Raw genomic sequence first — 115343 nt, forward strand, 5'->3', positions numbered from 1 at the left:
AAGTGGCCGGTTTTTACACCGCCCGCAGCAGGCCTATCCCGCCGCTACCGTGGCAGACTTTTGCACCGCCGTTCTCAATCATTGGACCCGGCTTCGAATTCTGCACTTCGACACAATGTTCCTGGAAACGCTGTGAGGAAACGGAAAAGAGAGCGAAAACCGGGGGAAAGTGGCACCAGGCCGGAGTTCAATGGGACGTATCTGGACGCGAAAGAAACCGCGCTGATCCTGGGCCTGACGCGCAACAGGGTGTATCAACTCATCCAGCAGGGCAGGATTGACGCGGTGTCGGAGGAAGAGTCCCCCGGCAAGTCCCGGAAGATCCTTGTTCATCGTGCGTCGGTGGACGCGATGAAAGAAGCCGTGGACAGCGTTCCACCCAAAGGCACGGGGAATACGTCAACGTCCGGGGTGTGGCTGAAATTCTGGGCTGGTCGATGGCCACGCAGGAGGCCTCGGCCGGTGCCTATGTCCCGCTGATCTTCGATTCGGGCGAGGCCTACCAGTTCGACTGGAGCCACGAGATCGTGATCCTCGACGGCGTGACGACGACGGTGAAGGTCGCCCATGTCCGCCTCTGCTACAGCCGGATGCCGTTCGTCCGGGCCTACCCGCGCGAGACACAGGAGATGGTCTTCGATGCCCACGACAGGGCGTTCTTTGCCCGCTCCTTCAAGGCGGCCACGATCGCCTCGTCGACGTCTCTGACGGTAAGCTGTGCCATGCTGCGCATCCTGACATCCAGATTCTGGAATTATGAAGGCAACTTGCGATGTGGCAAGGTCCGATCGGTCTGCGCTGGGTCAGCGTGAGGCTTCAACGGTGGTAGAGCGTTGCAATTTCATGCGCTGTCGGGAGTAAGGTCAGCTTTTTGGAGCAGGTAGCTCGTCGTCCGTGTCCCAAGAGTCAATCCAGGCGTTCATTGCTTCGGCAGAGGTGAACTTTCCCTGATCTGCTTCTTTCAACGCAGAGTCTACGGCTGCACGCTTTGCCGCCTTGGCTTCCAACATCGAGCGGACGGCGCGCACCACGAGCTGCGTCGGCGGACGACCTTCGATCTCCGCCTCTCTTTCCAGTGCTTTCCTCAAATCGTCGTCGAGACGAACTGAGTAGGAGGTGGTGCCCAAGACGAATGCCTTTCCGATTATCTATTCCAAGCTGCCAGCGTAGTTCGATAGCGATCTTAGACGGTCTATGGCGCAGATCCAACTCGCGCTCTGCAACCGCGGTAAATAACAGGCTGGCCACCGAGTGCCGCCTCAATCCCATGAAGGTTTTCCTGGTCGACGATGAGAAAGCTACGCCATGGGAAGATCAGCTGAAAGGGAACAGAAATCCCAGACCAAGCCCGAAGCGGTCATCATGACGTGGAAACGCCATTGTATCCCGCGCCATCGAAGTGGATCAGGTGCTCCATGTAGGAGCTCCTGGCGCTGTCATAATGTCAGCCAGTGGGTGACCATTGCATTGATGCCAATCCGATTGTGCCGCGAATGCGTCTGCGTTCTCATCGAGCCATTTCTTGCGTCGGGCTTCGGCAACAGCCTTGATAAGCGCAGCCTCAGCCACCGCTGAAACGTTGATCCCAAGATCTTTCGCTCGATCAAGCGCCTCTGCATTAAGCGTAAGGGATGTCTTGCGCTTTGTCGCAGCTACCATGGTGCCACCCTCCGTCGTAGTGCCGCTAAAATAAACCGTAATCGATTGAAGAACAAACTCCGCAGACGCAGGATTCAGATCGCCGATCACGAGTTTCGGACACCGCCAAGAACCTCGCACACCCGGCTGATAGAGGAAGGCGTCGACGACAGCGGGCAGCAACCGCATCTGACGTCTGCTTCGTCAAACTGCGTCTGCTACGCAATCTTCCGAAGCTTCGCCTTGCCACTGCAATCCGGGAAACGCACGCACCCCAAAAAGGGGCCGTATCGCCCCTGACGTTCCACCAGCCAGCCATCCTTGCAACTCGGGCAAGCTTGCTGAACGGCACCGCATTCCGAACAGGCCATTTCCCCTCGCGCCTTTTCATGGAGCGGAATTCCAACGCCGCACTCCGGGCATGCAGGAACACGGTTGCCGCACAGCTTCACGTGTTCGCAGCGATACCAGCCTCGCCCATCTTGACCGGGCATGTAGAGCATCCTTCCACCGCATTGCAGGCAGGTGTGCGTGCGCTCAGCAGCCTCTCGCGGGCTGGCGACATCATAAGCCGGATCATTCATCAGTTCCGTGACGAATGACGACGGCCGCGCCTCCGAAGCCAGGATGGTCACCGTCTTTCGAGCCCTCGTCATGGCAACATACATGACGCGCCGCTCTTCGGCGTTCGCGAACGGCTCCGCTTCCGGCGAGACGAGGCTCAAGAGCGGATCGTCCACGATCATGGAAGGGAACCCCATGCGGGCGTTGTCGGCGCCCAGGATGATCACATGGTCGGCTTCAAGCCCCTTGGATGCGTGGATCGTCTTGAAACTGATCGAGATCCCGGGGTGCTGCCGTCTCAGCCGCCTGAGATCCGGTTCGATGAACCGATATCGCCCGAGCAGCAGCACGGTGGGCTTGCGATCGCCGGCCGGCGCCGTTGCCGCAAGTGCGGCGAGGGTTTGGGAAAGCGTGTTTTCGGCGTTGTCCTTTCGGGTCCACGCGATCCGAATGGCTGGCTTGTCGGTTTCCCCTGCAGGGACCACTGTCTTCGTGATCTGGGCCGGGTTGCGCAAAACGAAACGGCGTGCCGCGAGCGCGATTTTGTCAACGGATCGAAACGTGCGGCCAAGATCGACGGTTCGGTGGATGCCGGATGCACCGGCATAGTGCCCGCCGAATTCGCGCCCGAAGTTTCCCATGATATGAATATCGGAACCCGCGAAACGGTAGATCGATTGCCAGTCGTCCCCGACGGCAAAGACCTTGGCATCCGAATGCTGAGCCTTTAGGGCGCGAATTAGACGCGCGCGGCCCGTCGAGATGTCCTGGAACTCGTCGACGAGGATGTGGTGAAACGGGCTTTGGTATCGACCGCTCTCGACATGCGATGTTGCCCGGGTGACCATGTCTTCGAAATCGATGCGCGCGCCCAGACGCGCCTGGTATTCACTGAAGACCGCGTCGAAGATCTTGAGGAAGGCATCCGCCCGCTTCCCGAGTTTCAGCGACGTCGCCTTCTCGGCGCAGTCATCGATCTGGTAGCCACCATTCTTGAAATGCCGAAGGAAAGTGCCGACCAGTGACGAGAAGCTGTCGACAACCCCGACCTGTGTGACCTGGTCATAGATCTCGATATCGGGGATGGGCCGCAGCGTGACGTGGGGTGCGAGTTTCTCGGCCAGGGCATCGAGCAGCCTGCCTTCCTCGCGTTCCCAGCTGTAGGTTTCGATCAGAACCGTTTCATGCTCGGCGTGGACCTCTCGCTTCCAGCGCATGCCCTCCAGATATTCGTCGCGATCGACGAAGGGAGCGGTCGTCAGCTGTTCGGTGCCATCCGCCGTCCGCGACTTACGCACCCCGAAATGCTCGATGTAGACACCGCTCTGGGTCAGGCGGAAATCCGGGGTGTAGACGCGCCGCCCGGTCCCATTCAGCTTGTGCTCGTAGGTTGGCTCGTATTCGTAGGCGACGCCATTCCGATACAACCAGTTCGCGATGAGAAGCTCTTCGAAGCTCTTGACGGTCTCCCCCTTCAGCGTCCGAAGGTTGCGGCTTTCGATCTCGGAATACCACGCATGGGCGGTGGCAAAGTCCCAAGGCAAGGGGAAATCGTCGAAGAAACCTGCAAACCAGCCGATCACGGTCTCCGCCACCTCGCTGATGCGGCTCACGATGTGGCGCAGAATGTCTCGGATCATCGACAGGAAGGCTTTGTCGTCCGTCGCGGTCGGCGCAAGCGCCGGCTTCTCCCCCTCGACGTCACCTATGATTTCGTAAGCCAGTGCATGGAAGGTGCGTGCGGCAATTGGAACGCCGCAGCGTGCCTCGATCCGCTCGGACATTTCGGTCGCTGCATCTCGCGCGAAGGCCAACAGAAGCAGCTCTTCAGGGGTCCTGATACGCGCCTTGACGAGGTAGGCTGCCTTCGCCGTGATGACACTGGTCTTGCCGGAGCCGGCGCCGGCAAGAACCAGTGTTGCGTCTTCGTCGACAACCACAGAAAGGCGCTGCTCAGGTGTCAAGGGCTTGGACTCGACCGAGTCAAAGAACTCTTTCCATCGGTCAAGCTGTGCATCGACGAACCGTTCGATCGCGGCTTCGCGCGTTTTGACCGGATCGGCAGAGAATGAGATGATCGGCGCCACCCGGCTGATCGTTTCGTCACCAACAGCCATGACGTTGAGTTTCGACAGGACGCGGGTTGTCAGGTCCGTGGCCTCTCGAGCCAGGGGATCGACATGGCATGCTGACGGATAATGCTCGGGTGCCTGCAGCCCTTCCAGGGATTGGAGGAGCCCCCGGATTCTCCCTTCCTCTTTGGCAAGTGCGGCGAGGTTGAATTTCGACCACGCTTCCCCGACGGCCTCGGCGAAAGCCACTGACGCTGCGCTGTTGACGGCCGGGAGAACGACCTGTGAGCCACCATTCAGATCAATCGCCAGCGACGACGTGAGCATCCCGCGTTTCGTTGACGGCTTGGCGGCGATCTCTTCGAACCCAATCCAGCTTCGCCGGCCGCCATGGGCGCCAATGCCGGTGTCGTGCATTCTCAGCGCACGCGGACGTCGACGCAGCGGGTCTTCCAAGAACCCAAGAATAGGTTGAGAAATGAGTTCCATAGACCGCAATTCATCTCGTTTTCCAGAGGTGTAGCAGAATATCGGCTCGGGAAAACCCAATCCGACCCATCGAGGTTGCTCAGGATATCATGCGCGAGGTTTTCAATTTGAAGTTTGGGAGGGACGGGAAGCAGTCGTTCTTTGCTGCGATCAAAGATGTTCGATTTGGCCGATTTGCGGACTGTAAGGTATCGAGCGTCGACTTGCTGGGGCGGATTTTCATTGGGCGCGAGGGTGAAAATCACAAGGATGTCGGCTCGGAACCCGCCAATCCACTGAGGGTTTCATCAAGAACGCCTTGAGTTGCATGCTCTTATCGCAGTTGCGATCAGAGCTCGACTGGGCAACAGTCATGGCAAAAAATCTCCCAAAGAAAGATACTTGGTGACTGCGCCTGCCCATAACGCCATCCTGCCCTTCCCCATGGATTATCGCGACCAGACCTATGCGAGCTTCAAGGGGCTCTGGCTTGCTATCGCAAGCAGTTCGCACACGAACGAGATCACAGCAGCGGGTCGCCTGCACCGCCGTTTGCGCGATGAGCCGGTGTCCGATGAGCTGCTCGACGAGTGTCTTCTGCTCGACGCCGATGCGTATCGCAAGAAATATGGAGTTCGTAGGACCTACGTAAACACATCGAAGGGAATACGCGATGTGCGCGAGCTCTATGATGCGCAACTCGCGCCGATCGACTACTCGGCTTTTCGTCAACGCCTGAAGAGCCTGGAGAGGCGATCGAGCCCTATCGGAACTGCGGAGATCCGGGACGCTGCCACGCTTGGTTCATCAGATTGGATGAGCCGGTATGGGGGTGGTCGCAGGGAGCCGTTTCGTTACGACGGCGAAGAATATCCTGATGCTGTTGGCGCCCACCCGGGCTTTACAGCATTTCTGAAGGAAATTGGGCGCGCCTCGCGGAAATGACACGCCTCGATCCGCAGGTGTCGCGGCGGTTCACAAAGGTCGTACCCTCCGACCTCCAGCACGGCGGTGACGAGGACAATCTCCTCAATCTGATTTCCGCCTACTGCGCCAAGGCCGGGATCGAACTCGGAGTGGCCGACGATCTGCCGGCACGCCTGATCACCGCAAGCCGGCGCCGCTTCGGACGCGCCATCGAGACCACTGTGAACGCGATTGAGTGCGCGCTTTGGGACGGCGCGAAGACGCTTGCTACGGATCACTTCGCCGAAGCTTGGTCGATGCAGGAAGGCTGCGAACCTCACGCAAACGTCTTTTACGCGGCGGACTGGCTGTCTATCCCACTCGACCAAGGTGCCGAGCAGTACGAGGCAGCGCGGATGAAACGCCTGCTGAAGAAACTGGAAAAGGTTTGAGATCATGGTGCTCCTCCCTGTCCTCCCGCCTGTCGATCGCGAAAGCACTGTATCCTGGTGCTGTCGTCTTGCCCTCTTCCACACCAGCCTCTCAGGAGGCGACTGGCTCAAGATGATGCAGATCTCCCGGAAGAGCGTCGTTGATATGAGCCCGGTTTGCGTCGATCGCCTCGCTGACCTCACCGGGATCCCGGTTGAGAGGATCCAGGCGATGGGTGTCGTGCGAATGGGCGACCGCACGTTCCAGCATCGAGCGGAAGAGTTCGGCGTTCGTTTCGCGCTGCGCACGCACACGACCTATTGTCCGATGTGCCTCCTCGAGGACTCCGATCCCGGCAGCCCGAGTGCGAGATACAGAGTAGGCCGCATCGACTGGATGTTCAGCCCGGTTCGAACCTGCGAGGCCCATGGCATCGTGCTCACGAGGCGCCAGAACAGGGGCTATTTCGAGCAGTTTCAGGACATGGCGCTGGTCGCTCCAGAGAACCCCGAACTCGAGCGGCAGGCCGCCACGGCGAAACGACGATCCGTCTCCCCGCTCCAGCGCTATGTCCAGCGCCGTTTCGCAGGTGATCAGACATCAGACTGGCTCGACGGGCAGCCAATCGATCAGGCAGTCAGGGCCAGTGAGATGCTCGGCGCGTGCCTTGCGTTCGGGGCCCATACGGATCTCGACAAGCTGTCCCTCACACAATGGGACGAGGCCGGTGCCGTCGGCTTCCAAGCTGCCTCGGCCGGGACCGAAAGTATTCGCCGTGCCCTCGAGGAAATCGCCATCGCTTCCCGCACGATCAAAGGCCCGGGTGGCCCACAGGCGGCCTATGGACGCCTCTACCAGTGGCTTCAGTTCAAGAAATCCGAAAAGGAGCCGGGGCCGATCCGCGACGTTATCCGAGAGCATATTCTGGAGACGCTGCCAGTTGATCCCGGTACGAAGCTGTTTGGCGAGATCGTAGCCCAGCGGCGGCGTCATTCGGTTGCGAGCCTCTCGGCGCTGACCGGCATTCACCGCAAAACCCTGAACCGCGCCCTGGTGCGGACAGACATTATTGCCGATGGGGATGAAGAGCGTGTCGAACCAACTACGAGTTTCAATGCCGTTGCTGGCGAAGCCTTGGCCCATCGCATCCGGGACTCGATCCCGATCCGGGAGATTCCCGCATATCTGAACTGCAACCGCACCCAGGCGGAGATGCTGGTGAAACACGGCATCATTGAGCAACTGGTCCCGGGTCTCGGCCGCCGGGGCGGGGTGCTTACCAACGTTGCCACGGAAGATCTTGATCACTTCCTCATGGAATTCCAATCCGCCGGTCGACCTGTTACCACTGCCAGCGCAGGCATGCTGGACGTGATCGCGGCCGCCGAGCCCGCACGACATCCCGTCACGGACATCGTGAAACTTGTGTTTGGCGGGGAGCTTTCGCGTGTGGAGGTCATCGCCGCTGACCTGGGGTTCCGGTCCGTTTTGGTCGATCCAGAGGAGGTGCGGCAAGTAATAGATGCCCGCGAAGAAGAGGCCGGCTTATCCGCCCACGACGTTGCCGAGCGGTTGGGGATCTTTCCTTCCGGCGTTTCGCATCTTCGAAAGACACTCGATCGGGACGGCCTGCCGTTCCTGCGTGCTCGCGAAATCTTCAACGCGCGGGGAACAGTTCGGTACAGGTACGATGCGGAGGACGTCGCTCGGTTCCAAGCGGCGCATGTCACTTTGACCTCGCTTGCAATAGAAGGCGGTGTGAGCGGAAAGGCTATGTCCCGCGCGCTTTCGGCAGCAGGGATAGAACCGATCATGCGACGGGATCTTTTGAATGCAGCCATGTTCCGGCGCGCCGATTTGTAGCGACCGACACCAACACAATGATCTGCCAACGCCGCCCGGATGGGCGGCTTTTTTCTGCGCGGCGGGAGCGCTGTTACTCCACGATCGCGGGCGGCTTGGCAAAACTTTGCCCGCCCGCTTGGCAGGGATAGCCGCCGATTTTCGCTGCGAATGTGTAGTGGCGTTTGATTTGTTTTGTTTTTTGCCTTCGGCTGCGAGGCGTTTGGCATAACTATGGCCGCCGCAACACCAGAGTATTTGTGACCAGAAAGAAGCCTGATCGCACGCGCTTCTTTCTGGTCGAATACGCTCCGGGGCCGCGCCCCCTATTGCGACAACCGCTGCAAAAACTGATCCAGAGCGCTCTTTTCAACCGCATCCATCGGCGCCACCCGGCTGCGCCAGAGCGTCGCCTGACTGCGCAGGATCAGCCCGTCACTGAGAATCTTCAGATGATTGGCCCGCAGGGTCTCGCCGGTCGAGGTGATATCGGCAATCGCCTCCGCGGTCTCGTTCTTGACCGTGCCCTCGGTCGCGCCCTGGCTGTCGACCAGAGTATAATCGGCCACGCCCGCAGCGGTCAGGAATTCGCGTACCAGCCGGTGATATTTGGTGGCGATGCGCAGGCGGTGCCCGTGCCGCGCCCGAAACCCCGCCGCCGCCGCGTCGAGATCATCGAGCGTGTCCACATCCGCCCAGCAGGCGGGTACCGCGATGATCAGGTCGGCCTGGCCAAAGCCAAGCGGCGCCACCTCTTCCAGCTGCTGATCCCAGAGCGGCAGTTTCTCATGCACCAGATCCGTACCGGTGACGCCCAGATGGATGCGTCCCGCCGCCAGTTCGCGTGGAATCTCCCCGGCAGAAAGCAGCACCAGCGACACGCCCTCGATGCCATCGACGCGACCGGCATATTCGCGGTCCGACCCGGTGCGGCTGAGCGTGATGCCGCGCTTGTCGAACCAGGAAAAGGTCTTTTCCATCAGCCGCCCCTTGGACGGCACCCCAAGCTTCAGGCTCATGTTTCGGCCTCCGCAAGCAGCAGCATCAGGCCCGGGCGCAGCACGCCGCCCACTGCCGGAATTTCGGCCCCGTTGCCCAGCCGCCGTGTCAGCGCGTCATAGCGCCCGCCGGTGGCGATGGGTGGCAGATCGGGCCGCCGCTCTGCATAGAAACCAAAGACGAAACCGTCATAGTATTCCATCGAGGTGCGCCCATAGGAGGCCTCGAAATCGAGCCGGTCCACATCAATGCCGCGCGCCCGCAGGGCGGCGATGCGCGCCTCCAGCCGGTCGAGCGCCGGATTGATCTGCGGCAGATCCACCGCGATATCGCGCAGATGTTCAAGCGCAAAGGGCATGGTCTCGCGCACCGACAACAGCGCGTCGAGCCCGGCGATTTCATTGTCGGAAATGGGCGCGGCAGCAGCATCCGCACGCAAAACGGCGATCCGCGCCTCGACATCGGCGCGGTCGCGCTTGCCGATCTCGGGCGCCCCCCCGGTTAGCGGGTCATCGGCAGCCAGCAGCGCGGCGCGCGCGGGTGGCACCGGGGTGCGGCCCGCATAGCGGTCGAGCAGCGCCCGGAACCGGCGCGGGCGCCAGATATGGCGCATCAGCGCCGCCTTGCGTGGTTCCGTGGTTTTCAGCCCGGCCACGGCGGCCATCAGGATGCCGATATCGCCGGTGGCCGCGCGCAGCGCCAGACCGTCGAGCGCCTGGGCGATCAGGGCGAACACCTCGGCATCGGCGGCGGCGGGATTTGTACGGTCGAACACCTCATACCCCACCTGGATGTACTCATTGGCGCGGTCGGGGTCGTGTTCCTGCCGCCGGAACACCTCGCCCGCATAGGTGTAGCGGGCGGGTTCGGCGCCGTGTTCCATGTGCTTTTGTACAACTGGTACAGTGAAGTCGGGGCGCAGCATCTGCTCGCCCCTCAGCGCGTCCGAGGTGATATAGGCCCGCGCACGGATATCCTCGCCATAAAGGTCGAGCAGGGTTTCAGCCGGTTGCAGGATCGGCGTTTCCACCGTCTGCGCGCCTGCCGCCTCGAACCGTGCGCGCAGCTGCGCGGCCTGCTCCAGAATACGGGCGCGGGTGATCATCCCGCCTGCCCCGCCAGAATCTCGCGCACCTTGGCCACCAGATCGGAGCGGGCGACCTCGTACTGGCTGGGACGTTCCTTCCACTCTTCCAGCGTCGCATTGGCGGCGATCTGGGCGCCCAGGATCAGGTCCTTGATCTGCACCACGCCGTTGGCTTTCTCGTCGCCACCTTCGATCACCGCGACGGGCGAGTTGCGCTTGTCGGCATATTTGAGCTGGTTGCCGAAGTTCTTGGGATTGCCGAGGTAGACCTCGGCCCGGATCCCGGCATTGCGCAGCTCGGCCACCATCGCCTGATAGTCGGCCATGCGGTCGCGATCCATCACGGTGACCACGACGGGGCCATGTTCCACGGCCTGAATGCGGCCCTTCTCGCGCAGGGCCGCCAGCAGGCGGTCAACGCCGATGGAGATCCCGGTTGCCGGAACTTCCTGTCCCGTGAACCGCTTGACCAGGTCGTCATAACGCCCGCCGCCGGAGACCGAACCGAACTGCCGCTTGCGGCCTTTTTCGTCAAAGATTTCAAAGGTCAGCTCGGCCTCGTAAACCGGTCCGGTGTAATACCCAAGACCGCGCACGACCGAAGGGTCAATGACGATCCGGTCGGGGCCGTAGCCGCCCGCCGCCAGCAGATCGCCGATCTGGTCCAACTCGTCGATCCCCTGTACCCCGATCTGGGAGGCGCCCACCGCCGCGCGCAGGTTGGCCACGGTGGCGGCCGCATCCACCCCTTTGGAGGTCAGGAACGCCAGTACCGGCCCCGCCTGATCGTCGCTCAGGCCCACGCCGTCGATGAACGCGCCCGAGGCGTCGAGCCGTCCTTTGCCCAACAACTCGCGCACGCCGTCGGCGCCGACCTTGTCGAATTTGTCGATGGTCCGCAGCACCGCGTCGCGCTGACCCTCGTCAGCCAGACCCATGGTTTCCAACACCCCGTTCAGAACCTTGCGGTTGTTCACCCGCACCACATAGTCACCGCGCGGGATGCCGACGGTCTCCAGCGTGTCGCTCAGCATGGCGCAGATCTCGGCATCGGCGGCCATGGACGCGCTGCCCACCGTATCCGCATCGCATTGATAAAACTGGCGATATCGGCCCGGGCCGGGTTTCTCGTTACGCCAGACCGGCCCCATCGCGTAGCGGCGGTAGGGGGTCGGCAGGTCGTTGCGGTGCTGGGCATAGACGCGCGCCAGCGGCGCGGTCAGGTCATAGCGCAGCGCCATCCAGTCGCCCGCGCCGTCGTCCTCGGATTCCTGCCAGGCAAAGACGCCCTCGTTGGGGCGGTCGACATCGGGCAGGAACTTGCCCAGCGCCTCGACCGTCTCGACCGCGCTCGATTCCAGCGCCTCGAAGCCGTAGCGATGATAGACCCCCGCGATGGTGCGCAGCATCTCGGTCCGCTGCGTCACCTCGGCGCCGAAATAGTCGCGGAAGCCTTTGGGCGTTTCGGCCTTGGGGCGGGGCGTTTTCTTGGGCTTGGCCATGGTGGGAGTCCTTGGGCGTTCTGTTCCGCGCGCGGTCTAGCCCATGGCCCGCCCCGGGGCAAGGCGCAGTAGGGCCGCAGGCGAAAAAACCCATGTTTTTAAGCTGTTTTCAGATATCCGTGAAGTTACCCGCGCGGCCCTTGCCAGCAGCGAAGCGGGCGGCGCCGCTGCGGCCTTCGGCGGCGAAGGTGGCGGTGGAGCGCCATTCGCGTCGGAGGGCGGCAGCCAGCGCGGCGGGGTCCATGCGCGAAGACAGGTGATCGGCCAGCATGCATCCCTGGGGAAACCGGGTCAGGTCGCGGGCCAGAGCGCGGGCGGTGTCCAGTGCCGCGCCCTGCGGGCAGGTGCGGTTGGCAAAGCCCAGGGCAAGCGCCTCGTCGGCCTCGACCGCGCGGCCGGTGAGGATCAGGTCGCTTGCCCGCCCCTGCCCCAGAATACGCGGCAGGCGCACGGTGCCGCCGTCGATCAGCGGCACGCCCCAGCGACGGCAGAACACGCCGGTGACCGCGCCCCGGGCCATCACCCGCAGGTCGCACCAGGCGGCAAGCTCCATGCCGCCCGCAACCGCCGGACCCTCGATCGCGGCAATCACCGGTTTCGATAGCATCAGCCGGGATGGCCCCATCGGGCCGGGCCGGGGATCGGTCACCGGATCGGACCAGCCCTCGGGAATATCGAGCGATCCCAACCAGTTATCCGCATCCCCGGACCCTGCTGCCTTGAGGTCGAACCCGGCGCAGAAATAACCCCCAGCCCCGGTCAGGATGGCGACGCGCTGCTCCGCGTCAGCCTCGAAAGCCAGAAACGCCTGATAGAGCACGCGGGCGGTGGCGGGGTCCACGGCGTTGCGCGCCTCTGGCCGGTTGAGGGTGACGGTGGTGATGCCGTCGGTACGGTCGATGGTGATGGTCATGCGCGATCCTCCCCTGTCAGAGTGCGGTCGCGACCATGGGGCTGGCAAGACTGACGTTGCGCCTGTATGGGGGAGAGAGGCCGCAGAAGGACAGGACGACATGCAGCATCTCGAAGAGCGTATCGCGCATCTGACCCGCACGGTGGACGAGTTGAGCGATATCGTGGCGCGGCAGCACGACGAGATCGACCGGTTGGCGCGGCGGGTCGAAATGCTGATGCGGCGCGAGGCCGAAAGGGTCGCCGAAGGTGGTGGCGGCGTCATCCTGGGCGACGAGCGCCCGCCGCATTACTGAGGCGTTTGGTACGTCGAATTGACCGTTTTGTACCTGCTCCCGGGGACGGATTGACCGTTTTGTACAGGCGTTCGAGCACGGGTACCGCGCCGCTCAGGCCATCAATTCCGGACTGGCGTTACGGGTCAGCAACTCCTGCACCAGCGGGTTCGGGAACCGCCGCCGCTGGGTGACGGCGTAGAAGGTTTCGCGGATGCGCGGGTGCGCCCGCGCTTCGACCAGACGGCCCGAGGTCAGCTCGTCCCGGACCACGATGGGCGCGACCAGCGCCAGGCCGATATCCTCGCGCGCCAGGAGACGCATCATTGCCATGTCGTCGACCTCGGCCACCACTTGCGGGCGCACCCCCATCCGGCTGGCCATGGCGTCGAAGGCGGTGCGCACGGTGCTGTCGGTGGTGGGCAGGATGAACGGCTGCTCGGTCAAGAGCGCCGCGAGCGGGCGGTCGGGGTCCAGCCGGTCGGGCGTGCCGACGATGCTCACCGGCTGTTCCGAGACATGGTGTATCTCGTAGGGGGTGAGGCTGTCGTCGGGCGGTTCTCGGTTCATCAGCACCACGTCGAGGTTCAGCGTGCCCAGTCCTTCGAGCAGTTCGGTTGGGCTGCCCGAGCGGAGAATGACCTCGACATCCTCGCGTCCGAGGATGGGGCGCAGAAAGCCGATCTGGAAATTGCGGGACAGCGTGGCCTGTGCGCCGACGCGCAGCGCTCGGCGGGTGCGGCCGGTTTCCTGAAGCGTCGCCACCAGCTCCTGCCCGGTGGCGAAGATGGCGTCGGCATGGTCGAGCGCGATGCGCCCGGCCTCGGTCAGGTGCAACTGGCGGCCGCGCCGCTCGAACAGGGCGTGGCCCAGACGGTCTTCGAGCTGCTTGATCTGCACCGAGAGGGCCGATTGCGACAGGTTCAGACGCTCGGCGGTGCGAGTCAGGTTGCCGTCATGGGCGACGGCCCAGAAATAGCGCAGGTGATGATAGTTCAGCGGCATATCGTTCTAAATACTAGAACGATTTCTATCAAACAATGAATTTTTATTAAAGATGCCGATGATCTAGGTCCGGTGCAAAGGGCGCTGCCCGCAAGGATCGAAGGGAATTGTCATGTGGTATCTCTACCTGCCTCTGTTTAGTCCGCTGCTTTTGCTGGCCGTTGCGCTGCATGCCAGCCGTAATCCGGGTCTGCGCCCGGGGCGGTTGCCGAAACTGGCCGAAGGCGCGGCGCTGGCCGGGTTTGGCGTGGCTGCCATCGCGGCGCTGTTTCTGGTGTTGAAGGGGCCGGGCACCTCGGGGCTGATCGGGTTCTGGGGTATCGGGCTGTCGGTGCGGCTGGATGCGGTGAGCGCCACGATGCTGGTTCTGGTCAGTTTCATCGGCTGGATCGTGCTGCGTTACAGCGCCACCTATATGGATGGCGAGGCGCGGCAGGGCGCGTTCACCGGCTGGATGGCGGCAACGCTGGCGGCGGTGCTGCTCTTGGTGATGGCGGGCAACCTGGTGCAGATGCTGGCGGCCTGGACGGCGACCAGCCTGATGCTGGGCCGGCTGTTGCTGTTCTATCCCGAGCGCACCACCGCCCGGCGCGCGGCGCGCAAGAAGGCCGTGGTGGCGCGGCTGAGCGAGCTGGTGCTGGCGGGTGCGGTGATGCTGCTGATCGTGGCTTATGGCACGACGGATATCGCCACGATCCTGGACGCGGCCACGCCCGGCTGGGCAACGCTGGCGGCGGCGGCGCTGCTGGCGCTGACGGCTGTATTGGCCTCGGCCCAGTTCCCGGTACATGGCTGGCTGACCGAGGTGATGGAGGCGCCGACGCCGGTCTCGGCCCTGCTGCATGCGGGCGTGATCAATGCCGGGGGGTTCCTGCTGATCCGGCTGGCCGATGTGATGCTGGCGGCCCCCGGCGTGATGGCGGTGCTGGTGATGCTGGGCGGGCTGACGGCGCTGTTCGGCGGGTTGGTGATGCTGACGCAACCGGCGGTCAAGACCTCGCTGGCGTGGTCGACCATCGCGCAGATGGCCTTCATGATCATGCAATGCGGTCTGGCGCTGTTCCCGCTGGCGCTGCTGCATATCGTGGCGCATTCGCTGTACAAGGCGCATGCCTTTTTGAGCGCGGGCGAGGCGGTGCGCAACGTCGCCGCGATCCGGCGGCCCGGCCCGGTGGCGGTGCCGAGCGCGCGCAACGTGGTGCAGGCCTTTGTCATCGGCATCGCGATTTACGGGCTGGTGGGGCTGGTCTTTGGCTTTGACGGCAAGTCGGTGCAGGCCATCGCGCTGGGGGTGATCCTGATCTTTGGCGTGGCCTACCTGCTGGCGCAGGGGTTTGCCGATGCCGCGCCCGGCGCCCTGACCCGGCGGATGGTGATCTATGCCTCGGTCACCTCGGTCAGCTACTTCGTGCTGCAACTTGTGGCGCTTTATGTCACCGCCGGGGCGCTGCCTCCGGTGCCCGCACCGGGGCCGCTGGAATGGGCGCTGATCGTGCTGGCGCTGATCAGTTTCGGCGTGGTTGCGGTGGCGCAGGCGACCTTCCCGCTCTGGGCCATGCATCCGGCGGCCGCCGGTATCCGGGTGCACCTGTCAAACGGACTTTATGCCAATGCGATCTTTGACCGGCTGCTGGACGGCTGGTCAAAGCGGACCCCTGCCTGATCTGGAGACGAGAGAGATGTTTGCAAAGCTTGAAACCCTGCCTGCCCCACTTCTGGAACTGGTATCCGAGGCCAATGGCGCCGCGCGCGAGATCCCGCCGCTGTTCCCGCTGTCAGCCAGTGTTGCGGTCAACCCCTTTCTGGGCCAGGCGGGCGAACCGATGGCGGTGAGTGCCGCGCGGCTGGCGCGGGTAGCCGGTACCCGGATCATGCCTGAGCGGGCGGTTTGGGCCGAGAAGTTCGCGGCAGGCGAAATCCTGGAGAGCGATCTGGCGGCGGCGTTGCGCTCGGCCCGGTTCGGGCGGCTGGGGCTGGCCGAGGTGGTGGCGGCGGTGGCGGTCGAGGCCGCGCAGCCCAAGGCGCTGCCGACGGTGGCCGATCTGGCCGCCGAGGTGTCGGGCATCGACTGGCCCGGTCTGATCGAGGACCGGATCGGGGTCTGGGCGGCCAGCCATTTCGATGAGGGACAGGCGCTGTGGCAGCCGGGGCGGACCGGCGGGGCGTTCAGTGCATGGCGCGAGTTTGCCAGCCGCGACCTGACGCCCGAGATCCACGGGCTGCGCGGCTTCGGGGCCTTTGTCGCGGCGACCAACCGGTCGCATTGGCGGGCGATCGGGCGGGCATGCGAGGCGCTGGGGCTGAGCACGGCGGCCTCCGGTACCGCCTTTCACCGCTGGCTGATGACGCTGGGGGGCTGGGCGCAATATGGCCGTTACCTGCTGTGGCAGGCCGAGCTGGAAGGGACGACAGACAACACCGTGACCGAGCTGCTGGCGATCCGGATGGTGTTCGACGAGGCGCTGTTCGGCCTCTATGGTGCTGAAATCGCGGATCGCTGGGCCAAGGCGGTGGCCGCGCATGAGGCGCCGCTGACGCCCACGCGAGACATGGCCATCGACGCGGCCTGGCAGGAGGCCAGTGAGCGGGCGGCGCAGCGCAGGCTGGCTGAGACGCTGGAGGGCGGCGCGGCAGCGATCCGTCAGGATCGGCCCACGGTGCAGGCCGCCTTCTGCATCGACGTGCGCTCGGAAGTGTTCCGCCGGGCGCTTGAGGCGCAGGACGCAGGCATCGAGACCATCGGCTTTGCCGGGTTCTTTGGCCTGGCCAGTGCGCACCGGGCGGCCGGGTCGGACGTGGTCGAGACGCGGGGCCCGGTGCTGCTGCGGCCCGGGGTCAAGTCGCAGGCGGTGGAGCCCGGCGAGGTGGACCTGGGGCGCAGATATACCGCACGGGCCGGGAGGGCCTGGGGCCGGTTCAAGCTGGCGGCGGTGTCGTCCTTTGCCTTTGTCGAGGCGACGGGGCCGGTCTATGCGGGCAAGCTGGTGCGCGATGCACTGGGGCTGGGCAAGGTGGCCAAGGCCGATCCGGCGCCGCAGCTCGACCCGGCAATCGGACCCGAGGCGCGGGTGGCCATGGCGCGGACGGTGCTGGGCGCGATGTCGCTGACGGGTGGCTTTGCGCGGGTGGTGATGCTTGCCGGGCATGGCGCCGATGTCACCAACAACCCGCATGAGAGTGCGCTTCAATGCGGGGCCTGCGGCGGTTATGCGGGCGATGTGAACGCGCGGCTGCTGGCCGGGCTGCTGAACGATACGGGCGTACGCGATGGGCTGCAGGCCGAGGGGGTCGAGATTCCCGCCGACACGGTGTTCCTGGCCGCACTGCACCATACCACGACCGACCACGTGACGCTCTATGATCAGGACCTGCCCTCGGGCGATTGGGCGGCGGATATCGCGCGGCTCAGGGCCTGGCTGGAGCAGGCCGGGCAACTGGCGCGGGCCGAGCGTGCCGCCCGGCTGCCGCGCGCAAAGGGCGGGGCGGATATTGCCCGGCGGGCGCAGGACTGGGCCGAATTGCGCCCGGAATGGGGGCTGGCGGGCTGCCGCGCCTTTGTCGCCGCCCCCCGGCACCGCACCGAAGGCAGCGGGCTGGCGGGACAGGCGTTTCTGCACAGCTATGACTGGCGCCGCGACGAGGGATTCGGCGTGCTGGAGCTGATCCTGACCGCGCCGGTGGTGGTCGCAAGCTGGATCAGCCTGCAATATTACGGCTCGACCGTGGCCCCTGCCCTGTTCGGCGGCGGCAACAAGCTGCTTCATAACGTGGTGGGCGGCATCGGCGTGCTGGAGGGTAACGGCGGCACGCCGCGCCCGGGCCTGCCATGGCAGTCGGTGCATGACGGCGCCGGGTTCCAGCACGATCCGCTGCGCCTGTCGGTGGTGATCGAGGCGCCGCGCACGGCGATGACCGATGTGTTGCGGCGGCACTCCGGGGTAAGGGCGCTGTTCGACAATGGCTGGCTGCACCTGATCGCGATGGACGACACGGGCAAACTGGCCTGGCGCTATGACGGCGACCTGACCTGGGTGCCCTTTGCACCTGAGGCACAAAAGGAACGGGCAATCGCCGCCGAATGAGGCGGCCAATGCCCCCCGCGCGGCGGCAAATCCCCCGCCGCCGCGCGGTCTTGCACGATCGACCATAGGTGCTACGCTGAAGGCCGATCGTTTAGGCAACAGGGTCTATCTCATGCGTATCCGTGCCCTAGAGACCCTGGAGCACTCAGGGCAACTGCGGGCGCTGGTGCGCGAATACCTGGCCCATGAGTTGACCGAACTGAAACGCGTCTCTGGGCTGGAGCTGGATCTGGACGTGCTGGTTGCCAACACGTTCGACGATATCGACGCCTATCTGCCGCCGACCGGGCGGCTGTTTCTCGCCATGGGGGAGGGTGAGAAACTGTTGGGATGCGTGTTCCTGAAAAGGATCCGGCCCGATGCCGGCGAGGTCAAGCGGCTCTATGTGTTGCCGTCCGCACGCGGGCTAGGGTTGGGTCGAAGCCTGATGGAGGGCCTGTTACGCGAAGCACGACACATGGGTGCCCGATCCATGCTGCTGGATACCGGGATCTATGACACGGAAGCCCAGGAGCTGTATCGCAAACTGGGGTTTCGCGAGATCGGTTATTACCCCGAAGGCGAGAACGACCCGGAACTCATCCCCTATCTCGTATACATGCAATTGGACTTTTGAACCCGGCCCGGTGGCCGGCCATCATAGCCCCAGCGTCGTCTTTACCGCCGTATCGACCACCCCGCCCAAAAGCGCGTTCTGGTCTGACTGGCATCCTTCACCCAGCGCGGCGATGAAGGCTTCGCGCAGGCGGGTCTTGTCCTCCTCCGAGGTGGAGTAGGCTGTGATGTCGATCTCGCGGTTGTAGAGCGACAGCGCCACCATCTTCGACACCACGTCGAGGACATAGGCCTCGTCCCCGTCGGCCTCGTCGATGACCGACTGGCAGGTGTGGTACATCACGTCGAGCGCGTCCTGCACCATCTTCTCGGCCTCTTCATCCGCCCGCGAGGCGGTGGTGAACAGGCAGGTCGCGGCAAGTGCGGCGATCCATTGTCTTGTGTCAAACATCCCGGCCTCCCGACTGGATATCGCGTGGGCATGTCATTTCTTGTTGGCGCCGACGATGGCGCCGACAACCGCGCCTGCGGCGGCGGTCTTGCTGTCGCCGACCAGGGCCCCGACCCCGGCGCCGATCAGGGCGCCCTTGATCGCGCGTTCGGTCTTCTTGTCCGCAAGTGCCGCGCCGGGGGCGATCGCGGCAAGGCCCAGGGCAATTGCCAGGGCGGCGGTCAGGTGAAAACGAGGATTGCCTGTCATGTCTGTCCTCCCTTCAAGGGTTCTGACGAATAACGGAGACAGGGAAAGTATCGCCTCAGATCTCCTCGACGTCCAGCACCCCGTCGAGCGATTTGATCGCACCCTTGATCTGGGGGTTGAGGGGGAAATCCTGACCCAGGTCCATTTCGACCTCGCCGGGCAGGCCGGGGTCCATCAGGCAGAGCTGGATCGGGCCGCGGGCGGCGTTGCGGGCGGCATTGGCGGCCTCGGCCAGGATATGGGCGACGGTGGCTACGGCGCTGGCATCGTCCATGAAGACGCGCAGGCCGGTGGCGCCCGCCTCGGCCACCACGGTATCGGCGGGGCCGACCGAGCGGGCGAGCAGTTTGAGCTGGTCGGCCTCCATCGTCGCCTCGGCGGTCAGCACCACATGGGAGCCGGTTTCGAGATAGTCGCGGCTTTTCTCCAGCACTTCGGAGAAGAGCGTGACCTCGAAGGCTCCGGTGGGGTCGGACATCTGGGCAAAGGCGAAGCGGTTGCCACGGGCGGATTTACGTTCCTGCCGCCCGGCTACGACGCCTGCCATCTTGGCCAGAACCGGGCCCGAGCGGGCCTGCTCGGTGACCTCGTCCAGCGTCAGCACGCCCCGGCGTTTCAGCGCGGGCATGTAATCGTCGAGCGGGTGGCCCGAGAGGTAGAAACCGATCGCCTTGAACTCCTCCGACAGGCGTTCGGCGGGCAGCCAGTCGGGCACGGAGGCGAGGCGCGGTTCGGGCAGGTCGTCGCCCGCCTCGCCGAAGAGCGAGACCTGGTTCGACGCCTTCTGGTCGTGGATGGCGGCGGAATAGGCGGCAAGCGCCTCGATGCTCTCGAAGACGCGGCGGCGGTTGGGGTCGAGCTGATCGAAGGCCCCGGCGCGCGCGAGCATTTCGAGGGGGCGTTTGCCCACCTTCTTCAGGTCGACCCGGCGGGCCACGTCGAAGAGGTTGACGAAGGGTTTGTGTCCCCTGCCCTCGACCACCAGGCGCATTGCCTCGACGCCGACGTTCTTGAGCGCGCCCAGCGCATAGACCAGTTCGCCGCCCGCCACGTCGAAGGTCGCCTGCGAGCGGTTCACGCAGGGCGGCACGTAAGGCAGGCCCAGCCCCTTGCGGACCTCTTCGAAATAGACCGCCAGCTTGTCGGTGAGGTGGATATCGCAGTTCATGACGCCCGCCATGAACTCGACCGGGTGGTTGGCCTTGAGCCAGGCGGTTTGATAGCTGACCACGGCATAGGCGGCGGCGTGGGATTTGTTGAAGCCGTAATTGGCAAACTTTTCCAGCAGGTCGAAGACCTCGCCCGCCTTTTCCTTGGTCACGCCGTTGGCGGTGGCCCCTTCGATGAACTTGGGGCGTTCCTTGGCCATTTCCTCGGCGATCTTCTTGCCCATGGCGCGGCGCAAGAGGTCGGCGCCGCCAAGGCTGTAGCCCGCCATCACCTGGGCGATCTGCATCACCTGTTCCTGATAGACGATGATGCCTTGCGTTTCTTCGAGGATGAAATCGATCGAGGGGTGGATCGAGGCCAGATCGCGGACGCCGTTCTTGACCTCGCAATAGACCGGGATGTTCTCCATGGGCCCAGGGCGGTAGAGCGCCACAAGGGCCACGATATCCTCGATACAGGTGGGTTTCATGCGCTTGAGCGCGTCCATCATGCCGGAACTTTCCACCTGGAACACGGCGACGGTCTTGGCGGCGGAATAGAGTTTGTAGGTGGGTTCGTCATCCAGCGGGATAGCGTTTATCTGGTTCTCGGCCCCTTCGGCGGGGTCATAGAGCTGGCGCCCGTCTGCGGCCACGTGAAGCGGGCGGCCCGATTTGAAGATCAGATCCATCGCGTTCTGGATCACGGTCAGGGTCTTGAGACCCAGAAAGTCGAACTTCACCAGCCCCGCCTGTTCCACCCATTTCATGTTGAACTGGGTGGCCGGCATGTCCGAGCGCGGATCCTGGTAGAGCGGCACCAGCGCATCAAGCGGCCGGTCGCCGATCACCACGCCGGCGGCATGGGTCGAGGCGTTCCGGAGCAGCCCCTCGACCTGCTGGCCATAGGTGAGCAGGCGGTCGACCACCTCTTCCTCGCGGGCGGCGTCGCGCAGGCGCGGCTCGTCGGCCAGCGCCTTTTCGATGCTTACGGGTTTCACGCCTTCGACCGGGATCATCTTGGACAGGCGGTCCACCTGGCCATAGGGCATCTGCAACACCCGGCCGATGTCGCGCACCGCGGCCTTGGACAGAAGCGCACCAAAGGTGATGATCTGCCCCACCTTGTCGCGGCCGTATTTCTCCTGCACGTAGCGGATCACCTCTTCGCGCCGGTCCATGCAGAAGTCGATATCGAAGTCGGGCATAGAGACCCGTTCGGGGTTCAGGAAGCGTTCGAAGAGCAGGCTGTAGCGCAGCGGATCAAGGTCGGTGATGGTCAGCGCATAGGCCACCAGCGACCCCGCGCCCGAGCCCCGCCCCGGCCCCACCGGAATGTCATGATCCTTGGCCCATTTGATGAAATCGGCCACGATCAGGAAGTAACCGGGAAAGCCCATGCCTTCGATGATGTCGAGTTCGAAATCGAGCCGCTTCTGGTAATCCTCGGGGCTGACCGCGTGCGGGATCACCGCCAGCCGCTCTTGCAGGCCCGCGTTGGCCTGGCGGCGCAGTTCCTGCACCTCGTCATCGGCGAATTTCGGCAGGATCGGGGCGCGCTTGTAGGCCATGAAGGCGCAACGGCGCGCGATCTCGACGGTATTCTCGACCGCCTCGGGCAGATCGGCAAAGAGCGTCACCATCTCCTGCGGTGATTTCAGGTAATGCTGGGCGGTCAGGCGGCGGCGGCCCTGCTGCTGGTCGACATAGGCGCCCTCGGCGATGCAGATCAGCGCATCATGCGCCTCGTACATGTCGGAGCTGGGGAAGTAGACATCGTTGGTGGCGACCAGCGGCAGGCCCTTGGCATAGGCCATCTCGACATGGCCGCGTTCCGTCAGCCGCTCGGCCTCGGGCGCGCCACCCTCGCCCGGGTGGCGTTGCAGCTCGATATAGAGCCGGTCGGGGAACATCCCCGCCAGCTGGTCCACCAGCGCCTCGGCCGCCGGGCGCTGACCCTGCTGCAAGAGCCGCCCCACCGGCCCGTCGGGCCCGCCGCTGAGACAGATCAGCCCTTCGGAATGGGCGGCAAGCTCCTCCAGCGTGACCTGCGGCAGCTGCCCGCCCTTGTCGACATAGAGGCAGCTGTTGAGCTTCATCAGGTTCTCGTACCCCGCCTCGGACTGGGCCAAGAGCACGATCCCGGCGGGCGGCTTCGGCTTTTCCCCCGGCAGGGCCGTGACATAGGCCAGCGAGACCTGGCAGCCGATAATCGGCTGGATGCCCGCGCCGCTGGCCGCGACCGAAAATTCCAGCGCCGCAAACAGGTTGTTGGTATCGGTGACCGCCACCGCCGGCATGCCCATCTTCTCGCAGAGCGCGGGCAGTTTCTTGAGCCGGATCGCGCCTTCGAGAAGCGAGTATTCGGTATGCAGGCGGAGGTGGATGAATCGGGGCGTACTGCTCATGCCCGCGACGATAGGCGATCCGGATCGGGGGCGCCACGGGGGATGCGCGCGGTCCGGCGAAAACCCCGATTGCGGGCGGCATGCGAATAGCTTAGCGAGAGGGAAACTAGGCTCTTTTCCCCCGAGTCGCCCTTGGACCTGTTCCTGACCTTCGCCCTTGTGGGCTTTATCGCGCAGCTTGCAGACAGTGCCCTGGGAATGGGGTTTGGGGTCATATCCGCCTCGGTCCTTTTGGCCCAAGGGGTGCCGCCGCCGCTGGTCTCGGCCAGTGTCAACGCGGCCAAGGTGCCGACCGGCATCGTGGCGGGGATTTCCCATGCGCTCAACGGCAATATCGACAAGGCGCTGTTTGGGCGCCTGGCGCTGGCCGGGGCGGCAGGGGGTATCGTCGGCGCGCTGATCCTGGGCGAGTTGAAACGGCCGGTGCTGACGGTGATCATCGGCGGATACCTCTTGCTGATCGGCGGGCTGATCCTGTGGCGCGGGCTGTCGGGGCGGGCGCCGCGCCTGCTGGCGACCGGACGGGTCTCGGCGCTGGGGGCCACCGGCGGGTTGATCGAGGGGATCGGCGGCAGCTGGGGGCCGGTGGTGACCAGCGGGCTGATCGGCGCGGGCCACGAACCGCGCCGCGCCATCGGGTCCTCGGCGCTGGCCGAACTGGTGGTCAGCCTGACGGTGTTCCTTGCGCTGATGGCCGGGTACCATCTGGGTCGCTGGGGCACCGGGCGCGACCTGCACGAGGTGCTGCTGCCGGTGGCTGGACTGGTGGCCGGCGGGGTGCCCGCGGCACTGCTGGGCGGCAGGCTGGCGGCCATCGCGCCGCGGCGTCCCCTGACCGTGGCGGTTGGAGTGCTGGCGATCGGCATCGGCCTGCAAAGGCTGGCCTCGCTGCTCTGAGACGGCAGCACGGGCCGCAGACTACCACCCGTTCGCCAAAAGGCCGCTTGCGATTATTCGTTAAAACCTGAAGGTCTTTCAAATCCGTGTCCGGGCCGCAGGGACAGACCCTTGATTCAGTTGGAGTATTTTTCAGGCATCTTTTGCAACCTGCCAGCACAGGCGCAGAAATGTTGCAGCGCAGAGAGAGTTTTCCTTGCCAGAAGCCCGGTCGCGTTTCTAACCTTTTTACAGAACACAGCCCGCCCCGTCTTCTACGTCGCATCGAAGGAGGGCAGCAATGGGCCAACAGGGTAAGGCGACGGGTTTCACAGTATGAAGATCACGTTTCTTCTGAACGGAGAGACAGTGGAGCTGGTGGAGGCCGACCCCACCGCCACGCTGCTTGACTGGCTGCGCGAGGATCGCGGTCTGACCGGCACCAAGGAGGGTTGCAACGAGGGCGATTGCGGCGCCTGCACCGTGGCCGTCAGCGATGCCGATGGCACTCGCGCCCTGAACGCCTGCATCCTGTTCCTGCCGCAACTGCATGGCAAGGCGGTGCGCACGGTCGAGGGGTTGGGCGGCAGCCACCCGGTCCAACAGGCCATGGTGACCCATCACGGCAGCCAGTGCGGTTTCTGCACCCCGGGCTTCGTGATGTCGATGGTTGCGGGCCATGCCGAAGGCGCCACCGACCATGACACCCAGCTGGCGGGCAATCTCTGCCGCTGCACCGGCTATGCCCCGATCATCCGCGCCGCTCGTGCGGTCGAAAGCGCACCGAAACCCGACTGGCTCGCCACCGATCGCGCCTTCATTTCGCCGGAAATACTCCGGGGGGAGGCCGCAGGCCGGGGGGCAGAGCCCCCTTCCTCCCCCACCTCAAGCGATGAGCTCGCGACCCTCTACGAAGCCCATCCCGATGCCACGCTGGTCGCCGGGGCAACGGATGTGGGCCTCTGGGTCACCAAGCAGCTGCGCGACCTGCCCAAGGTCATTTTCCTTTCCGGCTGCGCCGATCTGAAGGAGATCGAGGTCACCGATACCCATGTGCGCCTGGGCGCCATGGTCGACATGAACCGAATGCGTGACGCCGTGGCTCCCCTGCACCCGTCCTATGGCGAAATGATCCGCCGCTATGCCAGCGTGCAGGTGCGCAATGCCGCCACAGTCGGCGGCAATATCGCCAATGGCTCGCCCATCGGTGACAACCCGCCCGCGCTGATCGCGCTGGGGGCGACATTGCATCTGCGCAAGGGCGACACACGCCGCGACCTGCCGCTCGAGGCGTTTTTCATCGACTATGGCAAGCAGGACCGCGCGCCGGGCGAGTTTGTCGAGGCGGTGAGTTTTCCGCGCCAGCCCGACCGGCTGAAATGCTACAAGCTGTCGAAGCGTTTCGATCAGGATATCTCGGCCGTCTGCGGCTGTTTCAACATCACCGTCGAGGGCGGCACCGTTACCGCCGCCCGCATCGCCTTTGGCGGTATGGCGGGCATCCCGAAACGCGCCCGCGCGGTCGAGGCGGCGCTGATCGGCCAGCCCTGGACGCAACAGGTTGTTAACGCTGCGGTGCCAGAATTCGAGGCCGATTTCACCCCGATGTCGGACATGCGCGCCTCGGCCCGCTACCGGATGGAGACCGCCAAGGCGATGCTGCGCCGCTATTTCGCCGAGGATCAGGGCCATTTGACCAATGTGCTGGAGGTACGGGCATGAGCGTCGCCAAACCCCTGCCGCATGACGCGGCGCCGCTGCATGTGGCCGGCACCGCCCGCTATGTCGACGATATCCCGACCCCGCGCGACACGCTGCATCTGGCCTTTGGCCTGAGCACCATCGCCAAGGGGCGGATCACCGCGATGAACCTCGAAGAGGTGAAGCGCGCCCCCGGCGTGGTGCTGGTGATGACGGCCGATGACCTGCCCTTTGCCAATGATGTCTCGCCCTCGATCCACGACGAGCCTTTGCTGTCGGACGGCACCGTCCACTATGTCGGTCAGCCGATCTTCGTGGTGGTGGCGACCAGCCACCTGGCCGCGCGCAAGGCGGTACGGCGGGTGCGGATCGACTATGCCGAGGAACCCGCGATCCTGACCATCGAACAGGCGCTGGCGGCCAACAGCCGGTTCGAGGACGGGCCGCGCATCTATGAGAAGGGCGATGCCGAGGCGGCGATTGCCGGGGCGGCCCATGTCATCGAGGGCACGTTCGAGCTGGGCGGGCAGGAGCATTTCTATCTCGAAGGTCAGGCCGCGCTGGCCCTGCCCGGCGAGGGCGGCGACATGCTGGTGCACAGTTCCACCCAGCACCCGACCGAGATCCAGCACAAGGTAGCCGAGGCCTTGGGCGTGCCGATGCACGCCGTCCGGGTCGAGACCCGCCGCATGGGTGGCGGCTTTGGCGGCAAGGAGAGCCAGGGCAACGCGCTGGCGGTGGCCTGCGCGGTGGCGGCGCGCGCCACCGGGCGCGCCTGCAAGATGCGCTATGACCGCGACGACGACATGGTGATCACCGGCAAGCGCCATGCCTTCCGCATCGGCTATCGTGCCGGGTTCGACACTGAGGGGCGGATACTGGGCGTTTCCTTCCTGCATCACGCGATCTGCGGCTGGGCGCAGGACCTTTCGCTGCCGGTGGCGGACCGGGCGATGCTGCATGCGGACAATGCCTATCTGCTGCCAAATGCCCGGATCGAAAGCCACCGGCTGAAGACCAACACGCAATCCGCCACCGCCTATCGCGGGTTTGGCGGGCCGCAGGGGATGGTGGGGATCGAGCGGGTCATGGACCATGCCGCGCATGTGCTGGGGATCGACCCGGTCGAGCTCAGGCAGCGCAATTACTATGCGGCACCCGCGGGTGGCGCTGCCCCCCACACCCCCCGGAGTATTTCCGGCGGAATGAAGGAGAATACCACGCCCTATGGGCAGGTGGTCGAGGATTTCGAACTGCACGGGATGACCGAGGCGCTGCTGGCATCGTCGGATTACGCCGCGCGCAAGGCGGCGGTGGCGGCGTGGAACGCGGCCAATCCGATCGTGAAGCGGGGCATCGCCTTTTCACCGGTGAAGTTCGGGATTTCCTTTACCCTCACTCATCTTAACCAGGCAGGCGCGCTGGTGCATGTCTATCAGGACGGCTCCGTGCATCTGAACCATGGCGGCACCGAGATGGGTCAGGGCCTGTTCCAGAAGGTGGCGCAGGTGGCGGCAAGCCGGTTCGGCATCCCGCTGGAGATGGTGAAGATCACCGCCACCGATACCGCCAAGGTGCCCAATACCTCGGCCACGGCGGCCTCGTCGGGCTCGGACCTGAACGGCATGGCGGTGAAGGCCGCCTGTGACACCATCCGCGACCGGATGGCGGCCTATCTGGCCGAGCGGCATCAGGCGGAGGTCGCCTCGGTCCGGTTCGGGAATGGGCAGGTCGAGGTGGGTGAGGCGCGGTACAGTTTCGCCGAGGCGGCGGCGCTGGCCTATCAGGGGCGGATCAGCCTGTCGGCCACCGGGTTCTACAAGACGCCCAAGATCGAGTGGGACCGGATCCAGGGACGCGGGCGGCCGTTCTACTATTTTGCCTATGGCGCCTCGGTGACCGAGGTGGCGGTGGACACGCTGACCGGCGAATACCGCATCCTGCGGACCGACATCCTGCATGATGCCGGTGCCTCGCTGAACCCGGATCTGGATATCGGCCAGGTCGAGGGCGGCTATGTGCAAGGCGCGGGCTGGCTGACCACCGAGGAGCTGGTCTGGGACGATCACGGACGGCTCAGGACGCATGCGCCCTCGACCTACAAGATCCCGGCCTGTTCGGACCGGCCCGAGGTGTTCAACGTGGCGCTGTGGGGCGGGCAGAACCGGGAGGACACGATCTATCGGTCGAAGGCGGTGGGCGAGCCGCCGTTCATGCTGGGGATTTCGGCCTGGCTGGCCTTGTCCGATGCGGTGGCGTCCTGTGGCGATGCCTATCCGGCGCTGAACGCGCCCGCGACGGCGGAGGAGGTCTGGAAAGGCATCCGGAGGCTTGGCGATGGCGTTTGATCTGGAGGGGCTGCGCGCGGCGGTAGCCGAACATGGGGTCGTGACCCGGGTGGTGATCGCGGCGATCAGGGGATCCTCCCCGCGCGAGGTGGGCGCGGCGATGCTGGTCTGGAAAGACGGCCAGTCGGGCACGATCGGTGGCGGCGCTTTGGAGTTTCAGGCAGCGGAGGCCGCGCGCACCGGGCGGCTGGGGCTGAGCCGTCATGCGCTGGGGCCGGAGCTGGGCCAGTGCTGTGGCGGGGCGGTGACGCTGTTGACGGAAGTCTGGGATGCGGCGCGGCTGGAGGCGATTGACGGCGCGGTTGTGGCGCGGGCGGTGGGCGGCGCGGCGCCGGCGCCGCTGATGGTCAAGCGCCTGCTGGCGCGGGCGCGCGGACAGGGTGTGCTGCCCGAGGCGCAGCTGATCGGCGACTGGATGGTCGAGCCTGTGTTGAGACCGGCGCGGCAGCTCTGGATCTGGGGCGCGGGCCATGTGGGCCGGGCGCTGGTCGATGTGCTGTCGCCGCTGCCCGAGATCGCCATCACCTGGGTCGATACCGGGGTGGAGCGGTTTCCCGATTCCATCCCTGCCGGGGTAATGCCGCTGCCCGCGGCGCGGCCTGCCGATCTGGTGGGGTATGCGCCGAAAGAGGGTGAGCATCTGATCCTGACCTATTCGCACGAACTGGACCTGGACCTGTGCAACCGGTTGCTGAGACACGATTTTGCCTTTGCCGGGCTGATTGGCTCGGCTACCAAATGGGCGCGATTCCGGTCGCGGCTGGCGGCGCTTGGCCACACGCCGCAGCAGATCGGTCGCATCACCTGCCCCATCGGCGATCCCGCCCTGGGCAAACATCCCGCCAGCATCGCCATTGGCGTTGCCGCCCGGCTCTTGAGCCCGGCGCATAGCGAAACGACAAGGAAGGAGCTGAGCGCGTGAGCACACCACTTCTGAGCATCAAGGGGCTGACCAAGGCCTATCCCGGCGTGGTCGCCAACGATAACGTCTCCTTCGACATCGGCGAGGGCGAGGTGCATGCCCTGCTGGGCGAGAACGGCGCGGGCAAGTCCACGCTGGTCAAGATGATCTATGGGTTGGTCAAGCCCGACAGCGGCAGCATGTCCCTGCGCGGCGCGCCTTATGCGCCGCCCGAGCCGCGCGCGGCGCGGGCTGACGGGATTGCCATGGTGTTCCAGCATTTCTCGCTGTTCGATGCGCTGAACGTGGCCGAGAACATCGCGCTGGGGATGGAGAATCCGCCCGCGATGGGCGATCTGGCCGCGCGTATCCGCGAGGTGAGCGAGACCTATGGCCTGCCGCTTGATCCGTTCCGCACCGTCGGTGATCTGAGCGCGGGCGAGCGGCAGCGGGTCGAGATCATCCGCTGTCTGCTCCAGGACCCCAAGCTGTTGATCATGGACGAGCCGACCAGCGTGCTGACGCCGCAGGAGGTGGAGATCCTGTTCCAGACACTGCAAAAGCTGCGCTCCGAAGGGACCTCGATCCTCTATATCAGCCACAAGCTGGAGGAGATCCGCACGCTTTGCGACCATGCGACCATCCTGCGGCTGGGCAAGAATGTGGGCGAATGCACCCCGCGCGAGACCTCGGCCCGCGACATGGCCGAGATGATGGTGGGCACGGCGCTGAAGACCCCGGAACGCTCGGGGCGTGAATTCGGCGAGATCGCGCTGGATATCTCGGGCCTGTCGGTGCCCTCACCCAGCGAATTCGGCACCTCGCTGAAGAACGTGCATATGACGGTGCGCAAGGGCGAGGTTCTGGGCATCGGCGGGGTTGCGGGCAACGGGCAAGACGAATTGCTTGCGGTACTGTCGGGCGAGATCCTGACGGCGGCGGACGCGGTCAAGAAGGATGGCCAGCCGGTGGGCCGGCTGGGGCCGGTGGCGCGGCGGCGGCTGGGTCTTTTGACGGCACCCGAGGAGCGGCTCGGCCATGCGGCGGCGCCGAACATGAGCCTGACGGAAAACGCGCTGCTCACCGGATCGGTGCGCGAGGGGCTGGAAAGCAACGGGTTCCTGAAATGGGCCGAAACGCAGGCCTTCGCCGAGCGGATCATCAAGGAATTCGACGTGCGCACGCCGGGGCCGGAAAACGCGGCGCGGTCGCTGTCGGGTGGCAACCTGCAAAAATTCGTCATCGGGCGCGAGGTGTTGCAGAACCCGGACGTGCTGGTGGTGAACCAGCCCACCTGGGGTGTGGACGCCTCCGCCGCGGCCGCGATCCGGCAGGCGCTGCTGGATCTGGCGGCCAAGGGCACGGCGGTGGTCTGCATCAGCCAGGACCTGGACGAGCTGATGGAGATCTCGGACACGTTTGCTGCGTTGAACGAGGGGCGGCTGAGTGCGCCGCGCGACACCGCCGGGCTGACCGTGGACGAGATCGGCCTGATGATGGGCGGCGCCCACGGGATGGAGGTGGCGCATGTCTGAGCGCAACCCGAAACAAACTGACAACAAGAACACCGTGATTGGGGGGACGTGCGGATGATCGTTCTGGAGAAACGGCCGCAGCCTTCGCGGGCCTGGTCGATGGCGACGCCGCTGGTGGCGGTGCTGGCCACCATGTTTTTTGGCGGGCTGCTGTTTGCGGCCCTGGGCAAGAACCCGGTCGAGGCGATCGGCACCATTTTCTGGGAGCCGCTGTTCGGGGAATATGCGTTCTACTATCGTCCGCAATTGCTGGTGAAAGGGGCGCCGCTGGTGCTGATCGCCATCGGCCTTTCCCTGGGTTTTCGCGCGGGGATCTGGAACATCGGGGCCGAGGGGCAGTACATCATGGGCGCCATCGTGGGCGCCGGTGTGGGGCTCGCCTTTTACCCGATGGAGGCCTTCTATATCTTTCCGCTGATGGTGATTGCGGGCGCTTTTGGCGGATGGGCCTGGGCCATGGTGCCCGCCTTCCTGAAGGTGCGGTTCGGCACCAACGAGATCCTGGTGTCGCTGATGATGGTCTATGTGGCCGAACAGCTCTTGGCCTCGATGTCGCTGGGGTTGTTGAAGAACCCCGAGGGATTCGGCTTTCCCGGTTCGCGCAACCTGCAATCTTATGCCAGCGCGCATAATGCCGAGCTGATCGAGGGATCGGGGATGCATTGGGGCGTGGTGGCGGCGCTGATCGCGGTGATCTTCGCCTATGTGCTCTTGAACCGGCACATGACCGGGTTCCATATCCGGCTGACTGGCGAGGCGCCGCGCGCGGCGCGGTTTGCCGGGGTGAAACCGGCCCGGCTGATCCTGTTCTGCCTGGGCGTCTCGGGCGCGCTGGCGGGGCTGGCGGGGCTGTTCGAGGTCTCGGGCCCGTCGGGGCAGATCAGCATCGATTTCAACGTGGGCTATGGCTTTACCGCGATCATCGTGGCCTTTCTGGGCCGGTTGCATCCGGTGGGCATCCTGCTGGCCGGAGGGTTGATGGCGCTGACCTATATCGGCGGCGAGATCGCGCAGGGCAGTCTGGGCCTGCCTGCCGCCGCGATCCAGGTGTTCCAGGGGATGCTCTTGTTCTTCCTGCTGGCGCTGGATCTGTTGACCAATTACCGCATCCGTGCGGCCCGCAAAGAGGTGGCGTGAACCATGGACCTGTCTGCAATCAATCCCGTCCTTCTGGTGGCCTCTCTCATGGTCGCCGCGACCCCCCTCCTGCTGGCCGCGATCGGCGAATTGGTGGTGGAGCGCGCGGGCGTTCTGAACCTGGGCGTCGAGGGCATGATGATCGTCGGTGCGATCAGCGGTTTTGCCATCGCGGTCGAGACCGGCTCGCCCTGGCTTGGGTTCATCGGCGCCGCCGTGGGCGGCGCGATCCTGTCGCTCTTGTTCGTGGTGCTGACCCAGGTGGCGCTGGCCAATCAGGTGGCGAGCGGCCTGGCGCTGACGCTGTTCGGCCTGGGGCTCAGCGCGCTGATGGGCCAGTCCTATGTCGGGATCAAGCCGCCCGCGATGGGTAAGCTCGACCTGCCGGTGCTGAGCGATCTGCCGGTGGTGGGGCCGATCCTGTTCAGCCATGATCTGGTCCTCTATCTGGGCATCGCGCTGACGGCGGCGGTCTGGTGGATGCTGAAACACAGCCGTGCGGGCCTGATCCTGCGCGCGGTGGGTGAAAACCACGATGCCGCCCATGCGCTGGGCTACAAGGTGATCCGCATCCGGGTGATGGCGATCATGTTCGGCGGCGCCTGTGCCGGGCTGGGCGGGGCCTATATCAGCCTCATCCGCGTGCCGCAGTGGACCGAGGGCATGACCGCCGGTGTCGGCTGGATCGCGCTGGCGCTGGTGGTGTTCGCCAGCTGGAAGCCCTGGCGCGCGCTGCTCGGTGCCTATCTCTTTGGCGGTGTCACGGTCGTTCAGCTCAATCTGCAAGCAGCGGGCGTTGCCATTCCGGTCGAGTATCTGGCAATGTCGCCCTACATCATCACCATCCTTGTCCTTGTCATCCTTTCGGCGGACAAGAGCAGCGCACCGGCCTCGCTGGGCCGCACTTTCCACGCCTCTCACTGATGAGAGCAAACAACAACCAACTGGGGAGTTCCTAAATGAAGTTCACGTCTATTCTCGCAACTGCCGCGATTGCGCTGGGTCTGGCGACCAGCGCAATGGCGCAGGACAAGACCAAGGTCGGTTTTGTCTATGTCGGCCCCGTGGGCGACGGTGGCTGGACCTATGAGCACAACAAGGGCCGTCTGGCCGTCGAGGAGCATTTTGGCGACAAGGTCGAGACCGTGTTCGTCGAAAGCGTGCCCGAGGGCCCGGATGCCGAGCGGGTGATGACGCAGATGGCGCTGGAAGGTGCCGATCTGATCTTTACCACCTCGTTCGGCTATATGGATCCGACGATCAACGTGGCCAAGAAGTTCCCGAAGGTGAAGTTCGAGCATGCCACCGGCTACAAGCAGGCCGAAAACGTGTCGGTCTATTCGGCCCGTTTCTATGAGGGCCGCGCCGTGCAGGGCACCATTGCCGGGCGCATGACCAAGTCGAACATCGTGGGCTATATCGGGTCCTACCCGATCCCCGAGGTGATCCGAGGCATCAACTCGGCCTTTATCCACGCCCGCAAGGTGAACCCGGACGTACAGTTCAAGATCGTCTGGGCCTATACCTGGTTCGACCCGGCGAAAGAGGCGGATGCCGCCAAGGTGCTGATCGAACAAGGTGCGGACGTGATCCTGCAACACACCGATTCGACCGCACCGCAGGCCGCCGCACAGGCCGCCGGTAACGTGATCACCTTTGGCCAGGCCTCGGACATGAGCGAGTATGCCCCGATGCCGCGCGTCAGCTCGATCATCGACAACTGGGCCCCCTATTACATCGCCCGCACCCAGGCGGTGATGGACGGCACCTGGACCAGCGTAAGCACCTGGGACGGCATCGGCGCCGGCATGGTCGGCATCGGCGAGATCTCGGACGCGGTTCCGGCCGAGGTGAAGGCCGAGGCGCTGGCGCTCAAGGACGCTCTTGCCAACGGCTCCTATCACGCATTCACCGGCCCGCTGAAAAAGCAGGACGGGTCGGACTGGCTGGCCGAGGGCGAAACCGCCGATGACGGCACACTGGCGGGCATGAACTTCTATGTCGAAGGCATCGAAGGCGACATCCCGAACTGATCCCCGGTCTGAAACCCGGATCAAAGGCCCCGCTTCGGCGGGGCCTTTTTCGTTTCACCCGAACGCGGGATGGATCGGCGGATTCCAGCCGATACGTGCATCGTGGTCCGGAATTCCCGCATAGGGTGCGGGTTGTCCGGCATGTATCCTGTCCCTGCCCCGCTCGTATTTTCAGGGGCGGCATTTTCATCAAGGAGTACTGACATGGCACGTTTTGTTGTCGATACCGGCGATCTGGAAATGGATCGGAACTCGGAGCTGGAGCTTCAGGCGGACATCCAGAAGATGGTTCTGGGCCATATTGCCCGCACCGGGTTCGAGAAACCCTGGGTCACCAAGTTCCCGCGCGAGTGGTACGGGATCATCCTGCATCCGGAACTGGGTCCGCTGCTTGAACGGGAGAAGCAGTTGGGCGGCATGCTGGCTCGCATGGGCTGAGCCATGCCGGATCCCGACCGCACCTGCCCGAGCGCGCGCTGCGCGCCGGGCAACCAGCTCTTGGGCGTCAAGGGGTCGGACGGGCATGTGCGCCATCTGCGTAGTTCCATGACCATCGACGCCGATTTTGTCGAAACCGCCTCTGCCCATGGCAAGCCCGAGGCGCGCATGCGTTTTTCCTCCCCCTGCGCGACCTCGGGCTGCGCGCAATGGACCGGCAGCCGCTGCGGCGTGATCGACCATGTGCTGGAACATCTGGACGCGGCACGGGTACCGCTGGCCGATCACCTGCCACCCTGCCCGATCCGCGCCAGCTGCCGCTGGTTCGATCAGCGCGGCGAGACCGCCTGCCGCGCGTGCAGCATGGTGATCACCGATCAGTCGGCCATCGCCGCCGAATAGGAAAGAGGCCGGAAACGGCCCCTTTCATCGCGTATCTGTCGGATCAGTGCCCGCCGCTAAGTACCAGCGTCTTGACCGGCATCAGCAGCGTCTGGATGCGCAGCAGGATCGCATGCACCAGCCCCACGGTGTCGACCACATGCAGGAACAGCCAGCGACCGGTACTGAGGTCTTCGTCATGCAGAATGTCGTGGTTGTTGGTATAGGCATTGGCCAGGCAGTTCGAACCGGCGGGAATGCCATCGGCCTGGCCGCGATAGACCGGTTCCATGAACACGGTCACGGTGCCCGGGCGGGCGTTGTCCTGCGGATCGACCAGTATGTCAGTCGGTCTTATCTGGCCCGAGGGGACCACGTCCTGAATGCCGACCACCACCATCGGGATGACGGTGAAGGGTTTCGACAGGCAGGTCATTTCCGCATACATGCCCGGTTTGATCACCCCCGCCGCGATCTGGTGGAACCCGGCGACGTAGCGGTGCTGATCCACGAAATCTTCGGGAACGAGAATGCCGGCGGGGCGCAGGATCGGGTTGATGTAATCGCCGACCTGTAGGCCGAACTGTTCCACCGTGCCCGAGACCCCGGCATGGACGCTGGTCTTGGCCAGTTCGGTTTCCGCCTGTTCCAGCGCCGCCTGGGCGCTGGCCCGCTGGGCCGGGATCAGCACGCGGATCTGTTCCTCGACCGCCTGCTGCTGGGCGCGGGCGGCGGCAAGCTCGCCCTCGCGGATGCCGACCTCGTTGGTGAAGCGGTCCAGCTCGGCCTGGCGGGCCGCGCTTGAACCGCGATTGATCAGCTCCTGTTCACGGGCCAGATCCTCTTGCGACTGGTTCAGCGCCGCTTCGGCGCGGGTCACGCTGCCCAGCGCGGCGGCAAGGTTCGCCTCGGCCACGACCAGCGAGGCCTCGACCTCCTGGACCCGGCGTTCGGCGGTCTCGACCGCCGCGCGCTGACTGGCGTCGTCGAGCCGGAACAGCAGATCGCCCGCCGCGACCTGCTGGTTGTTGGTCACATGTACCTCGGACACCCGGCCACCGGTTTCCGGCAGGATGGTCACGGTGCGAAAGAACGAGCGCACGTTCGAGGTCGCGGGATGGTAGAAGAACACCAGCGTGATCAGCGAGATGGTGAGCATGGCGCAGAGCGTGATGCCATGGCGCAGCTCGTACCACATGGTGAAGAAGGTGATCTCGTGCCCCCATCGCTTGCCCTGACGGTAGCGGCGATAGAGGTAGTCGGGCAGGATGGTGACCAGAGAACAGATCAGAAGCTCAAACATCGCGGGGCGCCTCCGGTTCGGCCGGTGCGGCGGGCGGGGGGGCGTCGGATGGTGGGGACATCCGGCTAAGGATACCGCTGAGCGAGCCGGCCATCGACTGGAGCGGGGTCAGGAAATCGGGCATCCGGAAGGCGGCGAGCAGCAGGGCGGCGACCCAGAAGATGTTGTTATGGGTAAAGAGCGCGATCAGTGCGAGGATGCCGATCACCTGGAACTGGGTGTGGTTGCCGTGATGGGCCATGCGTTCCGGCAAGGCGTGCAGGGTGAAATACATCGCACCGATGAACACGATGAGAGCGATTGTAAAGGTAGCGACCCCGATGAATAGCGGATCGCTGCCATCGGCCCCTGGCAGATAGCCGGGTAAGTGTGCCGTGGCCATCGGATGCATTTCGGATGTGTTCATTCCCTCGTCCTGTCTGTGCCTTTGATTTCTCGCCCGACTATGCGATCCGGTGGGTTTTCAGGCAAGTCGCTGCACGTGGCTGTTTGCCCTTTTCGGCCAGCGTGGAGCATGTCATGGTCCGGGGCATGACACGTATTATGACCACACTCGATGGCACCGACGCGCGTGGATTTGCCTTTGGCACCATGCAGTTCGGCGGCCGTGCCGACGCGGCGGCGAGCCGCCACATGTATGAGGCCTGCCGCGCGGCGGGCATCAGCCATTTCGACACCGCCCATGTCTATACCGGCGGGCAGTCCGAGACCCTGTTGGGCGAGTTGATCCGGGCGGAGCGCGAGCAACTCCTGATCGCCACCAAGGTGGGGTATGACGGCGGCGCGGGCGCCGCCAACATGCGCGCCCAGCTCGATATCTCGCTGTCGCGGCTGGGGCTCGACATGGTCGATGCGCTTTATCTGCATCGGTTCGACGCCGAGACCGACCTGAATGAAACCATGGAATGTTTTGCGCGGCTGCGGGACGAAGGCAAGATCCGCTATGTCGGCCTGTCGAATTTCGCCGCCTGGCAAGTGATGAAGGCAGTCGCTGTGGCCAGCCTGTTCGACCTGCGCATCGATCTGGTGCAGCCGATGTACAACCTGGTCAAGCGCCAGGCAGAGGTCGAGATCCTGCCGATGTGCGCCGATCAAGAGATCAATGTGGCGGCCTATTCGCCGCTGGGCGGCGGGCTCTTGACCGGCAAATACGCAAGCGGCGGTGCCGGGCGGCTGACCGAGGACCACCGCTATGCCGCGCGGTACGGTCTGGACTGGATGCCGCGCGCAGCCGAGGCGCTGGCCGAGATCGGGGCCGAGTTGGGCGTCGATCCGGCGACGCTGGCGGTGGCCTGGGTGGCGGCCAGCCCGCTGGGTGCGCAACCCATCGTCTCGGCCCGCTCGGCCGAGCAGTTGCGCCCCTCGCTGGCGGCGATGACGTTTGAGATGTCGCCGGAGCTTTATGCGCGGCTCACGGCGCTGAGCCCGACGCCGCCCCCGGCAACAGACAGGATCGAGGAACAGGCATGATCGACTTTCTGGTGATCGGCGGCGGTATCGCGGGCCTGAGCGCGGGTGCGCGCCTGTCGGCGCATGGCAAGGTGACCGTGCTGGAGGCCGAGGACGCGCTGGGCTACCACGCCTCCGGCCGCTCGGCGGCGCTGTTCGAGGCGGCTTATGGCAAGCCCGCCGTGGTGGCGCTGAACCGGGCCAGCGCCGATTATCACCACACCGCCAATGGCGGCTATCTGAACCCGCGCGGGCTGATGCTGCTGGGGCGCGCGGATCAGGCCGCCGCTTATGAAACGGATGTGGTGGACATGGAGATGACGCCGATTTCGGTGGACGAAGCCCGTGCCATGGTGCCGATCCTGAACCCGGAAACGGTTGTCTACACCGCCCATCATGCCGAGGCCTGGGATATCGACACAGACCGTCTGATGCAGGATTTCGCGCGTGTCATTCGCGCCAATGGCGGCGCGGTGCTGACCCGGCGGCGGGTGACAGGCATCTCGCGCGGCGCGGTCTGGCAGGTCGAGGCGGGCGACGTGTTCGAGGCGCGCAATATCGTCAATGCCGCCGGGGCCTGGGCCGATCAGGTGGCGGTGATGGCCGGGGTGGCGCCGATCGGCTTGCAGCCCTACCGCCGGTCCATGGCGCGGATCCCGGCGCCCGGCGGTCATGACCTGAGCGGCTGGCCGATGCTGATGGGGGTCGGCGAAAGCTGGTATGCCAAGCCTGATGCGGGCAAGCTGATCGTCTCGCCCGCCGATGCCGACCCGGTCGAACCGCAGGACGCCTGGGCCGATGACATGGTGCTGGCCGAGGGGTTGGCGCGCTATCAGGAAATGGTGACCGAGGAGGTCACGCGGATGGACAGCAACTGGGCGGGCTTGCGCAGTTTTGCCCCCGACCGGGTGCTGGTGCTGGGGCCGGACCCGGATCAGCGCGATTTTATCTGGTGCGCCGGTCAGGGTGGCTATGGGTTCCAGACCTCGCCCGCGGCCTCGCAGCTGCTGTGTGACCTGATGACAGGCGCCGCACCCGAGATCGAGGCCGGGGTGGTGGCGCAATTGCGTCCGGAGCGGCTGAGATGAGCCGCAAGCCGCCCTCGGTCGCCAGTATCGCCACGCAGGGTGACGGCGCGCGCATGGTGGCGCCTGCGGCGGAACGGAACACGGCCGTGCTCTGCGATCTGCTGGAGCAGGTGGCGCCGCATCAGGGCCGCGCGCTGGAACTGGCCAGCGGCACCGGCCAGCATGTCAGGGCCTTTGCCGAACGGCTGCCGGGGCTTAACTGGCAGCCGACCGAGGTCGACGCCCAGCGCCGCGCCAGTATCGACGCCTATTGCGAGGACCTGGACAATGTCGCGCCAGTGCAGGAGCTGAACGCGACGCGCCCCGGCTGGGGCGCGGACTGGGCGGGGCAGGATCTGGTGGTGCTGATCAACCTTCTCCATCTGATCTCGACGCCCGAAGCCGCGACCCTGATCGCCGAGGCCGCCGCCGCGCTGGCGCCCGGCGGGCGGCTGGTGATCTATGGCCCGTTCATGCGGGCGGGCGAATTGACCAGCGAGGGTGACGCGCGGTTCCATACCGCGCTGATCGCCGAGGACCCCGAGATCGGCTACAAGGACGATTTCGACACGATGGACCTGATGCAGGGGGCCGGGTTGGAAATGGCCGAGGTGGTCGAGATGCCCGCCAACAATCTTGCCCTGATCGCGGAAAAGCCACGCATCTGATCCAGATCAAGGCCGCTGTCGCCACCGCCCCTACATATGCCGATGAACAGATATGTAGGGGACATTCCAATGAGCTGGAACGACAAGCTGGCAGCCACCCGCGCGGGGCTGCGCAATCTTCATGGTGCCATTCCCGACACCGCCCGCGCGTTTGGCGCCCTGGGCAAGACGGTAAAGGAAGGCGGCACGCTGGATTTCAAGACCAAGGAATTCGTGGCGCTCGGCATCTCGGTCGCGTCGCGCTGCGAGCCCTGCATCTCGCTACATGTCGAGGCGCTGGTCAAGGCCGGCGCCAGCCGGGTCGAGGTGGCCGACGTGCTGGCGATGACGATCCAGATGGGCGGCGGGCCGTCGATGATGTACGCCGCCAAGGCGCTGGAATGTTTCGACGAGCTGGTCGGGTGATGGATCAAGGGCGGGCCGATAGCGCACCGCCCTGCCGCAACCCCGATCAGCGGTAGATAGGACCGTCCAGGTATCTGCCACCGTTGTCACAGCAGAAGGTGACGATGCGGTTGCCCGGGCCCATCTCTTGCGCCAGCTGGATGGCACACGGTTTCGTTGCAGTCCTTAAGCGTGAACCCACCAAAGCGTTTCGAACGCGCGCACTGACCGGTTCCTTTGACGCTTCCTCTTGAAAACCCGAGTGCGCCTTTGCAGGACACCGGATTTGCAAACGACCGATACATTGGCAAAATGCCGCAACAATGTAACGTGGAAGGCCCGTCATGAAATACTCTCCCGGCATTGAGCCAAGCCCGCTTCCCTATTCTCCGTTCAAGAGCTGCACAGTCCCGCGCCCGATCGGGTGGCTGTCGAGTGTGAGCCGGGACGGTGTCGAGAACATCGCCCCCTACAGCCAGTGGCAAAACCTGACGTTCGATCCCCCGATGGTGATGTTTTCGGCCAACCAGTATCCCGATGGCCGACGCAAGGACACGGTGATCAATGCCGAGGAAACGGGTTGGTTCGTGTGGAACATGGCCACCTATGACCTGAGAGAGGCGGTCAACCTGAGCGCGATGGCGCTGCCGCCGCAGGAAAGCGAGTTCGACCGGCTGAAAGTGACCCGCGAATATGCCGACAACGCCCCGATACCGATGGTGAAAGAGAGCCCGGTCAAGTTCGAGTGCCGATACATCAGCACGCATCGCCTGAGGGGGAATTCCGATGTCGGCACGATTGATGTCGTCTTTGCCTCGGTCGAAAAGATCCATATCGACGATGCGATCATCACGCCCGATGGCAAGCTTGACATAGCAAAGGTGCGGCCGATCGCGCGGATGGGCTATTTCGACTATGCCGTCATCACCGAGACCTTCGAAATGCGGGTCCCGGGGTCCGACTCGGCGGCGCAGGCGGGGCTGGAAGGGCGCGCGGGCTGAGCCCTAGCCATTGGACGCCAGGACACAGTCCCATTCGCTGCCGTCAGGATCGGGGTCACGATATATGGCATTGTCGCCCTTGATCCAGATCGAGCGGCCAAAGCTGGCCTCGTATCGTGAGCCCGATCCGGTCGGCACCAGCGACCCGGTATCGACGCTGTCGCCGCGTTCGAAGCGCACGCTGGGCAATTCGGTGGCGTAGAAATAGGTCGCCACCTCGTTCGCCGGATTGCCGCCGCAGGCCCAGAAGGCGATGCCGGCCGGCTCCTCCAGCATCCAGCGGGCCACCAGCTCGCCCTCGCGCCGCAGATAGCTATCGGCGATACAGGTACGCAAATCGTCCGCCTTCCAACACTCGTCGCGGCCCTTGATCCAGCCGCGCTGTTCGGCGCGCAGTGACTGCTTTGCCCGCTCGGCGCCAGTGTCCAACCCCTCGACCACGTCGAGCGCGGCGACATAGCGCGCGGTGACCAGCCGGTCGAGCCGGGCCAGATCGGCATCCTGGCAGATCAGTTGCTCGGCGTCACTCTGCGCCTTGGAACAATCGAAGGACGGGCCTTCCTGGGCAAACGCCGGGGCGGCCAGCAGAAGGCAGGCGGCGAAAAAGGCGCGCATGGCGTCTCTCCTGAATGGCGAACTCGAAATCGCCATTAGTCTAGCACACCATCACCACGGACCAAAACCGGCGTCAGCGCCCGCCGCGCAGTTTGCGCAGCCCGATGATGACGGTTTCGATCTGGCCCAGGCCCGGATTGTCGCGCAGATGGATGGCCCGGCAGGCCAGCCGCATTTCGGGGGCGCCGCGCACCGCGTGCAACCGCCCGCGCCGCAGCGGACCGCCCACCATCGTGTCGGGGAAGTACCCCACGCCGCCCCGCCGCATCAGATAGCGCAGGCCCATCGCGGCATTGCCCAGAACGATATGCTGACGGCTGCCGGGCGGCATCACCTGCTGCCAGAGCCGGTCGTATTCGGCGCAGAACTCGAGGTTGATGAAGAGCGGCATCTCGTCCTGCCCGAGGGTAAGGGGCCGGTCAGATACCAGCGTCAGCCGCTCGTCGGGCAGGTCGGTTACCTCGATCCCCGGCTGCGTCGGTCTGTCATGCACCAGCGCGAGGTCGACAAGGCGTTCGGCCACCGCCACCCCCATGTCGAGCGCGTGGTCATAGTTCAGGGTGAAGGGGACGACGCCCTGTTCCTGTTCCAGCCAGACCGCCATGTCGACCAGAAGCGCATCCCAGAGCGACAGCTGCGCGCCCAGCCGCAAGGCGCCGCGCGCGCCGGGTCCGGCGGCCATCTCGGCGGTGACAAAGCTCCAGGTCCGCAGCATCTGCTCGGCATGCGGGCGGAACCGTTGGCCCGCGAGGCTGAGCCTTGTTCCCGCCGGTCCGCGCTCGAAGAGCGCGACCCCCAGCGCGGTTTCCAGCGCCTTGATGCGGGCGCTGACGGCGGTCTGGGTGATGTTGAGCGCCCGGGCAGCGGCGTGGAAACTGCCGGTCTCGGCAATGGCGAGGAAAGTCTCTAACGCGGCGATCTGCATGGCGAAACATTTTTCATATCAGTCTGAGCAAATCAATTCGTTTTTCTGCTCAGATTCGCTCTGCTACCTTTGCCCGAAGCAGACACGAAGGGAATCCGCCATGCTGGACAAATCGCAAAAGCCCACCTGGACCAGTTTCGAAGAGGCCACCCAGGCCGATTGGGACGCGGTGATGGAGTATGAAGAGGCCTATAACGCCGCCCTGCCCGATCGGATACTGGATGCGATCCGCTCGTTGGACGAGGCCTGGACCCCCTACCCGATCAACCGCTATCAGCACTCGCTTCAGGCCGCGACGCGCGCCCATGCGGATGGCGCCGAGGACGAGATCGTGGTGGCGGCGCTGGTGCATGATGTGGGCGACATCCTGTCTCCCTACAACCACGGCGAACTGGCCGCTGCGATGATGAAACCCTATGTCAGCGAGAAGTGTTACTGGATCCTGCAACATCACTGCGTGTTCCAGGGGTATTACTACAACCACTACTGGGGCGGCGACCGTAACGCGCGCGACAAGTATCGCGGCAGTCCCTATTGGGAGGATGCGCGCTACTTCTGCCATGAATACGACCAGTGCGCCTTTGACCCGGACTATCCGACCAAACCGCTGGAGTTCTTCGAACCGATCCTGCGGCGAGTGCTGTCGCGCGGCGGCGGTCACATGGAGTTGAACGAAACCGCCGCCGACTGAGGTGACGGAAGCGCGCTCTTTGGTCGTTCAAGGTCAGGAAAACGACAGGGAGCGCGATCATGAGAACCGCGATACTGATGGCCGCGATGGCGATGGCTGCGGTCCTGGAACAGCTGAAGCTGGAGGGATCCGGCCTGTTCTGAGCCGCGCCACGCGCAGCGTGGCGCCTGGCCCAACCGGGGGTGGCGCATCTGCGATGCGCGGCCCCCGGGCGGGAGCGCCTCCTGCGGCGAAATGGCCCGACGGAAATCGGCCGGCCCTGCGTTCAGTCTCCAGGTGCATGTCTCAAGGAGAGTCCAGAATGCGACTGCTTGTCCTGTCTTCCGTCTTTGTCCTGACCGCAACGGCAACCCTGGCCCAAGGCGTCCCCGGCGCCCATTTCATCGAGAACTGGGACATGGATGGCGACGGCCGGATCACCCCCGCCGAGATCAGCGAGAAACGCGCAGAGATCTTTTTCATGTTCGACCAGAACGAGGACGGCCAGCTCGACGCGGCCGAATACGATCTCTTCGACGAAACCCGCCGCGCCGATATGGAGGCCAGTGGCGGTGGGTTGAAAGGACCGATGGCCAAGGTCGACCAGGCGATGGACCGCAACTTCAACGATGGTGATGGCGACGGCGCGGTCTCGGCAGATGAATTTGCCGCGCGGGATGCCGAGTTCTTCCGGATGATGGACCACGACGGCGACGGCGCCATCGCACCGGCCGATTTCAAGCGCGGCGGTTAGGCAGGTTCGCGCCCCCGGCCACGGCGCTGCGCCGCGCAAAGCGCGGCGCCGGGCCCAACGGGCGGGGGCGCATCTGCGATGCGCAACCGACGGGCGGGAGCGCCCGCTCAGCCGCCTTCGGGGCGGTGCGCGAAAAAGCGGGTCAGGATGAAGAGCGCGCCCGCCAGCAGGGCCGGCAGCACGAAGATCTTGAACACGAACACCGCCAGGAGCGCCACGTAGCTGCCCACCAGATCGTCGGCGCGGGTCCAGAGGTTCTGCGCCAGTTCCTGGTAGCGCCCCGCCTCTCCCAATGTCTCTCGCATCGTGTCCCACCAGCCGCCCGCCTGCTCCGGTACCGGCGCGCCGACCGAGGCGGTGATCTCGGCGATAATGGCCTGATGCCGCGCCAGCACATCCGCCGTCAGCCAATCGGCCAGCCAGGCCGACATCACAAAGGCCAGCGGCAGCGCCAGCAGGAAAAACCCGCCATACCAGGCCAGCCGCCGCGACAGCACCGACACCACATCGCGCGGCCCCAGCACCCGGTCGATGATCCAGAGCAGCGACGCCGCCGCGATCATGCCGCCGCCCACCGCGCCCACCGGCCCCATGGCCACGGCGAGGATGCCGGTCGCCAGCATCAGGTTGAACACCACGGCGGCGATCCGTTCCACCGTGTCATCCACCGGCTCCAGCACCCGGAGCGGCTGCGCGGTGCCCGAAACCACCAGCGCGCTGCCCGAGACCTCGACCTCTTGCGCGGTCGAGAGCACCGCGTTCAGCGTTCTCAGCGTGACATAGGTCGCGGCACTCGCCGTGGCGACCGAAGTGGCATAGCGCTGTGCCGCGTTGGCCAGCGGGTTCTGCCTGTAGAAAAACGCCGCGCCCAATGAGAGCGCGGCGATCAGGATCAGCCAGATCAAAGAGATCCGGCGCGGTTCAGCCGTCCTTGCGGATGGTCTCGTTCTTCGGGTCGTAGGGGCTGTCGCAGGTGACGGTTGCATCCCAGAGCTTGTCCAACATCTTGACCTGGAGCCTTGTGCCCTCGACGGCCAGTTCGGGACGAACGTAGCCCATGCCGATGGACTTGCCAAACGCCACCGAATAGCCGCCCGAGGTCAGGCGCCCGACGCGTTCGCCTTCGGGGGTATAGAGCGCCTCGCGGCCCCAGGGGTCGGCATCCGACGGGCCGTCGATCAGGAGGGTGCAGCACTTGGCGCGCACGCCGGTCTCGATCAGTTTCGCCTTGCCGTGGAACTCCTTGTCGAGATCGACAAAGCGCGGCAGATCGGCCTCGAGCGGGGTTGCGTCGCGGCCCAGTTCGGTGCCGAAGGCGCGATAGCTCTTCTCCTGGCGCAGCCAGTTCTGGGCGCGAGCGCCCACCAGCTTCATCCCGTGCTTTTCACCGGCTGCATTCAGCAGGTCCCACAGGTAGTTCTGCATCTCGATCGGGTGATGCAGTTCCCAGCCCAGTTCGCCGGTATAAGCGACGCGGATCGCGTTCACGGGGCACATGCCCAGTTCGATCTGACGGGCCGACAGCCAGGGGAAGCGCTTGTTCGAGAGGGCGGTTTCGGGATCGGCGTCCTTGATCACCTCTTTCAGCACATCGCGCGATTTGGGTCCGGCGATGGCGAAGACGCCCCACTGGGTGGTGACATCCTGGATCTCGATATAGCCGAACTCCTCCATCTTGTCCTCGGCCGCCTTGCGCAGGAAGTCGGCGTCATATTCGGACCAGGCCCCGGCGGAGACGAGATAATAGTTGTTCTCGCCATTGCGGACGATGGTGTATTCGGTGCGGGTGGTGCCAAGGGTGGTCAGCGCATAGGTCAGGTTGATCCGGCCCACTTTCGGCAGCTTGTTGCAGGTGAACCAGTCAAGGAAGGCCGTCGCGCCGGGACCCTTGACCACGTGCTTGGTAAAGGCGGTGGCGTCGATCAGGCCCACGCCTTCGCGGATCGCCTTGGCCTCTTCGACGGCATATTGCCACCAGCCGCCACGGCGGAAGCTGCGCGCGTCATGGTCGAAATTCTCGGGCGCATCGAGGGGTCCGTAATAGTTGGGGCGCTCCCAGCCGTTGACGAAGCCGAACTGCGCGCCGCGCGCTTTCTGCCGGTCATAGGCGGGCGCGGTGCGCAGCGGGCGGCAGGCTTCGCGCTCTTCATCCGGGTGGTGCAGGATATAGACGTGGCTGTAGCATTCCTCGTTCTTGCGCGCGGCAAACTCGGTGGTCATCCAGTTCGAGCTGTAGCGCTTGGGGTCGAGGCTGGCCATGTCGATCTCGGCCTCGCCGTTGACCATCATCTGGGCCAGGTAATAGCCGGTGCCGCCCGCGGCGGTGATGCCGAAGGAGAAGCCCTCGGCCAGCCACATGTTTCTGAGGCCCGGCGCCGGGCCGACCAGCGGGTTGCCGTCGGGCGTGTAGCAGATCGGGCCGTTGAAGTCGTCCTTGAGGCCACTATCGGCACAGGAGGGCACGCGCTCGGCCATCGCCATGTACTGATCGGCGATCCGGTCGAGATCGAGCGGGAAGAGATCCGCCCGGAAACTGTCGGGCACGCCATATTCGAACCGTGCGGGCGCGCCGTGTTCGTAGATGCCCAGAATCCAGCCGCCGCGCTCCTCGCGGGCATAGGATTCGTTGTCGGCGTCGCGGACCACGGGGTGCTCGGGGTTGCCCGCCTCGCGCCATTTGACCAGTTCCGGGTCCTTGTCCATCACGATGAACGTGTGTTCGACCGGGATCGCGGGCATCTTGATGCCCAGGAGTTTCGCGGTGCGCTGCGCATGGTTGCCCGATGCGGTCACCACATGCTCGGCGGTGATCACCACCTGTTCGTCGGAGGGCACCAGGTTGCCGCCCTGCTCCACCATCTTGGTGCAGGTGACTTCCCAATGGGTGCCGGTCCAGTGGAAGGCGTCGGCCTGCAACTTGCGCACGATATCGACGCCGCGCTGGCGCGCGCCCTTGGCCATGGCCTGGGTCACGTCGGCGGGGTTAATATAGCCGTCCTCGGTGTGATAGAGCGCGCCCTTCAGATCGTCGGTGCGGATGAGCGGCCAGCGTTCCTTGATCTGGTCGGGGCTCAGCCATTCGTATTTCACGCCGCAGGTCTCAGCGGTCGAGGCATAGAGCATGAACTCGTCCATGCGGTCCTGGGTCTGCGCCATGCGCAGGTTGCCGACCACGGCGAAGCCTGCGTTCAGCCCGGTTTCCTCTTCCAGCGTCTTGTAGAAATCGACCGAGTATTTGTGGATATGGGTGGTCGCATAGGACATGTTGAACAGCGGCAACAGGCCCGCCGCGTGCCAGGTCGAGCCGGAGGTCAGCTCGTCCCGCTCGATCAGCATGACATCGTCCCAGCCCGCCTTGGCCAGGTGATAGGCGATCGAGGTACCGACGGCACCGCCGCCGACGACCAGTGCTTTGACTTGGGTTTTCATTGGACCGCTCTCCGGGTTGAGTCTCTTTGGCATGGTTTATGCCGAAGCCCGGCCCTGCAAGCCAAGTTCATCCGACGCAAAAACGCGCAAAACCGACCTCTGCCCAGACAACGCCCGGCGCTCTGGGCCGACACGTGGTTCCATTTGAGTATTTTGGGCGGAATGAAGGACCATCACCGCTTCATTCCGCTACAAATACTCCCTCCGGTGGGTCGGCTGCCGTCTGAGAGAGATCAGAGAATCTTGCCCGGGTTCATGATGCCAAGCGGATCGAGCGCGGCCTTGATTGCCGCCATGTAGCGCGGGGTCTGGCCCAGCTCGCGACTCAGGTATGCGCGTTTGCCCTGGCCGATCCCATGCTCGCCCGTGCAGGTGCCGTCCATCGAGATGGCAAGCTCGGCCAGCCAGGCGGTAAAGTCCTCGGTCTTTGCCACCTCGGCCGGATCGTCCTTGTCGATCAGGGGAGAGATGTGGAAATTGCCGTCGCCCACATGGCCGACCAGCGGCGCGAAAAGGCCCAGTTCCTCGGCCTTGGCGGTGGCGGCGTTGACGCAATCGGCCAGCCGCGAGATCGGCACGCAGACATCGGTGGCCAACGCCGTGCGACCCGGGCGCAGTTGCAGCGAGGCCCAGTAAAACTCGTGCCGCGCCTTCCAGAGCCGGTTGCGTTCTTCGGTCGAGGTGGTCCAGGCGAAACCGCTCCCCTCGTTCTCTTCGGCGATGCTGCCGAAAAGTTCGGCCTGTTCGGCGACGCCCGCCTCGGACCCGTGGAACTCCAGCAGCAAGAGCGGCGTTTCCGGCAGGTCGAGCTTGGAATGGGCGTTGACCGCCTGCACCGCGATCACATCCAGCAGTTCCATCCGCGCCACCGGGATGCCGAACTGGATCGTCGTCATCACCGCCTGACAGGCGGCATCGACCGTCGGGAAGGAGCAGCGGGCGGCCGAGATCGCCTCGGGGATGCCCTGCAGTTTCAGCGTAATTTCGGTGATGATGCCCAGCGTGCCCTCGGCCCCGATCATCAGCCGGGTCAGGTCGTAGCCGGCCGAGGTCTTCTTGGCCCGTTGCGCGGTGCGGATCACCTCGCCGTCTGGCATCACCACTTCAAGCGCCAGCACGTTGTCCTTCATCGTGCCATAGCGCACCGCGTTGGTGCCGCTGGCCCGGGTCGAGGCCATGCCGCCCAGCGAGGCATTCGCGCCGGGGTCGATCGGGAAGAACAGGCCCTGATCGCGCAGATGGGTGTTGAGCTGTTCGCGGGTGACGCCGGGCTGGACCACGCAGTCGAGATCGCTGGCGTGCACGGCGAGGATAGTGTTCATCTGCATCAGATCGACCGAGATGCCACCGGCGGGGGCGTTCACATGCCCTTCGAGCGAGGTGCCGGTGCCAAAGGGGATCACCGGCACCTTGTGTTCGGCGCAGGTTTTCACGATCTCGGACACTTCGGCGGTGGAGGTTGGAAAGACCACCGCATCGGGTGGCTGGTTCTCGATCCAGGTGGTGGTGTGGCCATGCTGCTCGCGGATCGCTTGGCCGGTCTGTACCCGGTCGCCGAAGCGCTGTTTCAGGATACCGATCACGGTTTCGATGCCGGTCTCGTTGCGCGGCAATGCGGTGATCTGAGCCATGTCCGTCCCCCCTTGACCCCGGCGGGCCAGCCCCGCCAAGGTTCATGTGTTAAGTAGAGAGCCGGGGGCTGGCGGGTCAATACCCACTAACCCCGACCGGTTCATTCGCCCAAGGCGATACCTTCGCGGCGCGGGTCGGCGGCGCCCTTGAGGGTTTCACCGATATCGATGGCGTGCAGGCCCGAGGTCAGCGCCCGCACCGAGACCTTGTAGCCGAGGCCGGTCAGCGCCTCTTCCATCGCCGCCGCATCGGTGCCCTCTTCCAGATCATAGGTGCCGAAGCGGTTGACCAGATGCGGCGCGTTCAGCGCCTGTTGCACGTTCATGCCCCAATCGGCCCAGGCGATGATCGCACGGGCGACATAGCCGATGATGCGACTGCCGCCGGGCGAACCGATGGCCAGCACCGGCTTGCCGTCCCGCATGACGATGGTGGGCGCCATAGACGAGCGCGGGCGCTTGCCCGGCTCCAGCCGGTTGGCGATGGGCACGCCATTGTCATGGGTCTGGAACGAGAAATCGGTCAGCTCGTTGTTGAGCAGGAAACCGTTCGTCATCAAGCGCGAGCCAAAGCCGTTTTCGATAGTGGTGGTCATCGACAGCACGTTGCCATACCGGTCCACGATCGAGATATGAGAGGTCGAAGGCAGTTCGAGTGAGACATCATCGGCCCAGTTGGACGCATGGTCGAACTCGGGGTTGCCGGGGTCTGCGCTCTCCAGCGCGTTGGGGCCTGCCAGCAACTCGCTGCGCGATTTGAGATAGTCGGGATCGACCAGACCCTTGGTGGGTATCGGGACAAAGTCGCTGTCGGCCATGTAGCGGCCCCGGTCAGCGAAGGCGAGGCGCGAGGCATCGCCGATCAGACGCCAGCTTTCGGGATTTTCCGCGCCCAGCGCCGCCAGGTCATAGGGCTCCAGCAGGCCGAGGATCTGGCCCACGGTCAGCGCCCCCGACGAGGGCGGTCCCATGCCGCAAACCTCAAAGGCGCGGTAGCTGGCGCAGACCGGCTCGCGCTCGATCACCTGGTAAAGCGCAAGATCGGCGCCGGAGAGGACACCGGGATTGCCCTCGGCATTGCGGACGGTGCGCACGATATCGGCGGCGATGGGGCCGCCGTAAAAGGCGGCCGATCCTTCGGCGGCCAGCGCCCGCAGGGTGGCGGCATAAGCCGGGTTCTTCAGCGTATCACCGGCCTTGATCGCGGTGCCACCGGGCAGGAAATAGGCCGCCGTTTCGGCAAAGCGTCCGAGCCGTTCGGCGTCTTCCGCGACCAGACCGGCAAGGCGGGGCGAAACGGTAAAGCCATTTTCGGCCAGCCAGATCGCATCGCCAAACAGCGAGCCCCAATTGGCCTGACCCCAACGGCGGTGCGCCTCTTCCAGCAGGGCGGGCGTGCCCGGCGTACCGACAGAGAGGCCACCAACCACCGCGTCAAAGAATTTCAGCGGTGCGCCGGTGTCGTCCTGAAACAGGGTCGGCGTTGCTTCGCGCGGGGCGGTTTCGCGGGCGTCGAGCGTGGTCATCTGACCGGTGTTACCATCATACCAGACCAGAAAGGCTCCGCCGCCGAGCCCTGAGCTTTGCGGCTCGACCAGACCCAGCACGGTTTGCACGGCCACCATCGCGTCGGCGGCGGTACCGCCATGGCGCAGCACATTGCCCCCGGCCATCACCGCCAGCGGGTTGGCCGCCGCGACCATCCAGTTCTGCGCCTCGACCGGCTGGCCCGCCTCCTTGGCCGCCTGCGCGGCCTCGACCACGGCCGAGAACGGCCTGACCTGACCAATTGCCGCCCCTTCGGGGGCCACCGTGTCGGCCTCTTGCTGCGCCAGAGCGGGCCCTGCTGCAAGCACCGAAAGCCAGAGGCCCGCCATCATACCCGTTCGCATCGTCACTCTCCCTGCTGTCGCGTTACCGCGTTCATCCTGACAGCGATGCGGGGACGATACAATCTAGGGCTGTTCAACTCTTTCCGCCCGGCGGATCAGAGCATCGCGGGTACCACCTGATCGGGTGGCCGGTGACCGTCGGCGAAGGTCTTGATGTTGATGATCACCTTCTCGCCCATCTCGATCCGGCCTTCGAGCGTGGCCGAGCCCATATGCGGCAACAGCACGACATTGGGCAATTCGCGCAGGCGCGGGTTCACTTGGGTACCGTGTTCGTAGACGTCCAGCCCCGCCCCAGCGATATCGCCCGCACGAATCATCCGGGTCAGCGCATTTTCGTCGATCACCTCGCCACGCGAGGTGTTGACGAGAACGCCAGAGGGTTTCATCAGCTTGAGCCGCCGCGCATTCATCAGGTGAAAGGTCGAGGGGGTCGATGGGCAGTTGACCGAGATCACATCCATCCGGGCGATCATCTGGTCGAGGCTTTCCCAATAGGTCGCCTCAAGCGATTCCTCGATCTCGGGGCGCAGGCGGCGGCGGTTGTGATAGTGGATCTGCATGCCAAAGGCGCTGGCGCGGCGGGCCACGGCCTGACCGATGCGGCCCATGCCAAGAATGCCCAGACGGCGCCCGCCGACGCGACCGCCCAAGAGCGCGGTGGGCGCCCAGCCGGTCCATTCGTTCTTTTGCATCACCGCCAGCCCTTCGGGGATGCGGCGGGTGACGGCGAGAATCAGCGCCATGGTCATGTCGGCGGTGTCATCGGTCAGCACGCCGGGCGTGTTCGACACCAGCACCCCGCGCTGTCGCGCGGTGGCCACGTCAATGTGATCGACGCCCGCGCCGTAATTGGCGATCAGCCGCAGCCGCTCTCCGGCCTGGGCCAGCAGACCGGCGTCGATCTTGTCGGTCAGGGTCGGCACCAGCACATCGGCCGAGCGCATGGCCGCGGCCAGCTCGTCGCGGGTCATCGGCGTGTCGTCATCGCGCAGACGGACATCGAAAAGCTCGCTGAGGCGGGTTTCGACCACCTCCGGCAACCGTCGCGTTACGACAACACTCAGACGTTCTCTTGGCACTTGAGCTCTCCCACAGCTTTCAAACGGTCACGCGCCATGGCATCGTGGCGCAGGAGAAGGCGGGGCACAAGAACCCCATGCGCAAATGACGCAGCCTTTTTTCGAGAGACAGGCAAACATACTGGCAGGCAAGCAGTGACAGGTTCATTCAGTTTCAGGCGCCCGATGGTGGCGGCAATTTTCGCGGTTTCGCTCGTACTGTCCCAGGGCGCGCGGGGCGAAGAGGAAAAGCGCGGGGCGGTGACCAACCTTCCCGTACCGCGTTATGTTTCGATGAAGACATCCGAAGGCAACGTGCGGCGCGGACCGTCGCTGACCCATCGGGTCGACTGGGTGTTCAAACGCCGCGACATGCCGTTGCAGATCACCGCCGAATACGGCCATTGGCGCAAGGTGCAGGACCGCGAAGGCGCCGGCGGCTGGGTGCATTACGCGCTTCTGTCGGGCGCGCGCACGGTGCTGGTGGAAAAGGACATGATGCCGGTCTACGACCGCCCCGACACCAATTCGCAGATCGCCGCCCATTTCGAGACGGGCGTGGTGGCGCGGCTGGGCAGTTGCACGGCGGACTGGTGCCGGATCACGGCGGGCGGCTATCGCGGCTGGGCGCTGAAATCCAACCTCTGGGGTGTGGACCCGGACGAGATCCGGGACTGAGCCCCGTCAGCCGGTGCGGGCGATGAAATCGAGCGTGTGGCGGACAAGATCGTCGCCCACGTCCTCTTGCAGGAAGTGACCCGCAGCGGGCAACACCGCATGCGGTTGACCGGCGGCTCCGGGGCAAAGTTTCTGAAACACCCGATCGATCCCGGCCATGACCTTGTCCTCGGCGCCGAAGAGGGTCAGCACCGGCGTGTCCAAGGTACGGATCACCTGCCAGGCGGCGCGGTTGGCGGGGGCCTCTGGGTTGTCAGGGCCATCAGGCACCAGCATCGGGAATTGGCGCGCGCCCGCCTTGTAGGTCTCGTCCGGGAAGGGCGCGTCGTAGGAGGCGACCTCCTCCTCGGTCAGTTTGCCGACTGTGCCGCCATATACGATGCGCCCGGCACGGAAATCCGGGACCGACTGGCTGAATTCGCGCCAGGCGCGGAAGGCGTCGTTCATCGGCTGATCGCCGGTTGGCAGCGCGGTATTGGCGATCACGATCCGGGCAAACCGGTCGGGCATCGCGGCCCAGAGCCGGAGCCCGATCAGCCCGCCCCAATCCTGGCAGACCAGGGTGATGCCGCGCAGGTCGACCCGGGTCAACCAATCGCTCATCCAGGCGACATGGCGGGCATAGGTATAGTCCGATCGCTCTGCCGGCTTGTCGGATTTGCCAAAGCCGATCAGGTCCGGCGCCACCGCGCGGAACCCCTTGGCCGCGAACTGCGGGATCATGTGGCGATAGAGATAGGACCAGGTCGGCTCGCCATGCAGCATCAGCACCGGTGACGCATCGCGCGGCCCCTCGTCCACGTAGTGCAGCCGGAGATGGCCGCCCTCGGTATCGTCGATCTCTACGTAATGCGGGGCAAAGGTGTAGTCCTTGAGTCCATCGAACCGGTGCTCTGGTGTGCGCAAGATCTGCATCTGTCGTCCTCCCTGCCCCCAAGCCTAGCCTTTGCCGTCGATCCCGCTAGGGTGAACGTGACGGAACACATGGGAACTCGATCATGAAAGCCATTACCTATCGCGCCTTTGGACCGGCCTCCGAGGTACTGACACTCGAAGAGGTGGAGCCGCCCCGCCCCGGCGCGGGCGAGGTGCTGGTAGATGTGGTGCTGTCGGGGGTGAACCCGTCGGACGTGAAGGCGCGGGCCGGGGCACGGGCCGGAGTCACCGAACTGCCCTATCCGGTGATCGTGCCGCACAGTGACGGGTCGGGCGTGATCTCGGCCGTGGGCGAAGGGGTCGATCCGGCGCGGATCGGTCAGCGGGTGTGGCTGTGGAACGGGCAATGGCGGCGGGCCATGGGCACCTGCGCCGAACAGATCGCCCTGCCCTCGGCCCAGGCGGTGCCGCTGCCCGCAGGCGTGAACCTGGAGACGGGCGCGGTGCTGGGCATTCCCGGCCTGACCGCATCACATGTGGTGTTTTCGGGCGGGCCGGTCGCGGGCCAGACGGTGCTGGTGCATGGCGGCGCCGGAACGGTCGGGTACCTGGCGGTGCAGCTGGCCAAATGGGGCGGCGCGCGGGTGATCGCCACCGCCGGTGGCAGCGCGGCGGACCGGGTGCGCGCGGCGGGTGCCGACGCGGTGCTGGACTATGCCGAACCGGACCTCGCGGCGGCGATTCTGGACGCCAACAAGGGCCAGCCGGTGGATCGCATCGTCGAGGTGGAGTTTGGCGTGAACGCCGCCACCGATGCCGCCGTGATCGCCGAGAACGGGCGCATCAACGCCTATGGCTCGGCCAAGGCGATGGCGCCCGAACTGCCCTTCTACCCGCTTATGTTCAAGGCGGTGACCCTGGAGATGGCGCTGGTCTATCTGCTGACCCCATCCCAGCGCGCTGCGGCCATAGAGCAGTTGCATGCGGCCTTGGCCGACGAAGCGCTGCGGATTCCGGTGCAGCGAACCTATGCATTGGGAGAGAGCGCCGCCGCGCATGAGGCCGTCGAAATGGGCGGTCGCCACGGCGCGATCCTGGTCGCAACCGCGCCCTGAAAACAGGCGTCAAAAAAGTGAGCGGGCGGCGGAGATTTTTTGCCACCGCCCCTTGCGTTGCCGAAACAGGTTGCGTAGATAGCCGCTCACCGTTGGGGTGTAGCCAAGTGGTAAGGCAACGGTTTTTGGTACCGCGTACCGTAGGTTCGAATCCTACCACCCCAGCCACTCACTTACCGAAATCGAGACCACTGAAGGTTATCCTTCGATATCTGCGTGATTTCCGCGGGTTACGCGGAGGTTTCTGTGGCGCAGACAGGAACCGGGCCTTTTGAAGGGGCGCAATCCGGCGATAGTCTGCGTGCAGGGTTTCGGCCATACGCGGTGTACCCAATAGAACTCCCACGGGAACTTTTTCCCGGCTCCGCCTGTCCCAGGACCGGGATCGTCCAACAGAACTCTGAGCGACCGCTCTTTCAAGGAGCAGTCATTCGCCAATCGCGGTGCCATGTCCGCGTTGCGGACAGAGTGTGAACTCGCTGTGGCGCAGCATAGCCTCTCAGCTTTCCGGGATGAACCGGGTTTTGGACGGATCGGGACTCCATTGGGCAGAGCAGTCGAGCCGGTTTCGTTCGGTTTTTGCCATCGACACCGTCATGTTGGAACCGGCGGCGCACGCAGCCGCTGGATGGCCGCGAGGATACGACTGAACAGAGCGCCGTTAACGGCAACATCGGTAAGCTGGAACGTAATGGCGCGGGCATGTCCGACGACCCGCGCGCCGATTTTGATCAGCCGAGTTTGCAGGCTGGTCAGCGACCAGTCAGCCATCTCCTCCGGCAGATCTGCGCCTTGCAGGAAGATGCCGAGATTGTACGCCAATGCATGAAGCTGTAGCCGCACCTCGTTCTGCGCCATGCCCTTGCAGGACAGGCGCGTCCAGTTGATCGCCTGCTTGCCTTCCCTGATGTGCTGTTCGGCGGTGCCACGCTGATTGTAGAAGTGGATGATCCAGTCCGGTTCCATCGGCAGGTTGGTGACGACAAAGCCGACACGGGGAAACAACTCGCCCGGATGCCATTCCACCTTGGCTACAACACGGCGCGGTTTGTCCCAGGATGCCGCCTGATACTCGAAGTCCCCGAAAAGGCGGCGGACATGGCTGGGCGGACGGCCTTGCAGGACTTCAACCTGCCGAAGCTTCGATACGATCTCTTCGGGCTTCTCTCGTTTTCCAGCCATCGCTGATCCTCCAATTTATGGGACAGACTATCCCAGTTGGTGGACCACTCTCAGGGGGTTACTCCAATGCTTCCCGTTCCTGACCTGCAAGCCGTAGGGCCGCCTGCCCAAGAATTCTCAAGCAGTGCGGGCGGTCGAAAAAGAAAAACGGGGTATAACTACTTTCTCGGAAGCCCCGCCAAATGCGTGGACCGATCAGCCAGACATCAAGATCCTGGAACAAACCCTCGTAGGCAAAGGTGGTCATGCGGTCACATTGCTCTGGATGATCAAATACCCTGACGATCCCGATGAGGACGACGAGCTTCTACCGGAGCTTGGGTCGCCAAGGTTTCGGTAGAGTCGAGCAAAATCGACAGTCCTGTTTTTGGCCAGCACCTCCCTGTTATCCCCTGACGCATTCCCTGATACGCTGTGGAGAAGTCCCTGTTTCTGCTGAACAGGGAAATTTGCACTAATCCACGGAAATTGTGCAAGAATCCAAGGGCGAAATGGCCAAAGGAGGTCCGAAAGCAGCGGATTTCCCTGTAAATTCCCTGTAAAACAGGGATTTTGAGCCGAGACTGGATAGCTCAGGACTGGCAGCACAGCCATCTTTCTCAGGTAGAAAAAGCAAGTACTGAGGCCGCTGCCGGAGCGGCTCACAAGCTTCTGGTTTTGCTGCATTATCTTCCCGACAGAAGGGCTTCGGCGCTGTGGGCGCTATCCAGCCCTATGATGCCGAACGATCCGCTTCGATATCCCCACCAGCGTCGGGGAGCGCTGCCTCAGATCCGACCGGAACGAGGCGAGAGAGGTCGTTTGCTATCCTGACAGCGCCGGATAGCGGGCCGAATCCATAGCCAAGGCCAATCAGGTCGGCAGGGGTGCGGGTGGCTGCCCGGAGCGCGTCCCCGGGCGGAAGGCCAACGCTTTGCACCATTGTCCGCACCGCTGTCGTGAGGTCCAGATCCGCCCCTGCCAGGGTTCCATCCGCAAGCGTCAGGATCCCGTTCCGGCGCCGGATCAGGCGCCCGCCCAGTTCGAATTCGACGGCGTCCGAACCGGCAACCGCCATGGCATCGCTGACAAGGAAAATCCGGCCTGGCCCGGTTTTTGCCTGCCAGGCCGCGCGCATCGTTGCGGGATGCACATGCACCGCGTCGGCGATCAGCCCGGCAGACACGCCACCGCTGGCAAGGGCCGCGCCGACCAGGCCGGGTTCGCGGTTACCGAGCTGGCTCATGGCGTTGAAGAGATGGGTGACACAGCGCGCGCCCGCCGCGAAATACCGCTGACAGGTCTCGAACCCTGCGTCGCTATGGCCGAGCGAGACCAGTACTCCGGTCCGTGCGAGGGCTCTCACCTGATCCTCGGTGACGGACTCGGGCGCGACGGTGATCTTGAGGACGGGCAGCGCCTGCGCGGCCTCAAGCAACATCTGCACGTCGCCCGCCTCCATCGGCCGGATCAGGGCGGCATCGTGCGCCCCCTTGCGTGCGACCGACAGATGCGGGCCTTCGAGGTGCAGGCCGACGATCCCCGGCACGCGCTCGGCAATGGCCGCGCGGGTGGCGGCAATGGCGGCGCGGGTGATCTCGGCCGTATCGGTGATGAGCGTCGGCAGCAGCGCGGTGACGCCCAGGCCGCGATGTGCCCTGGCCATGCGGCGGAGCGTCTCCACCGAGGGATCGGCGTTGAACAGGATGCCGTCGCCACCGTTGACCTGAAGATCCACGTAACCGGGAAACAGGATGTCGCCGCCAAGGTCTACGTCCTGACCGGTGCGGGGTGCCTCGGCCTGGGGTCCGAGAAAAGCGATTTGCCCGTCCTCGAAGCGGGCGGCGTGCCCGTCGACAAGCTGTGTCCCGTCGAATATCCGACCGTTCCTGAATGTGATGGCAGCTCTGCTCATACCGTTTCGGTCACCTTGTTGAGGTGGCGGGGCTTGTCGGGGTTGATCCCGCGCGCCAGGGCCACCGTTTCAACCATGGCATAAAAGGACACGATGGCCGGGATCGGGTCGCAGAGCCAGTGACCGGTCCGCACATGGGGCAGCGTGGTCGCGCGGGATACCTTGTCGGTCACGGCAAAGACCCTGGCGCCCTTGGCCGCCAGCGCGTCGGCGGTTTCGGCGAGGCTGGCCTCGGCCTTGTCGCGGGCGGCAAAGGCAATCACCGGAAAGTCGCTGTCGACGATCGAGACCGGACCATGAAGCACTTCGGCCGAAGAGTAGCTTTCGGCATGGATAAGGCAGGTTTCCTTGAACTTGAGCGCGGCTTCGTTGGAGATCGCCCAGGACGGGCCACGGCCGATGGTAAAGAGCGAGCGGCCGTCCATGGCCGCCGCCGCCGCCGACCAGTCGCAGTGCGTGGCCTGATCCAGTTGTCCGGGCAGCGCATGAATGGCGGTGACGAGATCGGCATCCTGCTGCATCTCGGCCAGGAACCACAGCCCGGCCACCAGCGAGGTGACAAAGGTCTTGGTGGCCGCAACGCTCAACTCGGGCCCGGCATGGATCGGCAGCGTGGCATCGGCCACCCCGGCCAGACGTGAGCCCGCATCATTGGTGATGGCGACGGTCAGCGCGCCATTGGCGCGCAGCGCCTCGGTCAGGCGCACAATGTCGGGGCTCTGGCCCGATTGCGAGACGGAAATGCCGACCGCGCCGCGCGCATCCAGTTGCACACCGTAGATCGAGTTGACTGACGGACCGACCGAGGCCATCGGGCGGCGCAAGACAAGCTCGCTGGCATATTTGAGGTAGGAGGCGGCATGATCGGAAGACCCGCGCGCGACCGAGATGAAATAGCGGGGATCGGCGGCGCGCGCCGCCGTGGCGGCGGTGCGGATCGCCTCGCCGCCCTGGCTCAGCAGCCGTTCGACGGCTGACGGGATTTCGCGCACTTCCCGGTGCATCAGGGTCGGTTCGGGTGACATGTCGTTCAGCCTTTCGGTCAGAGGCGCAGTTCGGCCACGAAATCGTAGGCATCGCCGCGATAGAGCGAGCGGGTGAGTTCTGCGACCCTCCCGCTGGCCAGATATGAGGTGCGTTCGATGGAAAGCCCCGCCGCGCCTTCGGGCACGTTCAACAGGTCGGCTTCGCGCGGTTCGAGATTGATGGCCGAGATCTTCTGGAGCGCCCGGACCGGGCGCTGCCCTCGCCGTTCGAGTACTTCGTAAAGCGAGGTGGTCACTTCCAGCGGATTGGGCAGAATGTCGAGCGGCAAAGAGGCGCGTTCAAGCGCTATCGGGCGCCCACCCGCCTCGCGCAGGCGGTAGATCCGGGCGACTTCGGCCCCTGCGTCAAGACCGAGCGCGTCGATCTCGCTGCGGGTTGCCAGAAAGACGCCGCGTTCCAGCCAGCGCGATGTCGTCTCCATGCCCCGCTGTGCCATATCCTCGGTGAAGGAGGTCAGGTGCGACAGGGATTGCTCCATCCGGCTCATCGGTTCGCGGACAAAGGAGCCGGACCCCTGGCGTTGCTCGATCAGCCCTTCGCGCACCAGCTCCTGGATCGCCTTTCTGACGGTGACTCGAGACAATTCGGTGATCTCGGCGATCTCGCGTTCGGGCGGCAGCGAGGAGTTGGGCGGCAGGATGCCACTTTCGATGCCGCGTTCCAGCCGCTGGCGCAGCTGGACATAGCGGGGGCCGCCGGTCTCGCCGAGCCATCCCTCGGGTCGCAGAAACTCGATCACGCTCATTGGGCGGCCTCCCTGGCAAAGTCCCTGGCCAGCGACAGGGCACCGGCCAGCGGTTCATCCACCGAAGCAGAGACGCAGGCCTGCATCGCGGCGGGCAGATAGGGTTCGAAATGCGGGCCGATGCCGCCGGTCAGGCAGATCGTCAGGCCGGGCGCCCAACCGATGGCGGGCAGGCTCTGCGCGATATCGCTGGCCCCATCGGCCATGATACGGCGGCCGAGCGCATCGCCCGCCGCCGCCTGCGCGGTCACCAAGGGGGCAAGCGCGCCGAAATCCTTCGGGTCTGCCGAGCCGGCAAACCGCACGATCCCCGCCGCGCCGTCAAACCGATCAAGCAGCGTCCGCGACAGCCCGGACGGGTTCAACCGCCCGTCGACCGCCCTGAGCGTGGCTTTCAGCGCCGCCCGCCCAATCCATTGCGCCGAGGCCTCGTCCCCCAGGACAGAACCCCAGCCGCCAGAGAACCGCATCGTCCCCGCGATGCGCGACCCAAAGAAGGATCCCGTGCCGCAATGTGCGATGACCCCGTCACGGTCGCCCAGAGCGCCGCGCAGCGCGGCGGGTCGATCATCCTCGATCCGAAGATGCGCGAAGGGCAGCGCCTGGCGCAGACGCTCCGCGATCTCGGGACCAGTGACGCCCGCAAGACCAACAAAGGCAGGCAGGGCCGAGAGCGCCTCTGCGCTCTCTCCCACCTTTGCGGCGAGGGCACCGACCCCTTCGATGATCTGGCACACGCCACCGTCGAAATCGGTGGACACATTGGCGGACCCGGTCTCGACCGAGACCACATCGCGGCCAGTCCAAAGCGCCAGCCGGCAGCGCGTGCCGCCACCATCGATGGCCATGACCCGGGTATGCAGCGATTCCGTCATGTAGATACCCTTATAATACCTATCGACCATTTGAAAGGCCATATAAATACCAAAATACTGTCTTTCCCACATTTTCGCAACGAATATAGGACCAAAACCCTCCAAATTATTTGTTCTGGACAAAAGGTATTATAATGGTATCTTATCTAGAGCATCTGGGGTGAATCACATGACTGCATTGGGCACAGAGGGGCTGCATGATCAGGCAAAGGGGCTCGACACCCTCCCCCTGACCGACGCGGCGACGATCCTGGCGGAGGGCCAGATCGCCGCAGCAGCCGTTCTGCGCGCCGCCGCCCCCGAAATCGCAGCAGCATCTGGCACTCTTGCAAAGACGATGCGGGCGGGCGGTGTCATCCACTATGTCGCTGCAGGATCATCCGGCCTGATGGCCGCCGCCGATGCGCTGGAGCTTGGCGGAACGTTTTCGATTCCGAGCGCCCAGATCCGCATTCACATGGCGGGCGGCATGCCGACCGGCGTCGAGCTGCCCGGCGAAACCGAGGACGATCTGTCCGGCCTTGACGAGAGGTTTTCGGCGCTTTCGGAGCGAGACACGGTGATTGCCGTCTCGGCCAGCGGTACGACGCCTTACACGCTTGAAGCGGCGCGGCTGTCCCGGGCGGCTGGGGCGACGATCGTCGGTATTGCCAATAACGCCGGTTCGGCCCTGCTCGACCTGGCTGATCACCCCATTCTTCTGGCCACGCCGCCCGAAGTCCTGTCCGGGTCCACCCGGATGGGCGCGGGCACGGCGCAAAAGATCGCCCTCAACATGCTGTCCACCCTCATGGCGATCAAGCTTGGCCATGTGCATGACGGCATGATGGTCAATCTGCGGGCTGATAACGCCAAGCTGCGCCTGCGCGCCGCTGGCATGGTGTCCCGCATTGCCGGTGTCGACGAAACGGCCGCCAGCGCCGCGCTGGACGCGACGCAAGGCCATGTAAAACCCGCCGTTCTGGTCTCGAAAGGGCAAACGCCCGAGACCGCCCAAGCCATTCTTCGCGAAACCGAAGGAAACCTTCGCGCCGCCCTCGGGCGGCTCGAACACAAAGACTCATAGGGAGGAAGACATGAACCGCAGCACATTGAAACTGGCCCTCTTGTCCACGACGCTCGTGGCGGGCATGGCCGATGCACAGGACGCCACGCTGATCATCGAAAGCTGGCGCAATGATGACCTGACCTTGTGGCAGGACAAGATCATTCCCGCCTTTGAGGCCGAGAACCCCGGCATCAAGGTGAAATTCACCCCTTCGGCACCGGCCGAATACAATGCCGTGCTGAACTCGAAACTCGATGCCGGATCGGCGGGCGACCTGATCACCTGCCGCCCGTTCGACGCCTCGCTGGCGCTGTATCAGGCCGGGCACCTGTCGGACCTCAGCGATCTGGACGCCATGTCGAACTTCTCGGACGTGGCCAAGTCCGCCTGGCAGACCGACGACGGTTCGGCCACCTTCTGCGTGCCGATGGCATCCGTGATCCACGGGTTCATCTACAACAAGGACGCCTTCGAAGAACTCGGCATCGAAGTGCCGACCACCGAGGCCGAGTTCTTTGCCGCGCTCGACAAGATCAAGGAAGACGGCAGCTATATCCCGATGGCCATGGGCACCAACGACCAGTGGGAAGCCGCGACCATGGGATACAACAACATCGGCCCGAATTACTGGAAGGGCGAAGAGGGGCGTCTGGCGCTGATCAAGGGCGAGCAGAAGCTGACCGACGAGGCCTGGGTCGCACCCTATGCCACGCTGGCACGCTGGGGCGCCTATCTTGGCGACGGGTACGAAGCGCAGACCTATCCCGACAGCCAGAACATCTTTACCCTTGGCCGTGCCGCGATCTATCCCGCCGGGTCCTGGGAGATTTCGGGTTTCAACACCCAGGCGACCTTCGAGATGGGCGCCTTCAAGCCGCCGGTCCAGAATGCCGGTGACACCTGCTATATCTCGGACCACACCGATATCGGCATCGGCATGAACACCGCATCCAGCAACCCCGAGGCGGCACGGACGTTCCTCGCCTGGGTCGCAAGCCCGGCCTTCGCCGAGATCTTTGGCAACGCCCTGCCCGGCTTCTTCCCGCTGTCGAAAACGCCGGTCGCGCTGGAAGACCCGCTGGCCAAGGAGTTCGCAAGCTGGCGCGACCAGTGCGAAAGCACGATCCGTTCGACATACCAGATCCTGTCGCGCGGCACGCCGAACCTTGAGAACGACACCTGGGGCGCCTCCGTCGCCGCCATCAAGGGCACCGCAACGCCCGAAGAGCTGGGCCAGAAGCTTCAGGCCGGGCTGGCCAGCTGGTACGAACCGCAGCAGTAACCTCCCGACGCTGCAATTTGTCCCGGGCGCAATTGTCCGCCCGGGACGCCTAGCCGGAGATCGACCCATGAACAAAGCCCGCATCCGCTGGCATATCCTCGTGTTCCTTGCACCAGCCGTCATCGTCTATACAGCCGTGATGATCTTTCCGCTGTTCAACACGTTGCGCCTGGCGCTTTACACGCGGATCGAGCAGGAGCGGGTCTTTGCCGGGCTCGACAATTTCCGCACGCTGTTCTTTGATCCGATCTGGGCCGAGCAGTTCTGGAATGCGCTTGGCAACAATTTCTGGTTCTTTCTGGTGCACATGCTGGTGCAGAACCCGATCGGGATCGCGCTGGCCGCGCTGCTCAGCCACCCGCGCCTGCGCTTTGCCGCGCTCTACCGCTCGGCCATCTTCATTCCCACGATCCTGTCTTTTGTGATCGTCGGTTTTGCCTGGAAACTGATCCTGTCGCCGATCTGGGGCATCGCGCCCTCGATGCTGGACGCGGTGGGGCTGAAATCGCTCTTTGCGCCATGGCTGGGCAAGGAGGAATATGCGCTGACGACGCTGGCGCTGATCTCGGTCTGGCAGTTCGTGGGTATTCCGATGATGCTGATCTATGCCGCGCTTCTGACCATCCCCGAGGAGATCCTGGAGGCGGGCGAGGTCGACGGCATCACCGGGATGTCGGCTTTCTGGAAGATCAAGCTGCCGCTGATCCTGCCCTCGATCGGGATCATCTCGATCCTGACATTTGTGGGGAACTTCAACGCGTTCGACCTGATCTATGCCGCCCAAGGGGCGCTGGCGGGTCCCGATTTCTCGACCGATATCCTCGGCACCTTCATGTATCGCACGTTCTTTGGCTTCCAGCTTCAGCTTGGCGACCCGCATATGGGGTCGGCCATCGCAGGCGCCATGTTCGCGATCATCCTCTTGGGGGTCTGCATCTATCTCTTCGGCATCCAGACGCGGATGCGCCGCTATCAGCTCTGAGGGCCCGGACATGAACAAGGCACGCTCAAATCCGCTCAATTCGGTGATGATGCACGGGGCGCTCATCCTCTACACGCTGATCGCGCTGTTCCCGGTTTTCGTGATCCTGATCAACAGCTTCAAGACCCGCAAGGCGATCTTTCGCGAGCCGCTGGCCCTGCCGGATGCGGACAGTTTTTCGACGATCGGCTACGAGACGGTGATGAAGCAGGGGGATTTCCTGCTCTACTTCCAGAACTCGATGATCGTCACGGTGGCCTCGATCTTCTTCGTGCTGCTGTTCGGCGCGATGGCGGCCTATGCGCTCAGCGAATACCGCTTTCGCGGCAACATGCTGATGGGGCTTTACCTGGCGCTTGGCATCATGATCCCGATCCGGATCGGGACGGTTGCGATCCTGGAAATGATGGTGGCGACCGGCCTGGTGAATACGCTCTGGGCCCTTATCCTGGTCTATACGGCGCAGGGCCTGCCGCTGGCGGTCTTTATCCTGAGCGAGTTCATGCGGCAGGTCTCGGATGATCTGAAGAACGCGGGCCGGATCGACGGGTTGAGCGAATACACGATTTTCTTCCGGCTCGTGCTGCCACTGGTGCGCCCGGCGATGGCGACGGTCGCTGTCTTCAACATGATCCCGATCTGGAACGACCTGTGGTTCCCGCTGATCCTGGCCCCGGCTGAGGAGACCAAGACGCTGACGCTGGGCAGCCAGGTATTCATCGGCCAGTTCGTGACCGATTGGAACGCGGTGCTGTCGGCGCTGTCGATGGCGATCCTGCCGGTGCTGATCCTCTATGTGATCTTCTCGCGCCAACTGATCCGGGGCATCACATCGGGGGCCGTGAAATGACGCGTGTGCTGATTGCAGGTCTGGGCAACATGGGGCTAAGCCATGCGCTGGCGCACCATGCCCATCCGGATGCCGAGATCGTGGCGCTGGTCAATCGCAGCGGGCGGGTGGACCATCCCGAGCTGGGTTCCTATCCGGTCTATGATGACTTCGCGACGGCGCTGGCCGAAACCGCGCCCGATCTGGCGGTGATCGCCACCTATACCGACACCCACGCCGATTACGCCATTGCCGCCATGGAGGCGGGGTGTCATGTGTTCGTGGAAAAACCGCTGGCCATGACCGTGGCCGAGGCGCGGCGCGTGGTCGATACCGCAGAGCGGACCGGTCGCAAGCTGGTCGTGGGATATATCCTGCGGCATCACCCCTCCTGGGTGCGCCTGATCGAAGAGGCGCGCGGTCTTGGCGGGCCTTATGTGTTCCGCCTGAACCTGAACCAGCAATCGACCGGCCCCGAATGGGAGACCCACAAGGCGCTGATGCAAACCACCTCGCCCATCGTCGATTGCGGCGTGCACTATGTCGATGTCATGTGTCAGATCACCGATGCGGCGCCGGTGCGGGTGCATGGCATCGGCCTGCGCCTGTCCGACGAGATTGCCCCGGACATGTACAACTACGGCCAGTTCCAGGTGACATTCGCCGATGGCTCTGTCGGCTGGTACGAAGCCGGTTGGGGCCCGATGATGTCGGAAACCGCGTTTTTCGTGAAGGATATCGTCAGCCCGCGCGGCGCGGTCTCGATCACCGATGGCAACAAGGGCGCATCCGCCGATATTGATGGCCACACCAAGGTCGGCGGCATCCTTGTCCATACGCTGACGGGCGACCGCACCATCGAGATGCCCGACGAGCCGGGTCATCAGCAGCTGTGCGATGCCGAACAGGCCTTCATGCTGCGCGCCATTGCCGAGGACATCGACCTGACCCGCCACATGAGCGACGCGGTGAACTCGCTCGGCATTTGTCTGGCCGCCGATGAAAGCATCCGCAGCGGCCAGACCATTTCGCTTGAGGAGATCCTGAAATGACCGCCTTGTCGCTGAAGAACGTGAACAAGTCCTTTGGGGATATCCATGTCCTGAAGGATATCAACATAGAGGTGGAGGAAGGCGAGTTCGTCGTCTTTGTCGGGCCATCGGGCTGCGGCAAGTCCACGCTGTTGCGGGTGATCGCGGGGCTGGAGGATGCGACCTCGGGCGAGATTCACATCGCGGGCAATCAGGTCAACCTGACGCCGCCGTCCAAGCGCGGCATCGCGATGGTGTTCCAGAGCTATGCGCTCTATCCCCACCTCAACGTGCGGGGCAACATGACACTGGCGCTGAAACAGGAAGGCCAGCCGAAAGCGGTTATCGCAGAGCGGGTGCAGAAAGCCGCGAACATGCTGGATCTGGGTCCCTACCTCGACCGCTATCCGTCCGAACTGAGCGGTGGCCAGCGTCAGCGGGTGGCCATCGGCCGGGCCATCGTGCGCGAACCCAAGCTGTTTCTGTTCGACGAACCGCTGTCGAACCTCGATGCGGCACTGCGCATGAACACGCGGATCGAGATCGCGAACCTGCACAGCCAGCTGGGCGCCTCGATGATCTATGTCACCCATGACCAGACCGAGGCGATGACGCTGGCCGACAAGATCGTCGTTCTGCGCGATGGCCGGGTCGAGCAGATCGGCAGCCCGATGGAGCTCTACAACAACCCCGCCAATCAGTTTGTTGCGGGGTTCCTCGGCGCGCCGTCGATGAATTTCTTTCCTGCCGAACTGTTGGGCGCGGGCGGTGAGCGCACAATGGGTATCCGGCCCGAGGATCTGTTCATCGCCGAGGATGGCCCGCTTTCGGTACAGGTTCGCCATGTCGAGCATCTGGGCGGCGATACGAATGTCATCGCCCGTCTCGACGGCCATCAGATCACCGCACGGCTCTTTGGCCAGCATCAGGTGGCCGAGGGCGAAAACCTGCGGCTGGGGTTCAAGCCGGAAAGCACCTATGCGTTCGACCGCGAAGGCCAGCGTTTGCGTTAGAGAACAAAACCGTAGACCAGGACCCAGACCGTCAGCAGGCAGGCCGTGACCAGGAAGTAGCCGCCGTTCCATTTCAGCCCGACATGCAGCGCGCTGACGTTTGCAAAGGCCCCGATCAGCAGGGTTGTCGCCGTAAAGGGCGAGGTTGCCCCGCTGAGCGCCCAGCCAGAGGCGATGGCAATCACCAATGCGGAGGGTGCCACGCCGAGGGTCTCGGGCGCCGGGATGAGCGGCGCGATCAGCGTCACCGCGAGGATGGGGTTCATGCCGATCTGCCCGAGAAGCGGTATCATCCACACCAGCATCGCCAGCACGAGCCACGGCGGCAACACCCCCATGTCGAAACCCGCGGCTCTTACCATCGGTTGCAGCAGGGGCGCCCCGACCGTCCCGATGTAGCCCGCCATCATCAGCAGAACGATCTCTCCGCGATAGGCTGGCAGTTCCTTGCCAAGAAAGCGACGCGCGCGCAGGCGTAGTGAGGTCTCGGGACCCGCGCTGCGGTGCTGAAGCCCCGCCCAGGCGATGGCAATCGTGGGAACAGCGAGCATCACCACGCCGACCACGCGGACATCCAGCCAGGCATGAAACCCCAGTACCGTCACCGCCAGCAACGCCAGCAGCACGAAGAGCGGCGCAAGCAGCGCCCAGGACCCTTCGACGGGCGCACGTTTGGGCGGGTTCGCCAGTCTCGGTTTGAAGATGATGTCCATCGCCCACCCGGTCAGCAGGATGATCGCCGCCGATCCCAACCCGGGCACGACCGACGTGGCCCAAGAGGCGCCGGGGACAACCGCCGTGGTGATCGCCATCGCAAAGGCCAGAGGCGACCAGGGCAGCGACGAGATGAACCCGCGCTGGATCGCAAGCAGCATCCGGCGGGTCCGTAGCGACCGGATCAGCGGGTCGGCCTCGGACCGCGCCGATTGCGCCGCGAGACCGCCCAGAAGGGAGATGGAGCCGTAGTTGATCAGCAAGGCAAAGAGGTGACCGCCCACTGTCAGCGCGGCGTATCTGCGCCCCGGTGGCTGACTGGCAAGAAATCGGCCCGTGCGTTGCAACGCGGGGGAGGTCTCGGCCACATTTCGCAAGGTCGACAGCGCCGTAAAGAACGCCGCGATAAAGGCTGCCTTATCCAGACCGTCGAGCGACAGGCGCAGCCAATCCTGACCCGCCGCGGCAAGCCAGACCGACAGCGCGATCCCGGTGACAATGAACGCCTTGCGCGTGGCACGCACACGTGACCCAAGCAGAAGCAGGATGGCAAGCGCAACGCCCTGGATCAGCAGGGGCGGCACATCCACCCCCCATTCCCGGAAGCCAAAACCAAGGGTGAGCAAAACCAGCAAAACAGCGGCCGCGCTGTCGAGTATTCGTGAAATCATCATGGGCAATCCAGCCGGGCGGGGTGCAGGCGTGCGTTCACCCAGCTTACCGGCTTCTTCCACCGCGCCAAGGTGGAAAAGACCGGCTCGTTCGAACCCTGGCCAAAGGCGTGATCCTGTGCGGGTGCTGTCCGGGGCCGAAGTATCCCAAGCCTGCGGCCAAAAGCGCCTCGAACCCGGCCATGCCTCGATCATGGAATGGAACACCAGACAAGGTTTGACTTGCAAATGCAGCATGGGTCAACCTGCAACCGGGTTAACAAGGGGTCGCTGCATGGATTGCCATTCGAACCACAGCGTCTTTCTGCGTTCGGACGGGTCTCTGGCCTGCTGGGACGATGCGGGCAGCAGGTTGACGCTCAGCGCGTTCGATCCTGACAAGGACTATTCCAGGGACGTTGTTTTTGGCCCCGTTTTCAAGGAAATTCGGAGCAAGCTCGCCCGCGAGGAGATGCCCTTTCCAGACTATTGCGGCGATTGCCTGATCCTGGCCAGCGGCGCCTGTTTCAACCCCGAATGGCAAAGGCGCAAGGAACTCCTGATCTTTCAGGTGGAACCCTCCATCGCCTGTACGCTCGAATGTCCGGGCTGCATGACCTTTGCCGAGAGACGATTACGCCACGGGCGCGCCGGGCATCTCGATATCGCGATATTCGAAAAATACCTGGCCGATTTCAAGGCGGACGGGGTTTCGATCCGGACCATCGACTTTCAAGGCCATGGGGAACCCCTGCTGAACCGCAATGTTTGGAAGATGGCGGGCCTGGCGAAATCCTACTTCCCGGACGCCAATATCTCGATGTGCACGAATGCGCACGGCACCTATGACCCCGCTCAGGTGCATTCTGGCATAGACGAGGTGATGTTCGCCATCGACGGCGTTGACCAAGAGAGTTTCGAAACCTACCGGGTCCGGGGGAGTTTCGACCGGGCCTATGGGTTCATGAAATCCTTCTGCCAGGGCGCCATCGCCGAGGGACGACCGATCGGAACCATCTGGAAGTACATCCTGTTCGACTGCAACAACAGCCCCGCGCAATTGATCCGCGCGCAAGAACTAGCCGCAGAGGCAGGGGTTCAGGAACTCTTGTTCATCAACACCCAGCTTGGCCTGAAATCCTCGAGAATCCTGTCTCTGGAAGATATTCCCAGGGTCGACACCGGCGTGAAGCTGCGGATATCGGACTATCTGTCGAACTTCCACGATACCTTGCACAGCATCGACAGGGCCCGCGCCGCCTTGATGCGGGGGAACACTGAGAAGGCGGCGGCGCAACTCTTGTTCGCCACGAACATGATCCGCCGTCGATTCGAATGTATCGAAACGGGCGACCGGGTGCCCGCTGAGTATCAGGCCCTTGTCTATGAAATCCTCGATCTGGCGAAACACGAAGTGATCGACGCTGGAACGCGGCAGACGATCCGGGGCGCATTGCATGCCGTCCATGACAAGCTTGACCTTGGCCTTCCGGGTGCCAAGGACCTGTTGATCGCCTGGAAGACGGACGAGATCGCGCGTCTTGCGGACCGGATGGGTCGGCGCCCCAGGCGCGGCCCCGTCTCGCTGGCCAGATCGCTGGTGGAAAGCGGGCTTCGCCTGTATGAGCGCAAGACCGACCAACGCCTGATGGAGGCGCGGAACCTGATTATCTGGTGGAAGTCGAAAGAGGTGATCCGGCTGGCGGCACGGCTGGATCGGACACCCCAGCCAGACGTTTCGGTCATGTGAACGTCTGTTTGCGCGAAACCCGCCTGACGTTGCGGCGGCGATATGCAACCATTTTGCATGAGCAGAATCAGCCTCGAACAAATCCGTGCCTTCCTTCAGGTCGTGCGATTGGGTGGCGTCGGCAAGGCGGCCGAGGGTATGCACCTGACGCAACCGGCCGTGACGGCGCGGATCCGCAACCTTGAACAGACGGTGGGAGCCGAATTGTTCGACCGGACCGGCGGCGGCATGCGACTGACCAAGCGCGGCGAGATGCTGGTCAGCCATGCCGAGCGGTTCGAGCATCTCTATGGCCTGCTGGAGCGCGACGTCATCGCACCCGAGAGCATCGAGGGGCGGCTGCGGCTGGGGGTCTCGGAAACGGTTGCCCAATGCTGGCTGGCCGAACTGGTCGCCCGGCTGCACGCGGTCTATCCCCGGCTGGAAATCGAGTTCAACGTCGATGTCTCCATCAATCTGCGCAATGCGCTTCTGAACCGTTCAGTCGATCTCGCGATCCTGCTGGGGCCGGTTTCCGAGTATTCGGTCGAGAATGTCGAGTTGCCCGGGTTCGATCTGGCCTGGTACGTGTCCTGCCGGGCGGAGCGGTGCGACGATCCTTCGCTGTACCTGCATCGCCCGATCCTGGCCTATGCTCGCAACACCCGCCCGTTCCGCGAGTTGCGCGAGATGCTGTTCGAACGGATAGGTCCGGACGTCTCGATGTTTCCCTCGTCGTCACTCTCTACCTGTTTCCGACTGGTCGAGGACAATCTGGGCGTCGCCGCCCTGCCCCAGGCGCTGGGGCGGGAGTATGTCGAAACGGGCCGCATTCGCGAATTCGATCCCGGCTGGATACCACCGCCCTTGCGGTTTACCGCCTCTTACCTGGCGGAGCCGAAAAGCAAGATGGTCGAGACCGCCGCCGGACTGGCACAAGAGGTCGCCGAGCGGTTCGCTCTGTCATAAAATTTGTTTATCAATTTTTGCCAAAATTATGAATTTGCCGCTATGGGATAGTTTTGCCACCCTTTGACAAAGGGAGGCGACAAGGTGACCACAGACCACGAAAGACTGCGGCGCGCGGAAACAGCCGAGGTGCGGAGCGAGATACGGGCAGGCCGATATCGCGCCCATACGGCCGGGCTGGGGCTGGGGTTTCTGCAAACCAACCTCGCCATTCTGCCCGCGGCGTTTGCGCTTGATTTCATGCGATATTGCCAGCGCAATCCCAAGCCCTGCCCGCTAGTCGGTGTCTCGGACACCGGCAACCCGATGATGTTCACGCTGGGGCGCGATATCGACATCCGCACCGACGTGCCTGCCTATAACATCTACCGCGAGGGTCGTCTGGATCACAGCACCCCGAGCATCGAAGACACCTGGCGCGCGGATATGGTGGCCTTTGCGCTCGGCTGTTCCTTTACCTTTGAACGGGCGCTGATCGAGGCGGGCATCCCGGTCTGGCATATCGACAATGACAGGACCGTGCCGATGTTCCGCTCGAACATCGACACGGTTCCCGCCGGTCCGTTCAGCGGCAAGATGGTGGTCAGCATGCGCGGCATAGCCGCCGACCGGGTCGCCGACGCCATCGAAATCTCGCGCCGCTATCCGCTGGCGCATGGCGCGCCGGTGCATGCCGGAGATCCGGACGCGATCGGCATATCGGATATCGCGCGGCCGGACTGGGGCGATCCGGCCCCGATCGGCGAAGGACTGGTGCCCGTGTTCTGGGCCTGCGGCGTGACCCCGCAGGTCGCGATCGAAACGGCGGCGATCCCGCTTTGCATCACCCACAAGCCGGGTCACATGCTGATCACCGACATTCCCGAGGACGCCGAGGTTCCGGTACTTCGTCCAACCTCTTGACCACAAACCAATGATAACCAAGAACAACATGGAGACACTCATGAAAAAGACACTCACATTCCTGGCCGCAACCACCATGCTGGCGGCCCCTGCCCTGGCCGAGGATCTTTCGGTTGTCGGCAGCTGGTCCGGACTGCCTCTTCATAAGCAGTTCGAAGCCCCGTTCTGGAACGAGACGCTGCCCGCGGCGTCGGGCGGACAGATCAACGTGGCGCTCACCACTCATAACCAGATGAACCTGGGCGTCGGCGACGTGTTCCGTCTGCTGGGCGATGGTGTCTATGACGTGGCGATGACGGTGGCCGATTACGCCGTTGCGGACGCGCCGGAACTGGAAGGGCTGGATGTGCCGCTGCTGGCGCTGACGGCGGACGAGGCGCGCGCCATGGTCGATGCCGCGCGCCCGATGGTCGAGGACATCTATAACGCCCGCTTCAACAGCCATGTCCTGGCCATCGCGCCCTATCCGCCGCAGGTTGTGTTCTGCAACGCCGAGATCAACGGTCTGGACGATCTCAAGGGCAAGAAGGTGCGCGGGTCGGGCCGGATGACGACCCTGTTCCTCGAAGCGCTTGGCGCCGAAGGGGTGAATGTCAGCTTCTCCGAAGTGCCGGGCGCCTTGCAAAAAGGCGTCGTCGACTGCGCCATCACCGGCGCCGGGTCAGGCTACTCCGCCGGATGGTGGGAGGTCTCGACCCATCTGCTGCCGATCCCGCTGGGCGGCTGGGACAGTGTCGTGACCGCGATCAACCTCGACAAGTGGAACAGCCTGGGCGCCGATACGCAGGAACTGATCGCGGCACAGGTTGCCAGCGAATTCGAGGCGCCGGCCTGGGCCGATGCGCAGGGCGCGCTGGAAAACGACATCGCCTGCCTGACCGGCAATGGCGACTGCGCCTCGGGCGACAAACGCGGCATGACTCTGGTAGAGGTATCGGATGCCGATTTCGCCAAGGCGCGCGAGGTGCTGGTCTCCAAGGTCCTGCCCGACTGGGCCGAACGCGCGGGCGGCGACTGGGCCGAACGCTGGAACGCATCGGTCGGTGAGACCGTCGGCGTGAAGATCGGCGGCTGAGCCTAACCCACAGGAGGACCCCTCATGGCGCAGATCCTGCTTTCGGGCCTGAGACGTATGAACCGCGCAATCGCGATCCTGGTCGGCGTTCTGCTCTTGGCCTGCGTGGTCTTTGTGCTGGCAGATATCGTGCTGCGGCAAATGGGGTCCTCGCTGGGGGGGACGGATGAAATCAGCGGCTATGTGATGGCCATCGCCACCTCCTGGGGCATGGCCTTTACCCTGATCGAACTGGGCCATGTCCGCATCGACATCCTGCGCGGGCGCGCCACCGGGGGCGCCCGCGCCCTGTTCGACCTGACGGCGATGCTGGCGCTTGCCGTCACCGTGACGCTGATCGCGGTGCGCGGCTGGCCGGTGCTGTCGCGGTCGCTTGCCAATTCCTCGCGCGCGAACACACCGCTGGAAACACCGCTGGCGCTGGTTCAGGCGCCATGGCTGGCAGGCTGGATCTGGTTTGCGCTGGTGTCCTGGCTGACCTTCGTTGCCGCGCTCATGCTGATCGCCCGCCGCGATTTCTCGGCGTCCGAGGCGGCGATCGGTACCTTTGGCGAATTGGATGCGCTGAAATGATCGGATATCTGACACTGGGCCTTCTGGGTCTTCTGAGCCTCTCGATCCCGGTTGGTATCGTCCTGTTCCTGCTTGGCTTCGGGATCGACGCTTTCTTCAGCCCGTTTCCCCTGACCAGGGGCTTGGGCAATCTGGTCTGGTCGACCTCGAACAACGCGACCCTGATCGCCATTCCGTTCTTTGTGCTGCTGGGCGAAATCCTTGTCCGCTCCGGGCTGGCCACCCGAACCTATGCCGCGCTGGATCGCTGGGTCAGCTGGCTGCCCGGCGGCCTTGTGCATGCCAATATCGCCACCGCGACCATGTTCTCGGCCACTTCCGGTTCGTCGGTCGCGACCGCCGCCACCGTGGCCACGGTGGCGATGCCACAGGCCGAGAAGCTGGGATACGACCCCAAGCTGTTCTCGGGCGCGATTGCCGCGGGCGGCACCCTGGGCATCATGATCCCGCCCTCGATCAACCTGATCGTCTACGGGTTCCTGACACAGACCTCGATCCCGCGCCTGTTCCTGGCGGGCCTGCTGCCCGGTATCGCTCTGGCGCTGGGCTTTGTTCTGGTCACGGCGCTGATTTGCGCGATCCGCCCCAGCCTGGGCGGCCAGCGCCGGGTGTTTCCCCTGTCCGAGATGATCCGCGCGCTGGCCGAGCTGATCCCGATCATCCTGCTCTTCACGATGATCATCGGCACCATCTACAAGGGTTGGGCCACCCCGACCGAAGCCGCCGCCGTGGGCGTTGCCGGCGCTCTGGTGATTGCGGCCATCTTTGGCGGTGTCAGCATCGCCATGCTGGGCGAGGCAATCCTGGGCACGGTCAAGATCACCTCGATGATCATGCTGGTGGTGATCGGTGCCTCGTTTTTGAACTTCACCCTCGCCTCGGCCGGGATCGGGCGCGAGCTGCAATCCTTCCTGGGCGGGCTGGGCCTGTCGCCGCTGGCCTTCATGATGGTGATCGTGGTGATCTATATCGTGCTTGGGTTCTTCATCGAGACCCTGTCGCTGATGGTGGTGACCATCCCGATCATCGTGCCGCTGGTGGTCGAACAGGGCTATGACCCGATCTGGTTCGGCATCCTGATGATCGTGCTGATCGAGATGGCGCTGATCACGCCGCCTGTGGGGCTGAACCTCTATGTGGTGCAGGGCGCGCGCAAATCCGGCACGATGAGTGAGGTGATGCTGGGCACCCTGCCCTATATCGCGGCGATGCTGGCGATGGTGGTGGCCCTGATCGCCTTTCCGCAGATCGCGCTTTACCTGCCCGACGCGCTGCAATGACCGGGATCAGGCCCTGAGATCGTCAAGCAGCCGGTCCATCATCGCGTCACAGGTGGCCAGTTGCTCCAGTGTGACATATTCGTCGGGCTTGTGGCCCTGCCCCTCCATCGAGCCGGGGCCGCAGACAACGGTCGGGATGCCCAGGCCGCGAAAGAACCCCGCCTCGGTGCCGAAGGCGACCTTGGTTGTGTGTGACTGCCCGGAGAGCTTGCGCGCATAGGCCACGACCGGTTCGGCCGGATCGACATCGAGACCGGGATAGGCGTTGATCTGCTCGACCATAATTTCGCCCGCGTCGTCATAGGCTCCGCCGATCCGGTCCGCCTCTGTCTGGATGCGCGCCATCAGGTCGGCGGCCCGGTCGGCGGCAAGATGCCGGAACTCCAGCATCATCTCCGCCCGGTCCGGCACGATGTTGAGCGCTCGTCCCCCGTGCAGCGTGCCCACATGTACCGTTGAACAGGGCACGTCATAGGCCGGATCCTGTGCCCCGGCGGTTGCAAGTTCGTCCTGTACCCCGCGAAGGGCGGTCACGAAATCAGCCGCCAGATGCAGCGCGTTGACAAACCGCGGGGCCAGCGCGGAATGACCGGCCTGTCCCGCACAGACCGCCCGCAGCGCCACCTTGCCCTTGTGGCCGGTGGCCACCTGCATCTGCGTCGGTTCGCCCACGATGCAGGCACGTGGCAAGCCAAGCATCGGCGCCAGACGGTCCAGCATGCGGGCGATGCCAACACACCCAACCTCTTCGTCATAAGACAGAACGATCTTCAAAGGCTCTGCCAGTTCGATGGCAGCGGCCCGCTGCGCCAGTGCCAACGCGGAGGCGACAAAGCCCTTCATGTCGGTGGTGCCGCGCCCATAGGCGCGGTCTCCCTCGACGGTCAGCCGAAAGGGATCGCGGCTCCAGAGCTGACCTTCGACGGGTACCACGTCGGTATGGCCGGACAGCAGCACACCCGCACCCGACGGCCCGATTTCGGCATAAAGCCCCGCCTTGTCCCCATCCGGGTCGGGCAGTCGCTGCACCCGGAAGCCGCAGGCGCTCAGATGCGCCTCGGCAAAGGCGATCAGGTCGAGGTTCGACCGGGAACTGACAGTGTCGAACCCAATGAGCCGGTCGAGGATGTCCAGCGTCGCGTTCATCCCGGCCAATCCGATGCGAGTTCGGTGATTTCCCGGCGGAAGGGTGGCGCGTCACCTGTGTCTGGCGCGTCCAGTTCGCGGGCATAGCGATGCCCGGCATAGGTGGCCCAGGCAATCGGCCCCGGCGCGTTGGCATCGCCGATCAGCCGGACCGAGCGGATGCCCGCATCGGCCCAATCCGCCGCCCGCGCCATCAGGTCTTGATAGAGCCGATCATTGCCAAGCCGCGCAGCGACAACAACCACCGCGTCCATCTCCATCTGCTGTGTACGGCCAGAATAGACGCAATTTGTGACCACATGATCGGTGCAGATCTCGGTCACGCCCCGGTTCAGCACGATCTCGACCCCGGCCTCAACCAGCCGGGCATGAATGGCCCCCTGCTCCAGCGTGTTGCGGGTCCAGTCGCTGACAAAGGGCGCGGGGGTAATCAGCGTCACCTGTGCGCCGCTTTTGGCCAGCAACTCGGCCAGAACCCCACCCATATAGTAATGATCATCGTCAAAGATCACCACGCGCCCCTTGGGCAACCTTCCTTCCATCAGATCGTCGGGCGTGAACACCTGCGCGCCCGGCGCGATCGGCATCGGCACCACATGCTGGCGAGCGACCCCGTCGCGCCGCCAGGTGGAGCCGGTGGCGATGCAGATGTTCTGGAACCCGAAGTCCAGGATCGCCGCGGCATCCAGTTCGCTCTGCCGATAGATCTCGACATTGGCGCGCTGACCCAACTGGTATTCGCGATAGTCCACCACGCGGCCCCAGGCGGAAAGCCCCGGCAAGGCGCGTTCCCGCGTCACCCGGCCACCGATCACCTCGCGCGCCTCGGCAATCGCCACGTCATAACCGCGCCGGCAGAGCGCCCAGGCGGCCTCCAGCCCAGCAGGACCGGACCCGACAACCAGCACGTTGGAACTGTCGCCCTTGGGATTCATCCGCTCTGGGTGCCAGCCCTTGCGCCATTCCTCCATAAACGTCGGGTTCTGGGTACAACGGCTGATCGACATGGTCATGTCACCGGTGATGCAGATGTTGCAGCCGATGCATTCGCGGATATCCTCGATCCTTCCCTCTTCGACCTTCTTCGGCAAGAACGGATCGGCAATCGACGACCGCGCACAGCCGATGAAATCGAGCGTCCCCGACTTCACCATCCGCACCATCACATCCGGCGAAGTGAAGCGGCCCACGCCCACCACCGGCCTGTCGGTCAGGTCGCGGATACCACGCACCAGCTGTTCCTGCGCCGCCTCCTCCTTGAACCGCGAGGGGCCGGAGCAATCCTCCCACGTGCCCTGCGCAAGATCCCAAAGATCGGGCAGGTTGCGGTTCATCTCGATATAGTCGCGCAGTTCGGCATTGGAAAAGCCAAGCGCGCCTATGCTTTCATCCAGGCTGACCCGCAGGGTGATTGCCATCGTGTCGCCCACTGCCTCGCGGATATCGGCAATGACCTCCTGGCTGAACCGCGCGCGGTTCTCCAGCGAACCGCCATATTCGTCTGATCGCTGGTTCGTGGCCCGGCTCAGGAAATGCTGGAATATCCCGAACCCGTGCGCGCCATAAAGACAGATCAGGTCAAACCCCGCCGCGCTCGACCGTTTGGCGGCGGTCACGAACCAGCGCCTGAGGTCGCGAATATCGGATTTCGACAGCGCCCGCGCCTGCACCGGATCGTTGGTAAAGGTGCGGATCGGCAACGCCGTGGGGGCCAGTGGCACTTCCTTGGTATAAAGGTTCGGCCCGTTGATCCCGGAATAGGCCAGTTGGATGCCCGCCAGCGCGCCGTGTTCCTTCATCCGCTCCGACATCCGGCGCAGTTGCGGGATGTCCTTGTCCTCCCACAGGCGCAATTCGATGAAAGGGGTGATCTCGCTCGTGTGATGCATCTCGCACTGTTCGGTAAAGATCACACCCCATCCGCCCTCGGCCTTGATCCCTCGCATCGCGGCAGCAGCTGAGGGGTCGCGATACCCGCCGCCATTGCAATGCGGTACCTGATAGAACCGGTTCTTGGCGGTCAGGGGGCCGATCTGCACCGGCTCGAACAGGATGTCATAGCGTGGGTCGCGCAAGGCCGTCTCCCTCGGTCAAATCTGCACCGACGATACAGGATTTCGCCGGGCAGAAAAGTTGACCAAGCTTAACCACCGCTTAGCCTGCCGCTAAGCCGCCGCGTTCAGCGCCCGATCCCGGGCAGCGCCTGTGTCCGGACCAGCGTGGCACAATGGTCGACAAAGGCGCGGACAGTGCTGGCGCCTTCGCCGTCCTGCGCCATGAGCAGACCCAGGCGCATCGGCCGTACCTCACCCCTGAGCGGCACGATGATCAACGGCTTGCCATCCGGGGCCCGGTCATGCTGCGGCCGGATATTGGCAATCGCGTAACCATAGCCGTTTGCCACTAGGCTGCGCATCACCGCCATGTCGCGAGTCCGCTCGGCGATGAGCGGTTTGGTCCCCTGGCGCAGGAAGAAGGACAGGAAGTAATCCGAACTGAACGGCAGGTCGAGCAGCACCATGGGCAGACCGGTCAGGTCTTCGACACTGACGCCGTCGCGGCCTGCCAGCGGATGCCCCTCGCCCAGCATCACATAGGGTGGCAGTTCCGCCAGCGTGACGAACCGCAGATCGGTGGGAATATCCAGATCATAGGTCAGCGCGATGTCGATATCGGCGCGCCGCAAGCCGCTATAGATCTCGGCTTGGTTCATCTCGACCTGCCGGATCTGCACCTCGGGATAGGCTATCTCGAAACTGCGCCGCACCGTCGGCAGCACGATCTGCGCAAAGGTCAGGAGGCACCCGATGGAAAGCGGCCCGCGCACCTGCCCGGTGATGTCACCCGCCAGATCGGTCAGGCGATCAGCCTCGCGCAGGACCACCCGCGCCTGTTCCAGCATCACGCGCCCCGCCTGCGTCAAGGACAGGCCCTGCGCGTGCTGACGCACAAACAGCGGCACGCCAAACTCCCGCTCCAGCTGCGAGATCGACGCCGAAATCGAGGGAGAGGAGACATTCACGCGCGCCGAAGCCAGCGCGATGGATCCCGCCTCGCCCACGGCGACGAAGTATTCCAGCTGGCGCAGCGTGTATCGGATCGGCACGGCGGTCCTCCGGCAAGGGCGGCAGTCAGAACGAAACAGAATGCCGCACCCGAGGCAAGATCAACCCCGGCCTATTCATCGCCCGGCACGCCATAAGATGGCGCCGCCTGCGGGTCGAGCGCCCGCTGGACATAGGCCTCGAGCTGCGGCTTGTAGACCTCCCAGGTGGTGGCCACCGCCTCGATGGGGCAGTCTTCGGTCCAGTCACAGCGCAGATCGGCCACCGGCCAGCTGACCCGGTCCACCAGCATCATGCCCGCCGAATGCACCGGCCCCGCCTCACCGCCCGCCGCAAGCCCGGCACGCAACGCCGCGATAAGCCGGTCGCCCAGATGCCCAGTGCTTGCCAGAAAGGCATCGACCATCGCCTGCGGCACCCCGTCATTGGCCAGCAGGTTGCCGCCTGCGGCCACGTCCTGCGCCTGGGCCTGGGTCCAGATGCCCAGCGCATTGGCGCCGGAATGGATCGCCGCTCGCCCCTGTCCGTCGACAACCAGCACCTGCCGGTAGTCGATGAAGCGTCCCTGCCGCTGCACCTCGGCGATTGCTTCGACAGCCGTCAAACCGCCTGCCATCAGGTCGAGCGCCAGCGGCCCCAGCGCCGGATCGGTGACATTCTGGGTGGCGACAGCCCCCACGCCCGCCCGAGCATGGCTGCAACGCGCCGCCACTGCAGGGGAAGAGGATGAAATCGCTACCCCGAACATGCCCGTCTGTGCGCAGCGCGCCACCAGCGAAAAGGTCATGACAGCCTCCTGTTTCTTTCTGGTCGAAAATACTCTCGGGGGAGCGCGAGGGGGCAGACAGCCCCCTCGCTCCCGCACTCTCAATCGGGGATGACAGCGGTAGCGTCGATCTCCACCAGCCACTCGGGCCGCGCCAGCGCCGACACTACTAGCCCGGTCGAGACCGGGTGCACGCCCCGGATATACTCGCCCATGGTGCGATAGACCGCCTCGCGGTGGCGCACGTCGGTGATATAGACCACGACCTTGACCAGATGTTCCATCTGGCCGCCGCATTCCTCGATCAGTTGGCGGATGTTCTGCATCACCTTGTGGGTCTGCTCCACCGGATCATGGCTGTCGATGTTCCTGGCATCGTCCAGGTTCTGCGGGCACTGGCCGCGCATCCAGACGGTGCGCCCGCCGCGTGTCACGACGGCCTGCGCCAGGTCGTTGTCCAGCTTCTGCTCGGGATAGGTGTCCTTGGTGTTGAACGGGCGGTGGCGGTAATGCGCCATGGAAGACTCCTTGTCAGGTCGGATGGGTCGCGGTCAGACCGCCGCAACCGGGGCCAGCGCCCCGGCAAGATAAAGGTGAAAGTCGCGGATCGTCCCTTCGAAATTCTCCGCCGCCAGCGGCCCCGCATCGGCGCGGGATGAGCCCAGCGCCAGTTGCAGCTTCTCCAGCTTCTCCCGATCCTCGCGATTGACCTCGGTCCAGAGCGCGATGCGCTGCGCAATGGTCTCGTCGTCCAGATCGTCGCCATAGACCGACAGCGTCCAGCGGACGTGAACGCACCCCACACTGACCGGTTGCAGGCTGAGCGAGGCCAAAAGGCTCGCGGCCTGACTGGCGACCTGGGTTGGAAAGACGTTGAACAGGAACGAGCGTTGCCGCTGCCCCGCATCCAGGCCCGGTGCGCCTTTGCCCCGGCTGGGGATGCCATCTGGGTAATTGGCGTTGTAGCTGGTAAAGGCGGCAGACGACGGCCCCTTGGTGCACAGCTCGGTCGGGGTATAGCCCCGCAGGGTCTTGGGGTGCACGACCGACAGGTGATAGCCTTCCATGAAATTCTCGACGAGGCATTTCCAGTTGCACTGCCAGTCTTCCTCGGCCGAATGCACGATGCGGAAACTGACGGTGTCATAGGGCGCCAGCACCTCGGCCAGCGGTGCCAGCGCCGCGGCAAGTGGTTCGGGATTTTCAGAAAGGCTGACATAGATGAAGCCCTGCCAGAGCTCGCAGGCGAACCCGGCCAGTCGGCAATTGGTCCGGTCAAAGCCGGCATTCTCCATATGCGCCGCCCGCAACAGGGCGCCGTCACGGCCATAGCTCCAGGCATGATAGGAACAGACCAGCCGCTTGACGTTGCCGCGCCCCTCGGCCAGCAGCATGCCCCGGTGGCGGCAGACATTGGCGAACACCCGGATCACCGCGTCATCGCCCCGGATCACGATCAGCGGCTCATCCAGAAGCCGGGCCGCGAAATAGTCGCCCGCCTGAGGGATCTCATCCGCCCGGCCAAGGCAATGCCAGCCCGCGCGCAGAACCGTTGCCTTTTCCAGTTCGAACAGATCGGGCGAGGTGTAATAGGCCCCATGTAGCCCCATGGGCCGGTCGGCGGGCAAGGATGCGGTCTGTTGCAAACCGTCGAGAAGGCCCTGAATCCGCTCCGCCCCGACGGGCAAGGCTCGCCCACTCACCGCGAAACCCGCGAGGCGAGGTAGGTTGCGAAATCGTAATTGGGCCGCTCCAGATGTGACAGATGTCCGGGCCGGGCCAGACCCGAGGACAGCCCGCGAAACACCTTTTCGGTGCAACCGCGATCCTCGATATTCACCCGGTCGAGCAGTTCCTTTAAATCGGCAAAGTTCTGCTGCGCATCGGCATCGTCCTTGTAGTCGTCCGACATGCCGCCGCCAAAGCGGATATGCACCTGCCCTGGCCCCTTGGGGTGCAGCGACAGGTACCAGAAGTAGCCCGGCGTCAAGGTGATCAGCAGGCTGGGATAGAGGGCCAGCAGGAAGGTCGTGCGTCGCTCGACCCCATGCAGCCGGTCGTTCGACGGATGCGCCATGGCGATACGCAGCGAGTCGTCCTTGAGGATGGTATGATAGTTGAACGTCGGCAGGCCCGGCGGACAGACCATCTCTTCCAGCTTGGAAAGGCCGCCGATGGTACCCGCATGGCAGACCGGCAGGTGATAGCTCTCCATGAAGTTCTCGGCCAGCACCTTCCAGTTGGTGTCCCAGACATGCTCTTCGTAAAAGGCCTCGGTATAGTTGGTCATGTCATAGCCCGCGACCATAGCCGCCACCTCGTGCAGGGTCTCGGCGACGGGGACCGCGTCGGGGTTCAGGGTGACAAAGACCCAACCCAGCCATTCCTCGCAGCGGATGGCGGGCAGCGTGTAATCCTCCTTGCAGAACCCCTGGTTCAGGGTCATCGCCGGGGCGCCGCGCAGTGAACCGTCCAGGTTATAGGTCCAGGCGTGATAGGGGCAGACAATGGCGCGGGTATTGCCGCGCCCGTGCAGCAGGGTCGACATCCGGTGCAGGCAGACGTTGCTGACTGCGCGCAGCGCGCCGTCCTTGTCGCGCAAGACAGCGATCGGCTGGCCCGCCAAGTCACATGTGGCATAGTCGCCCGGCTTCGCCAATGCATCGGCGCGGCCGATGCAATACCAATCCTTGCGGAAGATATGCTCAAGCTCCTCGTTCAGGAACGCCTGCGAGGTGTAGACCTCGGGCGGCATCGCGCGAGCACTCTCAAAGGGCTGTGCCACGTTCTCGCTCAGCGCCCTTACCGGGTCGATCTGGTCTTTTGCCATGATGCGTCTCTTTCCTTGCAGTCGTCAGATGGTCAGGCTTGTGCCCCGGCGGGGCGGTAGGCTTCGTAGTTGCGCTGAATCGCGATCTGGTCGGCCACGTGCCTGGCATCGTGCCAGACCCCCCAGATGAATGTCGAGCCGCGCCGTGACTGCCACGGCAGTCCCAGGAAATAGACCCCCGGCTCTTGCGAAACGCCGCGCTGGTGAACGGGTCTGCCTGCCGCGTCAAAGGCATCCACCTCCAGCCAGCCGAAATCCTGCCGGAACCCGGTGGCCCAGATGATGGTGGAAATTCCTTCCTGTGCCAGATCAAGCTCCAGGATCGGATGGGTCAGACATTCCGGGTCCGGCCAGACGGCACGCGCCTCGGGCTCTTGGGGCAGGTCGAGCCCCATGCGTTCGGCATAGGCGTCTGCGGCATCCAGAACCGACAGGTAATTGGCGTCACCATCGGCGATGTTGGCGGCAAGATCATCGGCGAAATGCAGGGCTCCGCTGGCGTAGGATTTCGTCACCCCCACCAGAGTGACGCCCTCACTCGCCAGACGGCGGAAATCCATCGTGGCCCCGCCATAGGCGCCGCTGACCGCGATGGCCACATGTTCGCGTCCAGGTTCCAGCGCCGCCTGATCCCAAAGGCCCAGAACCCCCAGCCACCAGCAATAATCGCGCCCGCGATAGGCGCGCGGCGGCCGGTCATGCGCGCCGATGGACAGATACACCTGCCGCCCGGAGCGGTTCAACTCGTCGGCAATCTGTGCACCCGATGAACCGCCGCCGACAACCAGCACCGCGCCCTCGGGCAACTGACCGGGGTTGCGGTAGTCAAAGGAATGCATTTGCGTCACGCCGCTGTCCTCGGGCACCAGCCTTGGCACCACAGGGTGCTGAAAGGCGCCGGTTGCGGCAACGATCCGCTGCGCCTCGATCACGCCATTCGAGGTTTCCACCCGAAAACCGGGCCGACCAGGCAACCGGCTGGCGCGGCGAACCTCGACACCAGTGCGGATCGGGGCATTCACCATCTCGGCATATGCACAGAGGTAGTCGGCCACCTTTTCCTTGGTCGGAAAGGCATCCGGCCCGCAGCTCTCATGTTCAAGGTTCGGGAACCGGTCGTGCCAGGCCGGACCATTGGCCACCAGCGCATCCCAGCGGCCCGAACGCCAGGCTTCGGCCACCCGGTTTTTCTCCAGCACCAGATGCGGCACGCCTTGCTTGCCCAGATGTTCGCTCATCGCGATGCCTGCCTGACCCGCGCCGACCACCAGCGTATCTATGCGTTCGACCATCGTCCCCTACCCCTTCGGCTGCGCTGGCCACGGTTGAACCAAACGCGTTTGCGTTGGACCGACAGTAATGACGCATCCGAAATGCTGGAAATACGATTTGATTACGCATTGCTTCGGCAATGCCTAAGCCGCAGGTGCCCGGGCGATCAGCGGGAGGCGCTGACGAAACCGCCCTGGAACGGGCTGGTCACCGTTGCGTTGCGCTCTGCCATCCGTTCGAGATTGACAATGGTCGACAGCATGATGCGGTCATGGCTCCAATCCCCCGACCGCTGCATGATCAGCATCGTCGCCAGCACGGCCGCCACCAGCAGGCCCGAGATCATCATCCAGGCCGCCACACCGGCCTGCGCCTCGCCACTGGCGGTCACCGCGACAATCCGGTTCCTCAGGCTCGACGGACGGCGCGTTTCGCGCCGGTCGACCAGCGCCACGGTCGGCGTCGTACGGGCAAAGAACGTCCGGTTCTGGGCTGCGGCGGCACAGGCGCGGATCAGGCATTCGCAATAAGCGCGGACGTCGAAATGCGGCCGCCCGATCAAGGCCTGATCACAGGCATACTCCCGCAGCATCCGGACCTGGCGGCGCCACAGGAAGAAGGCCGGATTCCAGAACACCAGCGGGCGCAGCAGCTCCAGCAGGAATTCACATTCGATATCGGCCTGGCGGAAATGTTGCACCTCGTGCGCGACGGTCATCTTCAGGTCCTGCGGATGATCCAGCAGCGCCAGCGGCAGCACCACGTAGCGGTTGCGCAATCCTCGGGTCGAATAGGCGACACGCGCCGTGTCGCTGAGCAGAATGTGAACCCGGCCAATGCGCTTCCAGGCAAAGGCATTTGACAGGCTGCGTTTCAACCGCAGCACCGACAACAGCACGTGGAGAACACAGAACAGGAAGCCCGCGACAAAGGTCGCGGCGACGACCCGCGCCCAAACCTCGCGCTGGGCCATCAGGTCGCGCACCAGATCCTCGCGCAGGCCCAACAGGGCCTCGAACTGGGTCGCGGACAACCCGACGTTGCCATGCAGGTACTGACGCACCAGCATGTCCGGAATATTGGGCGGTTGCGCGACGACCCAGGTGGTCAGCCCCAGCGCCAGCAGGGGCGAGGTGACCAGCAGAACCGTCAGACCGTTCAAGAGCCGCAATTGCGGGCGATAGGCGCGGCCCAACCGTCCGTGTGCCAAACCCCATCGCAGCAGGGACCAGATCGCGACCCCGGCCACAAACAGAAGGTTCAGATCGAGATAGGCATTCAGAAGCGCTTCACCGTCCATTGTCTCCCAACCTTTCATTCAGCAAGGCCCGCATGCTTTCGAGCATGTCGTCCGTCACCTCTTCGTCGTCCACCAGGCGGGCAACCAGAGCCGCCGGTGCGCCATCGAAAAGTTTGCTCGAAAGGTCCTTGAGTGTTGTTCGTTGGTACTCTTCCTTGGGAACGGCGGGGCGGTAGACCAGCGAGCGGTCGTGTCGCTCGGAGGCCAGAAAACCCTTTTGCTCCATGATCTTCAGCACGGTCGCAACCGAGGTATAGGCGCGGGTCTGTGCCTTGTTCAGCTCGGCCAGGATGTCACGCACGGTGCCGCCGCCGATGTCCCAGACCACGGTCATGAATTCCAGTTCGACCTCGGTCAGCAGGGAACGTTCCTGTTTACGCGCCATCGGGTGGGTTGTCCGCTTCATCCTTGAATTCCGATCCATGCTAGGGGCAGAGGGAGCAGTTGCAAACTACTTTTTTAAGAGTCCTGTCACACCTTCCAGAAGCAGAACACGCCCCAGCAGATCGACAATGCCAGCGGCCCCCAGAGTGGCAGACCGAACAGCCCCAGCCAGGCCAGGAAGATGTAAGAGGTCCCCAAGAGACTGATGAACAGACGGTCGCCCCGGGTCGTGGTCAACCCCAGCACGCCCTTGCGCATCGCGCCGCCCGGGTACCGGATTTCCAGCATCACCAGCACCCCGATGGCACTGAAGATACCGATGAACAACAGGGCTGTGGGCCAGGTCCAGGCCATCCATGAAAACATCACACCCTCCCCATCGCAAAACCCTTGGCGATGTAGTTGCGGACGAACCAGATCACGATCGCGCCCGGAATGATCGTCAATGTCCCCGCCGCCGCCAACAGGCCCAGCTCATACCCCGCGCTGGAGGCGGTCTTGGTCATGGTGGCAGCGATGGGTTTGGCGTCGACCGCTGTCAGCGTCTTGGCCAGCAGCATCTCGACCCAGGAGAACATGAAGCAGAAGAAGGCCGCCACCCCGACGCCCGCCTTGATCGAGGGGACAAAGATGGTGGCAAAGAAGCGGGGAAAGGAATAGCCGTCGACAAAGGCGGTCTCGTCCAGCTCCTTCGGGATTCCGCGCATGAAACCTTCGAGGATCCAGACCGCTAGCGGGATGTTGAACAGGCAATGCGCCAGCGCCACCGCCAGATGGGTGTCAAACAGGCCCACAGCCGAATAGAGCTGGAAGAAGGGCAGCGCGAACACCGCCGCAGGGGCCATCCGGTTGGTCAACAGCCAGAAGAACAGCTGTTTGTCGCCCAGGAACCGATACCGGCTGAACGCATAGGCCGCCGGCAGCGACACCGCGACCGAAATCACCGTGTTCATCGTCACATAGAGGATCGAGTTGATGTATCCCCAATACCAGGTCGGATCGGTGAAGATGGTCTGGTAATTCTCCAGCGTAAAGGTCTGCGGGAACAGCGAGAATCCCGCCAGGATCTCGTTCGTCGTCTTGAAGCTCATCGCCACCAGCCAATAGATCGGCAGCATCAGGAACAGGATGTAGACGATGGGGACGATGGTTCTTTTCTGCATGTCAGCCGTCCTCAGTTCAGGTCGTCCTTGGTCATCAGCGTGTAGAACAGCCAGCTGACCAGCAGGGTGATTGCGAAATAGATCAGGCTCATCGCGGCGGCGGGACCCAGGTCGAACTGCCCCAGCGCGATCTTGACCAGGTCGATGGACAGAAGCGTGGTCGAATTGCCGGGACCACCCCCTGTCATAACAAAGGGTTCGGTATAGATGTTGAAGCTGTCCATGAACCGCAGCAGGATGGCGATGGTCAGCACCGTCTTCATCTTGGGCAGCTGGATGAAACGGAACACCGCCCAATTCGACGCGCCGTCGATCTTGGCCGCCTGATAATAGGCGTCGGGGATCGAGACAAGACCCGCGTAACTCAGCAGCACCACCAGCGAGGTCCAGTGCCAGACATCCATGGTGACGATAGTGATCCAGGCCGCCAACGGATCCTGTGTCATGTCATAGTCTATGCCCATGACATGGTTCAGGAAATAGCCCAGCAGGCCGATATCGGGCAGCGTGAAAATGTTCCACATCGCCCCCACCACGTTCCACGGGATCAGCATCGGCAGGGCCATCAGCACCAGGCACACCGGCACCCAGATCCCCTTGCGCGGCATCGACAGCGCAATCGCGATGCCAAGGGGCACTTCGATGACCAATATCAGGAAAGTGAACAGGAACTGGCGACCGAGGGCGGCATGGAACCGGTCTGACCTCAGGATTTGTTCAAACCAGTCGAGCCCCTGCCAGAAGAAAACGTTATCGCCAAAGGTCTCCTGCACCGAATAGTTGACCACCGTCATCATCGGGATCAGCGCGTTGAAGGCCACCAGCAGCAAAACCGGAAGGACAAAGAACCAGGCCTTTTGGTTTTCGGTCTTCATGTCGCGCTCTCCCCTGCGGTGCTGGCGATCCAGCCATCGGCATAGAGCCGGGTCTGATCCCGCCGGAAGTCGAGAAACACCATAGCACCCCGGTTCGGGCCGGGTCCGTTGACAATGGCGTTGACGCGGCTGCCTGCGACCTCGCATTCAACCACTGTATGGCGCCCCACATCCGAGACCTTGGTGACGGTAGCGGGCAGGCCGGACTGGCCCAGCGAGACAAACTCGGGGCGGATGCCGATCTCGGTCCGGGTGCCGGCAACCGCGGTGATCGGCCCTTCGAGCGGGATCGCCTGACCGGCGAAATGCGCCACCCCGTCCGACACTTCGGCGGGCAGGATGTTCATGCCGGGCGAGCCGATGAAATGACCCACAAACGTATGCGCGGGCCGATCGAACAGCTCGACCGGAGTGCCGATCTGCACCACTTCGCCCTCTTGCATCACCACCACCTGATCGGCGAAGGTCAGCGCCTCGGTCTGGTCATGGGTGACATAGATCATGGTGGCGCGCACCCGCTGGTGCAGTTCCTTGAGCTTGGAGCGCAGTTTCCACTTCAGATGCGGGTCGATCACGGTCAGCGGTTCGTCGAACATCACCACATTGACGTCCTGGCGCACCAGCCCGCGCCCCATCGAGATCTTCTGCTTGTTGTCCGGGCTCAGATGCGCGGCCTTGCGGTCGAGCAGGTCGGACAGTTCCAGCATCTCGGCAATCGCGGTGACCCGCTCGCGCACCGTGGCCTCATCCCGGCCCCGGTTGCGCAGGGGAAAGGCCAGGTTGTCGTAGACGGTCATCGTGTCGTAGATCACCGGAAACTGGAACACCTGCGCGATATTGCGCTTGTCGGGGGGCAGTTCGGTCACGTCCTGCCCGTCGAACAGGATCCGCCCCTCGGACGGGACCAGCAGGCCCGAGATGATGTTCAGCAGCGTGGACTTGCCACAACCCGAGGGGCCAAGCAGCGCATAGGCGCCGCCATCGGTCCAGTCGAGGTCGATCTCCTTCAACGCGTAATCGTCGGCCGATTTCGGGTTCGGATAATAGCTGTGCCGCAGCTTGGAGAGGGTAATTTTCGCCATCTGCGCCTCACGCCACGCGGGAGCCATCGGGCGCGAACACATAGGCCGCCGACGGATCCATATGGAAATCATGCATTTCGCCCACCCGGTACGGATGCACACCCGGTGCCAGCGACACCCAGCTGCCGCTGCCCATGTCGAAATGTGCCGAGCTTTCCGAGCCGGACAGTTCAGTCACTTGTACGCGGCCCGACAGGGTGACGGTGGCCTCGGGCGAGGCGACCGGCGACACGTGATGGGGCCGGATCGCAATCATGTATGGCCCGTCCGCCAGACCAGCGGCAGCGCCAGCCAGCGTCCAGGTGACATCGGTACCCATGCGGGCGGTATCGCCCTGCTTGACGATCTCGGCCGTGTTGATCGGCGGGTCCGAAAACACCCGTGCCGCCAGTACATTGGCCGGATCGCGATAGATCTCGGCGGTGCGGCCGAACTGGGTCACCCGACCGTCCTCCATCAGCGCGGTATGTCCGCCCAACAAGAGCGCCTCTTCGGGTTCCGATGTGGCATAGACCACCACCGCGCCCCGGCCCGCGAAAAGCTCAGGCAGCTGGTCGCGCAACTCCTCGCGCAGTTTATAGTCGAGATTGGCCAGCGGCTCGTCCAGGAACACCGCGCGGCTTTCCTTGGCAATGGCGCGGGCCAGCGCGGTGCGCTGCTGCTGGCCGCCCGACAGCTCGTGCGGGCGCCGGTGCAGCATCGGGCGCAGCTTCAGGATATCGGCCGCATGTTCGACCCGGCCTTGAATTTCGGATTTCGGCAGGCCCGCCACCTTGAGCGGCGAGGCGATGTTGTCGAAGACCGTCATATGCGGATAATTGATGAAAAACTGGTGCACCAGGCTGATATTGCGTTTCTGGGTGCTCTGCCCGGTCACGTCCTGACCGTCCATCAGGATCTGACCGCTGGCCACCGGATCAAGCCCGGCCATCATCTTGATCAGCGAGGTCTTGCCCGCGCCGGTGGCGCCGAGCAGGACATTGAAGTGACCCGTCTCAAGGACCAGCGAGGTCTCCTTGATATGCAGGTCGGCGCCGACGCGCTTGGTTACGTTTCTGAGTTCGAGTGCCATCGTCCCAAAGCTTTCGGCCGGTTCTTTTGGTCAGTGAGGCCCCGGAGACCGGAAGGTTCCCCGGGGCTGAGGGTGGGCGGGCCACTCACGACCCCGCCCATCAGGAAGCCGGATCAGTTCTTGGCCCAGCGCGCGACCAGCTCGTCATAGTTGACGGTCTCGCCCTGCGGCTTTTCGTTGTCCAGCTTGGGCTTGGCGCCGCCATTGGCGAACCACCATTCCGCGTCCTTCTCTTCGTTCAGGCGCGGGCCGCAGCCGCCATAGACATTCGCCGCCTCGTCCGCTGCCTGCATCCGGGCCATCACGGTGTCCATTTCGAACGCCAGACGGTCCATCGCCTCTTGCGGGGTAAAGGCACCCGAGTTCACGTCGCCGATCTGCTGCCACCAGATCTGGGCCAGCTTGGGATAATCCGGGACGTTGATGCCGGTGGGCGACCAGCGCACCCGGTCAGGCGAGCGGTAGAATTCCACCAGGCCACCCAGTTTCGGCGCGCGTTCCGAGAAGCTCTCGTGATTGACCGAGCTGTCGCGGATGAAGGTCAGGCCAACATGGCTTTTCTTCACGTCGACGGTCTTGGAGACGACGAACTGGGCATAGAGCCAGGCCGCCTGTGCACGATCCAGCGGGGTGGAGTTGAGGATGGTCCACGACCCCACGTCCTGATAGCCGACCTTCTGACCGTCTTCCCAATAGGGACCATGCGGGCTGGGCGCCATCCGCCACAGCGGGTTGCCGTCGCCGTCAACGGTGTTGTTGCCTTCGGACTGCGGCTTGACCATGTCGGCGGTAAAGGCGGTGTACCAGAAGATCTGCTGCGCCACGTTACCCTGGGCCAGCGCCGGCAGCGACTGGTAGAAGTCATAGGACGCCGCACCCGGAGGCGCGTATTTGCGCAGCCATTCGTCCCATTTGCGGATCGCATAAACCGCCGCCGGGCCGTTTGCCGCGCCACCGCGGGTCACGCTGGCGCCCGCCGGGTTGCAAGACCCCGCTTCCATGCGGATGCCCCATTCGTCGATCGGCACGCCGTTGGGTTCGCCCTTGGATCCGGCACCGGCCATCGACAGCCAGGCATCGGTCATCCGCCAGCCAAGGTCGGGCGCGCGCTTGCCGTAATCCATGTGGCCATAGATCGCGGTGCCGTCGATTTCCTTGACGTCTTCGCTGAAGAACTCGGCGATATCCTCGTAGGCCGACCAGTTGACCGGCACGCCCAGCTCATAGCCGTATTTGGCCTTGAACGCCGCCTTCAGATCCTCGCGGTCGAACCAGTCCTTGCGGAACCAGTAGAGGTTGGCGAACTGCTGGTCGGGCAGCTGGTACAGGTCACCATCGGGACCGGTGGTAAACTGCGTACCCATGAAATCGGCCAGGTCGAGACCGGGGTTGGTCACGTCCTTGAAATCGCCTGCCATCATGTCGGTCAGGTTATAGGCCAGTTGCAGGCGCGAATGGGTGCCGATCAGGTCGGAATCGTTGACATAGGCGTCATACAGGTTCCGCTTGGTCTGCATCTGGGTCTGCACGGCCTGAACGACCTCGCCCTCGCCCAGGATCTGGTGGTTCACCTTGATGCCGGTGATTTCCTCGAAGGCCTTGGTCAGCACTTCGGATTCGTAGCTGTGCGTGGGAATGCCCTCGGACAGCACGTTGATCTCCATCCCCTTGTAGGGTTCGGCCGCCTTGATGAACCATTGCATCTCGGCCATCTGCTCGTCCTTGGACAGGACCGAGGGCTGGAATTCTTCGTCAATCCATTTCTTGGCAGCGGCCTCGTCGGCATAGGCTGCCTGTCCCGCGACCACGGCGCAAACCGCGGCTGCGGACAAAAGATACCTGCGCATCTTTTCCTCCCTGATGTCTGCAATGCCAGAAATGCTCTGCGGCACCTGACTGTCATTTAGCTTTCACATGGGCGCGCATTTTGTCAAACTAAATTTTTAGTATCTTTCTTTCCATTGATTTTGCACGAAATTTTTCAAATCAAAACGAAAATCATGATCACACGCCCCACGTATCCCGCAAGCGGTACCCTTCGGGCCAGGGGTCGCTAGGGTCCAGCAGGTGCTGGTGAATCCCGGTGATCCAGCCCCGGCCCGAAATCTCGGGAAGGATCGCTGGGCAGCCACCCACGGTGGCCAACCCGGCAATGCGGCCTGTGAACTCGGACCCGATGATCGAGGTCGCGATAAAGCGCTCCCCTTCCGCCATCTCGCCCCGCGCATGCAGGATCGCCATCCGCGCCGACACGGCGGTGCCGGTGGGCGAACGGTCGATCTTGCCGGGCTGGATCGCCACGGCAGAGGCGGCGCGCAAGACCCCGTCCCGCCGTTCGATCTCACCTGCAAACAGGCAAAAGGAGATATGCCGCCACTCCGGGTTCTCCGGGTGGTGAAAGCCCAGCTGCGCATTGGCCGCATTGGTGATGGCAATGCCCATCTCGGCCAGGTCGCGCGCCCGGTCTCGGGCGATTTGCACGCCTACATCCTCGGGCCGCACCACCACGAAACTGTCACCGCCAAAGGCCGTGTCCACCGTCACCCGACCCACGCCCGGCACATCCAGCGCAACATCGAGTTGCGCCGCAAAGGAGGGCAGGTTGCGCACGAATATGCGCTCGGCCTTGCCGTTTCGGCATTCGGCCCGCACATGCACAAGCCCGCCCGGCGCTTCGAGCACCAGTTCGGTCACCGGCTCGACCATTTCCACCAGCCCGCCGTCGAGCAGCACGGTCGCCACGCAGATCGAATTCGACCCCGACATCGGCGGCGTGTCCTCGGGCTCCATGATGATGAATGCCGCATCGGCGCGCGGGTCCTTGGGCGGCACCAGCAGGTTGACATGCCGGAACACGCCGCCGCGCGGCTCGTTCAGCATGAAGTTCCTGAGCCGCCCGTCGCGCGCGATCCAGTTGCGCTGCTCCCACAGGGTCTCGCCCGGCGGCGGCGCGACACCGCCGACGATGACATCGCCCACCTCGCCCTCGGCATGGGCAGAAATCAAATGGATGGTCTTGCTGCTGCGCATTATGCCCCGTCCTGTCAGTTGATCCAGCCGGGACGCCCCGGCGCATGCCCGGTCAGCGCCGCCTCGGCGCAGTGCGCAAGGCTGCCGAACCGCATGGCGCGGCCCGACAGGCCCGGCCCGTAGTGGGCGTATTTGCCCGAATTGGTCATGATGGTGCGGGTGGCGGACGGCAGTACCGGCTCGGTCACCGAACACCAGCAGAGGTCCGGGATCACTTGCACACCCGAGGTGTGCAGGCGCGCCAGTACCCCGTCGCCTGCCAACTTGTCACGCTCGCCGCGGCCGATCGTGACAATGGCGGCGGTCCCTTCGGCGATCCGGCGCCCGTCCAGCAGATCCGCCAGAATCCTGCATTCATTGGCCGAGGCATGGGGGCTGCCGACGGCGACCAGTTCCACCCGCTCGGGCCCGGGGTTGAACTGCGCCCAGGCGCGGGCGAAGTCGCCCGGTTCGATTGCCATACGCGCCGCACCTTCGGTCAGGGCGCCATCAGCCTCGGGCGTCACCCCCGCCACATGCAGCATCGCCGCCGCCGAAGTGGTGCCAAATGCAGCGCAAAGCGCCTTGAGGTCATCCCCGGACGGCGCGCTGTCCTCCAGCCCGGTCAGGAGAGGGATACGATCGGGCGCCAGCCGCCCGGCCAGATAGCCCAGCAAGGGCCAGAACGCATCGTCTGCGCCTTCCGGCCGATCCACCCGGATTTCCACCTGCGCCTTGCGGTTGGTGTCCAGGTAGACCCCCGCCAGCGGCGCGCGTCCGGTCAGCGCCATGCACAGGTCGAGGTAATCGGGATGTTTGACGCTGCGCGCGGCCAGCACGCTGTTGGCGTAGACAACCGCGTTCGACTCGGCCCAGGCGATGGCCTCGCCCGCCTGTGGTATATCCTCCAGCAGATAGGGCGCGCAGGTGAAACTGGGTCGCGCGCCCATCCGCAGATAGGCATCGGCCAGCCGGCTGGCCGGCCCGCCGAACGCGGGCGGCACGCCCTGCGCCCGCCAGTTTACATGATCGACCGAAATCGCGTTCATCGTGGTGGGAATACGGACCCGCCCGCCCATCGCGGCCATATCCTCGGCAAAGCGCAGATTGGCCTCGCTGTGATAAATGCAGCCGTCGATATGGGCGCGGCTGACATCGGTCAACCGCTCGGCCCCCTGCGCCGCCGCCATGGCGCAGATGATCCGCATCGCCAGCCGCACCGGTGGAGCGGCCGCCTCGGAGAGCATGGCACGGTCCGCAGCACTCAGGTCCAGAGCCGCGCCCGAGAGCGGTTCCAGCTTGAGCGACAGCGCCCCTGCCGTCAGGCGCTCGGGCGTCACTTTGGCCGAGGGCTCCCTCGCAAGCGCATCATATTCCACCGCTGACAGGCGCAGCACCGCGACCGGACGGTCATACATCCAGGCCGCGACCAGTGCGCCAAGGGTCAAGATATCCTCACCCTCGCGGAACACCAGCGCCGCCGGGGCGTGGCCATTCAGCGCCAGCGCCAGCAGCACGCCACTGCCCGAGCAGGAGCCCCGGCTGGTCGGCATCATCACCACAGCCCCGGCCAGTGCCGCACCGTGCTGCGGGTGATGCGCGTCGATCACCCGGCCCGTCTCGGGATCGACCCCGCCCCAGAAACTCAACCCCTCGTCACAGAGCAGAACCGGCCCCGACGCCTCGGCCGCCACGATGCAGTGTGCCATCCCGCCTCCCTGTTCAGGCCACCACGAAACCATGGGCATAGGGGTCGCGCGCGTCAATGAAGATGGTGTTGAAGCCCGTCACCCGCGCCCAGCCACCAATCGAAGGGATGATACCCGGCCTGCCGCCCACCTCTGCCTCGGCCTCGACCCGGCCATGAAACAGCGAGCCGATGATGGACTCGTGCACGAAATCGTCGCCAGGACGCAAGGCGCCGCGCGCCGCAAGCTGCGCCATGCGGGCCGAGGTTCCGGTTCCGCAGGGCGACCGGTCAATCGCCTTGTCGCCATAGAACACCGCGTTGCGCGCATCGGCGCCGGGCTGGGTCGGTTGCCCGGTCCACAGGATATGCGACAGCCCCCGAATCTCGGGTTTCTCGGGGTGGATGAACTGGTACTTCGCGTTCAGCGCCGCGCGCAGGCGCGGGCTCCAGCCCACCAGATCCAGTGCCCGGTGATCGGCAATGTCGCGGAACACCTCTTGCGGCTCGACAATGGCGTAGAAATTACCGCCATAGGCCACATCGATGGAGACCTCGCCCAGCCCCTCGACATGGGCGCTCAGACCCGTGGCATGCAGATAGGCGGGCACATTGGTCAGCCGCACCTCTTCGACAAACCTCCCCTCCTGTCGGTATTCCGCCACCACCAACCCGGCGGGCGTATCCAGCCGCAACACGCCCGGCACACGCGGCGTGACCAGCCCGTGTTCGATGGCGGTTGTCACCGTGCCGATGGTACCATGCCCGCACATCGGCAGGCAGCCGGAGGTCTCGATATAGAGAACCCCCACGTCGCAATCCTCGCGCGTCGGCGGATAGAGGATGCTGCCCGACATCTGGTCATGGCCGCGTGGCTCGAACATCAGACCGGTGCGGATCCAGTCGAACTCGGCTTGGAAATGCGCCCGGCGCTCCAGCATGGTGGAGCCGCTCAGACGCGGTGCGCCACCGGTGACCACGCGCACCGGGTTGCCGCAGGTATGGCCGTCGATACAGGAAAAGGTGAACTGGGTCATGATGCCTCAGAAACGGGTTGCAGCATAGGGGGAAAGGTCGATCCGGGGCGCGGCCCCGGTGACAAGCGTGGCGACCAGCGCCGCCGTGCCCGCCGATTGGGTCAGGCCCAGATGACCATGCCCGAATGCATAGGTAACGCGATCCGCGCGCGGGGCCGGGCCGATCACCGGCAGGCTGTCGGGCAGCGAGGGGCGGAACCCCATCCACTGTGTCCCGCCCTCGGCCCGCAGACCGGGCAGGAAGCCGCGCGCCTTGTCCAGCAGCACCCCGGCCCTCTGCCAATTCGGCGGGCGTTTCAACCCGCCCAGCTCCACCGCGCCGCCGACCCGCACCCCCTGCCCGATGCGCGAGACGACAAAACCGTGATCGGGAAAGGTCAGATGCGTGCGCAGATCGAAGGCACCCGCCGGCAGGGTGGTGTTATAGCCGCGCTCGGTTTCCAGCGGGATGTCGTCGCCCAGCGTCCGCGCCAGGTGATGCGACCATGCCCCGGCGCAGATCACCGCCCGGTCTGCCCAGCGGACACCATCGGCGCAGTCGAGCACCACCGTCTCGCCCTCTTGCCGCAACGCGCGCACCTCGGCGATCTCGATCCGCCCGCCCCGCGCCCGGAACACTTCCGCCAGATGCGCGACCCACAGCGCCGGATCAGTCACATTGCGCCAGCCGGAAGTGAACCCGGCATGGGTGAAGCGCGGCGACAGGCCCGGCTGGATCTCGGCAATCGCCTCGGGCCGGTCGAGCAGGCGGAAGGCGACGCCATGCGCGGCGCGGGTCTCCCAGCCGGGCAGGCTCGCCTCGTAGGCGCGCTGCCCTTCGTAGAGCTGCAACTGCCCCTCGTCGCGCACCAGCGCCCGCGCGCCGGTCTCGACAATCAGCGTGTCCAGCGCCTCGGCGCTCAGCCGCATCAGCGCCGTTTGCGCCGCCAGCGCACTGTCATAGCGGTCGCGCCAACTGGCCCGCCAGAACCGCCGCATCCAGGGGGCAATCTGCGCGGCGTAACCCGGCGGAACCGACAGCGGCCCCAGCGGATCGAGCAGCCATTTCGGCGCCTTGCGCATGATCCCCGGCGTCGCCAGCGGGATCACATCGGCAAAGGCAAAAGCCCCGGCATTGCCTGCCGACGCCTCGGCCGCGACCCCTTTGCGGTCCAGCACCGTGACCGCACACCCGGCCCCTTGCAGGGCCAGCGCGCAGGTGATGCCGACCACGCCAGCCCCGATGACAATGACTTCGGCACCGCGCGTCATGGCAGCGTATAGGCGGTCTTGACGGTGGTGTAGAACTCGACGGCATAGGTCCCCTGTTCACGCGCCCCGTGGCTCGACCCCTTGGTGCCGCCAAAGGGCACGTGGTAATCCACCCCCGCCGTGGGCAGGTTGACCATCACCATGCCCGCGCGCGCATTGGCCTTGAAATGGCTCGCATGTTTCAGCGAGGTGGTGCAGATCCCCGCCGACAGGCCGAATTCGGTGGCATTTGCCACCGCCAAAGCCTCGTCATAATCCCGCACGCGGAGAACCGAGGCGACGGGGCCGAACACCTCTTCGCGATTGATGCGCATGTCGGGTGTGGTCTCGGTTATCAGGGCCGGGGCCATGTAGAACCCGTCCTTGTCCAAAGCCAACCGCTCGCCGCCAGTGACAGCGCCACCTTCACTTCGCGCAATCTCCACATAATCCAGGTTCTGCTCCAACTGCCGCGCATCCACCACCGGCCCCATCTGGGTTGCCGGGTCCAGCGCATCGCCCACCCGAAGATCGCGCATCGCCGCCGTCAGCGCCGCCACGAAACGATCATGCACGCCCTCGGTCACGATCAACCGGGACGAGGCGGTGCAGCGCTGGCCGGTGGAAAAGAACGCGCCATTGAGACAGGCCGCCACCGCCAGATCCAGATCGGCATCGTCCAGAACCACCATCGGGTTCTTGCCGCCCATCTCCAGCTGCACCTTCTTCATCGCCGCGCCGCAGGCCGCCGCGATACCGCGCCCGGTGGGCACCGACCCGGTAAAGGAAATCGCGTCTACCCGCGCATCCGATACCAGACGCGGGCCCAACTCGGACCCGCGCCCCATCACCAGGTTCACCACGCCCGCAGGCAGGTCCGCGCGCGACAGAAGCTCGACCAGCGCATGCGCGCATCCCGGCACCAGGTCGGCGGGTTTCAGCACCACCGCGTTGCCATGCGCCAGCGCCGGGGCGATTTTCCAGGCCGGGATGGCGATGGGAAAGTTCCAGGGGGTGATCAACCCCACCACGCCCATAGGGGCGCGGGTGACTTCGACCTCGACACCGGGCCGGACCGAGGCCAGCCGGTCGCCGGTCTGGCGCAGCGCCTCACCGGCAAAGAACTTGAAGATCTGCCCGGCGCGCGCCACTTCGCCGATCCCCTCGGCCAGCGTCTTGCCCTCTTCCCGCGACAAGAGCCGCCCCAACTCCTCCTTGCGGGCCAACAGCTCGGTGCCGGTGAAATCGAGCGCATCAAAGCGCTGTTGCGGGGTCGATGCGGCCCAGAGCGGTGCGGCCGCATGGGCGGCGGCAATGGCGGCGTCCAACTCCTCCTCTCCGGCCTTCGCCGCGTGACCGATGATATCGGTCACATCCGAGGGGTTCACATTGGCCCGGCCCGTGCCGCAGGCGACCCAATCGCCGCCGATGAAATTGCGATACTCCATGCCCGTTGCCTCAGGCCGCCAGGTCCATCTGCCGCGACCAGCCGGCATACCAGGCGCGGAAAAGGGCGTATTGCCGCTCGACATAGCCGCGCTGGCTGTCGCTCAGTGCATCAGACTCGTTGAAATGCAGGCTGTATTCCGGCTCGCCGTTCAGCACCATCAGGTGCTTGTAGTAAAGGACCAGGTCCGGCCCCTCGTCAAAGGACGACAATACCCCCAGCGCCTCTTCCAGCTCCTGCGCGCGCTGCCGCGCCACCGGATCGCCCGCCGCCGCACGGCGGCAGAGCGCCACCAGATGCAGCACCTCGCGCGGCAGCGCGTTGCCGATGCCGGTGATCGCCCCTTCGGCCCCACAATTGACAAAGCCGTGATAGACGGCGGTATCGACCCCGACCATCAGCGTCACGCCATCGTCCTGCGAGGTGATCGCCTCGGCGGCATAGCGCAAGTCGGCCTTGCCGCCGAACTCCTTGAACCCGATCAGGTTTGGGTGCGCGCGGCGCAGGTCAAAGAACAGATCGGCGCGGGTGGCGAACCCATAATAGGGGCTGTTGTAGATCACCGCCGGCAGGTCGGGCGCCGCCGCCAGGATCGCCGCGAAATGGGCGCGCTGCGCCGCCATCGAACTGCCGCGCGACAACACGCGGGGGATCACCATCAGACCGCGCGCGCCCACCTCGGCCGCGTGGCGGGCATGGGCAACGGCCGAGGCGGTGTTGACCGCGCCTGTGCCGACGATCACCGGCACCCCGGCACCGGTCAGGCGCGCCACGCCCTCCATCCGCTCGGCATCGGTCAACAGCGGCCAGTCCCCCATCGAGCCGCAATAGACCACCGCCGACATGCCTGCGGCGATCATCTCGCGCCCCTTGCGCACAAGCGCATCGAAATCGGGGCGGCGGTCGGGGGTGCAGGGGGTCATCAGCGCCGGCATCGTGCCGGAGAAAACGGTCTGGGTCATGGAATGTCCTTTCGTCGCGGATCACCGGACCCGCCCTGAGTCGAGATACTCTCTTGGTATCGGATATTGGATCCAATATTCAATATAAAATTTTTACATCCCCGCCGTGTTGCGTTAGCCTGCGGGAAAAGCGGTAGCTGACAGCGTGGAAAATGGCGAAATTTCAAACCGTTGACATCGGACGCTCGGCCTCGGCGGCCAGTATCATCTTTGCCGCCCTGCGCCGCGCGATTGTCGAGGGCGACCTGGCCGATGGTGAACCGCTACGCCAAGACGAGATCGCCCGCAGCTTCAACACCAGCCGCATCCCGGTGCGCGAGGCGCTGACCATGCTGGAGCAGCAGGGTCTGGTGAAGACCGAACGCTACAAGGGCGCCGTGGTGGCGGGCCTGTCGATGGCCGAGGCGACCGAGATCTTCGATTTCCGCGCGCTGGTCGAGGCCGAGGTGATGCGCCGCGCCGTGCCCAAAATGACGGCCGAGGTGCTGGACACCGCCCGCGCCTGTCTGGAACGCTTTGCCGCCGCCAGCGACCCGATGCACTATGGCGACCTGAACCGCGAGTTTCACGAAACGCTCTACCGCGCCTCGGCCCTGCCCTATCACCTGGGGGTCATCGAAAACGCGATGGACCGGATCGACCGCTATCTGCGGGCGCAGCTGGTGCTGAGCGATGGGATGGAGCGCGCCCGCCGCGAGCATCTGGCCATTCTCGACGCCTGCGCCAAGGGAGAGGCTGAACGCGCCGCCGCCCTGACCGCCGAGCATATTCTAGGCGCGCGGGACTCGCTGGCCGAGCATATGGGATCAGTCAGCCGGTAAACCCGCAAACCGCAGGCATCCGATTGCCGGAAAATCACCACAAACGGTTTCAAGTTGTTGCGATCCTTGGTTATGCTGGCCCGACTACCGACCAAGGCGCCGGGCACAAACGGCCCGAAGTCCATTTCGCGCGCCCGTTGCCGCAACCGCAAGTTTGGCCTTGGACGAATCGAACCCCGCCATTAAACGGCGACCCGAAACCGACACCGCATCTGCAGGAAAGGCCGAACCGATTGAAACATCTTCTTGACGCACCGCATTCCATCTACGGCGTGGACAAATGGGGCAAGGGCCTGATTGTGGTGACAGAAGATGGTGAAATCGGGCTTCGCAATCCGCTCCGCCCCGAGGCCGCCACCGTCAGTCTTCCCGACATCCTGCGCGACCTAGACCAACGCGGCATCCGCGCGCCGATGCTGTTGCGGATCAGTTCGTACCTTGAAAACGAGATCGCCCATATCAATGACAGCTTTGCCGACGCCATCGCCCGCTCGGGCTACAAGGGCACCTATCGCGGTGTGTTCCCGATCAAGGTCAACCAGCAGGCCCAGGTGATCGACCGCATCGTCGAGTTTGGCCACCGCTACAATTACGGGCTCGAGGCCGGGTCGAAACCCGAACTGGTGATCGCGCTGGCGCACAAGCTGGCGCCCGAGGCGCTGATCGTCTGCAATGGGGTCAAGGATGCCGAGTTCATCCGGCTGGCCATCCTCAGCCGCAAGCTGGGCTTCAACACCGTTATCGTGCTGGAAAGCCCGAAAGAGGCCGAGACCGTCATCGAGGTCTACAAAGAACTCGGGATCGAGCCGCTTCTGGGCGTACGGGTGAAACTCACCAACCAGATCAGCGGCAAGTGGGAGGAAAGCTCGGGCGACCGCTCCTCGTTCGGGATGAACACCGACCAGTTGGTGCGCGTGGTCGACAAGCTTCGCGATGCCGGGCTGATCCATTGCCTGAAACTTCAGCATTCCCACCTTGGCAGCCAGGTGCCCGACGTCAACGATGTGCGCCGGGCCGTGGGCGAGGCCTGCCGCTACTTCACCGAACTCAGCGCCGAGGGCGTGCCGCTCAGCCATCTGGATCTGGGCGGCGGCATGGGCGTCGATTACACCGGTGAAAAACGCGCGACCGAGAACTCGATCAACTACACGGTCGAGGAATATTGCGCCAATGTGGTGGAAACCGTGGCCTATGCGATGGACGAGGCCGGCATCGGCCACCCCACCATCGTCACCGAAAGCGGCCGCGCGGTGGTGGCAACCTCGTCGCTGCTGGTGTTCAACGTGCTCGAAAGCACGCTTTACGACGCACCCACCGCGCCCGCCGTCGAACCCGATGACCACCATTTGGTGGCCGACCTTGCGGCGGTGAACGGCTATCTGACACCCGCGCGCCTGCAAGAATGCTGGAACGACGCCACCTTCTATCGCAACGAATTGCGCGCCCTCTTCCGCCGCGGCTATGTCGACCTGCGCCAGATGGCCCGGGCCGAACGCATCTATCTGTCGCTGATGGCGCGGATCAAGACCATGGTGGCCGAGGTCGAGGCCGAAACCGATCTGGACGCTCAGCTGGAAAAGATCGCCGATATCTATCACTGCAACTTTTCTTTGTTCCAGTCGCTGCCCGATGTCTGGGCCATCGACCAGCTGCACCCGATCGTGCCGCTCCAGATGCTGAACGAGGAACCCGACCGCCGTGCGGTCCTGTCCGACATCACCTGCGACAGCGACGGCAAGGTGGACCGCTTCATCCTCGCCGATGGCGTGTCGCCGTCACTGCCGGTGCATTCCCTGCCCGAGGATCAGGATTACTATCTCGGCGTCTTCTTCGTCGGCGCCTATCAAGAGACTTTGGGCGATCTGCACAACCTCTTTGGCGACACCAACGTCGTCACCATCGACCTGCGCGCCGATGGCGGGTTCGACCTGCTGCACGAACAGGAGGGCGACACCATTTCCGAAGTACTGTCCTATGTCGAATACGACCCGGCCGATTGCGTCGCCGCCTTCCGAAAGCTGGTCGATGGCGCCATATCGAACGGCTGCCTCAAGGCCAGCGAACGCAAGTTGATCATCGGCGCCTACCGCGACAGCATCAACGGCTATACCTATTACGAATAACCCACCAGCCAGAGGAGACTTTCCCATGGGCAAAACACTCGTTGTCGGCGCAGGTGGCGTCAGCCACGCCGCCGTTCACAAGATGGCCATGAATTCCGACATCTTTACCGAGATCACTCTGGCCAGCCGAACCAAGGCGAAATGCGACGCCATCGCCGCCTCGGTCAAGGAACGCACCGGCGTGACGATCAAGACCGCCGCGCTCGATGCGATGGACGTGGCCGCCACTGTCGCGTTGATCAAGGAGACAGGCGCCGAGATCCTCGTGAACCTCGCCCTGCCCTATCAGGACCTCAAGCTGATGGATGCCTGTCTCGAGGCCGGGTGCCACTACCTCGATACCGCGAACTATGAGCCCGAGGATGTGGCCAAGTTCGAATATCACTGGCAATGGGCCTATCAGGACAAGTTCAAGGCCGCTGGCCTGACCGCCATCCTCGGCTCGGGCTTCGATCCGGGCGTTACCTCGGTCTTTGCCACCTGGCTCAAGAAGCACAAGCTTGCCACCATCCGCCAGATCGACGTGCTGGATGCCAATGGCGGCTCGAACGAGCAGGCATTCGCCACCAATTTCAACCCCGAGATCAACCTGCGCGAGGTTCTGGCCGAGGCACGCCACTGGGAAAACGGCGCCTGGCAGGTCACGCCGGCGATGACCCACAAGGTCGAATTCGATTTCCCCGGCATCGGGCCCAAGAACATGTACCTGATGTATCACGAGGAACTGGAGAGCCTCTCGACCCACTTTCCCGAGATCGAGCGCGCCCGCTTCTGGATGACATTCGGCGATGCCTATATCATGCACGCCAAGGTGCTCGAAAACGTCGGCATGACCCGCATCGACCCCGTCATGCATGACGGCAAGGAAATCATCCCGATCCAGTTCCTCAAAACCCTGCTGCCCGATCCCGGCACGCTAGCCGAAGAGACCAAGGGCAAGGCCTGCATCGGCGATATCGCCACGGGTCAGGCCAAGGACGGATCAGGCGAGAAGACCTATTACATCTACAACATCTGCGACCACGAGGAATGCTTCCGCGAAGTGGGCAGCCAGGCGGTTTCCTACACCACCGGTGTCCCCGCGATGATCGGCGCGGCGCAGGTGCTCAAGGGCAACTGGGTGGAACCGGGCGTGTGGAACATGGAACAGCTCGACCCCGATGACTTCATGGACATGCTGAACAATCATGGCCTGCCATGGCAGGTCCACGAACTCGACGGTCCGGTCGAGTTCTGAAACATCGCCCGGCGGCAACGCGGGCAGCGCCCGACCCGCCCCATGGGCGGGCGCTACGCTTCCGCCCCGGTTCGGGCGCTGCCCTCGTCACTTGGAGCACCCCAATGTCCGACATGATGCAAACTCAGGCCGGTGATGCCGGCGCCTTTCGCACCTTCGACCTCTCCCGCGTGCCCACGCCCTGTTTCGTGGTCGACGAAGTCGCCATCGAGCGGAACCTCAAGATCCTGCGCGACATTTCCGACCGCTCCGGCGCGCATGTGCTGTCGGCGCTCAAGGCGTTTTCCATGTTCGCCCTCGCCCCGCTGGTCCGCCAATATCTCGGAGGCACCTGCGCTAGCGGCATCTACGAGGCGCGGTTGGGGCGCGAGGAATATGGCGGCGAAGTCGCCACCTTCTGCGCCGGGTACAAGGAACAGGATATCGACGAGATCCTGTCGCTCAGCGACCACATCATCTTCAACAGCCCGGCGCAAAAGGACCGCTTCCTGACCCGCGCACAGGCGGCGGGCGTTCAGGTGGGTCTCAGGATCAACCCCGAACATTCCGAAGGCGAGATCGCCAAATACGACCCCTGCGCGCCCTGTTCGCGGCTCGGCACCCCGGTCAGCCAGTTGACGCCCGAGGCGCTAACAGGGGTCGACGGGCTGCACATGCACACGCTCTGCGAACAGGGGTTCGAGCCCTTGCAGCGCACCTGGGCGGCAGTCGAGGCGAAGCTCGCCCCCAATCTGCCCGGCCTCAAATGGCTCAATTTCGGCGGCGGCCATCACATCACCCGCGCCGATTACGACCGCGACGCGCTGGTGCGCTTCATCCAGGGGATCCGCGAGAAACACGGCCTCGACGTCTACCTCGAACCCGGCGAGGCGGTGGCGCTGGATGCGGGTATCCTCGTGGGTGAAATCCTTGACCTGCCCTCCAATGGCATGGACCTCGCCATTACCGATATCTCGGCCACCTGCCATATGCCGGACGTGATCGAGGCGCCCTATCGCCCCGCCCTGATGGACGAGGCCGAGAGCGGCCATACCTATCGCCTGGGCGGCCCCTCCTGCCTCGCCGGTGACGTGATCGGCGACTACACCTGGGACCAACCGCTGACCATCGGCCAGCGCTTTGCCTTTCTCGATCAGGCGCATTATTCGATGGTCAAGACCAACACATTCAACGGCGTGCCCCTGCCCACGATCGCGCTTTGGAACAGCGACACCGACGCGCTGCGCATCATCCGCCAATTCGACTATTCCGATTTCAAGGACCGCCTCTCATGAGCATCTTCCTCGACAGCGAACTTTCAGCCGCCGAACGGACCGAAGACGCCCGTTTCCGCATCATCCCGGTGCCCCTGGAACGCACCGTCTCATACGGCTCAGGCACCGCCGCCGGTCCGGCGGCGATCCTTGACGCGTCAAACGAGCTGGAACGCATCACCAACGGCGCCGAACCCTGCGCGCAGGGCATCTTCACCGAAGCCCCGCTCGATTGCGACGGCCCGCTGCCCGAGGTGATGGAGCGTCTGGCACAGCGCACCGAGGCCGCCATCCGCGCGGGCCAAGTACCCGTGACGCTGGGAGGTGAACATTCGCTCAGCTTCGGCGCGGTTATGGGCGTGGCGCGCGCGCTGGGACAGCCGCTGGGGCTGGTGCAGATCGACGCCCATGCCGACCTGCGCATCGCCTATCAGGGCGAGAAACACAGCCACGCCTCGGTCATGCACCTGCTCGCCGAGGAGGGCATTCGCCTGGCACAATTCGGCGTCCGTGCCCTCTGCCAGCAGGAAATGGACGAGCGCGCCAGACATGGCGTGTTCTTCAAGGATGCCGAGGAGCTGGTCACCGGGAGTATCCACGCCGTCGACCTGCCCGGGGATTTCCCCAAGCTGGTCTATGTCAGCTTCGATGTCGACGGGCTGGACCCGGCCCAGATGCCCGCAACCGGCACGCCGGTGCCCGGCGGGCTGGGGTACTATCAGGCCCTGCATCTGGTCGAGCACGCGCTCAAGGGCCGCAAATGTGTCGGGCTCGACGTGGTGGAGCTGGCGCCCGATGGCAATGCCGCATGGGATTTCACCACAGCCCAGATCGTCTATCGGCTGATGGCGGCCTGCACCGGGTGAAGGAAAACACCGGTCATTCGGGAGATGAATGATTGGCATTCCTTTTTTCCACGTTCCCCTCAAAAGACAAAGCGCCTAGCCTCGGATCATCTCGCTGACCGGGGCTGTTCATGAATGATGCATCATTTCCCGCACTTGCGCGCCTCGGCACATTTGTTGCCGAGGCGGCATTGGCGCTAGACGACAGCGCACAGGCACAGCTGCGCGCCGCGGTGGCCGACTGCCTCGGCTGCATCCTTGCAGGCGTCCAGATGCCGGTATCCGCCAAGGCCCGCGCCGCGGTTCGCGCCATGGGCATCGGTGGCGGCGTTGCGGTTCTGGGCACGGGACAGCGCACGGCACCTGCACAAGCAGCCTTCCTGAATGCCACCGCCGGTCACGCGCTCGACTTCGACGATTGGGAGGCGCCCGGCAACACCCATCCAACGGTGGTGATGCTGCCCGCGTTGCTGGCCTGCGCGGCACCCGGCATGACAGGCGCCGACCTGATCGCGCCCTATCTTGCGGGGTTCGAGGTGATCGCCCGTCTTGGCGAGGCGCTGAACCTGGAACACTACGGCGCGGGCTGGCATGCGACCGCAACGCTGGGTACCCTTGGGGCGACGGCAGCCGTCGCCCGCCTGATGCGGCTTGACGCCCGGCATAGCGCCCATGCGATGGCGCTGGCGATCAGCCGGGCCGCCGGATACACCTGCCAGTTCGGCAGCAACGCCAAACCGTTGCAGGCCGGTTTTGCAGCGCAAGCCGCCGTGGAATGCGCCTATCTGGCCGCGGCCGGGGCCGAAGGCCAGTTGCATGCGCTCGACCACCCGCGCGGCTTTGCGGCGCTGACCGGCGGTGCCGACCCCCGGCGCCTGCGCGACGCGCTCGACCGGCTTGGCCAGCCGCTGGCGCTGAGCGAACATGGGATCGCCCTCAAACCCTGGCCAAATTGCAGCTACACCCACCGCCTGATGACCGCCCTAGTGGGCCTGCGCGACGGTCTGAGGCCCGAGAGTGTCACGCGCATCGACCTTCACCTGCCCGATGTGCATGCCGCGATCCTCCCGTTCCACCAGCCACGCGACCATGGCGAGGCGCTGTTCAGCCTGCCCTTCGCCTGCGCCATGGCCCTGGTTCACGGCGACCTGACGCTGGCCGATACCGCGCGCGACGCCTGGACCGATCCTCAAATCGTCACCCTGATCAGCCGCACCCATGTGCACCCGTTCCGCCCCCGGCGGCCAGAACTCAACTTCGACCCTGAGGAACCCGACCGGGCCGTGGTGACACTGGATGACGGGCAGATCCTCACCTCGACCTGCACCTATCCGCTTGGCGCACCGCAGAACCCGCTTGCACCCCACCGGATCAGGGCCAAGCTGGCCAGCAATATCGCGCCACGGCCCGCGGGCCTCGCCGATATGCTGCTGGATTGGCCCGAGGCACCCGACCTCCTCGGCCTCATCGACAAGATCGCGGACCCGGCCTGAGCCTCAGAGGTCGATTTCGACCACCCCACCCGGTTCCAGCGCGCGCGACTGGCACAGGATGATCGCACCCTCGCGCTGTTTCTTCGACAGCACGAAATCGCGATGCTCCACCTCACCCGCGACCAGCCCGCATTTGCAGACGCCACAGATCCCGTCAGAACATTTCACGTCGACATGAAACCCGCTCTCGTTCAGCACCTGCGCCGCATCCTTGTCCGCAGGCACCTCCAGCACCCGACCGGACTGGGCAAGTTTCAGGGTAAAGGGATGGTTCACATAATCCGGCTGCTCGGGGACCGAGAAATACTCCAGATGCCGCGCCTCCTCGGGAAAGCCCTGCCGTTCGGCGGCCTTCATCACCCCGTCCATGTAGCGATCCGGCCCGCAGGTATAGACATGCCAGCCGGGCTGATAGCCCGCCAGTACCGTGTCGAGATCGGCGCGCGTGCCCTCGTCCGAAAGATGCAGATGCACCCGGTCGGCCCAGGGCATGGCGGCGAGGTCCGCCAGATATCCCGCCCCGCCCCGGGTCGAGGTGGAATAATGCAGCTCGAATTCCGCGCCCAGCGCGTGCAATCGATGGGCAAAGGCAATCATCGGCGTGATACCGATACCGCCCCCCATTAGGAAGGTGCGCGTCGCGGTTTCATCCAATTCGAAATGGTTGATCGGCTTTGAGATGAATACCTTGCGCCCCTCGGTAAAGATGCGATGCATCAGCTTGGACCCGCCGCGCCCCTCATTCTCGCGCAGCACCCCGATCTGATACTTCGTCCGGTCAGCCGGATCGCCCGACATCGAATATTGCCGCAGGAACTCGGGCGCGACCAGCACATCCAGATGCGCCCCCGCCGTCCATTCCGGCAAAGGCGCACCGTCGAGCGCCGAGAACTCGTATTTCGTCACGTCGCCGGTCATCTTCTCGGCCCGGCTGACCGCCACCCGGATCACCGGCGCGCTGTCGGCATCGGGCACGGTGTAGCGGTGCACCACCGACATATCCCCCGCTGCCATCCGCGACTTGTATTCGTCTGCCGTCACCATGGCCTCATACGCGGCAATCCCCGCCTCGCGATCCATCGGAAACGGATAGGGCCAGGGATACGGCGCCAGCGGCGCGGGATAGACGGCCAGCGTCTGATCCTCGTATTTCAGGTCCAGATCCTTTTGCAGGCCGCGCCGGTTCAGCGGATGGGTCGAGGGCCGATAGGCCCCGTCCGCCTGCAACTCGATATCCCACCACCATTTCTTGACGTCGTTCAGCCCGCCATTACCCACCATGTCGTCCAGACGCGCCAGCGCAGGGGCCGCCGCCGGAATGGTCATCGCCGCCCAGCGGAACGGGCGTTCGGCAAATATCCCCTCGAGGTTCCAGGGACAGGTCTTCATGCAGCGCCCGCACATCGCGCCGCCTCGGGTGGTGATGCGGTAGGTGGCGCATTTCTGGCTGTCGGACTTCCAGATCTCGTAGCCGTTGAACATCAGCTTCGGCCCGGCGGTGATCGCCCCCGACGGGCATTCGCGGGCGCATTTGTTGCAGCTCTCGCAGAACCTTTGCAGGCCAAAGTCGAGGGGCTTGTCATGGGTGATCGGCATGTCGGTCGTCACCACGCCGGATTTCAGGCGCGGGCCAAGGTAGGGGTTCAGGATCACCTCGCCGATACGGCTGACCTCGCCCAGACCAGAAAGCAGCAGCAAGGGCGGCTGCAACACCTCGCCATCCATCACCGTATGCGCCTTGGCCTTGTAACCAAGGTTGCGGATCTGCTGCGCGATCACGCCGCCCAGCAGCGAGAAGCGCAAGTAAGCGCGCATGGATTGTGCCACCGCGATCCAGTCGTCGCCGCTCGACCCCTCCATCGTCTCATAGCCCTGGTCGATGATCATGCTGACCGCTTGATCATGCGGCGGAGTGATCGCCTCGCCGGTGGCGTCATGGCTGTACCAGGCCCATTCCGGGCATCGGCTGAGCCCGACCGCATCGACCCCCAGGAAATAGCTCGCCGCTTTCAGGTTGGCGGCGTTGCGGGCAGCGCTTTCCGGTTTGTACAAAACGGCACTTTCGCCATCCTGAAGCAGTACAAAAGCGCCAAGTGCGCGTCTCTGGGCAAAACTGGGCGCCGCCTTGCGCACATAATGGCCGCCCTTCGCCCCCTCTTGCAGCGCCTTGCCCATGTCGCCGAACTGCGCCCGCGCAAACATATCCGCGCGCTTTGGGACACGGGCAACATTGGCCTCGTCGATATAGGTTGTCGGCGTCTCGACCCGCTTCAGTTTTTCGAAAGGATGCGCCCCATCGACATAACGCCGCTTCGCATAAACATCTCGGTTCATTGCGTTTTTTGCGAACCCGGTACCCAGCCACCAGGCCGGGCCCTGCGTCCTGAACCAGGGTTGAGCGCGCATCGGGGCCAGGGCCGCATCGTGGGCGATCTCCATTTCTGTTGTCACCGCCGCCAGACCGAAACGCGTCCCCAGCCAAGGCGCGACCAATTGGCCGCCCTCGACCGTCACCAACCCCGCCGCCACCGCCAGCCGACCAAGATCCACATCCGTGGAGGTCATCGAATGCGCCCGCGCATCGAACCCTAGGAGCCTGATATAATTCGCAATTACGACCGCATTCTCTGTGGCCAGCAAACAGGCGCGATGATCCTGGGCATCGAGGATCCAGTCGCTGCCCGGTTCTTCTGGCGTCGGGTCACGGTGATGTTCATAAAGGAACACGATGGCATGGCGGTGGCTGTCGATACCGGTCGGTTCCACCTCCATGCTCTCCTTCAGGTCCGCCATGATCAGGTCGATACCCGAGGCCAGCGTCTTGGTCTGGCGCGTCCGCAGCGCCGCCGCCAGCCGGTCGATATCGCCATTGCGTCGGGGCACCGGCAGCAGCGCCTCGGCCGGGAGCGGGCCGCAGCCCATCATCGAGGCGTCGTTGAAATACCCAAATGCTTTCAGATGCTTGGATCGCTCTTGCGGATCCGTGGGGATTTCGGCACGGGTCGGGTTCACCAGCCCGGCGCGGATCGCGTCCAGCATCGCCTGAAACTCGCCCATTGCGTTGACGATGCTCTCGGGCCGTTCGGGTCGGTGAAAGCTGAGCCCCGGCATGTCGGGAACGCCAGCCAGACCCGCCACGCCTTCGCGCCGGGCCAGCCGCTCCAGCGGGTAGGGTCCCATATGCACCGGACGCTTTTTGTCCGAGAAGAAACGAATACCCATCGCGCGCCTCCAGTCTTTCCTCCGCCCTAGCGTGGAATGGACACCAAATCCATTCATGACTAATCATAGATATCATGAAGGAATTCGATTTTACCGATCTGGATGGCAAGGTGCTGCGCGCCTTTCTGACGATACTCGAAGAAAGCTCGGTCTCGCGCGCCGCCGATCGGTTGGGCGTGACGCAATCCGCGGTCAGCCACACTCTGGCGAAACTGCGCGCGGTGCTGGGCGACCCGCTGTTCGTCCGCTCCGGCCAGGGACTGACCCCGACCGAACGCGCGCTGGCCCTGCGGGAGCCCGTGCAAACCGTTCTCGACGGCATGCGCGGGCTGACCGATGGACGCCCATTCGACCCGATGTCCGAAGAGATGGAATTTCACATCGCTGTCAATGACTTGCAGAGAGAACTGATCTTTCCCCACTTGTTCAGGGCCGCCCGCGCAGAGGGGGTGCAGCTCAGGCTCGGGTTCCTGCCCTCGGGCGTTCCGGGACCCGATCTGTTGCGCAGCGACCGCTGCCAACTAATGCTGACCCCCCTGCCGCCGGACGGGCCGGATATCTTTCAGAAGCGGCTGTTATCAAGCCCTCTCATGGTGTTTCACGACGCTACCCAAGGGCAACCGCCCAAGACTTGGGAAGAGTATTGTGATGCAGAACATGTCGAGGTGCGCTTTCCCGATGGGCGTAACGCCCGCACGGTCATGCAAGGCGTGGACCAGAGTCAGATCAGGCCGCCCACGGTCATCCTGCCGCATTTCAACGCCATCCCCGCCTTTGTCAAAGGCAGCACCCTGATCTCGACCGACACCGCGCTGATGAAGCGGGGGCCGCTGGCCACGCTCGACTGCGCGCCGTTGCCGTTTCACTGCCCGCCTGTGTCGATCTACATGGTCTGGCATCAGCGCTCGGCGTCTGACCCGGCACACCGCTGGTTGCGTGCACGGGTGGAGGAGATTGCGGCCAATCTGAGCGATCTAACCGACGAGGCGTTCAGTATCCGACACGGGCCTTGATCAGATGCATCAAGGTGGCGCCGGTTTCGAAATAGGCCTGCTGCACGCCGGTCACGCGTTCGACATGATCCACGACGGGGGCGATGGGCAGCTTGCTTTCATCGCCGCTGAGTAGCGCCTCGGCCATGCCCTTGCCGAACATCGTTCCCGGGCCGATGCCCCGGCCCGAGTAACCGTGCGCGGCGAGCGCGTTTGGTCCGGGCCGGGTGATCTTGGGGATATGGTCCGAGGTCATGGCGATCCGCCCGTGCCAGCCCAACTGTAACGGCTGATCCGCCAGCACCGGGAACAGCTGAGCCAGCTTGCGGCGCACCCAGGCGGTATGAATGCCACTCGCAAAGTGCCCCAGATCGCCCATGGCACCGATGATCATGCGCCCCGCCGCGTCCATCCGGAACGAAGACATGACCAGAGCAGTATCCCAGCACCCCTCGCCGCCCGGCAGGATGGTTGCCCGCAACCTGTCGGGCAAGGGCGCGGTGGCGTATTGGAAGTAGTGGACCGGCACATAGGCCGGTACATGGGTGTTCAATCCCTGGTGATAGGCGTTTGTGGCCTGGATCAATGCCCGCGCCCGAACCGCGCCCCCCGGAGTTCGCGCCGACCACGTACCGTCTTGATGGCTGAGTTCCACAACCGGACTATTGCCGTGGATCTGTGCACCGGCCGCCTGAGCCGCGCGCGCCAGCCCCCGGACATATCCCAAGGGCTGGATGGTTCCGGCCCTTGGATCGAAAAGCGCCCCATGGAACGCATCCGACCCGGTGCGCTTCGCGGTGTCTCCCGCCGAAAGCAACGCGACCGGGGCGCCCGTCGCGGCAAGCTGTGCGTGCCGGTTGCGCAAGTCGGCCAGACCGGCAGCGGAATGAGCGCAGTGCAGGGTACCATTGCGCACCGGTTCACACGCGATGTCATGTCTCGCGATCAGGTCATAGACATAGGCCGGAGCCCCGGCCAGCAAAACGATCAGCCGGTCGCCGGCCTGCTGCCCCAGATGAGCCCGGATGTCATCCGGCGGCAGCCAAAGGCCGGCATTGGCCAACCCGACATTGCGGCCCGAGCCACCATATCCGATCTCACGTGCCTCAAGCAGGCAAACGCTGGCCCCGGCTTCTGCCGCATGCAGGGCGGCCGAGAGACCGGTGAACCCACCGCCGACAATGACCAGATCGACGGTTGTGTCGGTTTTCAGCGGCGGCGCCGAGACACGTTCGGCGCAGGTCTTGTGCCAGAGATTGCTGTCGTTTTCCGAAACCTTCGCCATAATTCACCGCGTGTTTCCCGGTTCGCCGGGATGTTGGTCTTGAAATCTCAGCCCGCGCAAACCAGCCCGCGCTGATCGTCGCGCCCCATCGCCACCAGCAGGGGCGCCTCGGCCTGCCGCGCCTGGAACGCCGCCTTGTCGCCCATGCCGCGCCAATTGGCCAGGACCAGCGACTGCGCCACAGCACCGCCCAACGTGGCGCCGGGGCCGGTGACGATGAAGAGGTCGGGGGCAAATTCACGCGCGGCGGTCTGCACGGCGCGGGTGAAATCATAGGGCTCGGTCACCTGATGACCCAGCGTATAGTCCCACAACGCCCCGGTGTCGGTGGCGCCGGGCCACCAGATCTTGCCGCGCCCGTCGATCACCGGGTGGGTGGGTTGAGTGAACAGGTAGGCGCCCAGCCGTTGCCGCCCCTCGGCGGCAACCGGTGCCTGCAACCTGGTGTGAAAGGCGGCGTGATTGGCCAGCCGCATCGGGAACCGTTCCTGCGCCACCGGCTGCGCGGCCTCGAAGGCCGACAGCCCTGCCTCGTTTCCGGCCAGCACCAGCATGCCCCCAAGGTCGATGGACAGCGCCAGATCATGCCCCGGCATGGCGTCGATCCGCGCCACATCCGCCAGCAGCGCCGCCTTGCGCGCGGGATCGTCCGACCAATCCTCGCCGGTGAAGGGATAGACCAGCTGCCCGCCGATCAACCGTTCCTGCATCAGCGTGCCCATGGTGTTGACCACCCGGAACCCGTTTTCCGGGCTCAGCGCCCCGGCGGCGGCCAGCGCAATATACCAGCCCATCGAATTGCCGGTGACGGCAACCACCTCGATATCCTCGGCCAGCGCCTGCGCATCACCCAGCGCGGCGGCATAGATCAGCGGCGAGGCCACATCGCCGCGCGAGTATTTGCCCACCGTATACCGCTCGGCCCCGTCCAGCGCGGTCACCGCCTCTTGCCCGGCTTCGGCGCGGATGGCGTCAAAGGCGCGGAACATCTGCATCCGGGCGCCGTGGTGGCGGTGCAGATAACCCAGTTCCGGTTTGTTATAGGTGCCCCGGCCGGGGCAGATCACGACAGCGGTACGGGTCATTTTGCAACTCCGGTCAGGGACAGCGCGGCGGCCACGATGCCGTCCTTGGACGGCAGCGGGGCAGCATAGGCCGGGCCGGTGGCAATGAAGCAATCCTCGGCCACCACGCGGGCGGTGGCGGGGGCGCGACTTTCTTCGCAGAAGAAAGTCATCAGCGCCTCGGACTGGCTGCCGGTGCGGCGGCATTCATCAACGATCAGCACGTGTTTGCAGCCTTGCGTGGCCGCGCGCAATGCCTCGACGGGCAGCGGCGCCAACCAGCGCAGGTCGATGATCCGCGCCTTGATCCCCGCCGCCTCGATCTCGGGAAGGGCCTGCCGCGACAGGTAATGGCCGTTGCCATAGGTCACGATGGCGAGATCGGTGCCATCGCCATGTATCCCGACCTTTCCCAAGGCGATGCGCCGGTCTGGCGAGGGATAGGTGGTCATCCAGCCGCCGTCCTGCGCCCCATGCAGGTCGCGCATCGGGTAAAGCGCGATGGGCTCAAGAAACACGACCACCCGCTGCTCCTCGCGCGCCAGCCGCACACATTCGCGCAGCATCTGGGCCGCATCCGCCCCGGTCGAGGGGCAAGCGATGATCACGCCCGGAATGTCACGCAGCACGGCCAGCGAGTTGTCGTTGTGGAAATGCCCGCCGAACCCTTTCTGATATCCCAGGCCCGCGATACGCAGCACCATCGGGTTCGAAAACTGTCCGTTCGAAAAGAACGGCAGCGTCGCGGCCTCGCCCCGGATCTGGTCCTCGGCATTATGCAGATAGGCCAGGAACTGGATCTCGGGGATCGGAACGAAGCCGTTGTGCCCCATGCCGATGGCCAACCCCAGAATGGACTGCTCGTCCAGAAGCGTGTCGATCATCCGGTCGGGGCCGAACCGTTGTTGCAGTTTCTGGGTCACGCCATAGACGCCCCCCTTGCGGCCCACATCCTCGCCCATGCAGACGATCTCGCCATGTTCCAGCATAAGGTCGGTCAGCGCCCAGTTGATCAGTCGAGACATGATCTGCGGCTCTTCCATCGCCTTGAGATCACCGCCAAAACACATGGCGCGGGCCTCGGCCCCGGGGCCGTTGGTGGGCTTGCAGCTCCGTTTCGGCGGGATAAGGCTGGCCGCCACCTCGGCGGCACTGGCCAGATGCGGGCGGGTCGCGGCCTCGGCCGCGATGCGGTCGGTGCGGGCGCAGGTCTGTTCATAGATCGCCAGCGCCTGTTGCGGTGACAGCGCCCCGGCCTGATCCAGCAGGCGCACGCTGTGCAGCAGCGGATCCATGGCTTCCTCCGCCTCGACCTCGGCCCGCGAAAGATAGGTGGTCGGCACATCCGCCCCCGCATGGCCATAAAGCCGCACGGTTTTCAGATGCAGGAACGCAGGCTTGCGGCGGGTGCGGACATAGTCGGCCGCCTCCTGCGCCACGGCATAGGTCTCGTAGATGTCCAGCCCGTTGGCCTGAAAATAGCGGATGCCGGGCCGATGCTGCATCGAGGCCTGGATCCAGCCTCTGGGCGTCTTGGTCGAGATCCCGATCCCGTTATCCTCGCAGACAAAGAGGAGCGGCAGCGGGATCGACTGCACGCTGGTCCAGCCCGCCGTGTTGATCGCGCCCTGCGCCGTGGAATGGTTGGCCGATGCATCCCCGAAGGAACACATGGCAATTCCGTCCTCGGGCAGCATGCGGTGTTCCGGCGGATGCCGCCGCGCCGCGCCCAGGCTATAGGCCGCGCCCACCGCCTTGGGCAGGTGGCTGGCGATGGTCGAGGTCTGCGGCGGGATCATCAGCGCCCTTGATCCCAGCACCTTGTGCCGCCCACCCGAGGTGGGATCTTCCTTCGAACAGGCAAAGCTGAGCAGCATGTCCCAGGCGATCTGCTGACCCGGCACCTGTTCGGCCCGCGCGATCTGAAACGCCGCGTCGCGGTAATGCAGAAAGGCGATATCGGTCGGGCGAAGGGCCTGCGCCACCGCCGCCATCCCCTCGTGCCCGGACGAGCCGATGGTATAGAACCCCTGACCCGCCTTCTGCATCGCCCGGCTGGTCCGGTCGAGCGCACGGCTAAGCACCTGCGAGCGATAAAGCGAGACCGCCTCAGCCTGCGTCAGGCCCGGCCGCGGCGGCGCGCCGGCGGGCAGGTCGCCCGCAGCCACCCGGCTGAGGAAGTTCTCATGTACGATCTGGGCGCGGTCCATGGCTCGGCCTTCTTTCATGCTTGGGGGCGATCCCCCTTGTTACAACGCGGCGGTGGTGCGGGCGATACGGGCAATCCCCTCTTCCAGACTCTGCCTCGCATAAGCGAAGGACAGGCGCAAATGCCCCGGCATGCCAAAGGCCCGCCCCGGCACCAGCGCCACCCCGGCATTGTCCAGCAGATAGCGGCAGAACTCATGATCGACAGACATCTGCGCGGGCGTCTTCGGAAATACATAGAACGCGCCATCCGGCAGCGCACAATCCAGCCCCGCCGCGTTCAACCCCGCAACCACCAGATCGCGCCGTGCCCGCATCTCGTCCCGCCGCTCGGCCAGCAGGTCCTGCGGCCCGGTCAGCGCCGCCAGCGCCGCCGCCTGCGCGATGGAACAGGCACCCGAGGTGATCTGCCCCTGTACCGCCACCATAGCCTTGATCAGCGGCGCCGGGCCGATCCCCCAACCGATCCGCCATCCGGTCATTGAATAGGCCTTGGACACCCCGTTCACGATCAGGGTGCGATTCGCGAGTTCTGGCACCGCCTGCACAAAGGGGGTGAAGGGCACATAGGCCAGATGCTGGTAAATCTCGTCCGAGATCACCCAGACATGCGGGTGACGCTCCAGCACCGCTCCCAGCGCCTGCAACTCGGCCTGAGAATAGATGGCGCCGGTGGGGTTCGATGGCGTGTTGAGCAACAGCCAGCGGGTGCGAGGGGTGATTGCGACCTCCAGCTGCGCGGGCGTCAGCTTGAACCCCTGATCGCCGGGACAATCCAGCACCACCGGCACGCCGCCTGCCAGCCGCACCATATCGGCATAGCTGGTCCAGAAGGGCGCGGTCGTGATCACCTCGTCGCCCGGGTCGAGCGTGGCCAGAAACGCGCCCGCCAGCACCTGCTTGGCCCCGGTCGAAACGATCACGTTGGCAGGCTCCACCCCCGCGTCAGAGGCAATCGCCGCGCGCAAGGCGGGCGTACCCGCCGTAGCCGGATAGCGGGTCTGCCCCGCCAGCGCCGCCCTGTGCGCGGCCTCGATCACGTGGTTCGGTGTCGGGAAATCCGGCTCGCCGGTGCTGAGCGCGACAATATCGGCGCCCCCGGCCCGCAACTGCGCCGCCCGTTCCGAGATCTGAACGATCTCGGACAGCTCGATTCCATCAAGCCTGCCCGCTCGCCGAAATCCGGTAT

General features: G+C 64.5%; 100 protein-coding genes, 1 tRNA gene and 2 pseudogenes (1 of these 103 running past the window's edge). 48 read left to right on the forward strand and 55 right to left on the reverse strand.

Annotation, left to right across the window (positions count from 1 at the left end):
- The first annotated feature begins 132 nt into the window (after positions 1-132).
- Both OE747_RS24645 and OE747_RS05180 read left to right on the forward strand, forming a co-directional pair.
- A complete protein-coding gene (locus tag OE747_RS24645; RefSeq protein WP_404818296.1) occupies positions 133-480 on the forward strand; it encodes a helix-turn-helix domain-containing protein in 348 nt (115 codons plus the stop codon).
- Positions 390-659 (forward strand): annotated as a pseudogene (locus OE747_RS05180) (IS21 family transposase); the annotation flags it as partial. The gene OE747_RS24645 and the pseudogene OE747_RS05180, both read left to right, overlap by 91 nt.
- A 204-nt stretch (positions 660-863) precedes the next feature.
- Here OE747_RS05180 and OE747_RS05185 read toward each other — a convergent pair.
- The 3 genes from OE747_RS05185 to OE747_RS05195 form a co-directional block, all read right to left on the reverse strand.
- Positions 864-1127 (reverse strand): CopG family ribbon-helix-helix protein, encoded by a 264-nt coding sequence (locus OE747_RS05185; protein ID WP_263827546.1) that lies wholly within the window; start codon positions 1125-1127, stop codon positions 864-866.
- A 277-nt stretch (positions 1128-1404) separates the two neighbouring features.
- Positions 1405-1827 carry a type II toxin-antitoxin system CcdA family antitoxin gene (locus tag OE747_RS05190; RefSeq protein ID WP_263827547.1) on the reverse strand — a complete coding sequence of 141 codons (423 nt, stop codon included), beginning with the start codon at positions 1825-1827 and terminating at the stop codon, positions 1405-1407.
- Positions 1828-1856: 29 nt separating this feature from the next.
- Positions 1857-4601 (reverse strand): UvrD-helicase domain-containing protein, encoded by a 2745-nt coding sequence (locus OE747_RS05195; RefSeq protein WP_263827917.1) that lies wholly within the window; start codon positions 4599-4601, stop codon positions 1857-1859.
- Positions 4602-5186: 585 nt separating this feature from the next.
- Here OE747_RS05195 and OE747_RS05200 point away from each other — a divergent pair.
- Genes OE747_RS05200 through OE747_RS05210 form a run of 3 tightly spaced genes read left to right on the forward strand, consistent with a single transcriptional unit; the run spans position 5187 to position 7943 of the window.
- Positions 5187-5687 (forward strand): hypothetical protein, encoded by a 501-nt coding sequence (locus OE747_RS05200; protein WP_263827548.1) that lies wholly within the window; start codon positions 5187-5189, stop codon positions 5685-5687.
- Positions 5684-6100, forward strand: a complete 417-nt coding sequence (locus OE747_RS05205) for a hypothetical protein (protein ID WP_263827549.1) — start codon at positions 5684-5686, stop codon at positions 6098-6100. The genes OE747_RS05200 and OE747_RS05205 overlap by 4 nt, the downstream gene beginning before the upstream one ends.
- A gap of 4 nt (positions 6101-6104) precedes the next feature.
- A complete protein-coding gene (locus tag OE747_RS05210) occupies positions 6105-7943 on the forward strand; it encodes a TniQ family protein (RefSeq protein WP_263827550.1) in 1839 nt (612 codons plus the stop codon).
- Positions 7944-8248: 305 nt separating this feature from the next.
- Here the strand turns inward: OE747_RS05210 and hisG are convergent, their stop codons facing one another.
- The 4 genes from hisG to OE747_RS05230 form a co-directional block, all read right to left on the reverse strand.
- A complete protein-coding gene (gene hisG / locus OE747_RS05215; RefSeq protein WP_263827551.1) occupies positions 8249-8941 on the reverse strand; it encodes an ATP phosphoribosyltransferase in 693 nt (230 codons plus the stop codon).
- The gene (locus tag OE747_RS05220) at positions 8938-10026 is read right to left on the reverse strand and encodes an ATP phosphoribosyltransferase regulatory subunit (protein WP_263827552.1); all 1089 of its coding nucleotides are present in this window, start codon (positions 10024-10026) and stop codon (positions 8938-8940) included. Before OE747_RS05220 ends, hisG begins: the two co-directional genes overlap by 4 nt.
- Positions 10023-11510: a histidine--tRNA ligase gene (hisS, locus tag OE747_RS05225; RefSeq protein WP_263827553.1), complete on the reverse strand. Its 1488-nt coding sequence runs from the start codon at positions 11508-11510 to the stop codon at positions 10023-10025. Before hisS ends, OE747_RS05220 begins: the two co-directional genes overlap by 4 nt.
- A 109-nt stretch (positions 11511-11619) precedes the next feature.
- On the reverse strand, positions 11620-12423 hold the full coding sequence (locus OE747_RS05230; RefSeq protein WP_263827554.1) for a crotonase/enoyl-CoA hydratase family protein: 804 nt from the start codon (positions 12421-12423) through the stop codon (positions 11620-11622).
- Positions 12424-12523: 100 nt separating this feature from the next.
- Between OE747_RS05230 and OE747_RS05235 the strand changes: the two genes are divergently transcribed.
- Positions 12524-12718 carry a SlyX family protein gene (locus OE747_RS05235; RefSeq protein WP_263827555.1) on the forward strand — a complete coding sequence of 65 codons (195 nt, stop codon included), beginning with the start codon at positions 12524-12526 and terminating at the stop codon, positions 12716-12718.
- Positions 12719-12811: 93 nt separating this feature from the next.
- On the opposite strand, the gene OE747_RS05240 is transcribed toward OE747_RS05235, so the two are convergent.
- On the reverse strand, positions 12812-13702 hold the full coding sequence (locus OE747_RS05240; RefSeq protein ID WP_263827556.1) for a LysR family transcriptional regulator: 891 nt from the start codon (positions 13700-13702) through the stop codon (positions 12812-12814).
- Positions 13703-13814: 112 nt separating this feature from the next.
- On the opposite strand from OE747_RS05240, the gene OE747_RS05245 reads away from it, so the two are divergent.
- From OE747_RS05245 to OE747_RS05255, 3 genes are all read left to right on the forward strand, one after another.
- A complete protein-coding gene (locus OE747_RS05245) occupies positions 13815-15365 on the forward strand; it encodes a proton-conducting transporter transmembrane domain-containing protein (protein ID WP_263827557.1) in 1551 nt (516 codons plus the stop codon).
- 16 nt (positions 15366-15381) lie between these two features.
- Positions 15382-17784, forward strand: a complete 2403-nt coding sequence (locus tag OE747_RS05250; protein WP_263827558.1) for a YbcC family protein — start codon at positions 15382-15384, stop codon at positions 17782-17784.
- 112 nt (positions 17785-17896) lie between these two features.
- Positions 17897-18400, forward strand: a complete 504-nt coding sequence (locus tag OE747_RS05255) for a GNAT family N-acetyltransferase (protein ID WP_263827559.1) — start codon at positions 17897-17899, stop codon at positions 18398-18400.
- A 21-nt stretch (positions 18401-18421) separates the two neighbouring features.
- Here the strand turns inward: OE747_RS05255 and OE747_RS05260 are convergent, their stop codons facing one another.
- Genes OE747_RS05260 through dnaE form a run of 3 tightly spaced genes read right to left on the reverse strand, consistent with a single transcriptional unit; the run spans position 18422 to position 22595 of the window.
- Positions 18422-18790, reverse strand: coding sequence for a hypothetical protein (locus OE747_RS05260; protein WP_263827560.1), 369 nt, complete (start codon positions 18788-18790; stop codon positions 18422-18424).
- A 33-nt stretch (positions 18791-18823) separates the two neighbouring features.
- Complete coding sequence (locus OE747_RS05265; protein WP_263827561.1) at positions 18824-19039, reverse strand: hypothetical protein; 216 nt, start codon at positions 19037-19039, stop codon at positions 18824-18826.
- A gap of 55 nt (positions 19040-19094) precedes the next feature.
- Complete coding sequence (gene dnaE / locus OE747_RS05270) at positions 19095-22595, reverse strand: DNA polymerase III subunit alpha (protein ID WP_263827562.1); 3501 nt, start codon at positions 22593-22595, stop codon at positions 19095-19097.
- 132 nt (positions 22596-22727) lie between these two features.
- On the opposite strand from dnaE, the gene OE747_RS05275 reads away from it, so the two are divergent.
- The 10 genes from OE747_RS05275 (at position 22728) to OE747_RS05320 (ending at position 33966) form a co-directional block, all read left to right on the forward strand.
- Complete coding sequence (locus OE747_RS05275; protein WP_263827563.1) at positions 22728-23492, forward strand: sulfite exporter TauE/SafE family protein; 765 nt, start codon at positions 22728-22730, stop codon at positions 23490-23492.
- A gap of 315 nt (positions 23493-23807) precedes the next feature.
- A complete protein-coding gene (gene xdhA, locus OE747_RS05280; RefSeq protein ID WP_263827564.1) occupies positions 23808-25193 on the forward strand; it encodes a xanthine dehydrogenase small subunit in 1386 nt (461 codons plus the stop codon).
- Positions 25190-27520 carry a xanthine dehydrogenase molybdopterin binding subunit gene (gene xdhB, locus OE747_RS05285; RefSeq protein ID WP_263827565.1) on the forward strand — a complete coding sequence of 777 codons (2331 nt, stop codon included), beginning with the start codon at positions 25190-25192 and terminating at the stop codon, positions 27518-27520. Before xdhA ends, xdhB begins: the two co-directional genes overlap by 4 nt.
- A complete protein-coding gene (xdhC, locus tag OE747_RS05290; protein WP_263827566.1) occupies positions 27510-28442 on the forward strand; it encodes a xanthine dehydrogenase accessory protein XdhC in 933 nt (310 codons plus the stop codon). The genes xdhB and xdhC overlap by 11 nt, the downstream gene beginning before the upstream one ends.
- A complete protein-coding gene (locus OE747_RS05295; protein WP_263827567.1) occupies positions 28439-29956 on the forward strand; it encodes an ABC transporter ATP-binding protein in 1518 nt (505 codons plus the stop codon). Before xdhC ends, OE747_RS05295 begins: the two co-directional genes overlap by 4 nt.
- Positions 29957-30010: 54 nt before the next feature.
- On the forward strand, positions 30011-31093 hold the full coding sequence (locus tag OE747_RS05300) for an ABC transporter permease (protein WP_263827918.1): 1083 nt from the start codon (positions 30011-30013) through the stop codon (positions 31091-31093).
- A 3-nt stretch (positions 31094-31096) separates the two neighbouring features.
- Positions 31097-32017, forward strand: coding sequence for an ABC transporter permease (locus tag OE747_RS05305; RefSeq protein ID WP_263827568.1), 921 nt, complete (start codon positions 31097-31099; stop codon positions 32015-32017).
- 35 nt (positions 32018-32052) lie between these two features.
- A complete protein-coding gene (locus tag OE747_RS05310; protein WP_263827569.1) occupies positions 32053-33126 on the forward strand; it encodes a BMP family ABC transporter substrate-binding protein in 1074 nt (357 codons plus the stop codon).
- Between the two features lie 204 nt (positions 33127-33330).
- Complete coding sequence (locus OE747_RS05315) at positions 33331-33564, forward strand: hypothetical protein (RefSeq protein ID WP_263827570.1); 234 nt, start codon at positions 33331-33333, stop codon at positions 33562-33564.
- Positions 33565-33567: 3 nt separating this feature from the next.
- Positions 33568-33966 (forward strand): hypothetical protein, encoded by a 399-nt coding sequence (locus OE747_RS05320; RefSeq protein ID WP_263827571.1) that lies wholly within the window; start codon positions 33568-33570, stop codon positions 33964-33966.
- Positions 33967-34009: 43 nt separating this feature from the next.
- Here the strand turns inward: OE747_RS05320 and OE747_RS05325 are convergent, their stop codons facing one another.
- A complete protein-coding gene (locus tag OE747_RS05325; RefSeq protein ID WP_263827572.1) occupies positions 34010-35248 on the reverse strand; it encodes an HlyD family secretion protein in 1239 nt (412 codons plus the stop codon).
- Positions 35241-35654 carry a hypothetical protein gene (locus OE747_RS05330; protein WP_263827573.1) on the reverse strand — a complete coding sequence of 138 codons (414 nt, stop codon included), beginning with the start codon at positions 35652-35654 and terminating at the stop codon, positions 35241-35243. Before OE747_RS05330 ends, OE747_RS05325 begins: the two co-directional genes overlap by 8 nt.
- Before the next feature lie 125 nt (positions 35655-35779).
- Between OE747_RS05330 and OE747_RS05335 the strand changes: the two genes are divergently transcribed.
- The 5 genes from OE747_RS05335 (at position 35780) to OE747_RS05355 (ending at position 39817) form a co-directional block, all read left to right on the forward strand.
- On the forward strand, positions 35780-36718 hold the full coding sequence (locus OE747_RS05335; RefSeq protein WP_263827574.1) for an aldo/keto reductase: 939 nt from the start codon (positions 35780-35782) through the stop codon (positions 36716-36718).
- Complete coding sequence (locus OE747_RS05340) at positions 36715-37785, forward strand: NAD(P)/FAD-dependent oxidoreductase (protein ID WP_263827575.1); 1071 nt, start codon at positions 36715-36717, stop codon at positions 37783-37785. Before OE747_RS05335 ends, OE747_RS05340 begins: the two co-directional genes overlap by 4 nt.
- Positions 37782-38432, forward strand: a complete 651-nt coding sequence (locus OE747_RS05345) for a class I SAM-dependent methyltransferase (RefSeq protein ID WP_263827576.1) — start codon at positions 37782-37784, stop codon at positions 38430-38432. Before OE747_RS05340 ends, OE747_RS05345 begins: the two co-directional genes overlap by 4 nt.
- A 69-nt stretch (positions 38433-38501) precedes the next feature.
- Entirely contained in the window at positions 38502-38837 is a 336-nt protein-coding gene (locus tag OE747_RS05350; RefSeq protein WP_263827577.1) for a carboxymuconolactone decarboxylase family protein, read from the forward strand.
- Positions 38838-39160: 323 nt separating this feature from the next.
- Positions 39161-39817, forward strand: coding sequence for a flavin reductase family protein (locus OE747_RS05355; protein ID WP_263827578.1), 657 nt, complete (start codon positions 39161-39163; stop codon positions 39815-39817).
- A gap of 3 nt (positions 39818-39820) precedes the next feature.
- On the opposite strand, the gene OE747_RS05360 is transcribed toward OE747_RS05355, so the two are convergent.
- Entirely contained in the window at positions 39821-40432 is a 612-nt protein-coding gene (locus tag OE747_RS05360; RefSeq protein WP_263827579.1) for an MliC family protein, read from the reverse strand.
- Positions 40433-40505: 73 nt separating this feature from the next.
- On the reverse strand, positions 40506-41357 hold the full coding sequence (locus OE747_RS05365; RefSeq protein WP_263827580.1) for a LysR family transcriptional regulator: 852 nt from the start codon (positions 41355-41357) through the stop codon (positions 40506-40508).
- 100 nt (positions 41358-41457) lie between these two features.
- Here OE747_RS05365 and OE747_RS05370 point away from each other — a divergent pair, with 100 nt between their 5' ends.
- On the forward strand, positions 41458-42048 hold the full coding sequence (locus tag OE747_RS05370; RefSeq protein ID WP_263827581.1) for an HD domain-containing protein: 591 nt from the start codon (positions 41458-41460) through the stop codon (positions 42046-42048).
- A 301-nt stretch (positions 42049-42349) separates the two neighbouring features.
- Positions 42350-42781, forward strand: a complete 432-nt coding sequence (locus tag OE747_RS05375; RefSeq protein ID WP_263827582.1) for an EF-hand domain-containing protein — start codon at positions 42350-42352, stop codon at positions 42779-42781.
- A 107-nt stretch (positions 42782-42888) separates the two neighbouring features.
- On the opposite strand, the gene OE747_RS05380 is transcribed toward OE747_RS05375, so the two are convergent.
- The 5 genes from OE747_RS05380 to OE747_RS05400 all read right to left on the reverse strand — a co-directional run bounded on the left by OE747_RS05380 (position 42889) and on the right by OE747_RS05400 (position 50815).
- Entirely contained in the window at positions 42889-43686 is a 798-nt protein-coding gene (locus OE747_RS05380) for a hypothetical protein (protein ID WP_263827583.1), read from the reverse strand.
- A gap of 16 nt (positions 43687-43702) precedes the next feature.
- Positions 43703-46210: a GcvT family protein gene (locus OE747_RS05385; RefSeq protein WP_263827584.1), complete on the reverse strand. Its 2508-nt coding sequence runs from the start codon at positions 46208-46210 to the stop codon at positions 43703-43705.
- 233 nt (positions 46211-46443) lie between these two features.
- Positions 46444-47841 carry an FAD-binding oxidoreductase gene (locus OE747_RS05390; protein ID WP_263827585.1) on the reverse strand — a complete coding sequence of 466 codons (1398 nt, stop codon included), beginning with the start codon at positions 47839-47841 and terminating at the stop codon, positions 46444-46446.
- Between the two features lie 101 nt (positions 47842-47942).
- Entirely contained in the window at positions 47943-49733 is a 1791-nt protein-coding gene (gene ggt / locus OE747_RS05395; RefSeq protein WP_263827586.1) for a gamma-glutamyltransferase, read from the reverse strand.
- A gap of 95 nt (positions 49734-49828) precedes the next feature.
- Positions 49829-50815, reverse strand: a complete 987-nt coding sequence (locus OE747_RS05400) for a 2-hydroxyacid dehydrogenase (protein WP_263827587.1) — start codon at positions 50813-50815, stop codon at positions 49829-49831.
- A gap of 165 nt (positions 50816-50980) precedes the next feature.
- Between OE747_RS05400 and OE747_RS05405 the strand changes: the two genes are divergently transcribed.
- A complete protein-coding gene (locus OE747_RS05405) occupies positions 50981-51472 on the forward strand; it encodes an SH3 domain-containing protein (protein WP_263827588.1) in 492 nt (163 codons plus the stop codon).
- Positions 51473-51478: 6 nt separating this feature from the next.
- Here OE747_RS05405 and OE747_RS05410 read toward each other — a convergent pair whose 3' ends face one another.
- On the reverse strand, positions 51479-52387 hold the full coding sequence (locus tag OE747_RS05410) for a haloalkane dehalogenase (protein ID WP_263827589.1): 909 nt from the start codon (positions 52385-52387) through the stop codon (positions 51479-51481).
- 83 nt (positions 52388-52470) lie between these two features.
- On the opposite strand from OE747_RS05410, the gene OE747_RS05415 reads away from it, so the two are divergent.
- Positions 52471-53463: an NADPH:quinone reductase gene (locus OE747_RS05415; protein ID WP_263827590.1), complete on the forward strand. Its 993-nt coding sequence runs from the start codon at positions 52471-52473 to the stop codon at positions 53461-53463.
- Positions 53464-53556: 93 nt separating this feature from the next.
- Positions 53557-53631: transfer RNA gene (locus OE747_RS05420), tRNA-Gln, on the forward strand.
- 426 nt (positions 53632-54057) lie between these two features.
- Here the strand turns inward: OE747_RS05420 and OE747_RS05425 are convergent.
- The 6 genes and pseudogenes from OE747_RS05425 to OE747_RS05450 all read right to left on the reverse strand — a co-directional run.
- Positions 54058-54579, reverse strand: a pseudogene (locus tag OE747_RS05425) (transposase); the annotation flags it as partial.
- Positions 54580-54703: 124 nt separating this feature from the next.
- Entirely contained in the window at positions 54704-54892 is a 189-nt protein-coding gene (locus tag OE747_RS05430; RefSeq protein WP_263827591.1) for a hypothetical protein, read from the reverse strand.
- 465 nt (positions 54893-55357) lie between these two features.
- Positions 55358-56539 (reverse strand): N-acetylglucosamine-6-phosphate deacetylase, encoded by a 1182-nt coding sequence (nagA, locus tag OE747_RS05435; protein ID WP_263827592.1) that lies wholly within the window; start codon positions 56537-56539, stop codon positions 55358-55360.
- A complete protein-coding gene (locus OE747_RS05440; protein WP_263827593.1) occupies positions 56536-57564 on the reverse strand; it encodes an SIS domain-containing protein in 1029 nt (342 codons plus the stop codon). The genes nagA and OE747_RS05440 overlap by 4 nt, the downstream gene beginning before the upstream one ends.
- A gap of 17 nt (positions 57565-57581) precedes the next feature.
- Entirely contained in the window at positions 57582-58331 is a 750-nt protein-coding gene (locus OE747_RS05445; protein ID WP_263827594.1) for a GntR family transcriptional regulator, read from the reverse strand.
- The gene (locus tag OE747_RS05450; protein WP_263827595.1) at positions 58328-59206 is read right to left on the reverse strand and encodes a BadF/BadG/BcrA/BcrD ATPase family protein; all 879 of its coding nucleotides are present in this window, start codon (positions 59204-59206) and stop codon (positions 58328-58330) included. Before OE747_RS05450 ends, OE747_RS05445 begins: the two co-directional genes overlap by 4 nt.
- A 169-nt stretch (positions 59207-59375) precedes the next feature.
- Between OE747_RS05450 and OE747_RS05455 the strand changes: the two genes are divergently transcribed.
- The 6 genes from OE747_RS05455 to OE747_RS05480 all read left to right on the forward strand — a co-directional run bounded on the left by OE747_RS05455 (position 59376) and on the right by OE747_RS05480 (position 65391).
- Positions 59376-60272 carry an N-acetylmuramic acid 6-phosphate etherase gene (locus OE747_RS05455; protein WP_263827596.1) on the forward strand — a complete coding sequence of 299 codons (897 nt, stop codon included), beginning with the start codon at positions 59376-59378 and terminating at the stop codon, positions 60270-60272.
- Between the two features lie 10 nt (positions 60273-60282).
- A complete protein-coding gene (locus tag OE747_RS05460; protein WP_263827597.1) occupies positions 60283-61536 on the forward strand; it encodes an ABC transporter substrate-binding protein in 1254 nt (417 codons plus the stop codon).
- Positions 61537-61603: 67 nt separating this feature from the next.
- Positions 61604-62518 (forward strand): carbohydrate ABC transporter permease, encoded by a 915-nt coding sequence (locus OE747_RS05465; protein ID WP_263827598.1) that lies wholly within the window; start codon positions 61604-61606, stop codon positions 62516-62518.
- Positions 62519-62528: 10 nt separating this feature from the next.
- Positions 62529-63368 carry a carbohydrate ABC transporter permease gene (locus tag OE747_RS05470; RefSeq protein ID WP_263827599.1) on the forward strand — a complete coding sequence of 280 codons (840 nt, stop codon included), beginning with the start codon at positions 62529-62531 and terminating at the stop codon, positions 63366-63368.
- Positions 63365-64399, forward strand: a complete 1035-nt coding sequence (locus OE747_RS05475; protein ID WP_263827600.1) for a Gfo/Idh/MocA family protein — start codon at positions 63365-63367, stop codon at positions 64397-64399. Before OE747_RS05470 ends, OE747_RS05475 begins: the two co-directional genes overlap by 4 nt.
- Positions 64396-65391, forward strand: a complete 996-nt coding sequence (locus OE747_RS05480; RefSeq protein WP_263827601.1) for an ABC transporter ATP-binding protein — start codon at positions 64396-64398, stop codon at positions 65389-65391. Before OE747_RS05475 ends, OE747_RS05480 begins: the two co-directional genes overlap by 4 nt.
- On the opposite strand, the gene OE747_RS05485 is transcribed toward OE747_RS05480, so the two are convergent.
- Positions 65388-66779, reverse strand: coding sequence for a hypothetical protein (locus tag OE747_RS05485; protein WP_263827602.1), 1392 nt, complete (start codon positions 66777-66779; stop codon positions 65388-65390). The two genes, OE747_RS05480 and OE747_RS05485, sit on opposite strands and share 4 nt — an antisense overlap.
- Before the next feature lie 232 nt (positions 66780-67011).
- Between OE747_RS05485 and OE747_RS05490 the strand changes: the two genes are divergently transcribed.
- The 6 genes from OE747_RS05490 (at position 67012) to OE747_RS05515 (ending at position 73284) form a co-directional block, all read left to right on the forward strand.
- The gene (locus tag OE747_RS05490; protein ID WP_263827603.1) at positions 67012-68505 is read left to right on the forward strand and encodes a radical SAM protein; all 1494 of its coding nucleotides are present in this window, start codon (positions 67012-67014) and stop codon (positions 68503-68505) included.
- Positions 68506-68562: 57 nt separating this feature from the next.
- Complete coding sequence (locus OE747_RS05495) at positions 68563-69453, forward strand: LysR family transcriptional regulator (protein WP_263827604.1); 891 nt, start codon at positions 68563-68565, stop codon at positions 69451-69453.
- A gap of 84 nt (positions 69454-69537) precedes the next feature.
- Positions 69538-70356 (forward strand): putative hydro-lyase, encoded by an 819-nt coding sequence (locus OE747_RS05500; RefSeq protein WP_263827605.1) that lies wholly within the window; start codon positions 69538-69540, stop codon positions 70354-70356.
- A 40-nt stretch (positions 70357-70396) separates the two neighbouring features.
- Positions 70397-71431, forward strand: a complete 1035-nt coding sequence (locus OE747_RS05505) for a TRAP transporter substrate-binding protein (RefSeq protein ID WP_263827606.1) — start codon at positions 70397-70399, stop codon at positions 71429-71431.
- Positions 71432-71455: 24 nt separating this feature from the next.
- On the forward strand, positions 71456-72004 hold the full coding sequence (locus OE747_RS05510; protein WP_263827607.1) for a TRAP transporter small permease subunit: 549 nt from the start codon (positions 71456-71458) through the stop codon (positions 72002-72004).
- A complete protein-coding gene (locus OE747_RS05515; protein ID WP_263827608.1) occupies positions 72001-73284 on the forward strand; it encodes a TRAP transporter large permease in 1284 nt (427 codons plus the stop codon). The genes OE747_RS05510 and OE747_RS05515 overlap by 4 nt, the downstream gene beginning before the upstream one ends.
- A gap of 6 nt (positions 73285-73290) precedes the next feature.
- Here the strand turns inward: OE747_RS05515 and argE are convergent, their stop codons facing one another.
- The 22 genes from argE to OE747_RS05625 form a co-directional block, all read right to left on the reverse strand.
- The gene (gene argE, locus OE747_RS05520; protein ID WP_263827609.1) at positions 73291-74430 is read right to left on the reverse strand and encodes an acetylornithine deacetylase; all 1140 of its coding nucleotides are present in this window, start codon (positions 74428-74430) and stop codon (positions 73291-73293) included.
- Entirely contained in the window at positions 74427-76505 is a 2079-nt protein-coding gene (locus tag OE747_RS05525) for an oxidoreductase (RefSeq protein ID WP_263827610.1), read from the reverse strand. Before OE747_RS05525 ends, argE begins: the two co-directional genes overlap by 4 nt.
- A 104-nt stretch (positions 76506-76609) precedes the next feature.
- Complete coding sequence (locus OE747_RS05530) at positions 76610-77536, reverse strand: LysR substrate-binding domain-containing protein (protein ID WP_263827611.1); 927 nt, start codon at positions 77534-77536, stop codon at positions 76610-76612.
- 71 nt (positions 77537-77607) lie between these two features.
- Positions 77608-78282, reverse strand: coding sequence for a DUF1028 domain-containing protein (locus tag OE747_RS05535; protein ID WP_263827612.1), 675 nt, complete (start codon positions 78280-78282; stop codon positions 77608-77610).
- A gap of 80 nt (positions 78283-78362) precedes the next feature.
- Positions 78363-78779 carry a RidA family protein gene (locus OE747_RS05540; RefSeq protein WP_263387058.1) on the reverse strand — a complete coding sequence of 139 codons (417 nt, stop codon included), beginning with the start codon at positions 78777-78779 and terminating at the stop codon, positions 78363-78365.
- Positions 78780-78812: 33 nt separating this feature from the next.
- Entirely contained in the window at positions 78813-79871 is a 1059-nt protein-coding gene (locus OE747_RS05545) for an aromatic ring-hydroxylating oxygenase subunit alpha (RefSeq protein WP_263827613.1), read from the reverse strand.
- 89 nt (positions 79872-79960) lie between these two features.
- Complete coding sequence (locus OE747_RS05550) at positions 79961-81091, reverse strand: aromatic ring-hydroxylating oxygenase subunit alpha (protein WP_263827614.1); 1131 nt, start codon at positions 81089-81091, stop codon at positions 79961-79963.
- Positions 81092-81123: 32 nt separating this feature from the next.
- Complete coding sequence (locus OE747_RS05555; RefSeq protein ID WP_263827615.1) at positions 81124-82383, reverse strand: flavin-containing monooxygenase; 1260 nt, start codon at positions 82381-82383, stop codon at positions 81124-81126.
- Positions 82384-82529: 146 nt separating this feature from the next.
- On the reverse strand, positions 82530-83663 hold the full coding sequence (locus tag OE747_RS05560) for a M56 family metallopeptidase (RefSeq protein WP_263827616.1): 1134 nt from the start codon (positions 83661-83663) through the stop codon (positions 82530-82532).
- Positions 83653-84048, reverse strand: coding sequence for a BlaI/MecI/CopY family transcriptional regulator (locus OE747_RS05565; protein WP_263827617.1), 396 nt, complete (start codon positions 84046-84048; stop codon positions 83653-83655). The genes OE747_RS05560 and OE747_RS05565 overlap by 11 nt, the downstream gene beginning before the upstream one ends.
- Positions 84049-84134: 86 nt before the next feature.
- Complete coding sequence (locus tag OE747_RS05570; RefSeq protein WP_263827618.1) at positions 84135-84413, reverse strand: DUF2160 domain-containing protein; 279 nt, start codon at positions 84411-84413, stop codon at positions 84135-84137.
- Complete coding sequence (locus OE747_RS05575) at positions 84413-85210, reverse strand: carbohydrate ABC transporter permease (protein ID WP_164132869.1); 798 nt, start codon at positions 85208-85210, stop codon at positions 84413-84415. The genes OE747_RS05570 and OE747_RS05575 overlap by 1 nt, the downstream gene beginning before the upstream one ends.
- An 11-nt stretch (positions 85211-85221) precedes the next feature.
- The gene (locus tag OE747_RS05580; protein ID WP_263827619.1) at positions 85222-86085 is read right to left on the reverse strand and encodes a carbohydrate ABC transporter permease; all 864 of its coding nucleotides are present in this window, start codon (positions 86083-86085) and stop codon (positions 85222-85224) included.
- Positions 86082-87167, reverse strand: a complete 1086-nt coding sequence (locus tag OE747_RS05585) for an ABC transporter ATP-binding protein (protein ID WP_263827620.1) — start codon at positions 87165-87167, stop codon at positions 86082-86084. Before OE747_RS05585 ends, OE747_RS05580 begins: the two co-directional genes overlap by 4 nt.
- A gap of 7 nt (positions 87168-87174) precedes the next feature.
- Positions 87175-88239, reverse strand: coding sequence for an ABC transporter ATP-binding protein (locus OE747_RS05590; protein WP_263827621.1), 1065 nt, complete (start codon positions 88237-88239; stop codon positions 87175-87177).
- Between the two features lie 113 nt (positions 88240-88352).
- Entirely contained in the window at positions 88353-90086 is a 1734-nt protein-coding gene (locus OE747_RS05595) for an ABC transporter substrate-binding protein (protein WP_263827622.1), read from the reverse strand.
- Positions 90087-90243: 157 nt separating this feature from the next.
- Positions 90244-91269, reverse strand: coding sequence for a trans-3-hydroxy-L-proline dehydratase (locus tag OE747_RS05600; protein WP_263827623.1), 1026 nt, complete (start codon positions 91267-91269; stop codon positions 90244-90246).
- Positions 91270-91283: 14 nt separating this feature from the next.
- A complete protein-coding gene (gene lhpI / locus OE747_RS05605) occupies positions 91284-92957 on the reverse strand; it encodes a cis-3-hydroxy-L-proline dehydratase (RefSeq protein WP_263827624.1) in 1674 nt (557 codons plus the stop codon).
- A gap of 13 nt (positions 92958-92970) precedes the next feature.
- Positions 92971-93972, reverse strand: a complete 1002-nt coding sequence (locus OE747_RS05610; RefSeq protein WP_263827625.1) for a 4-hydroxyproline epimerase — start codon at positions 93970-93972, stop codon at positions 92971-92973.
- Positions 93973-93978: 6 nt separating this feature from the next.
- Positions 93979-95223 carry an NAD(P)/FAD-dependent oxidoreductase gene (locus OE747_RS05615; RefSeq protein WP_263827626.1) on the reverse strand — a complete coding sequence of 415 codons (1245 nt, stop codon included), beginning with the start codon at positions 95221-95223 and terminating at the stop codon, positions 93979-93981.
- Positions 95220-96650 carry an aldehyde dehydrogenase family protein gene (locus OE747_RS05620; RefSeq protein ID WP_263827627.1) on the reverse strand — a complete coding sequence of 477 codons (1431 nt, stop codon included), beginning with the start codon at positions 96648-96650 and terminating at the stop codon, positions 95220-95222. The genes OE747_RS05615 and OE747_RS05620 overlap by 4 nt, the downstream gene beginning before the upstream one ends.
- A 10-nt stretch (positions 96651-96660) precedes the next feature.
- The gene (locus OE747_RS05625) at positions 96661-97611 is read right to left on the reverse strand and encodes a dihydrodipicolinate synthase family protein (RefSeq protein WP_263827628.1); all 951 of its coding nucleotides are present in this window, start codon (positions 97609-97611) and stop codon (positions 96661-96663) included.
- A 152-nt stretch (positions 97612-97763) separates the two neighbouring features.
- Between OE747_RS05625 and OE747_RS05630 the strand changes: the two genes are divergently transcribed.
- From OE747_RS05630 to OE747_RS05655, 6 genes are all read left to right on the forward strand, one after another.
- A complete protein-coding gene (locus OE747_RS05630) occupies positions 97764-98432 on the forward strand; it encodes a GntR family transcriptional regulator (protein ID WP_263827629.1) in 669 nt (222 codons plus the stop codon).
- Between the two features lie 233 nt (positions 98433-98665).
- Positions 98666-100555, forward strand: coding sequence for a biosynthetic arginine decarboxylase (speA, locus tag OE747_RS05635; protein ID WP_263827630.1), 1890 nt, complete (start codon positions 98666-98668; stop codon positions 100553-100555).
- 25 nt (positions 100556-100580) lie between these two features.
- Entirely contained in the window at positions 100581-101792 is a 1212-nt protein-coding gene (locus OE747_RS05640; RefSeq protein ID WP_263827631.1) for a saccharopine dehydrogenase family protein, read from the forward strand.
- Between the two features lie 104 nt (positions 101793-101896).
- Positions 101897-103066: a carboxynorspermidine decarboxylase gene (nspC, locus tag OE747_RS05645; protein WP_263827632.1), complete on the forward strand. Its 1170-nt coding sequence runs from the start codon at positions 101897-101899 to the stop codon at positions 103064-103066.
- Positions 103063-103911 carry an agmatinase gene (gene speB / locus OE747_RS05650; protein WP_263827633.1) on the forward strand — a complete coding sequence of 283 codons (849 nt, stop codon included), beginning with the start codon at positions 103063-103065 and terminating at the stop codon, positions 103909-103911. The genes nspC and speB overlap by 4 nt, the downstream gene beginning before the upstream one ends.
- Before the next feature lie 110 nt (positions 103912-104021).
- Positions 104022-105383, forward strand: a complete 1362-nt coding sequence (locus tag OE747_RS05655) for an MmgE/PrpD family protein (RefSeq protein WP_263827634.1) — start codon at positions 104022-104024, stop codon at positions 105381-105383.
- A 3-nt stretch (positions 105384-105386) separates the two neighbouring features.
- Here OE747_RS05655 and OE747_RS05660 read toward each other — a convergent pair whose 3' ends face one another.
- Entirely contained in the window at positions 105387-108605 is a 3219-nt protein-coding gene (locus OE747_RS05660; RefSeq protein WP_263827635.1) for a reductive dehalogenase, read from the reverse strand.
- A gap of 74 nt (positions 108606-108679) precedes the next feature.
- On the opposite strand from OE747_RS05660, the gene OE747_RS05665 reads away from it, so the two are divergent.
- Complete coding sequence (locus tag OE747_RS05665) at positions 108680-109618, forward strand: LysR family transcriptional regulator (RefSeq protein WP_263827636.1); 939 nt, start codon at positions 108680-108682, stop codon at positions 109616-109618.
- On the opposite strand, the gene OE747_RS05670 is transcribed toward OE747_RS05665, so the two are convergent.
- The 4 genes in view from OE747_RS05670 to OE747_RS05685 are tightly spaced (at most 47 nt apart) and all read right to left on the reverse strand, a layout consistent with a single transcriptional unit that may run on beyond the window.
- On the reverse strand, positions 109596-110882 hold the full coding sequence (locus OE747_RS05670) for an NAD(P)/FAD-dependent oxidoreductase (RefSeq protein WP_263827637.1): 1287 nt from the start codon (positions 110880-110882) through the stop codon (positions 109596-109598). The two genes, OE747_RS05665 and OE747_RS05670, sit on opposite strands and share 23 nt — an antisense overlap.
- A 47-nt stretch (positions 110883-110929) precedes the next feature.
- Positions 110930-111967: an ACP S-malonyltransferase gene (locus OE747_RS05675; protein ID WP_263827638.1), complete on the reverse strand. Its 1038-nt coding sequence runs from the start codon at positions 111965-111967 to the stop codon at positions 110930-110932.
- Positions 111964-114156, reverse strand: a complete 2193-nt coding sequence (locus OE747_RS05680) for a dehydrogenase E1 component subunit alpha/beta (RefSeq protein WP_263827639.1) — start codon at positions 114154-114156, stop codon at positions 111964-111966. The genes OE747_RS05675 and OE747_RS05680 overlap by 4 nt, the downstream gene beginning before the upstream one ends.
- A gap of 39 nt (positions 114157-114195) precedes the next feature.
- A protein-coding gene (locus OE747_RS05685; protein WP_263827640.1) for a pyridoxal phosphate-dependent aminotransferase crosses the window boundary here: on the reverse strand, positions 114196-115343 show its 3' portion. 16 nt of this gene lie beyond the right edge of the window; only the last 1148 of its 1164 coding nucleotides appear in the window; the start codon falls outside the window, past its right edge; the stop codon is at positions 114196-114198.

The organism is Ruegeria aquimaris (assembly GCF_025751555.1).
GTDB classification, from domain to species: Bacteria; Pseudomonadota; Alphaproteobacteria; order Rhodobacterales; family Rhodobacteraceae; genus Ruegeria_B; species Ruegeria_B aquimaris.

What these genes read in the sequence shown, in the direction of transcription:
- OE747_RS05190 (WP_263827547.1), bottom strand. Translation starts at nt 1,827, where the DNA reads ATGCGGTTGCTGCCCGCTGTCGTCGACGCCTTCCTCTATCAGCCGGGT.
- OE747_RS05195 (WP_263827917.1), bottom strand. Translation starts at nt 4,601, where the DNA reads ATGCTCACGTCGTCGCTGGCGATTGATCTGAATGGTGGCTCACAGGTC.
- OE747_RS05200 (WP_263827548.1), top strand. Translation starts at nt 5,187, where the DNA reads ATGGATTATCGCGACCAGACCTATGCGAGCTTCAAGGGGCTCTGGCTT.
- OE747_RS05205 (WP_263827549.1), top strand. Translation starts at nt 5,684, where the DNA reads ATGACACGCCTCGATCCGCAGGTGTCGCGGCGGTTCACAAAGGTCGTA.
- OE747_RS05210 (WP_263827550.1), top strand. Translation starts at nt 6,105, where the DNA reads ATGGTGCTCCTCCCTGTCCTCCCGCCTGTCGATCGCGAAAGCACTGTA.
- hisG (WP_263827551.1), bottom strand. Translation starts at nt 8,941, where the DNA reads ATGAGCCTGAAGCTTGGGGTGCCGTCCAAGGGGCGGCTGATGGAAAAG.
- OE747_RS05220 (WP_263827552.1), bottom strand. Translation starts at nt 10,026, where the DNA reads ATGATCACCCGCGCCCGTATTCTGGAGCAGGCCGCGCAGCTGCGCGCA.
- hisS (WP_263827553.1), bottom strand. Translation starts at nt 11,510, where the DNA reads ATGGCCAAGCCCAAGAAAACGCCCCGCCCCAAGGCCGAAACGCCCAAA.
- OE747_RS05230 (WP_263827554.1), bottom strand. Translation starts at nt 12,423, where the DNA reads ATGACCATCACCATCGACCGTACCGACGGCATCACCACCGTCACCCTC.
- OE747_RS05235 (WP_263827555.1), top strand. Translation starts at nt 12,524, where the DNA reads ATGCAGCATCTCGAAGAGCGTATCGCGCATCTGACCCGCACGGTGGAC.
- OE747_RS05240 (WP_263827556.1), bottom strand. Translation starts at nt 13,702, where the DNA reads ATGCCGCTGAACTATCATCACCTGCGCTATTTCTGGGCCGTCGCCCAT.
- OE747_RS05245 (WP_263827557.1), top strand. Translation starts at nt 13,815, where the DNA reads ATGTGGTATCTCTACCTGCCTCTGTTTAGTCCGCTGCTTTTGCTGGCC.
- OE747_RS05250 (WP_263827558.1), top strand. Translation starts at nt 15,382, where the DNA reads ATGTTTGCAAAGCTTGAAACCCTGCCTGCCCCACTTCTGGAACTGGTA.
- OE747_RS05255 (WP_263827559.1), top strand. Translation starts at nt 17,897, where the DNA reads ATGCGTATCCGTGCCCTAGAGACCCTGGAGCACTCAGGGCAACTGCGG.
- OE747_RS05260 (WP_263827560.1), bottom strand. Translation starts at nt 18,790, where the DNA reads ATGTTTGACACAAGACAATGGATCGCCGCACTTGCCGCGACCTGCCTG.
- OE747_RS05265 (WP_263827561.1), bottom strand. Translation starts at nt 19,039, where the DNA reads ATGACAGGCAATCCTCGTTTTCACCTGACCGCCGCCCTGGCAATTGCC.
- dnaE (WP_263827562.1), bottom strand. Translation starts at nt 22,595, where the DNA reads ATGAGCAGTACGCCCCGATTCATCCACCTCCGCCTGCATACCGAATAC.
- xdhA (WP_263827564.1), top strand. Translation starts at nt 23,808, where the DNA reads ATGAAGATCACGTTTCTTCTGAACGGAGAGACAGTGGAGCTGGTGGAG.
- xdhB (WP_263827565.1), top strand. Translation starts at nt 25,190, where the DNA reads ATGAGCGTCGCCAAACCCCTGCCGCATGACGCGGCGCCGCTGCATGTG.
- xdhC (WP_263827566.1), top strand. Translation starts at nt 27,510, where the DNA reads ATGGCGTTTGATCTGGAGGGGCTGCGCGCGGCGGTAGCCGAACATGGG.
- OE747_RS05300 (WP_263827918.1), top strand. Translation starts at nt 30,011, where the DNA reads ATGATCGTTCTGGAGAAACGGCCGCAGCCTTCGCGGGCCTGGTCGATG.
- OE747_RS05305 (WP_263827568.1), top strand. Translation starts at nt 31,097, where the DNA reads ATGGACCTGTCTGCAATCAATCCCGTCCTTCTGGTGGCCTCTCTCATG.
- OE747_RS05310 (WP_263827569.1), top strand. Translation starts at nt 32,053, where the DNA reads ATGAAGTTCACGTCTATTCTCGCAACTGCCGCGATTGCGCTGGGTCTG.
- OE747_RS05315 (WP_263827570.1), top strand. Translation starts at nt 33,331, where the DNA reads ATGGCACGTTTTGTTGTCGATACCGGCGATCTGGAAATGGATCGGAAC.
- OE747_RS05320 (WP_263827571.1), top strand. Translation starts at nt 33,568, where the DNA reads ATGCCGGATCCCGACCGCACCTGCCCGAGCGCGCGCTGCGCGCCGGGC.
- OE747_RS05325 (WP_263827572.1), bottom strand. Translation starts at nt 35,248, where the DNA reads ATGTTTGAGCTTCTGATCTGTTCTCTGGTCACCATCCTGCCCGACTAC.
- OE747_RS05330 (WP_263827573.1), bottom strand. Translation starts at nt 35,654, where the DNA reads ATGAACACATCCGAAATGCATCCGATGGCCACGGCACACTTACCCGGC.
- OE747_RS05335 (WP_263827574.1), top strand. Translation starts at nt 35,780, where the DNA reads ATGACACGTATTATGACCACACTCGATGGCACCGACGCGCGTGGATTT.
- OE747_RS05340 (WP_263827575.1), top strand. Translation starts at nt 36,715, where the DNA reads ATGATCGACTTTCTGGTGATCGGCGGCGGTATCGCGGGCCTGAGCGCG.
- OE747_RS05345 (WP_263827576.1), top strand. Translation starts at nt 37,782, where the DNA reads ATGAGCCGCAAGCCGCCCTCGGTCGCCAGTATCGCCACGCAGGGTGAC.
- OE747_RS05350 (WP_263827577.1), top strand. Translation starts at nt 38,502, where the DNA reads ATGAGCTGGAACGACAAGCTGGCAGCCACCCGCGCGGGGCTGCGCAAT.
- OE747_RS05355 (WP_263827578.1), top strand. Translation starts at nt 39,161, where the DNA reads ATGAAATACTCTCCCGGCATTGAGCCAAGCCCGCTTCCCTATTCTCCG.
- OE747_RS05360 (WP_263827579.1), bottom strand. Translation starts at nt 40,432, where the DNA reads ATGCGCGCCTTTTTCGCCGCCTGCCTTCTGCTGGCCGCCCCGGCGTTT.
- OE747_RS05365 (WP_263827580.1), bottom strand. Translation starts at nt 41,357, where the DNA reads ATGCAGATCGCCGCGTTAGAGACTTTCCTCGCCATTGCCGAGACCGGC.
- OE747_RS05370 (WP_263827581.1), top strand. Translation starts at nt 41,458, where the DNA reads ATGCTGGACAAATCGCAAAAGCCCACCTGGACCAGTTTCGAAGAGGCC.
- OE747_RS05375 (WP_263827582.1), top strand. Translation starts at nt 42,350, where the DNA reads ATGCGACTGCTTGTCCTGTCTTCCGTCTTTGTCCTGACCGCAACGGCA.
- OE747_RS05385 (WP_263827584.1), bottom strand. Translation starts at nt 46,210, where the DNA reads ATGAAAACCCAAGTCAAAGCACTGGTCGTCGGCGGCGGTGCCGTCGGT.
- OE747_RS05390 (WP_263827585.1), bottom strand. Translation starts at nt 47,841, where the DNA reads ATGGCTCAGATCACCGCATTGCCGCGCAACGAGACCGGCATCGAAACC.
- ggt (WP_263827586.1), bottom strand. Translation starts at nt 49,733, where the DNA reads ATGCGAACGGGTATGATGGCGGGCCTCTGGCTTTCGGTGCTTGCAGCA.
- OE747_RS05405 (WP_263827588.1), top strand. Translation starts at nt 50,981, where the DNA reads ATGGTGGCGGCAATTTTCGCGGTTTCGCTCGTACTGTCCCAGGGCGCG.
- OE747_RS05410 (WP_263827589.1), bottom strand. Translation starts at nt 52,387, where the DNA reads ATGCAGATCTTGCGCACACCAGAGCACCGGTTCGATGGACTCAAGGAC.
- OE747_RS05415 (WP_263827590.1), top strand. Translation starts at nt 52,471, where the DNA reads ATGAAAGCCATTACCTATCGCGCCTTTGGACCGGCCTCCGAGGTACTG.
- OE747_RS05430 (WP_263827591.1), bottom strand. Translation starts at nt 54,892, where the DNA reads ATGACCACCTTTGCCTACGAGGGTTTGTTCCAGGATCTTGATGTCTGG.
- nagA (WP_263827592.1), bottom strand. Translation starts at nt 56,539, where the DNA reads ATGAGCAGAGCTGCCATCACATTCAGGAACGGTCGGATATTCGACGGG.
- OE747_RS05440 (WP_263827593.1), bottom strand. Translation starts at nt 57,564, where the DNA reads ATGTCACCCGAACCGACCCTGATGCACCGGGAAGTGCGCGAAATCCCG.
- OE747_RS05445 (WP_263827594.1), bottom strand. Translation starts at nt 58,331, where the DNA reads ATGAGCGTGATCGAGTTTCTGCGACCCGAGGGATGGCTCGGCGAGACC.
- OE747_RS05450 (WP_263827595.1), bottom strand. Translation starts at nt 59,206, where the DNA reads ATGACGGAATCGCTGCATACCCGGGTCATGGCCATCGATGGTGGCGGC.
- OE747_RS05455 (WP_263827596.1), top strand. Translation starts at nt 59,376, where the DNA reads ATGACTGCATTGGGCACAGAGGGGCTGCATGATCAGGCAAAGGGGCTC.
- OE747_RS05460 (WP_263827597.1), top strand. Translation starts at nt 60,283, where the DNA reads ATGAACCGCAGCACATTGAAACTGGCCCTCTTGTCCACGACGCTCGTG.
- OE747_RS05465 (WP_263827598.1), top strand. Translation starts at nt 61,604, where the DNA reads ATGAACAAAGCCCGCATCCGCTGGCATATCCTCGTGTTCCTTGCACCA.
- OE747_RS05470 (WP_263827599.1), top strand. Translation starts at nt 62,529, where the DNA reads ATGAACAAGGCACGCTCAAATCCGCTCAATTCGGTGATGATGCACGGG.
- OE747_RS05475 (WP_263827600.1), top strand. Translation starts at nt 63,365, where the DNA reads ATGACGCGTGTGCTGATTGCAGGTCTGGGCAACATGGGGCTAAGCCAT.
- OE747_RS05480 (WP_263827601.1), top strand. Translation starts at nt 64,396, where the DNA reads ATGACCGCCTTGTCGCTGAAGAACGTGAACAAGTCCTTTGGGGATATC.
- OE747_RS05485 (WP_263827602.1), bottom strand. Translation starts at nt 66,779, where the DNA reads ATGATGATTTCACGAATACTCGACAGCGCGGCCGCTGTTTTGCTGGTT.
- OE747_RS05490 (WP_263827603.1), top strand. Translation starts at nt 67,012, where the DNA reads ATGGGTCAACCTGCAACCGGGTTAACAAGGGGTCGCTGCATGGATTGC.
- OE747_RS05495 (WP_263827604.1), top strand. Translation starts at nt 68,563, where the DNA reads ATGAGCAGAATCAGCCTCGAACAAATCCGTGCCTTCCTTCAGGTCGTG.
- OE747_RS05505 (WP_263827606.1), top strand. Translation starts at nt 70,397, where the DNA reads ATGAAAAAGACACTCACATTCCTGGCCGCAACCACCATGCTGGCGGCC.
- OE747_RS05510 (WP_263827607.1), top strand. Translation starts at nt 71,456, where the DNA reads ATGGCGCAGATCCTGCTTTCGGGCCTGAGACGTATGAACCGCGCAATC.
- OE747_RS05515 (WP_263827608.1), top strand. Translation starts at nt 72,001, where the DNA reads ATGATCGGATATCTGACACTGGGCCTTCTGGGTCTTCTGAGCCTCTCG.
- argE (WP_263827609.1), bottom strand. Translation starts at nt 74,430, where the DNA reads ATGAACGCGACGCTGGACATCCTCGACCGGCTCATTGGGTTCGACACT.
- OE747_RS05535 (WP_263827612.1), bottom strand. Translation starts at nt 78,282, where the DNA reads ATGACCTTTTCGCTGGTGGCGCGCTGCGCACAGACGGGCATGTTCGGG.
- OE747_RS05540 (WP_263387058.1), bottom strand. Translation starts at nt 78,779, where the DNA reads ATGGCGCATTACCGCCACCGCCCGTTCAACACCAAGGACACCTATCCC.
- OE747_RS05545 (WP_263827613.1), bottom strand. Translation starts at nt 79,871, where the DNA reads ATGGGGCTACATGGGGCCTATTACACCTCGCCCGATCTGTTCGAACTG.
- OE747_RS05550 (WP_263827614.1), bottom strand. Translation starts at nt 81,091, where the DNA reads ATGGCAAAAGACCAGATCGACCCGGTAAGGGCGCTGAGCGAGAACGTG.
- OE747_RS05555 (WP_263827615.1), bottom strand. Translation starts at nt 82,383, where the DNA reads ATGGTCGAACGCATAGATACGCTGGTGGTCGGCGCGGGTCAGGCAGGC.
- OE747_RS05560 (WP_263827616.1), bottom strand. Translation starts at nt 83,663, where the DNA reads ATGGACGGTGAAGCGCTTCTGAATGCCTATCTCGATCTGAACCTTCTG.
- OE747_RS05565 (WP_263827617.1), bottom strand. Translation starts at nt 84,048, where the DNA reads ATGGCGCGTAAACAGGAACGTTCCCTGCTGACCGAGGTCGAACTGGAA.
- OE747_RS05570 (WP_263827618.1), bottom strand. Translation starts at nt 84,413, where the DNA reads ATGTTTTCATGGATGGCCTGGACCTGGCCCACAGCCCTGTTGTTCATC.
- OE747_RS05575 (WP_164132869.1), bottom strand. Translation starts at nt 85,210, where the DNA reads ATGCAGAAAAGAACCATCGTCCCCATCGTCTACATCCTGTTCCTGATG.
- OE747_RS05580 (WP_263827619.1), bottom strand. Translation starts at nt 86,085, where the DNA reads ATGAAGACCGAAAACCAAAAGGCCTGGTTCTTTGTCCTTCCGGTTTTG.
- OE747_RS05585 (WP_263827620.1), bottom strand. Translation starts at nt 87,167, where the DNA reads ATGGCGAAAATTACCCTCTCCAAGCTGCGGCACAGCTATTATCCGAAC.
- OE747_RS05590 (WP_263827621.1), bottom strand. Translation starts at nt 88,239, where the DNA reads ATGGCACTCGAACTCAGAAACGTAACCAAGCGCGTCGGCGCCGACCTG.
- OE747_RS05595 (WP_263827622.1), bottom strand. Translation starts at nt 90,086, where the DNA reads ATGCGCAGGTATCTTTTGTCCGCAGCCGCGGTTTGCGCCGTGGTCGCG.
- OE747_RS05600 (WP_263827623.1), bottom strand. Translation starts at nt 91,269, where the DNA reads ATGCGCAGCAGCAAGACCATCCATTTGATTTCTGCCCATGCCGAGGGC.
- lhpI (WP_263827624.1), bottom strand. Translation starts at nt 92,957, where the DNA reads ATGGCACACTGCATCGTGGCGGCCGAGGCGTCGGGGCCGGTTCTGCTC.
- OE747_RS05610 (WP_263827625.1), bottom strand. Translation starts at nt 93,972, where the DNA reads ATGACCCAGTTCACCTTTTCCTGTATCGACGGCCATACCTGCGGCAAC.
- OE747_RS05615 (WP_263827626.1), bottom strand. Translation starts at nt 95,223, where the DNA reads ATGACGCGCGGTGCCGAAGTCATTGTCATCGGGGCTGGCGTGGTCGGC.
- OE747_RS05620 (WP_263827627.1), bottom strand. Translation starts at nt 96,650, where the DNA reads ATGGAGTATCGCAATTTCATCGGCGGCGATTGGGTCGCCTGCGGCACG.
- OE747_RS05625 (WP_263827628.1), bottom strand. Translation starts at nt 97,611, where the DNA reads ATGACCCAGACCGTTTTCTCCGGCACGATGCCGGCGCTGATGACCCCC.
- OE747_RS05630 (WP_263827629.1), top strand. Translation starts at nt 97,764, where the DNA reads ATGGCGAAATTTCAAACCGTTGACATCGGACGCTCGGCCTCGGCGGCC.
- OE747_RS05640 (WP_263827631.1), top strand. Translation starts at nt 100,581, where the DNA reads ATGGGCAAAACACTCGTTGTCGGCGCAGGTGGCGTCAGCCACGCCGCC.
- nspC (WP_263827632.1), top strand. Translation starts at nt 101,897, where the DNA reads ATGTCCGACATGATGCAAACTCAGGCCGGTGATGCCGGCGCCTTTCGC.
- speB (WP_263827633.1), top strand. Translation starts at nt 103,063, where the DNA reads ATGAGCATCTTCCTCGACAGCGAACTTTCAGCCGCCGAACGGACCGAA.
- OE747_RS05655 (WP_263827634.1), top strand. Translation starts at nt 104,022, where the DNA reads ATGAATGATGCATCATTTCCCGCACTTGCGCGCCTCGGCACATTTGTT.
- OE747_RS05660 (WP_263827635.1), bottom strand. Translation starts at nt 108,605, where the DNA reads ATGGGTATTCGTTTCTTCTCGGACAAAAAGCGTCCGGTGCATATGGGA.
- OE747_RS05665 (WP_263827636.1), top strand. Translation starts at nt 108,680, where the DNA reads ATGAAGGAATTCGATTTTACCGATCTGGATGGCAAGGTGCTGCGCGCC.
- OE747_RS05670 (WP_263827637.1), bottom strand. Translation starts at nt 110,882, where the DNA reads ATGGCGAAGGTTTCGGAAAACGACAGCAATCTCTGGCACAAGACCTGC.
- OE747_RS05675 (WP_263827638.1), bottom strand. Translation starts at nt 111,967, where the DNA reads ATGACCCGTACCGCTGTCGTGATCTGCCCCGGCCGGGGCACCTATAAC.
- OE747_RS05680 (WP_263827639.1), bottom strand. Translation starts at nt 114,156, where the DNA reads ATGGACCGCGCCCAGATCGTACATGAGAACTTCCTCAGCCGGGTGGCT.